The organism is Geomonas agri (assembly GCF_020179605.1).
In the GTDB taxonomy this organism is placed as follows: domain Bacteria; phylum Desulfobacterota; class Desulfuromonadia; order Geobacterales; family Geobacteraceae; genus Geomonas; species Geomonas agri.
On the sequence record NZ_JAINZO010000001.1, the window covers coordinates 1,515,356 to 1,630,698 of the forward strand.

The 115,343-nt window shown below is 61.6% G+C and carries 93 protein-coding genes and 1 pseudogene (2 of these 94 running past the window's edge); 33 read left to right on the top strand and 61 right to left on the bottom strand.

Annotated elements, in window-relative coordinates; genetic code table 11:
* The 4 genes from K7R21_RS06525 to K7R21_RS06540 all read left to right on the top strand — a co-directional run.
* Positions 1–136, top strand: the 3' end of a protein-coding gene (locus K7R21_RS06525; protein ID WP_224982461.1) for a tetratricopeptide repeat protein. The gene continues 431 nt to the left of window position 1, outside the view; the window shows 136 of its 567 coding nt (coding positions 432–567); its start codon lies off the left edge, out of view; the stop codon is at positions 134–136.
* Between the two features lie 12 nt (positions 137–148).
* Positions 149–1,579, top strand: coding sequence for a nicotinate phosphoribosyltransferase (locus tag K7R21_RS06530; RefSeq protein WP_224982462.1), 1,431 nt, complete (start codon positions 149–151; stop codon positions 1,577–1,579).
* Positions 1,580–1,624: 45 nt separating this feature from the next.
* Complete coding sequence (gene pncA, locus K7R21_RS06535) at positions 1,625–2,257, top strand: bifunctional nicotinamidase/pyrazinamidase (protein WP_224982463.1); 633 nt, start codon at positions 1,625–1,627, stop codon at positions 2,255–2,257.
* Positions 2,258–2,407: 150 nt separating this feature from the next.
* The gene (locus tag K7R21_RS06540; RefSeq protein WP_224982464.1) at positions 2,408–3,475 is read left to right on the top strand and encodes a 3-deoxy-7-phosphoheptulonate synthase; all 1,068 of its coding nucleotides are present in this window, start codon (positions 2,408–2,410) and stop codon (positions 3,473–3,475) included.
* A 125-nt stretch (positions 3,476–3,600) separates the two neighbouring features.
* Here K7R21_RS06540 and serA read toward each other — a convergent pair whose 3' ends face one another.
* The 9 genes from serA to K7R21_RS06585 all read right to left on the bottom strand — a co-directional run bounded on the left by serA (position 3,601) and on the right by K7R21_RS06585 (position 14,937).
* On the bottom strand, positions 3,601–5,199 hold the full coding sequence (serA, locus tag K7R21_RS06545) for a phosphoglycerate dehydrogenase (protein ID WP_224982465.1): 1,599 nt from the start codon (positions 5,197–5,199) through the stop codon (positions 3,601–3,603).
* A gap of 112 nt (positions 5,200–5,311) precedes the next feature.
* Positions 5,312–5,932 (bottom strand): phosphoribosylanthranilate isomerase, encoded by a 621-nt coding sequence (locus K7R21_RS06550; RefSeq protein ID WP_224982466.1) that lies wholly within the window; start codon positions 5,930–5,932, stop codon positions 5,312–5,314.
* Between the two features lie 155 nt (positions 5,933–6,087).
* Positions 6,088–7,443: a TrpB-like pyridoxal phosphate-dependent enzyme gene (locus tag K7R21_RS06555; protein ID WP_224982467.1), complete on the bottom strand. Its 1,356-nt coding sequence runs from the start codon at positions 7,441–7,443 to the stop codon at positions 6,088–6,090.
* Between the two features lie 176 nt (positions 7,444–7,619).
* The gene (gene trpC, locus K7R21_RS06560) at positions 7,620–8,420 is read right to left on the bottom strand and encodes an indole-3-glycerol phosphate synthase TrpC (RefSeq protein WP_224982468.1); all 801 of its coding nucleotides are present in this window, start codon (positions 8,418–8,420) and stop codon (positions 7,620–7,622) included.
* A gap of 3 nt (positions 8,421–8,423) precedes the next feature.
* Entirely contained in the window at positions 8,424–9,482 is a 1,059-nt protein-coding gene (trpD, locus tag K7R21_RS06565; RefSeq protein WP_224982469.1) for an anthranilate phosphoribosyltransferase, read from the bottom strand.
* Positions 9,483–9,635: 153 nt separating this feature from the next.
* Entirely contained in the window at positions 9,636–10,208 is a 573-nt protein-coding gene (locus K7R21_RS06570; RefSeq protein ID WP_224982470.1) for an anthranilate synthase component II, read from the bottom strand.
* A 233-nt stretch (positions 10,209–10,441) separates the two neighbouring features.
* Positions 10,442–10,888, bottom strand: coding sequence for a response regulator (locus K7R21_RS06575; RefSeq protein ID WP_224982471.1), 447 nt, complete (start codon positions 10,886–10,888; stop codon positions 10,442–10,444).
* Positions 10,889–10,986: 98 nt separating this feature from the next.
* The gene (locus tag K7R21_RS06580; RefSeq protein WP_224982472.1) at positions 10,987–12,858 is read right to left on the bottom strand and encodes an ATP-binding protein; all 1,872 of its coding nucleotides are present in this window, start codon (positions 12,856–12,858) and stop codon (positions 10,987–10,989) included.
* Between the two features lie 33 nt (positions 12,859–12,891).
* A complete protein-coding gene (locus K7R21_RS06585; RefSeq protein ID WP_224982473.1) occupies positions 12,892–14,937 on the bottom strand; it encodes a response regulator in 2,046 nt (681 codons plus the stop codon).
* Positions 14,938–15,204: 267 nt separating this feature from the next.
* On the opposite strand from K7R21_RS06585, the gene K7R21_RS06590 reads away from it, so the two are divergent.
* From K7R21_RS06590 to K7R21_RS06600, 3 genes and pseudogenes are all read left to right on the top strand, one after another.
* On the top strand, positions 15,205–16,032 hold the full coding sequence (locus tag K7R21_RS06590; protein ID WP_224982474.1) for a phosphate/phosphite/phosphonate ABC transporter substrate-binding protein: 828 nt from the start codon (positions 15,205–15,207) through the stop codon (positions 16,030–16,032).
* Entirely contained in the window at positions 16,029–18,458 is a 2,430-nt protein-coding gene (locus K7R21_RS06595) for a PAS domain S-box protein (RefSeq protein WP_224982475.1), read from the top strand. Before K7R21_RS06590 ends, K7R21_RS06595 begins: the two co-directional genes overlap by 4 nt.
* Positions 18,455–19,404, top strand: a pseudogene (locus tag K7R21_RS06600) (GGDEF domain-containing protein). Before K7R21_RS06595 ends, K7R21_RS06600 begins: the two are co-directional and overlap by 4 nt.
* Here the strand turns inward: K7R21_RS06600 and trpE are convergent.
* Complete coding sequence (trpE, locus tag K7R21_RS06605; protein ID WP_224982476.1) at positions 19,401–20,876, bottom strand: anthranilate synthase component I; 1,476 nt, start codon at positions 20,874–20,876, stop codon at positions 19,401–19,403. The pseudogene K7R21_RS06600 and the gene trpE overlap by 4 nt on opposite strands.
* Before the next feature lie 133 nt (positions 20,877–21,009).
* On the opposite strand from trpE, the gene K7R21_RS06610 reads away from it, so the two are divergent.
* On the top strand, positions 21,010–22,071 hold the full coding sequence (locus K7R21_RS06610) for a 3'-5' exonuclease family protein (protein WP_224982477.1): 1,062 nt from the start codon (positions 21,010–21,012) through the stop codon (positions 22,069–22,071).
* Between the two features lie 237 nt (positions 22,072–22,308).
* Complete coding sequence (gene htpG, locus K7R21_RS06615; RefSeq protein WP_224982478.1) at positions 22,309–24,243, top strand: molecular chaperone HtpG; 1,935 nt, start codon at positions 22,309–22,311, stop codon at positions 24,241–24,243.
* 179 nt (positions 24,244–24,422) lie between these two features.
* Here the strand turns inward: htpG and K7R21_RS06620 are convergent, their stop codons facing one another.
* The 18 genes from K7R21_RS06620 to K7R21_RS06705 form a co-directional block, all read right to left on the bottom strand.
* Positions 24,423–26,678, bottom strand: coding sequence for an ATP-binding protein (locus K7R21_RS06620; RefSeq protein WP_224982479.1), 2,256 nt, complete (start codon positions 26,676–26,678; stop codon positions 24,423–24,425).
* A 223-nt stretch (positions 26,679–26,901) separates the two neighbouring features.
* Complete coding sequence (locus K7R21_RS06625; protein WP_224982480.1) at positions 26,902–27,780, bottom strand: response regulator; 879 nt, start codon at positions 27,778–27,780, stop codon at positions 26,902–26,904.
* Positions 27,781–27,972: 192 nt separating this feature from the next.
* On the bottom strand, positions 27,973–28,620 hold the full coding sequence (locus K7R21_RS06630; protein WP_224982481.1) for a TPM domain-containing protein: 648 nt from the start codon (positions 28,618–28,620) through the stop codon (positions 27,973–27,975).
* On the bottom strand, positions 28,620–29,495 hold the full coding sequence (locus K7R21_RS06635; RefSeq protein WP_224982482.1) for a TPM domain-containing protein: 876 nt from the start codon (positions 29,493–29,495) through the stop codon (positions 28,620–28,622). The genes K7R21_RS06630 and K7R21_RS06635 overlap by 1 nt, the downstream gene beginning before the upstream one ends.
* A 30-nt stretch (positions 29,496–29,525) precedes the next feature.
* Entirely contained in the window at positions 29,526–30,110 is a 585-nt protein-coding gene (locus K7R21_RS06640) for a LemA family protein (protein WP_224982483.1), read from the bottom strand.
* Positions 30,111–30,339: 229 nt separating this feature from the next.
* Positions 30,340–31,560, bottom strand: a complete 1,221-nt coding sequence (locus tag K7R21_RS06645; protein ID WP_224982484.1) for an amylo-alpha-1,6-glucosidase — start codon at positions 31,558–31,560, stop codon at positions 30,340–30,342.
* Positions 31,557–32,384: a metallophosphoesterase family protein gene (locus K7R21_RS06650; protein WP_224982485.1), complete on the bottom strand. Its 828-nt coding sequence runs from the start codon at positions 32,382–32,384 to the stop codon at positions 31,557–31,559. The genes K7R21_RS06645 and K7R21_RS06650 overlap by 4 nt, the downstream gene beginning before the upstream one ends.
* Positions 32,385–32,660: 276 nt before the next feature.
* On the bottom strand, positions 32,661–34,052 hold the full coding sequence (locus K7R21_RS06655) for a serine hydrolase domain-containing protein (RefSeq protein ID WP_224982486.1): 1,392 nt from the start codon (positions 34,050–34,052) through the stop codon (positions 32,661–32,663).
* Between the two features lie 670 nt (positions 34,053–34,722).
* Complete coding sequence (locus tag K7R21_RS06660; RefSeq protein ID WP_224982487.1) at positions 34,723–35,559, bottom strand: cytochrome c3 family protein; 837 nt, start codon at positions 35,557–35,559, stop codon at positions 34,723–34,725.
* 143 nt (positions 35,560–35,702) lie between these two features.
* Positions 35,703–36,602 carry a cation diffusion facilitator family transporter gene (locus tag K7R21_RS06665; protein WP_224982488.1) on the bottom strand — a complete coding sequence of 300 codons (900 nt, stop codon included), beginning with the start codon at positions 36,600–36,602 and terminating at the stop codon, positions 35,703–35,705.
* Positions 36,596–38,314 (bottom strand): single-stranded-DNA-specific exonuclease RecJ, encoded by a 1,719-nt coding sequence (recJ, locus tag K7R21_RS06670; protein ID WP_224982489.1) that lies wholly within the window; start codon positions 38,312–38,314, stop codon positions 36,596–36,598. Before recJ ends, K7R21_RS06665 begins: the two co-directional genes overlap by 7 nt.
* Before the next feature lie 134 nt (positions 38,315–38,448).
* Positions 38,449–39,024, bottom strand: coding sequence for a tetratricopeptide repeat protein (locus K7R21_RS06675; protein WP_224982490.1), 576 nt, complete (start codon positions 39,022–39,024; stop codon positions 38,449–38,451).
* 9 nt (positions 39,025–39,033) lie between these two features.
* Positions 39,034–39,942 carry a protein translocase subunit SecF gene (gene secF / locus K7R21_RS06680; protein ID WP_224982491.1) on the bottom strand — a complete coding sequence of 303 codons (909 nt, stop codon included), beginning with the start codon at positions 39,940–39,942 and terminating at the stop codon, positions 39,034–39,036.
* Between the two features lie 12 nt (positions 39,943–39,954).
* A complete protein-coding gene (gene secD, locus K7R21_RS06685; RefSeq protein WP_224982492.1) occupies positions 39,955–41,553 on the bottom strand; it encodes a protein translocase subunit SecD in 1,599 nt (532 codons plus the stop codon).
* A gap of 36 nt (positions 41,554–41,589) precedes the next feature.
* The gene (yajC, locus tag K7R21_RS06690) at positions 41,590–41,916 is read right to left on the bottom strand and encodes a preprotein translocase subunit YajC (protein WP_183347036.1); all 327 of its coding nucleotides are present in this window, start codon (positions 41,914–41,916) and stop codon (positions 41,590–41,592) included.
* A 75-nt stretch (positions 41,917–41,991) separates the two neighbouring features.
* On the bottom strand, positions 41,992–43,107 hold the full coding sequence (gene tgt / locus K7R21_RS06695; protein ID WP_224982493.1) for a tRNA guanosine(34) transglycosylase Tgt: 1,116 nt from the start codon (positions 43,105–43,107) through the stop codon (positions 41,992–41,994).
* 9 nt (positions 43,108–43,116) lie between these two features.
* Complete coding sequence (queA, locus tag K7R21_RS06700; protein WP_224982494.1) at positions 43,117–44,142, bottom strand: tRNA preQ1(34) S-adenosylmethionine ribosyltransferase-isomerase QueA; 1,026 nt, start codon at positions 44,140–44,142, stop codon at positions 43,117–43,119.
* Position 44,143: 1 nt separating this feature from the next.
* Positions 44,144–45,250: a SpoIID/LytB domain-containing protein gene (locus K7R21_RS06705; RefSeq protein WP_224982495.1), complete on the bottom strand. Its 1,107-nt coding sequence runs from the start codon at positions 45,248–45,250 to the stop codon at positions 44,144–44,146.
* Positions 45,251–45,591: 341 nt separating this feature from the next.
* On the opposite strand from K7R21_RS06705, the gene K7R21_RS06710 reads away from it, so the two are divergent.
* The 4 genes from K7R21_RS06710 (at position 45,592) to K7R21_RS06725 (ending at position 50,090) form a co-directional block, all read left to right on the top strand.
* Entirely contained in the window at positions 45,592–47,703 is a 2,112-nt protein-coding gene (locus K7R21_RS06710; protein ID WP_224982496.1) for an HD domain-containing phosphohydrolase, read from the top strand.
* A 93-nt stretch (positions 47,704–47,796) separates the two neighbouring features.
* Positions 47,797–48,759: an ABC transporter ATP-binding protein gene (locus K7R21_RS06715; RefSeq protein ID WP_224982497.1), complete on the top strand. Its 963-nt coding sequence runs from the start codon at positions 47,797–47,799 to the stop codon at positions 48,757–48,759.
* Positions 48,756–49,742, top strand: a complete 987-nt coding sequence (locus K7R21_RS06720; RefSeq protein ID WP_224982498.1) for an ABC transporter ATP-binding protein — start codon at positions 48,756–48,758, stop codon at positions 49,740–49,742. The genes K7R21_RS06715 and K7R21_RS06720 overlap by 4 nt, the downstream gene beginning before the upstream one ends.
* Positions 49,743–49,805: 63 nt before the next feature.
* A complete protein-coding gene (locus K7R21_RS06725; protein WP_224982499.1) occupies positions 49,806–50,090 on the top strand; it encodes an ArsR/SmtB family transcription factor in 285 nt (94 codons plus the stop codon).
* Positions 50,091–50,134: 44 nt separating this feature from the next.
* Here K7R21_RS06725 and K7R21_RS06730 read toward each other — a convergent pair whose 3' ends face one another.
* From K7R21_RS06730 to K7R21_RS06745, 4 genes are all read right to left on the bottom strand, one after another.
* A complete protein-coding gene (locus K7R21_RS06730; RefSeq protein WP_224982500.1) occupies positions 50,135–51,475 on the bottom strand; it encodes a TldD/PmbA family protein in 1,341 nt (446 codons plus the stop codon).
* Positions 51,476–51,673: 198 nt separating this feature from the next.
* The gene (locus tag K7R21_RS06735) at positions 51,674–52,123 is read right to left on the bottom strand and encodes an N-acetyltransferase (protein WP_224982501.1); all 450 of its coding nucleotides are present in this window, start codon (positions 52,121–52,123) and stop codon (positions 51,674–51,676) included.
* The gene (gene recN, locus K7R21_RS06740) at positions 52,120–53,781 is read right to left on the bottom strand and encodes a DNA repair protein RecN (RefSeq protein ID WP_224982502.1); all 1,662 of its coding nucleotides are present in this window, start codon (positions 53,779–53,781) and stop codon (positions 52,120–52,122) included. Before recN ends, K7R21_RS06735 begins: the two co-directional genes overlap by 4 nt.
* Positions 53,782–54,648 carry an NAD(+)/NADH kinase gene (locus K7R21_RS06745; RefSeq protein ID WP_224982503.1) on the bottom strand — a complete coding sequence of 289 codons (867 nt, stop codon included), beginning with the start codon at positions 54,646–54,648 and terminating at the stop codon, positions 53,782–53,784.
* Between the two features lie 138 nt (positions 54,649–54,786).
* Between K7R21_RS06745 and K7R21_RS06750 the strand changes: the two genes are divergently transcribed.
* The 3 genes from K7R21_RS06750 to pfkA all read left to right on the top strand — a co-directional run bounded on the left by K7R21_RS06750 (position 54,787) and on the right by pfkA (position 59,661).
* Positions 54,787–57,282, top strand: a complete 2,496-nt coding sequence (locus K7R21_RS06750) for a glycogen/starch/alpha-glucan phosphorylase (protein ID WP_224982504.1) — start codon at positions 54,787–54,789, stop codon at positions 57,280–57,282.
* 51 nt (positions 57,283–57,333) lie between these two features.
* Positions 57,334–58,602, top strand: a complete 1,269-nt coding sequence (locus tag K7R21_RS06755) for a replication-associated recombination protein A (RefSeq protein WP_224983422.1) — start codon at positions 57,334–57,336, stop codon at positions 58,600–58,602.
* 99 nt (positions 58,603–58,701) lie between these two features.
* Positions 58,702–59,661: a 6-phosphofructokinase gene (gene pfkA, locus K7R21_RS06760; RefSeq protein ID WP_224982505.1), complete on the top strand. Its 960-nt coding sequence runs from the start codon at positions 58,702–58,704 to the stop codon at positions 59,659–59,661.
* A gap of 147 nt (positions 59,662–59,808) precedes the next feature.
* On the opposite strand, the gene K7R21_RS06765 is transcribed toward pfkA, so the two are convergent.
* The 8 genes from K7R21_RS06765 to amrS all read right to left on the bottom strand — a co-directional run bounded on the left by K7R21_RS06765 (position 59,809) and on the right by amrS (position 65,266).
* Positions 59,809–60,189, bottom strand: coding sequence for a VOC family protein (locus tag K7R21_RS06765; RefSeq protein ID WP_224982506.1), 381 nt, complete (start codon positions 60,187–60,189; stop codon positions 59,809–59,811).
* Positions 60,190–60,249: 60 nt separating this feature from the next.
* Positions 60,250–60,702, bottom strand: a complete 453-nt coding sequence (locus K7R21_RS06770) for a tetratricopeptide repeat protein (RefSeq protein ID WP_224982507.1) — start codon at positions 60,700–60,702, stop codon at positions 60,250–60,252.
* Between the two features lie 19 nt (positions 60,703–60,721).
* A complete protein-coding gene (locus tag K7R21_RS06775) occupies positions 60,722–61,342 on the bottom strand; it encodes an HAD family hydrolase (RefSeq protein WP_224982508.1) in 621 nt (206 codons plus the stop codon).
* A gap of 21 nt (positions 61,343–61,363) precedes the next feature.
* Positions 61,364–61,678, bottom strand: coding sequence for an HNH endonuclease (locus K7R21_RS06780; RefSeq protein ID WP_224982509.1), 315 nt, complete (start codon positions 61,676–61,678; stop codon positions 61,364–61,366).
* Between the two features lie 29 nt (positions 61,679–61,707).
* Complete coding sequence (gene rnhA, locus K7R21_RS06785) at positions 61,708–62,154, bottom strand: ribonuclease HI (protein ID WP_224982510.1); 447 nt, start codon at positions 62,152–62,154, stop codon at positions 61,708–61,710.
* On the bottom strand, positions 62,144–62,794 hold the full coding sequence (locus K7R21_RS06790) for a lysophospholipid acyltransferase family protein (protein WP_224982511.1): 651 nt from the start codon (positions 62,792–62,794) through the stop codon (positions 62,144–62,146). Before K7R21_RS06790 ends, rnhA begins: the two co-directional genes overlap by 11 nt.
* An 85-nt stretch (positions 62,795–62,879) precedes the next feature.
* On the bottom strand, positions 62,880–64,262 hold the full coding sequence (locus K7R21_RS06795) for a sensor histidine kinase (protein WP_224982512.1): 1,383 nt from the start codon (positions 64,260–64,262) through the stop codon (positions 62,880–62,882).
* Entirely contained in the window at positions 64,253–65,266 is a 1,014-nt protein-coding gene (gene amrS, locus K7R21_RS06800) for an AmmeMemoRadiSam system radical SAM enzyme (protein ID WP_224982513.1), read from the bottom strand. Before amrS ends, K7R21_RS06795 begins: the two co-directional genes overlap by 10 nt.
* A 450-nt stretch (positions 65,267–65,716) precedes the next feature.
* Here amrS and K7R21_RS06805 point away from each other — a divergent pair, with 450 nt between their 5' ends.
* On the top strand, positions 65,717–65,869 hold the full coding sequence (locus K7R21_RS06805) for a TFIIB-type zinc ribbon-containing protein (protein ID WP_224982514.1): 153 nt from the start codon (positions 65,717–65,719) through the stop codon (positions 65,867–65,869).
* Between the two features lie 51 nt (positions 65,870–65,920).
* Here the strand turns inward: K7R21_RS06805 and K7R21_RS06810 are convergent, their stop codons facing one another.
* From K7R21_RS06810 to K7R21_RS06845, 8 genes are all read right to left on the bottom strand, one after another.
* Entirely contained in the window at positions 65,921–67,063 is a 1,143-nt protein-coding gene (locus tag K7R21_RS06810; RefSeq protein WP_224982515.1) for a tRNA-queuosine alpha-mannosyltransferase domain-containing protein, read from the bottom strand.
* 40 nt (positions 67,064–67,103) lie between these two features.
* Positions 67,104–68,204: a rod shape-determining protein RodA gene (gene rodA, locus K7R21_RS06815; protein ID WP_224982516.1), complete on the bottom strand. Its 1,101-nt coding sequence runs from the start codon at positions 68,202–68,204 to the stop codon at positions 67,104–67,106.
* Complete coding sequence (gene mrdA / locus K7R21_RS06820; RefSeq protein ID WP_224982517.1) at positions 68,194–70,182, bottom strand: penicillin-binding protein 2; 1,989 nt, start codon at positions 70,180–70,182, stop codon at positions 68,194–68,196. The genes rodA and mrdA overlap by 11 nt, the downstream gene beginning before the upstream one ends.
* A complete protein-coding gene (gene mreD, locus K7R21_RS06825) occupies positions 70,179–70,661 on the bottom strand; it encodes a rod shape-determining protein MreD (protein WP_224982518.1) in 483 nt (160 codons plus the stop codon). Before mreD ends, mrdA begins: the two co-directional genes overlap by 4 nt.
* 24 nt (positions 70,662–70,685) lie before the next feature.
* Positions 70,686–71,510 (bottom strand): rod shape-determining protein MreC, encoded by an 825-nt coding sequence (gene mreC, locus K7R21_RS06830; protein ID WP_224982519.1) that lies wholly within the window; start codon positions 71,508–71,510, stop codon positions 70,686–70,688.
* A 95-nt stretch (positions 71,511–71,605) separates the two neighbouring features.
* Positions 71,606–72,094, bottom strand: a complete 489-nt coding sequence (locus K7R21_RS06835; protein WP_224982520.1) for a dTDP-4-dehydrorhamnose 3,5-epimerase family protein — start codon at positions 72,092–72,094, stop codon at positions 71,606–71,608.
* Positions 72,091–72,996, bottom strand: a complete 906-nt coding sequence (gene rfbA, locus K7R21_RS06840; protein WP_224982521.1) for a glucose-1-phosphate thymidylyltransferase RfbA — start codon at positions 72,994–72,996, stop codon at positions 72,091–72,093. Before rfbA ends, K7R21_RS06835 begins: the two co-directional genes overlap by 4 nt.
* Before the next feature lie 112 nt (positions 72,997–73,108).
* Positions 73,109–73,483 (bottom strand): hypothetical protein, encoded by a 375-nt coding sequence (locus K7R21_RS06845; RefSeq protein WP_224982522.1) that lies wholly within the window; start codon positions 73,481–73,483, stop codon positions 73,109–73,111.
* 206 nt (positions 73,484–73,689) lie between these two features.
* Between K7R21_RS06845 and sfsA the strand changes: the two genes are divergently transcribed.
* The 3 genes from sfsA to K7R21_RS06860 all read left to right on the top strand — a co-directional run bounded on the left by sfsA (position 73,690) and on the right by K7R21_RS06860 (position 75,430).
* On the top strand, positions 73,690–74,385 hold the full coding sequence (sfsA, locus tag K7R21_RS06850) for a DNA/RNA nuclease SfsA (RefSeq protein ID WP_224982523.1): 696 nt from the start codon (positions 73,690–73,692) through the stop codon (positions 74,383–74,385).
* 56 nt (positions 74,386–74,441) lie between these two features.
* Entirely contained in the window at positions 74,442–74,897 is a 456-nt protein-coding gene (locus K7R21_RS06855; RefSeq protein WP_224982524.1) for a hypothetical protein, read from the top strand.
* Positions 74,898–74,986: 89 nt separating this feature from the next.
* Positions 74,987–75,430: an ATP-binding protein gene (locus K7R21_RS06860; RefSeq protein WP_224982525.1), complete on the top strand. Its 444-nt coding sequence runs from the start codon at positions 74,987–74,989 to the stop codon at positions 75,428–75,430.
* Positions 75,431–75,492: 62 nt separating this feature from the next.
* Here K7R21_RS06860 and K7R21_RS06865 read toward each other — a convergent pair whose 3' ends face one another.
* A complete protein-coding gene (locus tag K7R21_RS06865; protein WP_224982526.1) occupies positions 75,493–78,924 on the bottom strand; it encodes a DEAD/DEAH box helicase in 3,432 nt (1,143 codons plus the stop codon).
* A gap of 540 nt (positions 78,925–79,464) precedes the next feature.
* Positions 79,465–80,316 carry an NAD(+) diphosphatase gene (gene nudC / locus K7R21_RS06870; protein WP_224982527.1) on the bottom strand — a complete coding sequence of 284 codons (852 nt, stop codon included), beginning with the start codon at positions 80,314–80,316 and terminating at the stop codon, positions 79,465–79,467.
* Between the two features lie 173 nt (positions 80,317–80,489).
* Here nudC and K7R21_RS06875 point away from each other — a divergent pair, with 173 nt between their 5' ends.
* From K7R21_RS06875 to K7R21_RS06910, 8 genes are all read left to right on the top strand, one after another.
* Positions 80,490–81,518 (top strand): agmatine deiminase family protein, encoded by a 1,029-nt coding sequence (locus tag K7R21_RS06875; protein WP_224982528.1) that lies wholly within the window; start codon positions 80,490–80,492, stop codon positions 81,516–81,518.
* A gap of 22 nt (positions 81,519–81,540) precedes the next feature.
* Entirely contained in the window at positions 81,541–82,422 is an 882-nt protein-coding gene (locus K7R21_RS06880) for a carbon-nitrogen hydrolase (protein ID WP_224982529.1), read from the top strand.
* A 179-nt stretch (positions 82,423–82,601) separates the two neighbouring features.
* On the top strand, positions 82,602–86,726 hold the full coding sequence (locus tag K7R21_RS06885) for a DEAD/DEAH box helicase (protein WP_224982530.1): 4,125 nt from the start codon (positions 82,602–82,604) through the stop codon (positions 86,724–86,726).
* A gap of 117 nt (positions 86,727–86,843) precedes the next feature.
* Entirely contained in the window at positions 86,844–88,523 is a 1,680-nt protein-coding gene (locus K7R21_RS06890) for a diguanylate cyclase (protein WP_224982531.1), read from the top strand.
* Between the two features lie 124 nt (positions 88,524–88,647).
* Positions 88,648–89,145, top strand: coding sequence for a hypothetical protein (locus tag K7R21_RS06895; protein ID WP_224982532.1), 498 nt, complete (start codon positions 88,648–88,650; stop codon positions 89,143–89,145).
* A gap of 156 nt (positions 89,146–89,301) precedes the next feature.
* The gene (locus tag K7R21_RS06900; RefSeq protein WP_224982533.1) at positions 89,302–89,529 is read left to right on the top strand and encodes a hypothetical protein; all 228 of its coding nucleotides are present in this window, start codon (positions 89,302–89,304) and stop codon (positions 89,527–89,529) included.
* Entirely contained in the window at positions 89,510–90,757 is a 1,248-nt protein-coding gene (locus tag K7R21_RS06905; protein ID WP_224982534.1) for an MFS transporter, read from the top strand. Before K7R21_RS06900 ends, K7R21_RS06905 begins: the two co-directional genes overlap by 20 nt.
* A 32-nt stretch (positions 90,758–90,789) precedes the next feature.
* On the top strand, positions 90,790–91,665 hold the full coding sequence (locus K7R21_RS06910; protein ID WP_224982535.1) for an EamA family transporter: 876 nt from the start codon (positions 90,790–90,792) through the stop codon (positions 91,663–91,665).
* Here the strand turns inward: K7R21_RS06910 and K7R21_RS06915 are convergent.
* From K7R21_RS06915 to K7R21_RS06930, 4 genes are all read right to left on the bottom strand, one after another.
* Positions 91,662–92,576, bottom strand: coding sequence for a carbohydrate kinase family protein (locus K7R21_RS06915; protein WP_224982536.1), 915 nt, complete (start codon positions 92,574–92,576; stop codon positions 91,662–91,664). The genes K7R21_RS06910 and K7R21_RS06915 overlap by 4 nt on opposite strands.
* Positions 92,577–92,799: 223 nt before the next feature.
* Positions 92,800–93,261, bottom strand: coding sequence for an RrF2 family transcriptional regulator (locus K7R21_RS06920; RefSeq protein ID WP_224982537.1), 462 nt, complete (start codon positions 93,259–93,261; stop codon positions 92,800–92,802).
* 9 nt (positions 93,262–93,270) lie between these two features.
* Positions 93,271–94,722 (bottom strand): DASS family sodium-coupled anion symporter, encoded by a 1,452-nt coding sequence (locus K7R21_RS06925; protein ID WP_224982538.1) that lies wholly within the window; start codon positions 94,720–94,722, stop codon positions 93,271–93,273.
* 48 nt (positions 94,723–94,770) lie between these two features.
* Positions 94,771–95,574 (bottom strand): hypothetical protein, encoded by an 804-nt coding sequence (locus K7R21_RS06930; RefSeq protein ID WP_224982539.1) that lies wholly within the window; start codon positions 95,572–95,574, stop codon positions 94,771–94,773.
* A gap of 401 nt (positions 95,575–95,975) precedes the next feature.
* Between K7R21_RS06930 and K7R21_RS06935 the strand changes: the two genes are divergently transcribed.
* The 5 genes from K7R21_RS06935 to K7R21_RS06955 all read left to right on the top strand — a co-directional run bounded on the left by K7R21_RS06935 (position 95,976) and on the right by K7R21_RS06955 (position 103,292).
* Positions 95,976–96,413 (top strand): VOC family protein, encoded by a 438-nt coding sequence (locus K7R21_RS06935; protein ID WP_224982540.1) that lies wholly within the window; start codon positions 95,976–95,978, stop codon positions 96,411–96,413.
* A gap of 26 nt (positions 96,414–96,439) precedes the next feature.
* The gene (locus tag K7R21_RS06940; protein ID WP_224982541.1) at positions 96,440–97,759 is read left to right on the top strand and encodes a putative sensor domain DACNV-containing protein; all 1,320 of its coding nucleotides are present in this window, start codon (positions 96,440–96,442) and stop codon (positions 97,757–97,759) included.
* A 158-nt stretch (positions 97,760–97,917) separates the two neighbouring features.
* The gene (locus tag K7R21_RS06945) at positions 97,918–99,582 is read left to right on the top strand and encodes a mucoidy inhibitor MuiA family protein (RefSeq protein WP_224982542.1); all 1,665 of its coding nucleotides are present in this window, start codon (positions 97,918–97,920) and stop codon (positions 99,580–99,582) included.
* Positions 99,583–99,627: 45 nt separating this feature from the next.
* Positions 99,628–102,630 (top strand): BamA/TamA family outer membrane protein, encoded by a 3,003-nt coding sequence (locus tag K7R21_RS06950; protein WP_224982543.1) that lies wholly within the window; start codon positions 99,628–99,630, stop codon positions 102,628–102,630.
* Positions 102,631–102,689: 59 nt separating this feature from the next.
* Positions 102,690–103,292, top strand: coding sequence for a short chain dehydrogenase (locus tag K7R21_RS06955; protein WP_224982544.1), 603 nt, complete (start codon positions 102,690–102,692; stop codon positions 103,290–103,292).
* Between the two features lie 200 nt (positions 103,293–103,492).
* Here the strand turns inward: K7R21_RS06955 and K7R21_RS06960 are convergent, their stop codons facing one another.
* The 7 genes from K7R21_RS06960 to K7R21_RS06990 all read right to left on the bottom strand — a co-directional run.
* On the bottom strand, positions 103,493–105,481 hold the full coding sequence (locus K7R21_RS06960; RefSeq protein WP_224982545.1) for a response regulator: 1,989 nt from the start codon (positions 105,479–105,481) through the stop codon (positions 103,493–103,495).
* A gap of 36 nt (positions 105,482–105,517) precedes the next feature.
* A complete protein-coding gene (locus K7R21_RS06965; RefSeq protein ID WP_224982546.1) occupies positions 105,518–109,618 on the bottom strand; it encodes a response regulator in 4,101 nt (1,366 codons plus the stop codon).
* Positions 109,615–110,748: an NrtA/SsuA/CpmA family ABC transporter substrate-binding protein gene (locus K7R21_RS06970; RefSeq protein ID WP_224982547.1), complete on the bottom strand. Its 1,134-nt coding sequence runs from the start codon at positions 110,746–110,748 to the stop codon at positions 109,615–109,617. The genes K7R21_RS06965 and K7R21_RS06970 overlap by 4 nt, the downstream gene beginning before the upstream one ends.
* Positions 110,748–111,584 (bottom strand): CheR family methyltransferase, encoded by an 837-nt coding sequence (locus K7R21_RS06975; RefSeq protein ID WP_224982548.1) that lies wholly within the window; start codon positions 111,582–111,584, stop codon positions 110,748–110,750. The genes K7R21_RS06970 and K7R21_RS06975 overlap by 1 nt, the downstream gene beginning before the upstream one ends.
* A 371-nt stretch (positions 111,585–111,955) precedes the next feature.
* On the bottom strand, positions 111,956–112,171 hold the full coding sequence (locus K7R21_RS06980; RefSeq protein WP_224982549.1) for a DUF1653 domain-containing protein: 216 nt from the start codon (positions 112,169–112,171) through the stop codon (positions 111,956–111,958).
* A 15-nt stretch (positions 112,172–112,186) separates the two neighbouring features.
* Positions 112,187–114,547: a trans-4-hydroxy-L-proline dehydratase gene (hypD, locus tag K7R21_RS06985; protein ID WP_224982550.1), complete on the bottom strand. Its 2,361-nt coding sequence runs from the start codon at positions 114,545–114,547 to the stop codon at positions 112,187–112,189.
* Positions 114,548–115,343 carry the 3' portion of a glycyl-radical enzyme activating protein gene (locus K7R21_RS06990; RefSeq protein WP_224982551.1) on the bottom strand. Its footprint extends 98 nt past the window's final position, so the window shows 796 of its 894 coding nt (coding positions 99–894); its start codon lies beyond the right edge, outside the window; it ends in the stop codon at positions 114,548–114,550.

Sequence of the window (115,343 nt, forward strand, 5' to 3'; positions counted from 1 at the left end):
GTACAAACTGGGACTGACACACGTGTTGCTTGACCAGAAGGAAAAGGCACAAGGAGAGTATCTATCGCTTAAAATAGTGGATCCCGAACTGGCGGAAAAACTGCGTCGTGCGATAATTCAGGGTGCTGGTAATTGAAGGGAGGGCACCATGCGTTATTCGGCGCTGCTTACCGATCTCTACGAACTCACCATGCTGGCGGGATATCATGACCAGGGGATGCACGAGCGTCCTGCAGCCTTCGACCTTTTCTTTCGTCACAATCCGTTTCGCGGCGGCTACGCCGTGTTCGCCGGACTCGACACCGCCCTCTCCTTCCTCGAGGAACTCTCGTTCAGCAGCGAAGAGCTTGCCTACCTGGACAGCCTGAAAATCTTTAAGCCTCCATTTCTCGATTACCTGTCGCAGTTCCGGTTCAAGGGAAACATAACCGCCCCTCCGGAGGGGACAGTCGTCTTCGGCAGAGAGCCGCTGCTCACCGTGGAGGGTGGGCTCGCCGAGGCCCAGTTCGTCGAGACGGCACTTCTTAACATAATCAATTTCCAGACCCTGGCGGCGACCAAGGCTGCGCGCATCAAGGTCGCGGCCGGTGATGCAACGGTGCTCGAATTCGGCCTGCGCCGCGCTCAAGGGCCCGACGGGGGGCTTTCCGGCGCCAGGGCCGCTTTCATCGGCGGCGTACGCTCCACCAGCAACGTGCTAGCCGGCATGCGCTACGGCATCCCCGTGCGCGGCACCCATGCGCACAGCTGGATCATGGCTTTCCCCGACGAACTCACCGCCTTTCGGGTTTACGCCAAGGAATTCCCGGACAGCTGCGTCCTTTTAATCGACACCTACGACACCTTAAAGTCCGGGCTCCCCAACGCGCTCATCGTGGCGCGCGAACTCAAAGAACGCGGCCATGCCATGGTCGGCGTCCGCATCGACTCGGGCGACCTCGCCTACCTCTCCCGCCAGGTGCGTGCCGCCTTCGACGAGGCAGGCTTCCCCGAGGTCAAGATCGTCGCCTCCAACGAACTGGACGAAAACGTGATCGAGTCCATGCGCCGCGAAGGAAGCCGGATCGATATCTACGGCGTCGGCACGCGCCTGGCTACCTGCGCCGGAGAGGGAGGGGGCGCTCTGGGTGGGGTGTACAAGCTGGTGTGCATGGATGGTGAACCGAAACTGAAGCTCACCAGCGACGTTGCCAAGGCCACGCTGCCTGACCGCAAAAAGGTTTTGCGCGCCCTTGCCCCGGACGGGTCCTTCATCCTGGACCTGATCGCGTTGCAGGACGAGGAGATCCTGCCCGGGGCGGTGGTCTTCGATCCTGCCAACCCGGTGCAGCACGTCCGAATCCCGGACCAGGCGCGACTGGTCGACCTGCGGTGCATGGTGATGAAAAACGGTAGCAGGTGCACTCCTACGCCGGACCTCGAGTCCAGCGCGGACCTTGCCTCCCAGCAACTGAAGCTATTGCCGGATGGGTGCCTGCGACTGGTGAACCCTCATATCTACAAGGTTTCCATCAGCGCCGGTGTCAATACGCTGCGCCTGAAGCTGATGAACCGGGTCCAGAGCAAATACCGCAGTTAGCGCCGGGCGCCGCACCAAGGCGGGAACCGGCACAGGAGGTACGCGATGCAACGCAGAGCCGCCCTGCTCGTGGTCGACGTACAAATCGATTTCTGCCCCGGAGGTGCCCTCGCCGTACCGAATGGCGACCAGGTGGTTCCCCTGCTGAACCGCTACCTCGAACTCTTCAACCAGCGGAGCGCGCCCGTCTTCGCTTCCCGTGACTGGCACCCGGAGCAGAGCAAACATTTCAAAGAACAGGGTGGAATCTGGCCCGTGCACTGCGTACAGGGAACTGCCGGTGCGGATTTCCATCCCGGCTTGAGGCTCCCAGAAGGGACCATCCTCATCTCCAAAGGGATGACCAACTGGGACAACGGCTATTCGGCACTGCAGGGGGTGACTGAAAACGGGACGCCGCTGGCCATGCTATTGCGTCGCATGGAACTGGACCGCCTGTACGTCGGGGGGCTGGCCACCGACTATTGCGTCAAGGAGTCGGTACTGGATGCACTCAAGGAGGGGTTCACGGTGACCGTGTTGACCGATGCCATACGCGGGGTCGAGGTGCAGGCGGGAGACTCGGAACATGCGCTGCAGGAGATGCTGGCGGCCGGCGCCGGGCAGGCGACCTTCGCCTCGGTGCGCAGCACACTTCAGGCCGAAGGTGAAGCCCACCTACCGGCGCGAACGGGGTGAATGGTCAGTTTTTGTTCGGTTTTTTATACCTGCACCATACAAAAATATGCTCCCGGCAAAATTCAGTGCCGCCGGGGCATTTTTTTTTGACAGCGTCCGGGAAACGCGCTAGATTACGCAACATTAAAACCTGCTAGCGCGGAGCCTACCATGATTAAGACGAACAATCTCAAGGTAAAAAGCATCACCCCGATCATTGCACCGAGCGATCTGCGGCAGGTCTTCCCGATCTCGGAGCAGTCCAGCGCCTGCGTGAGCGAAAGCCGCGCGGCCATCTCCAGCATTTTGAGGGGCGAGGACAAGCGGCTCATGGTCGTGGTCGGCCCCTGCTCCATCCATGACCCGAAGGGCGCACTCGAGTATGCCGAGAAACTTGCTGCCCTGGCCAAGGAAGTTTCCGAAGAACTCCTCTTGATCATGCGCGTCTACTTCGAGAAGCCGCGTACCACCATCGGCTGGAAAGGTCTCATCAACGACCCCGGCATGGACGGCACCCACCTTATCTCCAAGGGACTAGGCATCGCCCGCGGCCTGTTGTGCAAGGTGACCGAGATGGGGCTCCCCGTCGCAACCGAGATGCTCGACCCCATCACGCCGGAGTACTTGGCCGACCTCCTCTCCTGGGGGGCCATCGGGGCAAGGACCACCGAGTCCCAGACCCACCGCGAGATGGCCAGCGGCCTCTCCTTCCCGATCGGTTTCAAAAACGGCACCGACGGCAACCTCCAGATCGCCATTGATGCAATGAAGGCCGCGCTGCACCCCCACAGCTTCCTGGGCATCAACCGGGACGGTCTCACCTCCATCCTCCAGACCACCGGCAATCCGGACGTGCACATGGTGCTGCGCGGCGGCAATAAGAAGCCCAACTATTCGCCGGAGGATATCGCCAAGTCGGAGGAGATGCTCGCCAAGGCTGGGCTCAACCCGACCCTGATGGTGGACTGCAGCCACGGCAACTCCGAGAAGAAGTTCGAGCGCCAGACGGAAGTGCTGAAAAGCGTGGTCGACCAGATCGTCGCCGGCAACCGTTCCATCTCAGGCGTCATGATCGAGAGCTATCTGAAAGAGGGGAACCAGCCTATGCCGAAAAACCTCTCAGAGCTCACCTACGGCGTCTCCATCACCGACAGCTGCATCAGCTGGGAGACTACCGAAAAGGCGCTGCGCGAGGCGCACCAGAGGCTGAAGGCGTGCGGCGGAAGGAAGATCGGTTAGCCCGGAACGCAAAGGAAACCGAGGTCCGCGAAGGATACAGAGGTAAACCGAACCATCCATTGAATACAAAAAGGCCCCCGAGCTTGCGCCGGGGGCCTTTTCTTGTCCTGCTTTTTTATCCTGCCTTACTTGGCGGTAACCAGGTAGAGCGGTTTGACGAAGGTGGCATCGGTGGCTGCCCTCACCTCTTCCACCACGTCCGCGGGGACGGCGGAGTCGAGGGAGAGGATGACCATCGCCTCGCCTTTCTTCTCGCGACGGCCGAGGTTCATGGCTGCGATGTTAATCTCGTGCTTGCCGAGGATGGTGCCGATCTTGCCGATGATGCCCGGACGATCGCCGTAGGCCAGCAGCAGCATGTGCTCTTCCGGACGGAAGTCCATCTGGTAGTCACGCAACTTGACGATGCGCGGTACCCCTTCGAACACGGTGCCGGAGATGAGGCGCTTTTCGCCCGGGCCTTCGATGGTCACGGTGATCAGGTTGGAGAAATCCTCAGACTGGGTGGACTTCACCTCTTCGATCACGATGCCCATATTGTCGGCCACGAGCTGCGCGTTGACCATGTTCACTTCCTGCTCCACCCTGCGGTTCAAGAGCGACGCCAGGCCGCACACGGTAATGGGGGTGCAGTCGTACTGCGCCAGGCCGCCGGTGTAGGTGAAAGTGATCTTGTTCAGGTTGGTGTCGGCCAACTGGATGATGAAGTCGGCCAGAACGTTCACCAGGTTCAGGTAAGGACGCATCTGCCCCATGAGAGAAGCGTCGAACTTGGGGATGTTGATGGCGTTCTCGATGGGCTGCTCGTCCATGTAACGCAGGATTTCCTTGGCGACGTCGACGGCGACATTCACCTGCGCCTCGAAAGTGTTGGCCCCAAGGTGCGGGGTAACCACCATCTTCTCGTGGCCGATGAGCTTTTTGAGGATTTCGGAGTCGGGCGGTTCCTGGCTCCAGACGTCGAAAGCGGCGCCGGCGACGCGGCCGGAGTCGAGGGCTTCCAGCATCGCCTCTTCGTTGATGATGCCGCCGCGGGCGGCGTTGATGATGATGACCCCGTCCTTCATGGCGGCCAGTTCTTTCTTGCCGATCATGTTCTGGGTCTCGCTGGTGAGCGGGGTGTGGACGGTGATAATGTCGCAGTTCTTTATGATCTCGTCGAGGGTGACCAGCTTGACGCCGAGGTCATGGGCGCGCTTCTCGGCGATGTACGGGTCGCAAGCGAGTACTTCGCACTCGAATGCCTTGAGGCGAGTGGCAACGCGACCGCCGACCTTGCCCAGGCCGATGACGCCAGCGGTCCTACCCTTGAGCTCGTAGCCGGTGAAAGGAGCACGCTTCCAGGCGCCGCCCTTGAGGGAGCCGTTGGCCTTGGTTACGTTCCGGCAGAAAGAAAGCAAAAGCGCCATGGCGTGCTCGGCTGCGCTGTTGGTGTTGCCGAAAGGTGCGTTGACCACGATGACGCCCTTGGCGGAGGCGTAATCCACGTCGACATTGTCGACGCCGACGCCGGCGCGGGCGACGAGCTTCAAGTTGGTCGCATGGTCGAGCAGGGGCTTGTCCACGGTGGTGCCGCTTCTGGTGATGATAACGTCGTAATCACCAATGATCGAGTAAAGCTCCTCTTTCTTCAGTCCCAGCTTGATGTCCATCTGCACGCGCGGGTCGCGCTGCAAAATTGCCAGTCCTTCCTGAGCCACCTCATCGGTTACGATAATCTTCATTGCCACTCCTTTGTTTAGGTTGGAAACCGGTTCTGCGTTCAACGTTCACCGTTGTACGTACTCATTACTGATTGCTGCTATGTCGTTGCCTCGTAGAAACTTGTCTTGTGCTTCAGACCGGGTGCGGGTGTTTGGCCAACTGGATGAAGCGGCGCATTTTGTCGGGATCCTTCTTGCCGGGCGACGCTTCAACGCCGCTGGAGACGTCGACCCCGTAGGGGCGCACCCGAAGCACCGCTTCGGCGATATTGTCAGGCGTAAGCCCGCCCGCCAGGACGATGCGTCCGTGTTCCTTGGCGGCGATGGCGCAGTCCCAGTCGAACACCTCGCCAGTCCCGCCGTAGGCGTGGGGCGAATAGGCGTCGAGCAGGTAGGCGGAGACCTGGTATTCGGCAAGCGGGGTCAGGCTTTCCGGCCCGCGCACGCGGAACGCCTTCATCACCCTGCGGTTAACCAGCCGGCAGTATTCCGGGCTTTCCTCCCCGTGCAACTGGACGATGTCCAGGCCGCAGCAGTCGGCGGTACTGTTGACGACGTCGATATCGGCGTTGACGAAGAGGCCGACCACCTGGATGAAAGGGGGAAGCTTGGCGATGATCTTCTGCGCGGCGTCCGCTCCGATGAAGCGGGGGGACTTGTCGAAGAACACGAAGCCCAGCGCATCAGCACCGGCGTCGACGGCCATGAGAGCATCGTCCACCGACGTTATGCCACAAATCTTCACCTTTGTCATGCGCGTATACCCTTAGATTTATTAAACTTCCAAAGCAAAACCGTTAGCCACGCAGAGAATCTGGGGACTTCGGAGAGAACCAGAAAGCTATAGCCCTGGGGAAAACCAGCGGCGGTCTCTCTCTTTGCCCTCCGTTAGCCGGAATCGCCTTTCTGTTACAGGCTCACCTTCGGCAGACGCTCCAGGGATTGACGGATCAGCTCTTCGGGGTACTCGAAGTCTTCGAGACGACCGGAGAGATAAGCGTCGTAGGCGCCCATGTCGAGCTGGCCGTGGCCGGAGAGCCCGAACAGAATGGTCTTCTCCTTCCCCTCTTCCTTGGCGAGCACCGCCTCGTCGATGGCCGCACGCAGCGCATGGGAAGACTCAGGCGCGGGGACGATCCCCTCGGTCCTGGCAAAGAGGAGCGCGCCCTCGAAGCAGGCGTTCTGCTTGTAGGACTTCGCCTCGATCTCGCCGGCGTGGTAGAGCTGCGAGATAAGCGCGGACTCCCCATGGTAACGAAGACCGCCGGCGTGGATCCCCGGCGGCATGAAGTCGTGCCCCAGGGTGTACATCTTGGTAATGGGCGCAAGTTTCGCAGTGTCGCCGTAATCGAACGCGTAGACCCCCTTGGTGAGGGTCGGACATGAGGCGGGCTCGACGGCCAGGCAGCGCACCTTCTTGCCATTGGCGCGGTCCGACAGGAACGGGAAGGCAAGGCCGGCGAAGTTGGAACCACCACCGCAGCAGGCGATGACCACATCGGGGTAATCCTGGGCCAGCGCCATCTGCTCCTTCGCCTCGAGGCCGATCACGGTCTGGTGCAGGCAGACATGGTTCAGCACGCTGCCGAGTGCGTAGTTGGTGTCGTCATGGGTGGCGGCGTCCTCGACTGCCTCGGAGATGGCGATGCCGAGACTCCCCATGTTGTCGGGGTCGTGAGCCAGGATGCTGCGCCCGGCGTTGGTGAACTCCGACGGCGACGGGATCACGGTCGCGCCCCAAAGCTGCATCATGCTCTTGCGGTACGGCTTCTGGGTGCAGGAAACCTTCACCATGTAGATGGTGCACTCCAGGCCGAACATGGAGCAGGCCAGGGCCAGGGAACTCCCCCACTGCCCGGCACCGGTCTCGGTGGCCAGTCTGCGGATGCCGGCCTGCTTGTTGTACCAGGCCTGCGGGATGGCGCTGTTGGGCTTGTGGGAGCCCGCCGGGGAAACACCTTCGTACTTGTAGTAGATCTTCGCCGGCGTCTGCAGCGCCTGCTCCAGCCTGTGCGCCCTGAACAAGGGGGACGGACGCCAGATCCGGTACTTCTCGCGCACTTCGTCAGGGATGTCGATCCAGCGCTGGGTGGACATCTCCTGCTCGATGAGGGACATCGGGAAGATCGGGGTCATGTCCTCCGGGGTGACCGGCTTCAGGGTCGCCGGGTTGATCACCGGATGCAGCGGCCCCGGCATATCAGGAATGATGTTGTACCACTGTTTCGGGATGCGGGACTCGTCAAGCAAGAACTTGGTGTTCATAGCCACTCCTTTGTCAGTTGGAACATTTCAAAATTTGGCCTGTTGGGCAGAGAGGCAAATCCCCCCTGTCCCCCCTTCGCAAAAGGGGGGGACGTTAGGGCGCGTGCGGCGGATGGCAGCAACCTTTTGTATGGTACCGCCCGGTGCAATGCACGTTTGCGGAGGCGCGGCGCCTCTTACCCTAGCAGCTCGGACAGTTTCGCTCCTACGTCGGGCTCGCGCATCATGGACTCCCCGATCAGGAAGGCGTGCAGGCCTTTCTCAGTGAGACGCACGATCTCATCCCGGGTGTTGATGCCGCTCTCGGCGACGATGATCCGACCGGCGGGGATCTGGGCGGCCAGGCGCTCGGAGGTCGCGATGTCGACCTGGAAGGTGCGCAGGTCGCGGTTGTTGATGCCGATCATGCTGCAGTCGGTTTGCAGCGCCATCTCCAATTCCTTCTCGTCGTGCACCTCGAGAAGCACGTCCATGGAGAGTTCCTTGGCCAGACTATGGAAGTCACGCAACTGCGGCACGTCCAGCATGGCGGCGATGAGCAGGATGGCGTCGGCACCGGCAGCGCGGGCCTGGTAAATCTGGTAAGGATCGAAGATGAAATCCTTGCGCAACAGCGGCAGCGATACCTGTTCGCGGATCAGCGCAAGGTAACTCAGGTGCCCCATGAAGAAGTGCTCGTCAGTAAGAACCGACAGACAGGTGGCGCCGTTATCCTGGTAGGTGATGGCAATCTGCAGCGGATCGAAGTCGGCGCGGATCAGTCCCTTGGAGGGCGAGCCCTTCTTTACTTCAGCGATGATGGGGGTCCAGCTGGAACCAAGGGAGTTGAGGATGGCATTCTGGAAGCCGCGCGGGGTGTCTTCGATGTCAGCGAGGCGGTCCATGATCTCGTTGAGCGGAACCGCCCGCATAGCCTGCTCGAGTTCGCCCTGCTTATAGTCGACAATCTTCCTGAGTACGTCGGGAACCTGGGTCATCTGCTATTGCACCTCGTTGGTGAGCGCGACCAGCCGCTCCAGTTGCTGTAAGCCCCGCCCCGAATCGATGGTCTCAGCAGCGAGCTTGATACCTTCCTGAACGTCGGACACCTTGCCGGTGGCCAAGAGGGCGAAGGCGGCGTTCAGGAGGACGATGCGACGTTTGGCGCCGTCCTTGCCGGCCAAAATATCGCGGACGATGACGGCGTTGCCCTGGGCGTCGCCGCCATGCAGTTCCGTGAGGGGAGCGCGCTCCAGGCCGAACTGTTCCGGGGTTATCTTGTAGACCTTGACGCCATCGGCACTGACCTCGCCGATGGTGCTCTCGCCGGTCAGGGTCACCTCATCCATGCCGTCACAGCCGTGCACTACGTATCCGCGGCGGCAGCCGAGCTTTTTGAGAACCAGGGCCAGCTTTTCGACCAGTTCTTCGCGATAGACGCCAAGCACCTGGCAATCCGCACTGGCGGGGTTGGTAAGCGGTCCGAGGATGTTGAAGATGGTACGGACGCCGATCTCGCGGCGTGGACCGATGGCGTGCTTCATGGCGCCGTGCAGCGCGGGGGCAAACAGGAAGCCGATACCGATCTCGGAGATGCACCGTTCCACGGTCTCAGGGGTCACGTCCAGGTTTACGCCCAGCGCCTCGAGGACGTCGGCGGAGCCACAGGAAGAGGAGACGGCGCGGTTGCCGTGCTTGGCGACCTTGACGCCGCAGGCGGAAACGATGAAGGCTACGGTGGTGGAGATGTTGAAGGAGTTGGTGCCGGAACCGCCGGTGCCGCAGGTATCGAGGATGGTCTCACGGTCGAGGTTGATGTCGTCGCGGTCGATGCCGAGGACGCTTTTGCCAACCCGGATCGGGAAGGCCCGATCGCGCATGACCCGCGCTGCGCCGGTGATCTCGTCAACCGTCTCGCCCTTCATCCTGAGCGCAGTGATAAAGGCCGCGATCTGGGCCGGGGTGGCCCCGCCGGACATGATCTGGTCCATCACCTCGATCATCTCCGCTTCGCTGAGGTTCTCCCGCTCCACAACACGTGCAATGGCCCTACGAATCATAGCAGCTCCTTCCAAACAGAATTCAAAGACACAATAGGCCAGAAGCCAACCACAGAGGACTCAAGGGAGCACAGAGGAACACAGAGTACAATCACTCTTTTCCTCTGGGAACTCTGCGGACCTTGGTGACCTCTGTGTTCAAGCTTTTGGTTGTTACTGCCGGGACATCTTCAAGAAGTTACGCAAAAGATCCATGCCCCCCTCGGTAAGGATCGACTCGGGGTGGAACTGCACCCCCCAGATTGGTAGCGTGCGATGGCGCATCCCCATAATCTCTCCCTCTGCGACCCACGCCGTTATCTCCAACTCGGCCGGCAGCGTGTCGCGCTCGACAATCAGGGAGTGGTAACGGGTCGCAGCGAACGGGTTGGGGAGCCCCTCGAAGAGCCCCTTGCCATCGTGCAGGATCGGCGAGGTCTTACCGTGCATCAGCGTGGCACTCTTGACGATGTTGCCGCCAAAAGCATAGCCGATGGACTGGTGCCCCAGGCAGACGCCGAGAATGGGTATCTTGCCGGCGAAGTGGCGCACCACCTCGACCGAGATGCCAGCCTCCTCCGGTGAGCAGGGGCCGGGGGAAATCACGATGCGGTCGGGAGCGAGCGCTTCGATCTCAGCAATCGTGATCTTATCGTTGCGGAATACCTTGACCTCCTCACCTAATTCGCCCAGGTACTGAACGATGTTGTAGGTAAAGGAGTCGTAATTGTCGATCATCAGGAGCATAGCTGGGGACCCGCTGGCATCGGGTGGAGGGCCGGAAAAGCGACCGGAACCCCACCCTTTTGCTGTTAATTGGAAAGGGGAAAATATATAGGTTTCGCGGCAAAAACTCAAGAAAATCCGACAGGAAAAGCAGAAAAAGGGAGGAGATTCGGAGGCCGCTGGCTGTAAAAACGGCATTACCCCAGCTGCAGGGGAGGAAATATTTATCCTCCCCAAAAGAATATTTACCGAGGCTAGCTCGTCGGGCGCCTGTTCCAGGCGAGCCAGTAGAAGCCGAGGTCGCGCAACAGGTTGCTGAAGGAGTCGAAATCGACCGGCTTGGTGAGGTAGCTGTTGGCGTAGTGGTTGTACGCCTGGGCGAGGTCCCGCTCCGCGGCGGAGGTGGTCAATATCACGACGGGAATTGACTTCAACTGCTCGGACGCCTTTACCTGCTTCAGTACCTCGATGCCGTCCACCTTGGGCAGTCGCAGGTCCAGCAGCACCAGGTGGGGGCGCGGGTAGGCGTTTTGGTCGGCATACCGGCCGCGGTTGTTGAGGTAGTCGAGAGCGGCCTCGCCGTCCTCAACGTGGAACAGGTTGTTGACCAGCCCGGCATCGCTCAGGTTGCGGATCGCCAGTTCGGCATGGTCCGGATTGTCCTCAACCAGCAATATGCACAGCGGTTCGCCGTCTACCATCTTCGCTCCTTTCAGAAGATCCGAGTATTAAAAACTGCGGTTCAAAGGGATTGTTAAAAGAACACCTTCAAAGTGTCTTTTATCCCTTTTATCCAAGTTCAAGCCGGTTCAGGTGGCCGGGTGCCGAGGGTAAAGCAGAATGTGCTCCCCTGCCCTGCACCGTCCGACTCGACCCACAGCTTGCCGGCATGGAATTCCACGATGCGCCGCGCCAGGGCAAGGCCGATACCGGTCCCCTCGGAGCGCGCGTCCAACTGGTTAAAGAGCCCGAAGATGGTCTCGTGGTACTGGGCGGGAACCCCGATGCCATTGTCACGCACCGTGAAGACGGGCCCTTCGTCACCCTCGCGCACACCGATCTCGATGCGGTTTTTTTGCTGGTCGCCCCTGTACTTGACCGCATTCTCCACCAGGTTCTGCAGCACCTCGCCGATGCGGGGCTGATCCCCCCACACCTTTGGGAGGCCTGGTTGAAGCGTCACTTCCACCCCGGCCTGCTGTATCGGCCCAGAAAGCTGTGCGAGCACATCTTTCGCAAGCAGGTTCATGTCGATCAAAGACGGGGCGTTAACGATACGGCCGATGCGTGAGAGCTCCAGCAGGTCGCTCAAAAGGGCCGACATCTTGTCGGCGGCACCCATGATGCGGTGCACGTCGCCATCCAGGCGCTGCAGGTTGCCCCCTTCGATGTCCTTGAGTACGGCCCCGGCGAAGCCCTTGATAGTAATGAGCGGGCTTTTCAGGTCGTGGGAAACCGTATAGGTAAAACGTTCCAGCTCCGCATTTTTAGCCTCCAGCTCGGCTTCGCGCTCCATGCGCTCGCGCACTTCCTTCTCCAGCAGCAGTGTCTGCTCTCGCAGGCTCTCACTGGCGATTTTCCGGTCGGTGACGTCGCGATTGCTGCCCCGGATGCCATTCTCGGCGCCGCTGGCCGTGTAGACCAGCCGGCAGACGTGGGCAATCCAGCGGACCTCGCCGTCCTTCCTGATGATGCGGAAATCGATGGGGTGAGGAGTCCCGCAAAAGGAGTCCCGGATGTGCTGTTCGTAACTCGCTCGGTCATCGGGGTGGACGATCCGGTGCAGCAGTTCGGGATCTGAGTAGAATTCCTCCCGGCTGTAGCCGGAATGCTCCAGGCAGGAGGGGGAAACATAGCGAAACGAAAGGTCTGCCCCCTGCCAGTACTCCCACCCTTCCGTGTAATCCGCCACGGTCCGGTAGCGCTCCTCGCGTTCCTCGATGATGCGTGCGCTGCGGCTAAGAACTCGCCCCCCGGCTCCTATGAGCCCAAGGCCCAGGAACCAGGTCAGGCCATAGCTCACCGCCGCCCCGGTCATCACCTCGCCCATCATGGCCGAGTTCGCCTCCAGCGGCACCGAAGCACTGACCCCTCCCCTGATATCGCCAATGCGGTACCCCTGTGCGGCGTGGCACTTGAGACAGGGGGCCTCGGTGACGAAGGGACGCATCAGCCTCATGTACATCCGGCCGTTGATCTCCTGAACCTCGCTCACCTCCTTCACTCCTGTCTCGAACTGGCGCAACGCCTTGGCTTCCCAGGCGTCGGGCTTGTTTTCGGGCCGGATGGGGTTGAGGCTGGTGATGTGACCGCGCACCAGGTTGTTCTGGCTATCCGCTAACTCGAAGACCTGCCGGGTCATGTAGGCGGGGTTCACCAGCGTCAACGCTTTGCCCGAGGGGGTGATGACGTCACGCTCCTTGATATGGGCCAGATAGGGGTTGGGTGGGCTGAGGTCGGAGGCGGGGACGTAAACGCCGCCATGTTTCGTGGCCCAGCGTCGGTACAGGGTGTCTTTTTCGTATGTGGCGCGCGCCTCGGCACGGGCGATGGCGATCACCGTGCGCTGCTCGCCGCTGTAAAACCAGTAAAAGGAAAAGGCGATGCCAGCGCTCCAAAACAACATCAGGGCCAGGATGAAGCGACGGATCTTGTTGACCTGGGTGACCATGCGGGGCTTCCTCTTGTCGCTGTCGCCGTCCCGTTAAGGCCGGTCCAGCATCTCCCGTACCTTCTTCAGCAGGACCATCGGTTTCACCGGCTTCATGACCAGTTCGGCTCCTTCGTCGAGATCGCTCCTGCTGCGGATGATGTCGGCCGTGTAGCCACTGGTGAACAGGATCCTGGCATCAGGCTGGTATTCCCTGATGGTCTCGGCGGCCTCCTTGCCGTTCATGACGGGCATGATGATGTCCATGAGCACCAGCTTGATAGCGGGATTCTCCTTGAACCTTTGCACTGCCTCAAGTCCGTTGGCGGCGTGGATGATGTCGTAGCCGTACTGCTTGAGGATGGAGGAAACCAGGTCGAGGACGTGCAGATCGTCCTCGGCCACCAGGATGGTCTCGTTGCCGCGTACGTCAGGTTCTGCAGTCGCGGTGCTTTTTTCCGGTTCTGCGGCTTTGATGGCGGGAAGGTAGACCCTGAAGGTGGTGCCGATACCGGGCTCGCTGTAGACATTCACGAACCCCTTGTGCTGGGTGATGATGCCGTACACGATGGCGAGTCCGAGCCCGGTACCCTTGCCCACCACCTTGGTTGTGAAGAAGGGATCGAAGATCTTCTTGCGGGTGCCCTCGTCCATCCCCTGCCCCGTATCCGAGATGGTAAGCATGGCGTACATGCCGGGGGTACCGAAGCCGTGGGCGTGGACGAAGGCGGCGTCGATTTCGTGGTGCTCGGTCTCGACGAAGAGCCGCCCTCCCTTGGGCATCGCATCGCGGGCGTTTGCCGCCAGGTTCATCAGCACCTGCTCAATCTGCCCACTGTCCACCACGGCCCAGAGCCCCCCCTCAGCCAGAGAGGTGGACAGGGTGATGTCCTCGCCGATGATCCGCTGCAAGAACTTCTCGACCCCTTTCACGATGTCGTTGAGATTGGCGGGGGCTGCCTTCACCTCCCCTTTACGGCTGAAGGCGAGCAGGCTTCGGGTCAGGTTGGCGGCCCGGTCTGCCGCCGCCGAGATCTGCATGACCTTGTCGCGGGCGGGGTTGTCGGGCGGCAGGTCGAGCTTGAGCAACTCGCAGTACCCGCCGATGACGGTGAGAATGTTGTTGAAGTCGTGGGCCACCCCGCCGGCCAGCACCCCCACCGCCTCCAGCTTCTGCGAGTGGCGCAGCTGTTCCTCGAGCTTCATCCTCTCGGTGATGTCGAGGGCGATGGCCAAGAGGCGCTGGCAGCCGTCCACGGTGATACGTTGACAGTAGTACTCTCCCTTAAGGGTCCTACCATCCTTGGCGTGCAGTGTAACCACGGTTCCGGCGACATGCCCCTCCTCCTTGAGCTTGTCGAGTAACGCTTTCCTGTCGGCCGGGTTGATCCAGCCCAGCGACGTCGACGCACGCCCGAGCACCTCTTCACGACTGTAGCCTGAGAGTTCCACGAACTTGCGGTTCACGTCGAGGAAAACCCCCTCCTCCATGTCCGTGATCACCATGATGAGCGGAGCGCTGTCGAATGCCTTGTGGAACTTCTCTTCGCTCAGACGCAGCGTTTCCTGGGCCAGTTGTCGTTCGGCTATCTCCTTTTTCAAAAGCTGCGCCTGCTCCAGGAGGGCTTCCTGGGCCAACTGGCGCTCGGCCACCTCGTGCTCGAGGCGGTGACTTTGCAGCTTGAGGGCCTCCTCCGCCCGCTTGTGCTCCAGGATGTGGTCCCATTCGCGCAACGCGCGCTCGACGATACGCGGCATGGCATCGAAGACCTCCGGCATCTTGACCACGTAGTCAATAGCGCCTGACTTCATCACCTCTACCGCCACCTGTTCGCTGCCGTGCGAGGTCATCATCACCACCGGCGCTATGTTCGCGGACTGCGCCACCAGGTCTCCCCCCTTGCCATCGGGAAGGAGGTAGTCGGTGAGCACGATGTCGTAATTCTTGCTACGGATGCGGTCCAACGCCTCCTTCACCGTGGCGGCCACGGTCAGCTCGTACTGCCCGGACAGGTCGCTGAATCCCCGCCGGATCAACTCCGCGTGGGCATCATCGTCCTCAACGACAAGTATCTTCTTTACCGGATAGGCAGTACCCATAGGGTCAACTCCTACATTCCATCGATTGAGGTGATCTTTCTTATGCCACGGGCTAGTTTACTACCAATTTCTGCCTTGTGTGCTTTCAGGAGCACTTTTTTTGATCTTAGCTCTGTCATAGCTCCAGACTATGCAGAGAACCAGACTAGCACTCACACTCTATGCAAGAGTGTCTCGAGCACTGTGCAACACAAATTATATGAAATAACTTAAAGCTTTGCCCGGGTTCTACCGAAACGGGAGAGAGGACGGTCTAAGGGGGGTCTTATGAGGAAAGCGGTACTTCTGTTGAGTCTATGGGCGACTACGCTGCTGTTTAGCGTCCCCCCTTGCTATGCGGCACCCCTATCCATAGGGGTCGCCCCCCACACCAGTGCCCGCATCATCTTGCAGATGTACCAACCGCTGCGCCAGTACCTCGAAAAAACGTTGGGGCGCGAGGTGGACGTGGTCACCGCACCGGATTTCAACGACTTCGTCCGGCGTGGCCTGACGGGTACCTATGACATCGCCATTACGACCTCCCACCAGGCCCGGTTACTGCAGACAGACGCGGGCTATATCCCCTTGCTGACGTACCAGGCTGACTTCCGTTCCGTTGCGCTGGTGGCCAAATCCGGGCCGACAAAGTCCGCGGGCGACTTGAAGGGGAAAGAGGTGCTGGGGTTGAGCGCCACCTCCCAGGTCACCCTGTGGGGGCAACGCTGGCTTGACGAAAACGGGATCGACGCCAGGATGAAGTACGTGAGCGCCTCCGACAGCGTGGCCCAACTGGTCGCGGCAGGCGAGGCGGCGGCCGGCTTCACCTCGCTCGCCAACTACCAAAAACTTCCCGACCCGCTGCGGGCCCAACTCATGGTGCTGGCCCAAAGCCCGGTGATGCCGGGCAGGGTGTACCTGCTGTCTCCGCGCCTGGCCGGCCAGCGCAGGCAGATCGAGGCAGCCCTTTGGTCCTTTGCGGCCACTCCGGAGGCCCGTAAATATTTTGATGAGAACAAGTTGCAGGGGTACCGCAAGCTGAAAGCGAAGGAGCTCGCCTCCATGGACGCTTACGCGGCCGAAGTCAGAAAGGTGATCAAGGGGAAAACGCCGTGAAGAGGATCTCGCCGCGCCAAAGCGTACGGGGGCGCCTGCTGCTCCTCGCCATCGGCGTGGAACTGGTCATGCTCACCCTTTTGGTGGCCAACAGCCACCGCCTGCTGAACAACGCCATGACCGACCAGGCGCGCTGGCAGGTGCAGCAGATGATGCCGGTCCTGAGCGCCGCGCTCAAGGCCCCACTGGCCCAGCGCGACTACGCCACCATGCAGGCCATCGTTGACGAAAGCCGTGCCACCGAGGGGATCGACTACGTCGTAGTGGCCGACCGGGAGGGACGAATGGTCGCCCTCAGCGGCTGGAACAGGGACCAGAAGCTGCCGCAGGAGAGCAAACCGCTCTCACTGGTAAAATTCAGCACCACCGACCGCTACGACGGCGTCATGCCCATCAACCAGAGTGGCCAGCACCTGGGCAGCCTGCACATGGGGCTTAACCTCTCCCGGGTGATCTCTGCCCGACACACTCTGCTCACCCAGGGGGTGGTGATAGCGACAGTAGAACTCGTGCTCTCGTTCGTCATCCTCGCCTTGATCGGACTGTGGCTCACCCGGCATCTGACCGCTCTGGCGACCGCGAGCCTGCAGGTGGCCTCCGGAAACCTCTCTCCCGCTCCCCTGCACGAAGGGAAGGATGACATGGGGCAACTGGGGGCTGCTTTCAACCTGATGTCGCGGGCCATCTCCGAGCGGGTCAGCGAGTTGACCGCTGCCAAGGAAGCCGCCGAAGCGAGTGAGCGGGCCAAATCAAAAAGCGAAATGAGGCTGCGCGCCATCACGGATTCGGCCAATGACGCCATCCTGATGATGGACGCCGCCGGCGCAGTCAGCTACTGGAATCCCGCCGCTTGTCGTATCTTCGGCTACTGCGATGACGACGTCATGGGCAAAGACTTGCACGAACTGCTCGCACCGAAACGCTACCATTACGCCTTCCGGTCCAGTTTTGCCAAGTTCAGGGAGAACGGTATGGGAAACGCCATGGGCAGAACCATCGAGGTTTTCGCCAGGCGCAAGGACGGCCGCGAGATCCCCGTGTCGCTCTCGTTATCCGCTGTGGTGCTGGACCACGAGTGGCACTCGGTCGGGATATTACATGACATTTCCGCGCAAAAGCAGGCGGAACAGGAACTAAGGGAGGCCAAGGAGAAGGCCGAGGCAAGCGAGCATGAGAAGTCCGAGAGCGAGGAGCGCCTCAAACTGGTCCTGGACGGCAGCAACGACGGTTTCTGGGACTGGGACGTCCCCAGCGGACGCATCGCCATCAACCGGCGCTGGGCGGAGATACTGGGATACTCACTGGACGACTTCCCGGACCCAACAGTAAAGGACTGGGAAGACAAGGTGGACCCGGAGCACAAGGAGCACGCCTTCCAGGCAGTAAGCCGGTGCCTCGAAGGCGAGACACCCAACTTCGAAGTCGAGTACCGGATGCGCACCAAGTCCGGCGGGTTGGTGTGGATCCTGGACCGCGGCAAGGTGGTGGAACGTGGAGCCGACGGCAAACCGGTGCGCTGCGCCGGGACCCACACCAACATCACCGTCAGAAAGGAAACGGAGGCACTGTTGCACCAAAATGCGCTGAGGCTGGAGCAGGAGGTGGCCGAGCGTCAACTCACTCAGGAACTGCTGGCCGCGAAACAGGACCAACTGGAGATGCTGAACCTCTCCCTGCGGCAGCGCGTGGACGAAGCGGTGACCGAACTGCGCCAGAAGGACCAGGTGCTTATCTCGCAAGGCCGTCAGGCCGCGATGGGCGAGATGATCGGCAACATCGCGCACCAGTGGCGCCAACCCCTGAACGCGCTGGCCATGGTGGTCAGCAACCTGCAGTTCGCCCAGCGCGACGGCACTCTCACCCCCGATTACCTTGATACGGAGGCGGCTACCGCGCAGCGCCTGATACAGAAAATGTCCACCACCATAAACGATTTCCGCGACTTTTTTAGCCCCGACAAGGAGAAGGTTCCCTTCTCTGCCCTGCAGCAGATCGAGCAGGCGGTGCAACTCGTGGAAGCTGCGTTCAAGAACAGCAACATCTCCATCATCCTGGACGCAGGCAACGACTGCACCCTCTACGGATTGCCCAACGAATACTCGCAGGTGCTATTGAACCTGCTAACCAACGCACGCGAGTCCATAGCCGGCGCCGGGGTAAGGCATGGCGGCATCACCATTAGTATCGAGGAGCAAGGAGGAATGGGGGTGGTCCGGGTGCGTGACAACGGCAGCGGCATTCCAGCGGAAGTGCAGGACAAGATCTTCGAGCCCTACTTTTCCACCAAGAGCATGGGGACGGGTATTGGCCTCTATATGTCCAAGATGATCATTGAAAAAAACATGAGCGGATCGCTAACGGCAGGTAATGTCGAGGGCGGCGCCGAGTTTGCCATCAAGACCCCGCTTGCGGAGAGAAAGCCATGAACGACGCGCAGCAGGCCCGACAGTGTCTCAAGAACATAACGGTACTCTATGTCGAGGACGAGGACGAAGCCAGGGAGCAGTTCACCCAGTTCCTCAATCGGCTGGTGGGGGTGCTAATCACGGCGAAGGACGGCGCCGAGGGGCTGGCGGCATTCCACGAGCACAAGCCCCAGCTGATCATCACGGACATCCAGATGCCCAACATGGACGGCATCGCCATGTGCCATGAGATCCGCAAGGTGGACAGCTCCGTACCGATCATCATCCTGACGGCGTTCGAGCAGATCGACTACCTGAAGGAGTCCATCAACCTGCACGTGGACCGCTACCTCACCAAGCCGGTAGAGGGGCAGATGCTCTACGATATCCTGCTCGACTGTGCGCGGCAGTTGGAAGAGGACACCGCGTTACACAACGCCGCCAACAGTGACCCGCTCACCGGCTTGGCCAACAGGCGCGAGCTGATGAATCGATTCGCCGCCGAGAAGAACAAGGCCGAGCGGCACGGCACCCCGTTGTCGCTGCTGATTGGGGACATCGACCACTTCAAACGGGTGAACGACAATTATGGACACCTGGCGGGTGATCAGATCCTGAAAGCGGTGGCGCAAAACTTCAAGGCATGCCTGAGGAGGGAGGATATCTGCGGGCGCTGGGGGGGGAGGAATTCCTGGTCATTCTCCCCAACACTGAAGCTGAGGCGGCCGTGAGGGTGGCGGAAAAGCTGCGGGAGGCGGTGGCCTCGATGGTGACACCGTGGGAACGGGAACGGCTGACGGTGACCATGAGCCTGGGCGCGGCGCCCTTCCGCCCCGGGATGGGGCTCGAAGAGTGCACCCGGCGCGCGGACGAGGCGCTCTACCAGGCCAAGAGCGGAGGGCGTAACCAGGTGGTGCTGGCAGGGACGCAGCCCCAGCCAGTTCCCGCTACGCCAGTAGTCTCCTAATCGATGCCGCGCTCGGCCATTTCGATGGCCTTGACCACGGCCTTAGCCTTGTTAACAGTCTCCAAATACTCGGAAGCAGGATCTGAGTCGGCCACGATGCCGGCACCGGCCTGCAGATGCACTTTGCCGTCCTTGATCACCAGGGTCCTGATGGCGATAGCCATGTCCATGTTGCCGGAGAAGGAGAAGTACCCGACCGCGCCGCCGTAGACCTCGCGCCGCACCCCTTCCAACTCGTCGATGATCTCCATGGCCCGCACCTTGGGGGCGCCGGACAGCGTACCCGCCGGGAAGGTGGCGCGCACCACGTCGAAGGCGTCGTGACCGGGCGCCAGTTCCCCCTGCACGTTGGAGACGATGTGCATCACGTGCGAGTAACGCTCGATCACCATGAGCTCAGAAACCTTGACGCTGCCGATCTCGCAGACACGCCCCAGGTCGTTTCTCCCCAGGTCAACCAGCATGACATGCTCGGCGCGCTCCTTGGGGTCGGCAAGAAGATCCTGCGCCAGCTCCTCGTCGGCGGCCGGGGTGGCGCCGCGCGGCCGCGTGCCGGCGATAGGCCTGAGTTCCACCTGTTCTCCCTCCTTGCGCACCATGACCTCCGGCGAGGCACCTACCACCATGGTCTCGTCCAGGCGCAGGAAGAACATGTACGGAGAAGGGTTCAGCGTCCGCAGCACGCGGTAGATGTCGAAGGGATCAACGGTGAGGTCGCCGGAGAAACGCTGGGACAACACCACCTGGATGATGTCGCCGCTGCGGACGTACTCCTTGGCGCGGGTCACCCAGGACTCGAACTCCTCGCGCTTCACGTTGGAGGTGAGCTCCACCTTCCCCTGCGCCGGCTTTTTCTCCGACGTCGGCAGCGGCTTCTTGAGACGCTCGATCAGGTTCTCGATCTTGTTCACCGCCTCGGCGTAGGCGGCCTCGGGAGACGCGCTCCCGTCCAGATGCGCGTTGGAGACAACCTTGATCTTCTGGCTCAGGCTGTCGAAGATGACGATGGTATCGGTGATGATGAAGTAGGCGTCGTAAGTGTTGATCAGGCTCGGGTTCTGGTCCGGCAGGCTTTCGAAATGGCGCACCGCGTCATAGCCCAGGTAGCCGACCGCACCGCCGAAGAACCTCGGGATGCCGACCACCTCGACCGGTTGGTAGCGCGCCATGTAATCCCTCACGTAGTTCAAGGGATCGGACACCTCCATGCGGCGCACCTCGCCCCCTTCCACGATCTCGACCCAATTGTCCTTGCCGCGGATGACCACCGCAGGCGAGGAACCAAGAAAGGTGTAGCGTCCCCATTTCTCGCCACCCTCGATACTCTCCAGCAGGAATCCGAAGCGGCCGTCGTCGATCTTCTTAAAGGCCCCCACGGGGGTATCCAGGTCAGCCAGGATCTCCCGGTAGACCGGGATCAGGTTGCCTTGTGCGGATAGAGTCTGGAACGTCGCGAAATCGGGGCAGTACATGAGGCTCCTTTTTTGGCTTACGAGGTGTTAAGTAGGGCTATCCCCTTGCCGGGAAACGAGTTTTGGCCCGACCTTAGTAACATAACGATGAAAAGGTGTCAAGAAAGGGGGAGTCTGGTAGAATCAAGTGCTAATGAAAACGCCAAAGACACTGATCATATTAAGAGAGCGCTATTTCGCCTTCGCACTGAAGGTGGTGGACCTCATCGTCCGTTTCAAGCGCACCACCGAGAAGATGTTCCTCTCGTGGGAGAAGTGGGTGAAGCCGGAGGGCGACATCGCGCTGGAAAAGCTGCTCTCCCGCTTTCCGCGTTACCTCACTCCCCCCTCCGGCAGCGTGCGCTGCGGTCCCGGCTGGTACCCGCTGGTGTGGGACCTGTGCACCGCCATCGAGGCCATGGAACACCTGGCCATGCCCAGGATCGGGCACTTCAAGGCAGAGGAAAGGCTCGGCGGCCTTTTCGTCAGGATCGGGTCTCGCTCTGCGATCGTTAAAGAATTGGCCAAGGACATCGAACACAAGGCAACCGCCATCTGCTCCGAGTGTGGCGCGCCGGGGTCGCTGCAACTGGGGCACGGCTTCGCCAAGACCCTCTGCCCGGTCCACGCGAAGAAGCGCAAGCCACAGAAGGCAAAACCGGTTCCCATCTCGCCGGAACTGGCTGCGGGCGAACCGCTGCTGCTGTTCCTCGACACCGAGTTCACGGACTTCGACTATCCGCAACTGATCAGCATCGGGCTGGTTTCCGAGAGCGGCGAGAGTTACTACGCCGAACTCGCCAACGGCTGGAGCCCCGAGGGTTGCTCGCCCTTTGTCACAGCAAACGTGGTGCCGCAGCTGACCGGCGGCGATTTCTTCCAGGAGCGGAGCTACGCCAGGCGCAGGCTTGCCGAGTGGCTTCTCTCCTTCGCGGCCCCGGTACGGGTGGTGTGCGATGCACCGGGTTTCGATTGGGTGCTCATGGTGGACCTCCTGGGGGACTCCTTCCCCAAGAATCTTTACACCGTCCCGATCCACTACTACAGCGAGAGTTTCCCCGGCCTGTTCGAGCTGTTACAGAAGGCCCACGCCGAAGCCTACAACGAATTCCCGCCCCACCATGCCCTGCATGACGCCGAGGCACTGCGCGAGGCATGGGAGGTCATGAAGGAGCACCTGCATCCAGCTATTTTGAAACAGTACCTGAAGCTGTAAGACCGAACCCCGGAACACAGAGGACACGGAGGTTAAGCCACGTCGACACAGAGGAAGGATTTTGACTTTAAACCCGCTTTAGCGTCTTTCCTCTGTGGTCTCTGTGCTCCTCCGTGTTCCTCTATGGTAATGCTTTCCCCGTTTTTACCTTTTTCTTCCCTCCCCCCTTGAAATATCCCCCGGCCGTTATTATGTTCCAGCGGTCATCAATAAAGCCTCAAAGGAGACCACCCAGACATGGCCAAAACCGTCAAGAAGTTCGAGACCGAGGTCCAGCAGCTTTTGGACCTGGTGATCCACTCCCTCTACTCCAACAAAGAAATCTTCCTCCGGGAGCTCATCTCCAACGCGTCTGACGCCATTGACAAGATAAAGTTCGAATCCCACTCCAACATGGAACTGCTGGAAGGGAACGCGGACTGGAAGATCAAGCTGCACGCCGACAAGGAAGCCGGCACCCTCACCATCACTGACAACGGTATCGGCATGAGCATGGACGAGGTCGCCGACAACATTGGCACCATCGCCAAGTCCGGCACCAAGAACTTCGTTGCCGCTCTCAAGGAACAGAACCTCGCCGATAATCCGGAGCTGATCGGCCAGTTTGGCGTCGGCTTCTACGCCTCCTTCATGGTGGCGGACAAGGTGGTCCTGACCACCCGCCGCGCGGGCGAGAAGCAGTACGGTTGCCGCTGGGAGTCTACCGGCGACGGCTCCTACTCCATCGAGGAGTGCGAAAAGGAGACCCGCGGCACTGAGATCGTGCTGCACATGAAAGACGACATGAAGGAGTTTCTGGACGAGTGGAAGATCCGCTCCATCGTCAAGAAGTACTCCGACTACGTGCAGTACCCGGTAGTGATGGACATCACCCGCTCCGAGCCGGTGAAAGACGCCGAGGGCAACGTCATCGAGGGTGGCGGTACCATCGACAAGACCACCGAGGAGACCCTCAACTCGATGAAGGCGATCTGGACCCGCCCCAAGAGCGAGATCACCGAGGAGGAGTACGAGGAGTTCTACAAGCACATCTCCCACGACTACGACAAACCGCTCTCCACCATCCACTACTCGGCGGAGGGGGTCAGCGAGTTCAAGGCCATCGTCTACATCCCGTCGCACAAGCCGTTCGACCTGTTCCTGCGCGATCACAAGAAGGGCGTGCACCTCTACGTGAAGCGGGTCTACATCACCGACAACTGCGAGGCGCTCTTGCCGGACTACCTGCGGTTCATCAAGGGCGTGGTTGATTCCTCCGACCTGCCGCTCAATGTCTCCCGCGAGATCCTGCAGGAGGACGTCCAGATCAAGCGCATCCAGAAGTCGCTGGTGGGCAAGGTCCTCTCCACCCTCGCCGAGATGAAAGAGAAGAACCTCGACGACTACCTGAAGTTCTACGGCGAGTTCGGGCCGGTGCTCAAAGAAGGGATCCACTTCGACTACGCCAATAAGGAGAAGCTGCAGGACCTGCTGCTGTTCGAGAGCTCCAAGACCGAGAAAGGTAAGTTCGTCTCCCTCAAGGAGTACGTCGAGCGCATGCCCGAGGGGCAGAAGGAGATCTACTTCATCACCGGCATGTCGCGCGACTCGGTCGAGAACTCCCCATACATGGAGGCCTTGCGCAAGAAGGACTACGAGGTCATCTACATGACCGACCCCGTCGACGAGTGGGTGGTCCAAGCGATCCACGAATACCAGGAGAAGCACCTGAAGGCAATCGACAGGGGCGACCTCGAGCTCGACACCGAGGAGGAAAAGAAGGAGAAGGAGGCCAAGAAGGAAGAGGCCAAGAAGGAATTCGGCGGCGTCATGGAGTACATCCAGGAGACCCTGAAGGACCGCGTCAAGGAGGTTCGCCTCTCCTCGCGCCTGACCGAGAGCGCCTGCTGCCTGGTGGCCGACGAAATGGGGCTCAACGCCAACATGGAGAAGATCCTGAAGGCGATGAACCAGGAGGTCCCCGAAGGAAAGCGTATCCTCGAGTTGAACCCCGAGCACCAGATCATGCAGGTCATGACCGCCATGTTCGAGAAAGACAAGAACAATCCCAAGCTCGCCGACTACAGCGAGCTGCTCTTCGACCAGGCTCTCTTGACCGAGGGCTCCCCGATCAAGGACCCGCTGCGCTTCACCAAGCTGGTAAGCGAACTGATGGTGGTCGGCGGCAAATAACGCCACCTGTTGCACATGAAAAAAGCCGGGAGGGTTCGCGACCTCCCGGCTTTTTGTGTTTAACGAGGCAACATCAACACGAGTCGGTAGAGGCCAAACTCTCCAGCACGTTGCCGAACTGCAAAGGCGAGCCCGGTACTCCCATAAGGGTGACTTTGTGGCCTCTCGCAACCTCAACCTTAACCAGTATTTTCTCCCAGTACCTCTGACAGTTTCCTACTCATCTCTGCCACCTTATATGGCTTCTGGATGAACCCTGAGAGCCCCGCACCGGCAAGTTTCAGACTCACCTCCTGTTCATTGTAGCCACTGGACATGATCACCTTGACGTCAGGCTTGAGAGCACGCAGAGCCCGGAACGTCTGCTCGCCATCCAAGTTGGGCATGGTCAGGTCGAGCAGAACGCAGACGATATCGTCCATCCCGGCTGTGAACAACTCCACTGCCTCGCGCCCGTCGCACGCCATCTTGACACTGAAGCCCAGGGCCTGGAGCATGTCGCTTGCCAATGCCCGGATACTTTCTTCGTCATCGGCCAGCAGCACCGTACCGCTGCCGCGCCAAAAGGACTGTTCGGAGGGAGGCGCAGGCAGGTCAGCTGCGCCGTCTATGCAGGGAAGCAACAGGCGGAAGCTGCTCCCCTTCCCTTTCTCACTGTAGACCTTGATTGCCCCCTTGTGCGCCCGCACGATGCCGAGCACCGCCGCCATACCCAGCCCGCGCCCGGTGAACTTGGTGGTGAAGAAGGGATCGAAGATCTTGGGAATGACCTCGCGGTCGATGCCGCAGCCGGTGTCGGAGACTTCCAGCACCACGTAGCATCCCTCGGGAAGACGGTCATCGATCCACGACTCGGAGAGGTAAGTGCGATCGCAATACATGCGCCTGGTACTGATGGAAATGAGACCGGTCCCCTCTTCCATCGCCTCGGAAGCGTTAATGACCAGGTTGAGGATCACCTGGCGCAATTGCGTGGCGTCGCCGCTGATGGCAGGAATATCGGCCTCGAAGTCATAACGAAGCAGCGCCTTCTTGGAGATGGAGACATCGAGCATCGGCCCCATATCCTGTACCACGCGGTTCAGGTCAAGCTTCTCGATGATGAAACTCCCCCGGCCGGAGTAGGCCAGCATCTGGCGCGCCAGGTCAGCTGCGCGGCTGGCGGCCTGCTCGATCTGGATCAGGTTCTCGCACGCGGGGGAATCGGGTGGTACCCGCAACAGCGCGAGGTCCGCGTTGCCAAGCACGACCATGAGGATGTTGTTGAAATCGTGTGCAATGCCGCCTGCCAACACCCCGAGACTCTCAAGCTTCTGTACGTGGAGCATCTGGGCCTCGATCAGGCGGTTCTCCTGTTCCAGTCGTCTGCGCTCGGTCATATCAACCGCGATAAACATCAGGTGGTGCTTCCCCTCCACCTCGAAGCGGGAAATGAAGCATTCCGATACCAAGGCGGCTCCGAATGTCGAAGAACCTGAGAACTCCCTGCTGCGGGTCTGACCGTCGGCTAGGACCAAATCAGCGAGCTGGCGAACTCCCATTGCCTCCCAGGAAGGGATCTTGCGGAAGTTCTGTGCGAGCATCTGCTCGATACTGGCGCCTACCATATCCGCGACGGCCTGGTTCGCCTTGACGCAATCGCCGCTCTCGCCGTCGTAGACCAAGATCCCGGTAGGCGACGCGGCCAGCAGCGATTCCAGCATGGCCAAGGCCCGATCCCGCGCCTCCTCAATGGTTTTTCTCTCGGTTATGTTGTCGTAGACCCCGAGCACACCGATGGCAGCTCCGCTGTCGTCGCGAAGCGGCACCTTGGTCGTGTCGACCCAGTAACGCTCGCCGTTGGCCTGGAGTTGCTGCTCGATGATGTGGCACTTGGCGGTGTTGCTGTCCATGACGCTGCGGTCATCAGCACGGTACGCCTCGGTCTCCTCGGCCAGCCAGGGAAGATCGTAGTCGCTCTTGCCGCGTATCAGTTCGGGGCGTTCCAGGCCGGCTCCCCTGGCGAAGACGATATTGCACCCTTCGTAGATGCTGTTCCTGTTTTTCCAGAAGACGAACTGCGGGATGGTGTCGATGATCTGCGCGAGCATGTTGCGCCCCTGCCGCAACTCGTCTTCGGCCCGCTCACGTTCTGCCAGTTCCTGCTTCAACTGTTCGTTGGCACGATGAAGGGCCTCGGTTCTCTCGGTAACCCGCTGCTCGAGCTCTTCCTTGGCGCGCCGCAACTCCTCCTCGACCTGGGCCTGCTTGCGGGTCTTGACCCGGACGATCCAGCCTAGTACCAGCGCTACCAGTGCGAACAGGGCTCCGGCTATTGACAGCTGCAGCCAGTCTCCTTGCCAATGGGATCCGCCGGGCACCAATGCGGCAGCGAAGGCAGGCGACGGCCGCCGGCCGGCAAGGTTTCCGTGGGGGGGTGGTGCGAGGTGTGACATCTGCTCTCCTACTGCCTGCGGGCGGCTGCGCGTGGCAAGCTTCTGCGCGACTGGCACAGCATGACGTGAAATAGGGAAAGGAGTTAGATTATTCTCTTATCGGCAGGGAGCGGTTACTTCATGAGAAAAAAGCGGCAAGCATGCACAGGAGGGAAAGGCAGGCCGGGAAGGGCGCTGCGAGGGTAGCAGCGCCCGCCGGCCGTGGTGTGGCCGGCGGAAACGGTCAGGCGGTCTTGCCGTACAGGGCCTCTCTGCTGGCAAAAGCCCGCTTCACCCTGGTGAGGAGGCCAATCTCCTTGACCGGCTTAAGCACGAAATCGAAGAACCCCTTCTCCAGGGCTTCCTTCTCCTCGTCCGGGGTAGCGGCGGCGGTCATCAGGATCACGGGCATGTAGCGAAACTCAGGTATGTTCTTGATGGCGAACAGGAACTCATAGCCGCCCAACTTGGGCATGACCTTGTCAGTGATCACCAGCTTGGGCTTCAGCGTAAAGATCTTGCTGAAGGCATCCATACCGTCGATGGCGGTCTCTACGGCATACCCCTGCCGGGTGAGGATCTTGGCCACCATCTCGCGGGAGAGTTGGTCGTCCTCGACCAGGAGGATAGATTTGCTGGCGGGGCCGGCGATAGTCTGCCCGAGGTAATGGCGCGCTATGGCCCGGTTGATCTCCAGGCGCGTGGAAACATAGAGCACCAGCTTCAGGTTGTGTTCGGCGGCGATGGAGGCGAAAAGGCTGTCCGTGGTCGGATCGGCCACCGCGAGGCCGAGGCGGCCGTCGTCGAGCTTCAGCGGGAAGATGCTGTGCTTGACCGCCATCTCGAGCGGAATCAGCTTAAGCACGTTGGGAGAATAGCTGTACTTGGCGAAGTCGACGATCTTCCGGACCCGGTACTGTATGGCAAGCGCCTCGGCGAGTTCTTCCGGGGTGACCAGGCCGATCACCTCCAGCAGTTCACCCAGACGAATGTTCTTGCTCTTGGCGTGGGCGATCAGCCGGTCCACGGAGGCCCGGGTCAACAGCCCCCGCTCGACGAAGATTTCCCCGAGGGGTTTGCGGGTAGGTTGCGGTGTGGCTATCGGTTTGATATCTGCGGTCATGCGATCCTTCTCCTGCGGACAGTGCTGCTGGACGGTCCACAATTGCTGCTGCTTCGGTAACGGAAGCTGTACTGGCGCTGCCGCCTGGGGCCGGAATTGGACCGGTTGGCGAACGGCACGCGATTTTTCAATAATGAAAGCGGAACAGACGGAAAGTCAATGACTTTATCGGCAGGAGCGGCCAAAAGATGATCAGGAAATGATGATGTCGTCGGAAAGTTCGTTGCGATCGTCTTCGCGGCGCGGGAAATGGCGCTGCAGTTCGCTGCCGCAGGCCTCAACCACCTCGCACACCGCCTGTGCGCCGTGCCCGTCACGCAGTCCCTGGGCCAACCTTTCGGCAAGGGTCTTCCAATAGCCCGGTGGGATCTTCGCATCGATGCCCCGATCGCCAACGATCCAGACCTTGCGCTCCAACAGCGAGATGAAGATCAGCACCCCGGTCTCCATCCGGGTCCGGTACAGTCCCTGTTGGTAGAAGGCCACCAGTGCCCGTTCGCTCACCGCCTCGGCCAGCCGCCTGGGACCGACGAAGGAAAGCTTCAGGTGCGGGAAGCGCCGCAGGAAGAAGAGCACCGGGAAATAGAGCAGAACGACCACGGGGATATAGGTCCAGATGGTAACGTGATGCGAAAGCACGGCGACCACCACGCCTACGAAGCCGGAAAGAAGCAGTGCTCCCAGCGCTTCTGCCTCGCGGTAGCGATCGCTCTCGGAGACCACCATGGTCGCGATCTCGCCGCTGGAGAGGGACTCCGCACGGGCCACCGCCTGCCTGATGGCCTCTTTGTCTGCCAGGCTAAAGAAGTCGTGAGCTAATGATTTGTGCGAAAGGTCCATTACCAGTCTCCCGAGGCACCGCCACCGCCAAAGTCGCCGCCACCGCCAGAGAATCCGCCTCCCCCCCCGCCACCGCCGCCAAAACCGCCAAAGCCGCCCCCTCCGTAGCCTCCGAAGAAGGGTGGCCCTCCCATGAACCCGCCACGTCCACCAGAGGAAAAGAGAAAGGCGATGAAGAGGCCGGCCAGGAAGCCGACCACCGCAAGCACTCCCAGCAGGAGCATTGAGAGCCCGGAGAAGGAGATGAAGGCGGCAATGGGAAGGCCGATGGCGCCAGCGACCCCGCCCAGGAAACGCGAGATGCCCCCCAGGAACACCGATGCGACCAGGACGAAGAGGAGCAGCGTCAGTATCGGAGGAGCCCCCCGTTTGCCGTGGCGCAGGTCGGTGGACTGGGCCTGGTACTCGCCACGCACCGTCGCCATGATGGCGTCAACTCCCCGGGAAATCCCCTGGTCAAAGTCGCCGCGTTTGAAGGCGGGGGTGATCTCGTTGCGGATGATGCGTCCGGACATGAGGTCAGTCAGCTTTCCTTCCAGGCCCCGCCCCACTTCGATGCGGATCTTGCGGTCGTTTTTGACAACCAGCAGCAATGCACCGTTATCCTTCCCTTTTTGCCCCAACTGCCACTTTTCAACCACCTTAATGGAGTACTGCTCCAGCACCTCACCCTCCAGGCTCGGGATGGTGAGGACCACGATTTGGGTAGAATCGCTGCGTTCGAAGGCGGTAAGTTCCGATTCGAGCTGCTGCGCCATTTGCGGCGACAGCATGGAGGCGTAGTCGTTGACATGGCTGCGCAGCGGCGGAACCTCCGCCGCAGCGCAGACTTGGATGGTCAGTAAGAATGTCAGGAGCAAAAACAGCTTTTTCATGCACGCCCTCAAAACAGGTTGAGGTTAACGTCAGAACTTGATCTTGGGCGCCACCTTGGCCCCCTCTTCTGCCTTGAACGGTTCCTTGCGCTGCAGGTGCAGCATCATGGAGTTGGTGAGCGAGTTCGGGAACGTCCTTATGGTGGTGTTGAAATCCTGCACCGCCTGGTTGTAGCGTACACGGGCCACGTTGATGCGGTTCTCGGTTCCCTCAAGCTGGTTCTGCAGGTCCATGAAGTTCTGGTTTGCTTTCAGGTCCGGGTAGCGCTCGACCACGACCATGAGGCGGGACAGGGCGCCGCTTAACTGGGACTGGGCCTGCTGGAAGTTCTGCATGGTCTTGGAGTCGTTAATGGCGTCTTTGGAAACCTGCATGGAGCCCACCTTGGCGCGAGCCTCGGTGACAGCTTTCAAGGTATCAGCCTCGTGCTTGGCGTACCCTTTGACAACCTCAACCAGGTTGGGCACCAGGTCGGCGCGGCGCTGGTAGGATGCCTCGACGTCGCCCCAGGCAGCGAAGACGGCCTCTTCCTTGGCCTGCATGGTGTTGTAGCCGCAGCCGGAAAGTGCAGTAAGTGTTAACAACGACAGCAACAGTAACGTCAAGCGTTTCATGATCTAATCCTCCTTGAATGGCATGAGCTCAATAATAATCATCGAAGAGGCAAATGTCATCCTTGAAAGGTTAAAAATCAATAAAAACCAAAAACGGTTTCGCAAAGGACACAAAGAATCCGCAATGTGCACGACATTTGACACAGAACGAAAGCCACGCCTTTCTTTGAAACCCAGGCGGATATTTCACGTGATTTGAGCAACTGCTTCGGGGTGTCTGTCGTTGCCTTTATGGGAAGATGCGGGCACCGCATAGGACTGTGCGGTAGGCGAGGATATAGAGTGCGGCGTTCCAGGACTGTCGCGGCATGCCCATCGGTTGACCAGTTTGACCATGAAACCACTCGTTGAACTCCCAGCAGTTAACCTTGCAGCTAAGAGCGAGTTTCACCAATTCTGCACGGGCCGCACAACGCTCACCGAGCGTCGCCAGCAGGATGACCCAGAAGCCACCGACAAAGGGCCAGGCGCCGCCGTTATGGTACTGCCAGGGGAGGTTTTGCCGGTGACGCTGCATGTACGGACGCCAGCGCGGCGACCCGACCTCGATCGGAGTTCCCACAACGCGCACTGGGTGCGGCACGTTGGCATTGAGAGCTGTAACACCCGCCACCATCTTGCCAGCATCGGAAGGGGCTGCCAACCCAGTAAGGTAGGCAAGGATGTTGCCGAAGATGTCGATCTCCTCTCCACAGAACGAGAAGTTCACGTAGCTCAACAGGAAGGGCTCGGGGCGGCAGCGGTTACGGATATAGTGGCGCATCAGCCTGACCCGTTTCTGGTCCGGTATCGCGTTGTCGAAGGGGTTGAAGAGAAGTCGGGCAAAGCTTTGGGTTTCCCGGGCAGTAGGGAGATCATACAACCGCTTGGCCCAGTACCAGAGAGCGTTGCTGTAGAGAACGAAGCCGCTTCTGGGCATTATGTCCGCCCAATCGGAACAGTCGTTTTGCTGCAGCAGGTACCACTCCTGGTGTTCCTGGCATTCCAGCCAGTTCAGTGCGCGCACAACGTTGGCGGAAAGCCTTGCCGTCAGACCGAGTTGCGGCGCCCTACGGTCGACGAAGTGCACGGCGATCAGCCACCAGATGGTGGCGTCCACGCAGCCGGCATACCAGAAGTCGACCTCGGCCAGCTCCGGTTTGACGAACTTCGGGATCTGGCCGTTGCGCGCCTGATGCTGCGCCAGGGTAAGCAGCCCTGCCTCGGCCGACTGCAGCAGATTGCCGTCACCTGAAAGGGCCATGCCGAGAGCACAGATGGCGGCGTCGCGACCGAAGATGGAATCGTAGTTGCGCCCCGACGACTTGGCGTTCCTGGCGGAAGCGAGCACACCGGCCGGGGACGAGTTTTCGTCCAGCAGGCGCAGGGCCTCACGGTAACATTCGTCAAGCAGGAGGTCTTCGCCGTCCGGTATCGCCGTCACTCCGGTGTTGCAGCGATGCGAGGTCACTTGAGCTGCACCATCTGGTAGCTCGCCTGCCCCTTCTTTACCCGGACCACGATAATGTGGTTGACCCGCTCGCCGTAACGGCTCACCCAGACCAACGGCGCGCCTGCACCGCCTGAGATGAAAGCGGGCACGCCGCCGAAGACACTTGCATCGTAGAGATGGGAGTGCGCGAAGAAAAGCCCCCTGACGGTGGGCGCAGCCGCGACCATGCGCTCCAGTTCAGCAGCCCCCTTGGAGAAAGTATGACCGCGCCAGCGTTTGGTTTCGGGGGGGACGTGCATGGCCACGAAGGTGGTTCCCGGGGCGGAGACGAGTTCCTTCTTGAGGTAGTCAAGCTCGACAGGGTGGAGTCCGTCCCGGGAGTTGTCCAGGGCGATTACCTTCAGGCCAAACCGGACGACGGAGACGTCAAAGTGCGGGGGAGCGATCTCTTTGGTGAAGACCTTCGGGTTCTCGTGGTTACCCAGTACCACGAAGACCGGAATTCCGGGAACGTTCTTCTCCAACAGGGACAGGAAGTTGGCAGTTTCCTCTTCGCCTCCCTCGGTAGAGTAGTCCCCGCCATGCAGGATGAAGAGTGGCTTAAAGCCGGCGGCGGTGCGCAGCGCCTTGGTGAAGATGGCGTCGTTGGAGCGGCTGTCCCCCATGACCACGAAACAGTACTCGTCGGCCTGGGCGTGGCGGGCTCTCTGCTCAAGTTGGGCGGTGGAGCGCTGGAACAGCGTATCGGCGTAGGAAACGGAGGTAAGAAACAGGCAAAGCAGGAACAGGAGACCGGTCAACGGCCCCCTGCCAGGGGTGGTGGAGTTAGCTGTTGACGACATACTGCTTGTTGCTCTAAATGCAGAGCTTGCACAATTTCTCAATGCTGGCTACCTGACTGTCAGTGAGTCCGGTTGTATCCGGCAGACGAAAAGTACGGCAATCACAGCAATAGCAGAGAATACCAAGGTCAAGTCCGAGTTCCTCATCAAGCATCACTGTGCCCCCAACAAAGATTTGCAAGAGCTAATGTTTCAGGCATCCTATCACAGACACTGGAAGCAAGCAACACCATTAAACGTGGTCACGAAGAGTCTGATAGTGATTCAAATTCTGGATCAGCTTCTGGCCAGCGACCGATGTTTCTTCGAGGCGGAACGGACCTTTCCTGCGTCGTTCCTGGCGACCTTGGTTACCTTGCCGCCACGGTGCCCAGCGCGGGCCTGCAAGGTGCGGCGACCGGGCTTGACGGAGCACTTGGCGGCGTGACGGTCATGATGAAGCTTCAGGGACGCAAACCGTCGAACGACGGGCTCGCTAACGGCAACGGCGGTAACGACCTGTGCCTTAGTCTTCTGCTCCTCGGCTACCGGGGCCAACTCGTCGGCGATCCCCTTGAGGTCGGCTGCGGCGTAGGTAGACATGTTCCTGCGCAGTTGGTTGAAGTTGTGTACGTTACGGTAGTCGAGCCGCCTGGTCAGCATGATAACGAACATGTCCTGCTGGGGATCGATCCAGATCGAGGAACCGCTGTAGCCGGTATGGCCGAAGGAAGCTTCAGAGAAGTAGCTCCCCTTGGGTGCGGAGAATGGGGAGGCCACGTCCCAGCCCAGGGCCCGCTTGATCTTGCCGTTGTTACAGGCGTAGGGGGTGGTCATCTGGCTCACCGCCTGTTCGGAAAGGATGCGGGTCCCGTCCAGGGTGCCGCGTCCGAGGATGAGCCGGGCATAGCGCGCCAGGTCATACGCGGAGCTGAAGAGCCCCGCATGGCCTGCGACGCCTCCCAACCGACGGGCGTTCTCATCCTGCACCACGCCTCCCTGGGTGCCGGAGGTCGGAGCGATGTCGTTGCCGTCCCGGGACGGGAGGAAGGAGGTATCGCGAGTGCCCAAGGGCTCGTAGATCTGCTCGCGGCAGAACTTGTCCAGCCTCTCGCCAGTGACTCGATGCACCAGTTCGCCGAGCAGGATGAAGTTGATATCGGCGTACTCGAAGCCGGTGCCGGCACCGCGGAAGCGTTCCGCCGCGACTTTGCGTACCAGCCCCTCCACCGAGCCACCCTGCCCCACCATGACGTCGGAGAGGCCCGAGGTATGGGTCATCAGGTGCAGGATGGTGATGTTCCCCTTGTCGGTGCCCGCAAACTCCGGGTACCACTTCGAGAGCGGGTCGGTCAGGGAGATGCGCCCTTCGTCGAGGAGCTTGATCACCGCCGGTGTGGTGGCGATGACCTTGGTAAGCGAGGCGACATCGAAGAGGGTCCGGGCGGTGATGGCCGGGGCACCCGCTGCGGCGCTGAGCTGGCCGCGGGCGGCGGTAGCGATGATCCCCTCGTGATTGCCGACCACGACAACGCCGCCGGCGATGAGATTTTCGGACATGGCCCGCTCCAGCAGCAGGTCGAGGTTGGCTGTAGAGATGCCACCCGTGGTGCCGGGATCGACCAAGGCTTGGGCTTTGATTGGGGATACAAGCGATAACAGCAGGAGTATCAGGAGAATAACGCGCACGAGCTTCCTTTTAAGATCTGTGCTGCCACAGATTTTCAGTTAGGACTGCGGTTGATGTTCAGGTGGAGCAGCATTGAGTAGAGGGAAGAAACGCTGCAATCCGGTAAGCACGACAGGAGCTAGGATACAGGAGAGGCCGGTTAAATTTTGTGACGGAGGTCACCATTTTGCCAGCCAAACCCGCGTTCCACCGCAATAAATTTCGCGACGGCCTCAGGCAGTTTACTTTGTCTACGGGATGGGATGCAAGAGATCTTTCAGTGCCCCCCCTCACCCGGTAAAGGATTCCTTCATCATGCGCCGCCCCTCGTTGACGAACGGACCTACGAAGTGCTGCGCGCCCCCACGCGTCCCCCCCCTTTGCGAAGACTGACAGAGGGGATTTGATTGTGGTCTGCAAAGGTCAGAGGCTATCCAGCAAAAGATGCTGGGGATCTGGCGCAGCAGCTTGATGTAGACGAATTAGGCATAAGCTAATGGGAGCTAAAGAAACAAAAACCTGACGGCAAATCCCCCCGGTCCCCCCTTTGCAAAGTGGGGACCGTGATGGCAGCGCAGCCACTGTCAATCGAACTCAACGCTCTTGCAGGCCTTACCAAAACAAAAAAAAGGCCCCGGGATTTTTCCCCCGGGGCCTCCTGGTGCGGATGGTTTCAGCTGGTGCTACGGCTTACTTCATGCTGGGCAGGTCGTGGACGTCGAGGTGGCAGCCCAGGCAGTTCGGGAAACGGGTCAGGATGGACGCCGGATGCGGAGCCTTGTGGCACTCGGTGCACTGCGGGATGTAGCCGTGCTTGGACTTGTGGCAGGAAGCACAGGCAACCTTGGAGTGACGCGCCTTGGAGTTGAACAGCTTAGCTGCAACCTTGCTGTGGCAAGAAGCGCAGGTCTGGTTCCAGTCAGTGCCCTGGTAGGTCACCTGCTTCGGCTTATGCACGGAGTGGCACTTGGCGCAGGCGTCGATCGGCTGATCCTTGTAGTGCGGCTTGTGGCACATGAAGCAGGACGGCTTGAAACCGTGCGACGTGTGGCAACGGTCGCAGGAGACGTTGGTGTGCTTGCTCGGAAACTTGACCAGTTCGGCCTTCTCCTGGGCATGGCAGGTGGCGCAGGTGGTGGTAAGCCGCTGGGTCATGGCGACTTTACGCGGAGTGTGCGGATTGTTGTGGCAGCTCGCGCAATCCTTGTTGGCCGGACCGTGGATGTCGGTGTGGCAGGAAGCGCACTTCGGCATCACTTCGTCGTAGTTGGCCTTCTTCGGGTTGTAGGCGTGGATCACGGTGTGGCAGGCCTGGCAGTCGAAGCGGTGCTTGCCGCCGGCGGTCTTGAGCCCGTTGAATGCGCCGGTGTGGCACTGGGCACATTGCTGCGGGGTGAGCGCAGCCGGTGCGGTCGCGTACATCTCGGGCTTTACCGGGATGTCAACGGTCGCAATCTTGGCAGCAAAAGCCGTGGAAGCGACGAGAATCAAGGTCGCAACGATCAGCGACAGGGTACTCTTTTTCATCATTCCTCCCCAAATAACAGTGTATTCACAACAATCGACTGGTCTTAATACTACCTAAGGTGACTGTCTGTCAAGAAAAGATGTGATTACATCACGGGTGCTTGAAGAGTTGATAGATCGAGAGGAAGGAACAAAGAGACACACTAGAGGCGGATGAGGTCTTCGTGCGGTTCGTCGGAGGGGTTTATGTGTATCATGACATCCCCCACGTTGCTGAAATGCTCGAAAATGCGCCGTTTCACTTCGGTGGCGATATCGTGGGAACGCTTCACCGTCATCTCCGGGGGCATCTCGAGCTTCAGGTCCACGATAAGATACTGCCCGGAGTGGCGCGCCCTGATCTCATGCACTTGGTCCACCCCCTCGACGCTCCGGGCAATATGCGAGATGGCGTCCAGGAGTGACTGTTCGGGCTGGCCGTCCATGAGTTCGTGGGCGGAGGTACGGAAGGTGTGGTAGCCGATATGAAAGATGAAGAACGATGTGAGACCCGCCGCAATGGGGTCCATGATACCGACGCCGAAGTAGGCGCCCCCGACACCGACCAGGGTGGCCACCGAGGTGATGGCATCTTTCCTGTGGTCCTTGGCGATGGCGAGCAGTGCAGGGCTCCCCAGGCTCCCTCCGACTTTCATGGAGTAGCGGTAGAGTGCCTCCTTTGCCACGATGGTGCCGGCCGCAGCTACAACGGCCACCAGCGCAGGCGTGGCGTAGTGCCCCTCCAGCATCGTGGTGGTGGCACCGTAGAGAATCCAGGCGCCGGTGGCGGCGATGACCAGGGAAACGAAGATGGCGGACAGGCTTTCCACCTTGCCGTGCCCATAGGGGTGGTCCGAGTCGTAGGGCTTGCGCCCGACCTTGAGGGCGATCAGGGTCATGCCGATGGCGATGAAGTCGCACGCGCTTTCCACGCCGTCGGCAAAGACAGCGTCAGAATGGCCGTAGTGGCCGGCGGCGAGCTTTAACACCATCAATACGGCGTTGGCCCAAAAGCCGATGCGGATGACGCGGTCGGCCTTGTTGAAGCGATCGCTCCTCAGCACGTTCCCTCCGCGCGCAGGTCTTTCACGGTGAGTTGCAGGGAACTCCTGCCGTTCCAGACGTTGATCCCCGGAGCGAACAGGACATCGACCCTTCCCTGCGGCACACCCGCCTCGGCAAGCCCGAAGCCAATGGCGTCGAAGGTCCTCCCCCCCTGCCCTACCTTGAGTTTCAGGTGCCCCCCCTTGAGCACCCGGCTTTCCAGCACCTCGGCCCCCTTAAGCACGAAGAGCGGTTCGGGGTTGCCCATGCCGAAAGGCTTCATCTGTTCCAGTTGCCGCACCAGGTCCGTGGTGATCTCGCCCGAACCCAGCTCCAGGTCGAAAGCGAGCGTGGGGGTGAGGGCGTCGGCATCGAGTGACTCCTGGGCCGCTTCATCGAAGCGCAGCGCAAAGCGCTCCAGTTCATCCTGTGCTATGGAGAGGCCGGCGGCGTGGCTGTGCCCCCCGAAGCGCAGCAGGTGTTCGGCACATTCCCTGATGGCGTCCAGCAGGTGGAAACGGGAGATACTGCGCCCCGAGCCCCTACCGGTCTCCCCGTCGAAAGCGAACAGGATCACTGGCCGATGGAAGAGTTCCACGATGCGGGAGGCAACGATGCCGATCACGCCGGGATGCCACTGTTCCGAACCGAGCACGATGCTCTTGCGGCCACTACAGGCCCCCTGCTCCAGCATGGCGCGCGCCTCCTCGAAGGTGGCCCGCTCCAGTGCCTGGCGCTCGGCGTTGGCGTCATCAAGCTCCCGGGCAATATCCCGTGCCCGCTGGGGATCCCGGCACAGTAGCAGTTCGAGGCCAAGCGCCGCGTCCTCCAACCTCCCCGCCGCATTGATGCGCGGGGCCAGCCGGTAGCCGACCGCGCCGCAGCCGACCTCCCCCGTTATGCCGGCCACTTCCTTGAGGGCCTCGACACCGACGCGGGTGCCGGCGCAGAGCTGCTTCAGCCCGTAGGATACCAGCACCCGGTTGATCCCCAGCAAGGGGACCACGTCGGCGATGGTGCCCAGGGCGACCAGGTCCAGGTATTCCTTGAGATCGGGCTCCTGGCCGGGCTTGAAGTAGCCGTCGGCGCGCAACCGGGCGCGCAACGCGACCACCAGGTGGAAAGCGACGCCGACACCGGCCAGCGATTTGAAGGGGAACGGGCAGCCGGGCTGCAGCGGGTTGATGATGGTGCAGGCATCGGGCAGTTCTTCGCCCGGGGAGTGGTGATCGGTGACGATGAGGTCAACGCCCGCTTCCCTGCACAGCAGCGCCTCCTTCACGGCAGTAATGCCGCAGTCGACGGTGACAAGCACGGTGGCGCCGGCACGAGTAGCGGCTGCCACCCCCTGCTCGGAGAGGCCGTACCCCTCGGTGAGACGTTTGGGAATGTAGTGGCAGCAGTCGAGACCGATCTTCTGGAAGAAGCTGATCAGTACCGCGCAGGAGGTTACGCCGTCCACGTCGTAATCACCGTGAACGCAGACCCGCTCCCCGGCCTTCAGCGCGTGCACCAGCCGCTCCACAGCCTTCGGCATGCCGGCCAGAAGCATGGGATCGTGGAGCCTGGACAGCACCGGGTTTAAGTAGGCGCCGGCCTCGTCGGCAGCGGTGACGCCGCGCTGAACAAGAAGACGCGCCAAAAGCGGAGTGACGCCGGAACGGGTGAGACCGGCTACCGCCTGGGCATCTGCCTCCCTCGCCCGCCAGCTTCTGTGTGTTACAGGTTTCATCCCGCCTCCACATTCGTAATAAAATCAGGGTGCAATCATAGCATAAGGAGCAGCCACCCGCGAATCTAATGTGCTGCGCGGCTACCAAAAAAAAACCCGCCGAGTGGCGGGTTTTTTGTCTGTTGCTGGTGGTGTTACTTTTTGAACGAGGTAGGCATCTGGCTCATGCCGGCCAAGTCGTTCTTGATCTGCTGTGCTGTCGGGCTCGTCGAGTCGAACTGCAGGTACTTGGTCCAGATCTGCTTGGCCTTGTCCGGCTGTTTCAGGTCCTGGAGGTAGACCACGCCGAGGTTGTAGAGACTTTGCAGGTGCTTGGGGTCGATAGACTGCGCCTTCTCGAAGTTGGCGATCGCCTTGTCGTACCAGCCGATCTTGCGGTACATGATCCCCTGGTCCGTCATCACGTTCAGGTTGTTGGGATCGAGTTCCAGGGCTTTGCCGTAGGCGTTGACCGCCTTCTGCGCCTGGTCGGTGTCGAAGTAGTCGTTGCCGAGCTGGATCCAGGCCTGCAGGTTCTTAGGATCCTGCGCCACGATCTTCTCGGCCTCCACGATGCGCCGCTGGTAGTCATTCGGCGAGCCCGCGCCCTGCGGCACGCTCATGGCGACCTGGGGTTCTTTGTTCTGCCCGGCGATGTTGAAGATCAGGTAACCTCCCAGAAGCCCCACGATCACCGCTACCACGATGGTAAGTACGTTCTCCTTGTTCACAGAGCCTCCTTAGACAGCCTCGGCCTTGGTCTCGACGGCGTGTTTTTCCCACAGCGCCACGATCGGGCTCGCCACGAAGATGGACGAATAGGTGGCGACTACCACGCCCACGACCAGGGCAAAGGCGAAGTCGTGGATCACCTCGCCGCCGAACAGGAACAGCGAAACGGCGGCAAGGAAGGTGGTCACCGAAGTGATGATGGTACGGGACAGTGTCTCGTTGATGCTCTTGTTGAAGATGGTGATCATCGGGTCCTTGAGGCTCTTGTGCATGTTCTCGCGGATACGGTCGAAGACGACGACGGTATCGGTGAGCGAGTAACCGGCGATGGTGAGGACCGCGGTGATGAAGAGGATGTTGACCTCGCGGTGCATCACGTAGAATACGGCGATCATGGCCAGTACGTCATGCATGGTGGCCACGACCGCGCCCACGCCGAACTTGAAGTCGAAGCGCCAGGCGATGTAGAGGATGATGCCAAGCATGGAGAGCGCCACGGCCACCAGGGTGTCCTGCTTCAGCTTCTCGCCGATGGAGGGCCCGATTTCGGTGGAGCTTTCCACGGTGAAAGTGTTGCCCGGGATGCCGGCTTTCAGTGCGTCGGCTACTTGGTCGGCTGACTTACCGGTGGACTTGTGCATCTTTACCAGCACCTGGTTGCCACCGGTGATCTCCTGCAGCTCAACTTCCTTGACGCCGGCTTTCACGAGGGCGTCACGGATGGACTGGGTAGTGGCAGCCTGTGCGAACTTGATCTGCATCTCGGTGCCACCGGAGAAGTCGATGCCCATGTTGGCGGTGCCGCGGGCGATGGCGATGATGCCGATGAGGCCGATGATGGCCATCAGGCCGGAGGCGAGAAAGGAGAACTTCCTCATCCCGATGAAATCTATATTGGTCTTCTTGAGCAGTTCCATTGGTCTCCCCCCTTAAACGCTGAGTCGCTTCACGTGGACGCGGTCCAGGAAGGCGTCAAAGAGCACCTTGGTGGCAACGAGCGACGTGAACAGGTTGATGATGATACCGAGGCTGAGCGAAACAGCGAAGCCTTTGACCGGGCCGGTGCCGAACTGGAACAGCACCGCCGCTGTGATCAGGGCGGTAACGTGCGAGTCCATAATGGTAAGGAACGCCTTGTCGTAGCCGGCGTCGAGCGCGGCGTGCGGCGTCTTGCCCAGGCGCAGCTCCTCCCTGATCCTCTCGAAGATGAGGACGTTGGAGTCGACCGACATACCGACCAGGAGGACGATAGCGGCGATGCCCGGCAGGGTCAGCGTAGCACCCAGCGCGGAGAGAGCGCCCATCAGGAACAGGATGTTCAGCACCATGCCCAGGTTAGCGACCATGCCGGAGAGTTTGTAGTACATCGCCATGAAGCTGACGACGAGCAGGACGCCGATCAGACCGGCCATGAGCCCCTTGTGGATGGAGTCGCGACCAAGGGAAGGACCGACGGTGACGTTCTGCAGGATCTTGACCGGAGCAGGCAGCGAACCGGCGCGCAGCACGATGGCGAGGTCGGCGGCTTCCTTCTCGGTGAAGGAGCCGGAGATCTGGGCGGAGCCGCCCGAGATCCTCTCGCGGATTACCGGAGCGGAGTAGATGTTGCTGTCCAGGACGATGGCGAAGCGCTTGCCCACGTTGGCGGCGGTGACCTGGTCGAACAGGCGCGCGCCGGTGGAGTTGAACTCGATGGCAACGTAGGGCTGGTTGTACTGGGAATCAATCCTGATCTGGGCGTCGGTAAGCAGCTCGCCGGTGATTATGGCCTTTTTCTTCACCACCAGCGGGGTCTCGGAGACGGCGCCGGTCTGGGGATCAGTCCTCTTCTCGAAGAGAAGCTCGTCGTCTTCGGGGAGCGAACCGGCGGTCGCGGTGGCCGCGTTGACGGTCTCGTCCACCAGCTTGAACTCGAGGCGGGCGGTCTTGCCGATCAGCTCGATGGCGCGCTTGGGATCCTTGATGCCCGGGAGCTGAACGACGATGTTGTTCAGGCCTTCACGCTGGATCACCGGCTCAGAGACGCCGAACTGGTCAATCCTGTTGCGGATGGTCTCCAGGGCCTGCGCCACGGCGCGGTCTTTCCTAACCTGTGCCTCTTTCTCGTTGATGCGCAGCTGCATGTTGACGAAGCCGCCCTCGTCGAAGACCGGCAGGGCCTCGAGGTCGGGGTACTTCTTCTTGATCAGCGCCTGCACCTTGTCGGCCGAACCGCGATCGTACAGGGTGAGCTGCACTTTGTCGCCGCCCAGTCGCCCGATCTTCTTGAAGCGCAGGTTCTGCGCCGTAAGGGAGTCCTCGAGGTCGGTGGCGATCAGGTCCAGGGACCCTTCCACAGCCTTCTGGGTCTCGACCTCCATGACCAGGTGGGTACCGCCCTGCAGGTCAAGACCCAGGTGGATCTTGTCCTTGGGGAGCAGGCCGCTCCACCACTTCGGGAGCGTGTCGACCAAGGTCGGCGTCAGGTAGACGCACGAGGCGATGATGAAAATGAGGATAAGAGAAATGCGCCAGGTATAACCCTTCATGGGAAAAGCTCCTTTCGGAAAAATTCGATCAATGCACTAGTCCTGCTTAACAGACGCAATGTACCCCTTGTTGATCCTGACGTTGACACCGGGGGCGATCTCCAGGGTTACCACCTGGTCGTCCAGCGCGGTCACCTTGCCGTGCATGCCGCCGGCGGTGACGACCTGGTCGCCTTTTTTGAGCGCGTCCAAAAGCGCCCTGTGCTCCTTGGCCTTTTTCTGCTGCGGCCTGATGAGCAGGAAGTAAAAAATGGCAAACATGAACACCAGGGGGATCAATCCCTGGAACTGTGCCATCATCCCTCCGCCCGCCGGCGCACCGCCCTGCGCGGGAGCAGCCATTGCAAACGCCAAACCTAACATATAGTTACCTCCTGGGTTGTATTTCCATCCCTTATTGACAGTGATAATTTCAGGTAAAGCTTCAAGTCGCGTGCATCAAGCCGCTGTTCTTGCGGCGTAAAAGTCTCGCCTGAACTTGACGAACTCGCCCCTGCCGATGGCCTCCCGCACCTGTTTCATCAGGTTCAGGTAGAAGTGCAGGTTATGCCAGCTGTTCAGCCGCGAGGCCAAGATCTCCTGGCTACGGTACAGGTGCCTCAGATAGGCCCTCGAGTAGTTGCGGCAGACGTAGCAGTCGCAGGCCGGGTCGATGGGACCCTGATCCTCGGCGTAGATGGCCGCCTTGATGTTGATCCTGCCGAAGCTGGTGAACAGGGCGCCGTTTCGGGCGTTCCTGGTCGGCATGACGCAGTCGAACATGTCGAAGCCGTTGTAGACCGCCTCGATCAAGTCCTCGGGCGCGCCGATGCCCATGATGTAACGCGGCGAGTTCTCGGGCAGGATGTCGCTGCACTCCTGCATCATGCCGTGCATGACTTCCTTCTCCTCGCCCACCGACAGACCGCCCAGCGCGTAGCCGTCGAAACCGATGTCCGTGATCTGCCGCGCGCTCTCGCGCCTCAACTCCGGATGCATCCCCCCCTGCACGATCCCGAAGAGCGCCTGGTCGGGACGGCTGTGCGCATCCTTGCAGCGCTTGGCCCAGCGGGTGGTCAACTCAAGCGACTTTTGCACATAGGAGCGTTCGGCCGGATACGGAGGGCATTCGTCGAAACACATGGCGATGTCGGCGCCCAGCGCCTCCTGGATGGCGATGGAAACCTCGGGGGAGATGAAGTGTTTGGATCCGTCGATGTGGGAGCGGAACTTCACCCCTTCCTCGGAGATCTTCCTCAGTTCGCCAAGCGAAAAGACCTGGAAGCCGCCGGAATCGGTCAGCATGGGACGGTCCCAGTGCATGAAGCGGTGCAGTCCCCCCAGCCGGCCCACCAGTTCGTGGCCGGGACGCAGGTAGAGGTGGTAAGTATTGGCCAGAATGATCTGTGACCCGACCTCAACCAGCTCTTCGGGCGTCATAGCCTTGACCGTCGCCTGGGTGCCGACCGGCATGAATATCGGGGTTTCGATCCTGCCGTGCGTGGTTGTCAGAGAGCCTAAACGGGCCGCGCAGCCCGGGTCTTTCTTGATAAGTTCAAACGATATGGCTGACAAAATGATCCTTTATCCAATAAACATCGCATCGCCGTAGCTGAAGAACCGGAAGCGCCTTCTTACTGCTTCAGCGTAGGCCTCGGTCATGAACTCTTTACCGGCGAAAGCGCACACTAACATAAATAGTGTCGATTTGGGGAGATGAAAATTCGTTATCAACGCATCAACCACCCTGAACCGGTATCCCGGCAGGATGAAGATGTCCGCCTCGCGCTCCCCCGCCTCCAATTGGCCGGAGGCGGCAGCGTGCTCCAGGGCCCGCATCGACGTGGTTCCGAGCGCGACTACCCTCCCCCCGGACGCCTTGGTGCGGCGGATCGCCTCGGCGGTCTCGTGCGGGATCCGGTACAACTCCCGGTGCATGGTGTGCTGGGACAGGTCCTCGACCCGAACCGGCATGAAGGTCCCCAGACCCACGTGCAGGGTAAGAGGCGCGATCTCCACGCCGCGACCCCGGATCTCAGCCAGGATCTCCGGGGTGAAGTGCAGGCCGGCCGTAGGGGCAGCCACGGCCCCCTTCTCCCGCGCGAACACGGTCTGGTAGCGCTCCAGGTCCTCACCTTCGGGGGCGCGCTTGATATAGGGGGGGAGCGGCATGCTCCCGGCCCCTTCCAGCCAGGCCATGAAGTCGTCGCTCCCCTCGAAGCAGACTAGCCACTCCCCTTCCTCCCGGGCAGCCACTTTCGCAGTGACCCCGTCGGGAAGGATGATGCGGGTGCCGGCACCGGGGGACTTGGAGGCCTTGATGAGGCAGCTCCATACCTCGTCCACGCCGGGAACGCGACGCACAAGGAACACCTCGACGGCGCCGCCGCTCTCCTTGTGCCCCCTGAGCCGGGCCGGAATGACGCGGGTGTCGTTGAGGACCAGGAGGTCGCCGGGGCGGAACTGTCCGGCGATGGCGGCCACGGTGCTCTCCCCGACCGTGCCGGTGGCACGCTCGAGTGCCAACAGCCGGGAGGCGTCCCTGCGGCTCGCCGGGTGCTGAGCGATCAGCTCCGGCGGGAGTTCGTAATCGAAATCGGAAAGGCGCATGCTATCGACCGTACCCGCCGGAAAGCTTCACGCCCGGATAATAGTAAGTAAGTATCTCGCGGTAATCGAACCCTTCGTTGGCGCGCCCCTTGGCGCCCCACTGGCACAGCCCCACACCGTGACCGGAGCCGGTGCCGCTCACCTGGAGCTCATCGCGCTGGCTGCGCAGTTCGAAGTTGGTGCTCTTCACGACGCCGTAGCCCAGGGCTTTCCTGAAGGCGACACCAGGGATGACCACGCTCCCCCGGGAGCATTCGGCGACCACGTCCTGCACTCTGCCGCTAGCGTTCCTGCCGCGCACCCGCAGGTCCCTGAGACCTGCCACCTGGAACCCGGCTGCCTTCAGCGAGTTCTCGACCTTTTTAAGGGGAAGGTTCAGCTCCCACCGGATCGGATTGGACTCGCTGCAGTAACGGCAGGAAACGCCTTGGAGGTAAGGGATCGAGAGCCCCCAAACGTTCCTGGAGTTCTCAGTGTGGCCGGCGCAGTTGGAATGGTAGAAAGCTTGGATGGTCTTGCCGTTGTAGGTGAGCACCTCTCCGGCAGTCTCGCGCACACCGTAGGCAGCGCGGCTGTCCTCAACGTCCGCCCCCTCGTACACCTGGTCCATCACGCTGGACTCGAGCTGGTAACTCTGGCCGCGGCGGGCTTGCATCTGGTACACCGCGTAGGAACGGGCGATGACCGCCTGCGCCTTGATGGCCTCGATGGGCCAGGCGGAACTGATCTCGCAGTTGATGAGGCCGACCAGGTACTCCTCCAGCGGCAGTTCGTTCACCACCAGCAGGCCCTTGTCGGCCGGCGACACCTCGATCAGGGCCCGGTACCCCTTGCCGTTCACCGAGATGCGCGAAAACGCAGAGGCGACCAGGCGGTCCACCGGCCTGCCGTTGACACTGAGGCCGCTCCCCAAGCGCCGTACCTCTAGGGGCATCTCCACCCTGAGCGGTTCGCGGCCGTCGGTAAGAAGCACGCCGTCGCCGTCGATCCTGAGGGTTTCCGCCCCCTTGAACAGGGCCACCCGCACCATCTCCGGTCGCATCGAGGCGGCACTCCCTCCGGCGGCGAGGCAGATGAGTAATATGATCAACGTCCTGAAGCAGCTCATCAATTCCGTTTACACATGGGTTTAACTGTCCCGTAAAAGCCTTAGATATAAACCATGGAACAGCCCGCAAAGTCAATAATTTTATGGCTCTAATCAGAGCGTATTCAGTCTATAGATTGGCAAGCGATTTGCTTTGTTTCTCATTAAGCCTTAGAGTCACGGGGTGATCAGCCAGGGGGACCGGGACAGGGCAGTGAAGCTAAGGTGTCGACATCAGTAAATTTCGCGGCAACGCAGCGGAGTTGAACCATCCAAATAAGTGTTGCCAGATGTACAAAAACAGGCTATATCGCTGTAGAACATAGCCATTTAGCGTGATTTGTACCACCGTTCGGAGCTGTATGCGCTTCTCCCTCAAAACCAAAATCCTCATCCTGGTAACTGCGATCCTGGTCGTCGTCATCTCCACAGTTGCCTACCATAACTACCGGCAGCAGAAGGAAATGTTGCACGAGATAGCCAACCGCAACACCTCGGTGCTGATCGAGACTATCAAGAGTTCCGTCGCCAACGCGATGCTGTCGGGCCGCTCCGACGAGGTCGCCAGCATCTTCGCCAGAATCAAATCCCGGGAGTTCGTTAAGTCCATAAGAATCGTTGACGCGGAAGGAAAAATCCTCAACTCCGCCGATCGCAGCGAGATCGGCAGCCGGATCCCGGAACAGGGGCACAGCACGCTCCCTAGCCGCAACTTCTCCCTGCTCCCCGAAGAGGGAGTTTTCCTTTCCTACGCACGCATCTTCAACGCGCCGCAATGCTATAAGTGTCATCCCGCCAGCAAGGAGACACTTGGGCTACTCGAGATCAAGCTCTCCCTTGGGTACATGAACAGCTTCATCTACCGCGAGCGCGAGATCGCCATCGTTTCCGCCATCATCCTGGTCCTGCTCACCGTGATCACCATCTCCACCCTTCTGATCATCTACGTGGAGCGTCCCATCCGCAAGCTGATGCGCTGCATGGAGAAGGTCGAACAAGGTGAGTTCAACCAGGAAATCAGTCTCACCTCCAGCCTCGAGATGCGCTCATTGGGCAACAGCTTCAACCGCATGGTGGGCACCATCGGCAACTTGATGGAATCAACCGTCAAACACGAAAGGGAACTGGCCCGGGCCCAGGAAAAACTGGCGCACCACCGCGAGACCCACCAGATGAACGGCCGCCTTGAGGAACAGATCCGCGAGATCGAGAACTTGAACGTGACCTTGGAGGAGCGCATCGAGGAGATCGAGGAGGCGAACTACAAGATCGCCGACCTGGCCGGGGAACTGGAAGACAAGAACACCAACCTGGAGAAGGCAGTTGCGAAGCTCTCCACCCTGTACCGCCTGGGACTGGCCATCAACTCCACCATCGAGGTGGAGGACCTGTACCGGCTGGTGGTGAAGACCACCATGGACACCCTGCAGGCCCAGGTCGGCTACGTGGTGCTCTACGACGCCGAACATGGCGAGTTGCGCATCACCAACCTGGTCGGCTACCGCGACCCGAACCCGCAGTACCTGCGCGTCCCCATGAAGCCCTCCAGCGTCTCCAGTTGGGTGATCCAGAACAGCAAGCCGCTTCTTATCACCGACATCGCCCAGACGCCCGAGTTCGACCGGATCAGCCCCTTGGGTTTCGAGAGAAAGACCCTTATCTGCGCCCCGCTCATGGTCAAGGACGAGATCATCGGCACCCTGACCGTGGTCAACAAGCTGAACAACACGGTCTACAACCACGAGGAACTGGAGCTTCTCTCCACCATCGCGGCGCAGGCCTCCATCGCCATCAAGAACGCCATGCTCTACGACGAGCAGCAAAAGACCTACCTGAACACCATTCAGGCCCTGGTCTCCGCCATCGAGGCATCCGACAGTTATACCCGTGGCCATTCCGAGCGCGTCACCCGCTTCTCGCTCGCCCTGGCCAGAAAGCTCGAGCTCCCCGCCAATCGCCTCAAGGTGATCGAGCGCGCCGCCATCCTGCACGACATCGGCAAGATCGGCATCGACCTCTCCCTGCTGCACAAGGAGGAAACCCTCACCAAGGACGACGTGGCCGAGTTGCAGCAACACCCCAGCATCGGCATGACGATCCTGGAGCCGATCGAGTTCCTGCACGACGTGCGGTTGTGCATCGGGCAGCACCACGAACGCTACGACGGCAAGGGGTACCCCAACCGCCTGACCGGCCAGGAGCTCCTGCTCGAGTCCCGTATTCTTGCCATCGCCGACAGCTTCGATGCCATGACCTCGGACCGCCCCTACCGCAAGGCGCTCAAGCTCGAGGTAGCAATCCAGGAGTTGGCCGAGAATGCCGGCACCCAGTTCGACCCTGAATTGGTCCCCATCTTCATCAAGCTCCTGAAGACGCCGAACTTCCTGCCCCAGCGCGAGGAATTCCCGGGGCTACACGTGGTGCCTCTTGCTGCCAAGGGGGGTAGCAAGTCTCACTCCTGCATTGCCCAGTAATTCAAATAATGGTATAAGATAAAACTCTGTAGCGCGGCCGGCAGAGCCGGTCCGCGCCATTTTTGTGCCCCTTTGCGGGCAACAGGAGCCCTTGTGCCGGCACTTCTAGAAATCACAGGACTGCGCACCGAGTTCAACCTGAAAAGCGGCGTGCTCAAGGCCGTGCGCGGCGTAGACCTGAGCGTCGATGCGGGCGAGACGCTGGCCCTGGTGGGCGAGTCCGGCTGCGGCAAGAGCATCACCGCCGCCTCCGTGCTGAGGCTGGTCCCCCCGCCGGGACGCATCGTCGCCGGCTCTATACGCTTCAAGGGTGAGGACCTGCTCGCACTCTCCGAGGAGCGCATGCGCGAGATCAGGGGCAACCGGATCGCCATGGTGTTCCAGGACCCGATGACCTCGCTCAACCCCGTTTTCACCGTGGGCTACCAGGTTGCCGAGGGACTCAGGATCCACCGCAGCCTAAGCGGTGAGGCAGCCGAGCGCGAAGCGATCGAACTGTTGACCCAGGTCGGCATCCCCGCGGCCAAGGACCGGGTCAAGGACTACCCGCACCAGCTCTCCGGCGGCATGCGCCAGCGCGTCATGATCGCCATGGCCCTTGCCTGCGGGCCGGAACTGGTCATCGCAGACGAGCCGACCACGGCGCTCGACGTGACCATCCAGGCGCAGATACTGGAACTTTTGGACCGGCTCATGGCGGAAAAGAACATGGGTCTGATCCTGATCACCCATAACCTCGGGATTGTGGCCGAGCGCGCCCATCGGACCGCCATCATGTACGCCGGCGAGATCGTGGAGAGCGCCCCCACGGCCGAGCTGTTCGCCAATCCGCTGCACCCCTACACCAAGGGGCTGCTCGCCTCGCTGCCCGAGTTCGGCAAGCCGGGCGAGAAATTGGCCACCTTCGCGGGCGGCGTGCCAGACCTGCGTGGCGACCTGGCCGGCTGCCCCTTCAGGGAGCGCTGCCCCATCGGCGACGACGCCTGCAGCAGGGAAACCATCGAGATGAGGGAGGTGGCGCCGGGACACCTGGTGCGCTGCCGGAAGGTATCATGACACCGCTTCTGACCGCAGAAAACCTGGTGAAGCAGTACCCCGTGCGCGGCGGCATGTTCGCCGAGAAGCGCATTCTCACCGCCGTTGCCGGCATCGACCTCGAGCTCTACCCCGGCGAGACGCTGGGGCTCGCGGGCGAATCGGGTTGCGGCAAATCAACCGTGGCCAGGCTTCTGACCGGCCTCACACCGCCCACCGCGGGAAGCATCAAGTACCAGGGGCGTGAACTGGCAGGCATGAGCAAGACGGAGCTGGCCCAGTACCGCAAAGAAGTGCAGATGGTGTTCCAAGACCCGTTCTCGTCGCTGAACCCGCGCATGCGGGTCGCCGAGATCCTGGGGGAGCCACTGGAGATTCACCGCATCGGCGACGCCGCGGGGCGGCGGGAAAAGGTGGCGGAACTGCTCGGACGGGTGGGACTCTCGCCGGAACACATGATGCGCTTTCCGCACGAGTTCTCCGGCGGCCAGCGCCAGCGCATTGGTATCGCCCGAGCCCTGGCCGTTTCGCCGCGCCTGATCATAGCTGATGAGCCGGTCTCCGCCTTGGACCTCTCCATCCAGGCGCAGATCATCAACCTACTGCAGGACGTGAAGAAGGACCTCGGGCTTTCCTTCCTCTTCATCACCCACGACCTCTCGGTGCTGCGGCACCTGAGTGACCGGGTGGCGATCATGTACCTCGGCCGCATCGTCGAGACCGGCAGCCGCGACCAGGTGCTGAACCGTCCCCTGCACCCGTACACGGAGGCCCTTCTCTCCGCGATACCGAGCATCGACCCCAAAAAGAGGGCCCGGCACGTGATCGCCAAGGGCGAACTCCCCTCTCCGGTCTCACCCCCCAGCGGCTGCCCCTTCCATCCGCGCTGCCCCTACGCGCAGCCTGTGTGCAGCGAGAAACGCCCGGAACTGCTGGACAAAGTGTCCGGGCAACGGGCTGCCTGCCACTTCAGTGAGGAAATCTTCCTGAAGGAAGCAAAGTAATTCAGTTGACAATCGCAATTGGCATATATAGATTATGTTTAGCTCAAACCGGAGGATACCAAGTTGGCATTTGACAAGACCAGAGATTACGGAAAAGAAGCGGAGATGCTGAAGGTGCTCGGGCACCCGATCCGCCTGAAGATAGTGGCAGGGCTGTGCACCCAGGAGTGCAACGTGAAGCACATCTGGGAGTGCCTTGGGCTCCCCCAGGCGACTGTTTCGCAGCACCTGGCGCTTTTGAAGAACAAGGGGATTATCGAGGGGACCCGCGACGGGGTCGAGGTGCACTACGCTGTGGTGAGCCCGTTCGTGCGCAGGCTGATTGAGATCCTGAACGCTGACGCGTAACTGAAGTAAGGCTGGCTGAAGGACCGCACCCGCCCGGGGCGGTCCTAGGTTCCGCTAACGTCGAGTTCGGCGATCCTTAACGAAGGGGATCCCGCCGAGCCGAAAAAACGCAGGTCGCTACCGACCTGGTCTACCCTTCCAAACACATCCAGTAGGTTTCCCGCCAGGGCGAGTCCCTTGACCGGGTACCTGACCTCTCCATCTTCCACGTAAAAGCCCGCAGCACCAACTGAGAAGTCTCCGGAGATCGGGTTTGCGGTGTGCATCCCCATTACCTCCGTTATCAACACCCCTTTACGTACCCCCGCCAGCAACGTCGTGAGCTCGGCACTCCCTGGCTCGATATGGAGGTTGTGGGCGCCGACCCTGGGCGGGGTCTTGATGCCGCTGCGCACTGCGTTGCCGGTCGAGCGCGCGCCCAGGCGCCTGCCCCAGTAGCTGTCGTAGAGAAAGCCCTGCAGCACGCCTGACTGCACCAGCAGGGTGTCCTGCTGCGGTACTCCCTCCCCGTCGCAGGGAGCACTCCCCATGCCGCCGGCAAGAAGGCCGTTGTCGCGCACGGAGACAAGCTCGGAGAAGAGCCGCTCCCCTACCCTGCCGGCCAACAGCGACTTACCCTTGTGCACGTTTTCGGCGAGGAAGGAGCCCGAGAGCACGTCGAGCAGGTCGGCGGCGACACGGTTATCGAGGACCGCCTGGCAGCGCATGGTGGCAAGGGTGCGCGCGCCCAACAGTCCGGTGGCCTTCCGCCCTGCGCCGGCCGCCACGGCAGCGAGATCGATCCCGGCGAACGAGGGAGAAAAACTGTAATCCCAGCCGGTCTGGGCATCGCCGTCGGCCTCCGCCACGGCAGAGACGCTGCAGGAGTTGTAGGTGCCGCTGTAGTAGGCATCGAGCCCCAGGGAATTGCGCACCAGGGAGTGGTAGGTGGATTCGCCATAGCTGCATTTGCGCACCCGCTTCACCCGGGGATCGACGTCGAGCACCAGGCGCTCCAGTTCCAGGGCGCGGGCGACCTTGAGAGACTCATCGACGGCGGCAAGAGAGGGATCGAAGAGCCAGGGGGTGTCGGGATAGGATGCGGCGGGTTCGGCAAAGGCGAAATAGTCGTCAGGCGTTTGCACCCGGGCCGCGACCAGCGCCCCCTCCACCATCCCTTCCAGGGAGGCGTCGTCAAGGGCGGTCGAATAAGAGAAGCCCATGCCCTGGCCTACCAGGAGGCGCAGGGAGACGCCCAGCGGCTCCGCCACGCGGAACGCGTCCACCTTGCCCTGCTTCACCTCGATGGCGAGGTCACGCGAGCCGGAAACGGCGATCTCGTAGCCGTCGATCTGCCGCCCCTTGAGCAGCCGCTCCACCGCATCGGCGTGTCGTGTCAGTTCCATTTTTGGCCTCGGGGGATCTTGGAATGGTCCGATCAACTCTTACCACTACTGCGGACTCTCCCTCTCCCTTTGGGAGAGGGCCGGAGTGAGGGGGTTACAACAGGCGGGGGGCTGGATTTCGGGCGTCGCCCTCACCCGCCCTGCGGGCACCCTCTCCCGAAGGGAGAGGGCCGATACCGGTCGCCCAGCCGTTGCCAGTTACAGATCAAGAATCATCGCGATCTCGTCGCAATCCGGGAACTTGACGCACTTGATGCAGTCGCCCCACACCTTGTGCGGCAGCTCGGATTTGTCGGCAATCTTGAAGCCGAACTTGGCGAAGAAGTCTGGCTTGTAGGTGAGGCAGAAGAGCTTCTTGAGGCCGAGGCTGCGCGCCTCCTCGATGCAGGCCCCTACCACAAGACTACCGATGCCGCGCCTGCCGGCGCTCTCGGCGACGGCAACGGAACGGACCTCGGCCAGGTCCTCCCAAACGATGTGCAGTGCGGAGGTGCCGAGCAACTGGCCGTCCTCCTCGAAAACATAGAAATCGCGCAACGCCTCGTACAGCTCGGAAAGCGAGCGGGAGAGCATTTCCCCGCGACTCGCGAAGTTGGTCAAAAGTTTCTGAATATCTTTTACGTCACTAATCCTGGCTTTCCTGATCATCTCACTGCCTCCTGAATCAACTCCCTGGCGTGTTCCAGGGTCTTTTCCGTGACACGCGCTCCGGAAAGCATGCGCGCCACCTCGGCCACCCGCTCCTCCCCTTCCAGGAGTTCCACGCCGGTGGCGGTGCGCCCGGCGGCGACCTTTTTCTCGACCTTCAAGTGTTGGTCGGCAAAGGCGGCCACTTGGGGCAAGTGGGTTATGGCCAGTACCTGCTGCTCGCGGGCCACCCGTTTCAGCTTCTCCCCAACCAGCGCGCTGGTCGCCCCCCCGATGCCGGTATCCACCTCGTCGAAGATGAGGGTGGGCACCTCGGAGTCGGGATGCAGCTGTTTCAGCGCGAGCATGAGCCGGGAAAGCTCACCGCCGGAGGCGATCTTGGCCAGCGGCTTTGGGGGCTCACCGGGGTTCGGGGAGAACAGGAACTCGGCGCGCTCGAAGCCATAACTCCTCGCCTCCGCGCTCCTCTCGAAGGAGGTCTCGAAGACGGCGTGCTTCATGGCCAACTCGGCCAACTCGTGCTCCATCCCCTCCTTGAGCCTTTTGGCGCCGTCCTCACGCGCTTTGCTGAGCTTGGCACCAAGCTTGGCTAATTCCTGCTCTAACCGCGAGATCCGTTGCTGCAACTCGCTGCGGGTTCCCTCGATGTTGGAGAGAACCGACAGTTCCTGGTCCACCTGGCGCTGGTATTCAAGAATCTCCTCGATGCTGGCGCCGTACTTTTTCTTTAGGCGGCCGATGGCGTCCAGCCGGTCCTCGATCTCCTCCAGCCGGGCCGGGTCCGACTCGACACGGGCTGCATAGTCGCGCAGGGTGAGAGAGGCATCTTCCAACTGGGCGTAGGCCGCCTCCAGCGCTTCCGTGACCGGGACGAGCGCCGGATCGATGCGACCGGCGTCGGCGACCCCGGCGATGATACTGGAAAGGCTCCCCAGGAGGGTTGCTTCCCCGCCGTAGAGGGCGTCAAAGGCGCCCTGCGAGGCACCCATCAGTTTCTCGGAGTGCGCCAGCCGGACACGTTCCTCGGCCAGTTCCTCTTCTTCGCCCGGGCTTAGCTTCGTCTCGGCGATCTCGTTACTCTGGAAGGAGAGCAGGTCCAGCCGGCGCGCCGCCTCGCGCTCCCCCGCCTCGAGCGCCTGCAACTCGTGTTTTGCCGCCTGGTACTCCTCGTAGCGCGCGGCGAAGTCTGCGCGCAGGGAGAGCACCCCGGCGTAGCCGTCCAACAGGAGCAGGTGCTGCTCAGTCTTCAAGAGACTCTGCGCGTCGTGCTGGCCGTAGATGTTGATCAGGTTGCGGCAGATTTCGGAAAGGAGCGAAGTGGTGGCGAGCCCGCCGCCGATGAAGACGCGGCTCTTGCCGCCGGGAGCTACCACTCGCCGCACCAGCAGCTCGCCGTCGCACTCGATTCCAGCCTCAGCTAGCGCCTGTAACAGCGCCTCCCGCCCGGAGAGGTCGAAGAGCGCCTCGACTGAGGCTTCCTTGGCGCCGGAGCGGATCAGGTCGGCGCTGCCGCGCCCACCGAGGATCAGGTTCACCGCGTCGATGATGATGGACTTACCCGCACCGGTCTCGCCGGTGAGGATATTGAGCCCGGGGCTGAACTCAACGTGCAACTTATCGATTATGGCGAGGTTGGTTATCTGGAGCTCTCTGAGCACTTAACGTTCACCCCATTTAAGCTTGGTGCGGAGCACCTCGAAGTAGTCCTTGCTGCGGGACTGGATCAGGCGCGTCACGTGGGGGGCTTTCCTGATCTGCACCACGTCGCCGGAGAGGAGCTTCATGCCGACCTGGCCGTCCAGGGTGAGGAAGACGGACTCGTCCGGGGCGTAGTTCAGCTTGATGGCGATCTGGGCGCCTGCGTCAACCACCAGCGGCCGGTTGGTCAGCGTGTGCGGGCAGATGGGGGTGATCGAGATACACTCTAGTTCCGGGTGCAGGATCGGTCCGTTGGCGGAAAGCGAGTAGCCGGTCGAGCCGGTCGGGGTCGATATGATCAGGCCGTCGGCCTTGAAGGTGGTCAGGTAGCGCCCGGTCACCGACGTTTCCATGTCGATGATCCTGGCCAGGGCCCCCTTGTTGATGACCACGTCGTTGAGCACGCGGTGCAGCTCGACCATTTCGCCGGCACGCTCGACGCTCGCCAGGAGCATCATGCGCTCGGTCACCTCGAAGTCGCCGGCCAGGCAGCGTTCCATGGACGGGTAGAGCTCGTCCAGGGTGATCTCGGTGAGAAAACCGAGGCTCCCCAGGTTGACCGCAAGGATCGGGACGTCGCACTCGCCGATGAGGCGCGCAGCCGCGATCAGCGTACCGTCGCCGCCAAGCACCACCACGAGGTCGGCGTCGCGGGCAACCTCCGAGCTCTCCGAGCTTTCGGCGAGCGTGGTGCGGCGCAGTCTCCGGGAGAGATGCTCCTCGACGTGAGCGGTCACCCCGCGGACGGCCAGCCACTCGATCAGCTCTTCGGCAACCCCCAGGCAACGAGGATCGTGCACTTTCGCGAAAATGGCGATTTTTTTCATCACGAGCCCTTTACTTGTACTGTAATCTAGGATTTACTAGCACAGTTGGTGTATCATGTCCAACGGAAAACTGGCGCACCCCAAGCAGTCCCGCAGAGACCTTTCCCACAATAACTACGTGCAGATGCAGGGTGACTCATGACTGAAGAGCAGATAGGCGTGAACGAAGAGCTTGACAAGCAGATGCTCATTATCAAGTCCTTTCTCGAACACCTCGAATACACATTGGGAAAGGATAAATACTCAGCCACTCCTTATGACCGGTTCAACGCCCTCGCCTATGCTGTGCGCGACTACCTCGTTGAGCGCTGGCTCGACACTCAGCAAGCCTACTATAACTCCGACAACAAGAGAGTCTACTACATGTCGATGGAGTTCCTGATGGGAAGGACCCTTTCCAACAGCCTGATCAACCTGGGGCTTTGGGAGGACTTCAAGGACGCCATCACCTCGCTGGGCAACGACTTCGACCAGATCGTCAACGAGGAGCAGGACGCTGGGCTCGGCAACGGCGGCCTGGGGCGACTTGCCGCCTGCTTCCTCGATTCCATGGCCACCATGTCCATCCCGGCCTACGGCTACGGCATCCGCTACGAGTATGGCATTTTCCGCCAACACATCATCGACGGCGCCCAGGTCGAAATACCGGACAACTGGCTGCGCTACCGCAACCCTTGGGAGCTGGACCGACAGGAACACCTGCACACCGTCAAATTCTACGGCCGAGTCATCTCGACATTCGACGCAAACGGTAAGCTGGTGCGCGAATGGGTGGATACCGACGACGTCATGGCCATGGCCTACGACACCCCCATTCCCGGCTACCAGACCCAAAGCGTCAACACCTTGAGGCTCTGGAGTGCAAAGTCCAGCCGCGAGTTCGACCTCAAGTTCTTCAACGAGGGGAACTACATCCGCGCCGTTGAAAAAAAGATGCAGTCGGAGACCATCTCCAAGGTACTCTATCCCGCCGACAACGTGGTGGAGGGGAAGGAACTCCGCTTCAAGCAGGAGTACTTCCTCGCCTCGGCCACCGTGCACGACGTCATCTACCGCTTTAAGAAGAAGCACCAGGACATGCGGCTGTTGCCGGACAAGGTGGCCATCCAGTTGAACGACACTCACCCTACCCTCGCCATTCCCGAGCTGATGCGCGTGCTCATGGACGTGGAAGGGGTCGACTGGGAAGATGCTTGGGAGATCACCAAGAGAACCTTCGCCTACACCAATCACACCATCCTCCCCGAGGCGCTTGAGCAATGGCCGGTCTGGTTCTTCGAGCAGATTCTGCCCAGGCACCTGCAGATCATCTACGAGATCAATGAGCGCTTCCTGAAGGAGATCCGCGAGCGGTACCCCGACGAGCCCGACCGACTCGCCCGCATGTCGATCGTTGAGGAGCACTGGGAAAGAAAGATCCGCATGGCGCATCTCGCCATCGTAGGGAGCCACTCGGTGAACGGTGTCGCTGCGCTACACACGGAGATCCTCAAGAACGAGTTGTTCCACGACTTCTACGAGATGTACCCGGAGCGGTTCAACAACAAGACCAACGGCATCACCCAGAGGCGCTGGCTCAAGATGTCCAACCCGGCCCTCTCCGGCTTGATCGACGAGTACATTGGCGAAGCCTGGACCACCAATCTGTATGAGCTGGAGAAACTTCGGGCCATCGCGTCCGATCCGGAATTCATCGGACGCTGGAACCAGGTGAAACGAAGCAACAAAGAAGGACTGTGCCGCTACATCAAGCAGCACAACGACATCGATGTCGATCCCGATTCGCTCTTCGACGTGCAGGTGAAACGACTGCACGAGTACAAACGCCAGTTATTGAACGTGCTGCACATCATCACGCTCTTCAACCGGATCAAGGACAATCCCGCCGCCGAAGTGGTGCCGCGCACCTTCATCTTCGCCGGCAAGGCAGCGCCGGCCTACGCGGCCGCCAAACTGATCATCCGGCTCATCAACGCCGTCGCCGCCGTAGTTAACCACGACCCGGACGTCGCAGGACGGATCAAAGTGGTCTTTCTGGCCAACTACAGCGTCTCGCTGGCGGAAAAAATCTTCCCCGCCTCTGACCTCTCCGAGCAGATCTCCACCGCCGGCACCGAAGCTTCCGGCACCGGCAACATGAAGTTCGCCCTGAACGGAGCCCTCACCATCGGCACGCTCGACGGGGCCAACATCGAGATCATGGAAGAGGTCGGACGCGAAAACATCTTCATCTTCGGCATGACCGCAGCCGAGGTGTCGCAGCTGCGTGCGCGCGGCTACAACCCGCGGGAATACTACAACGGCAACCGGGAACTGAAGCAGGTACTGGACATGATCGCCTCCGGCTTCTTCTGTCCCTGGTCTCCCGAACTTTTCACCCCGCTCACTGACTCGCTCCTTAACCTCGGGGACCACTACATGCTCCTGGCCGACTACGCTTCCTATGTCGCCTGCCAGGAACAGGTCGCCCAGTTGTTCAAGCAGCCCAACGAGTGGGCGCGGCGCGCGATACTCAACTGCGCCGGTATGGGCAAGTTCTCCAGCGACAGGACCATCGACCAGTACGCCCGCGAAATCTGGGGCATCAAGCCGGTCGACATCCTCCCGGGGGCCGTGGAATTACAGAGGCATTGATTGGATCTTTTTAACGGAACTGACGAACGATTCGCGCCGCTTGCCGAACGCATGCGGCCCCGCACCATCTCCGAATACCTGGGACAGGGCCACCTTCTGGGTGAAGGGAAGCTCCTGAGAAGCCTGATTGAAACTGACCGGGTAACCTCCCTCATCTTCTGGGGCCCTCCGGGCTCCGGCAAAACCACCTTGGCCCGCATCATCGCGGGCGCCACCAAAAGCCACTTCATCTTCTTCTCGGCCATCATGAGCGGCATCAAGGAGATCCGCGAGGTGGTCAAGGAGGCCGAGGACATCCTGAAGTTCCAAGGTAAGCGAACCATCCTCTTCGTGGACGAGATCCATCGCTTCAACAAGAGCCAGCAGGACGCCTTCCTTCCCTACGTCGAGCGCGGCACCTTTACCATGATCGGCGCCACGACGGAGAACCCCTCCTTCGAAGTGATCGCGCCGCTTTTGTCCCGCTGCAAGGTGCTGGTACTGAACCCGCTTGCCGACGAGGACATCCGGCAGATCCTGGTTAACGCCCTTACCGACCGGGATCGGGGTCTCGGGGAGTTCGAACTCACCGCCTCCGAGGACGCCCTTTCCTTCATGGCCGAGCAGGCCGGCGGCGACGCGCGCATCGCGCTCAACACACTTGAGACGGCCGCCCGCCTGGCCCGCGACGGCGAGATCAGCCTCGATATCGCCCGCGAGGCCACCCAGAAGAAACCGCTGCTCTACGACAAAGGGGGCGAGGAGCACTACAACGTCATTTCCGCCTTCATCAAGTCGATGCGGGGCTCCGATCCTGACGCCGCGCTCTACTGGCTGGCACGCATGATCGAGGCGGGCGAGGACCCGATTTTCATCCTGCGCCGCATGGTCATCTTCGCCTCCGAGGATGTGGGCAATGCCGACCCGCGCGGGCTGCAGATGGCGGTTTCGGCACTGGAGGCGTTCCGGCTGGTTGGCATGCCCGAGGGGAGGATCATCCTGGGACAGGCAGTCACCTACCTCGCCACCGCCCCCAAGTCCAACGCGAGCTACATGGGGATCAACCAGGCCTTGGCCGAGGTGCGTAAATCCGGCGGGCTCCCGGTCCCCATGCAGATCAGGAACGCCCCCACTAAGCTCATGAAGGGACTGGGCTACGGCAAGGGATATCTCTACCCGCACGACTACCAGGACGGCGTCGTGGCCCAGAGCTATCTCCCGGACCTGCTATCGGGACGGAGCTTCTACTCGCCCAAGGAGAGCGGCTACGAGAAAAGCATCCGCGAACGGATGGCCTGGATCAGGGGACAACGGGAAAAGACGAACGATCCCGAGCGGTAAGGCCTTGTTGAAAATGCATCACCCCATGATATATTCAAGCGTGCTTCGCCCGGGACGGACGAGGCCCTCGACAATACCAACCTCCAGCGGAGTCAGAGCATGAAGAAGATCGGGATTCTCACCAGCGGCGGAGATTGCTCCGGCATGAACGCGACGATCAGGAGTGCAACACGCACGGCGCTGGGACACGGGGTGCAGGTGGTCGGCTTCAGAAAGGGATACGCGGGGCTCTTGAAGGGAGACCTACTTGAGATGACCACCAGGGAAGTAGCGGGGATCCTGCACCGAGGCGGCACCTTCCTGCAGTCCGCCAGAAGCGAGGAGTTCCGCACCGTGCTTGGCCGGGAAAAGGCGGTTCGGCACCTGCAGGACCTGGGTGTGGAGGGGCTGGTAGTGATCGGCGGGGACGGCTCGTTGAACGGCGCGCTGGCGCTGCATCGCATGGGGGTGCCGGTGATAGGGGTCCCGGCCAGCATCGACAACGACATCGCCTACACCGACATGGCCCTCGGCGTTGATACCGCGCTTAACAACATCATCTACGCGGTCGACTGCATTAAGGACACGGCCAGTTCTCACGACCGGGCCTTCGTGATCGAGGTTATGGGGAGAAACTCCGGGTACCTGGCCAGCATGAGCGCCATCGCGACCGGCGCTGAGTACGCCATCGTTCCCGAGGTGGAGTGCGACATTGCCGACCTGTGCAACCAGCTGAGAAAACGCTACGAGGAAGGGCGCAGTAACGCCATCATCATCCTGGCCGAAGGGGCTGGGCGTGCCCAGAACATCGCCGATAACATCAAGGATGCCATCGGCTTCGAGACCCGCGTCACCGTGCTGGGGCACTACCAGCGCGGCGGCGCGCCGTCGGTCTTCGACCGGCTGTTGGGAAGCCGCTTCGGACACGCCGCCGTCGAGCAGTTGCTGGCGGGCGAGAAAGGTAAAATGGTGGGTCTTTGCTGCGGCGAGATCTGCGCCACGCCCCTGGAGACAGTGGTGGTGAGCGAAAAGATGCAGCAAGACGAACTGCATGACCTGTCCATGATCCTGGGGATCTAGATCGAGCACGGTATGCCCACATTCATCCCTTCCCTCACCCGCCCTTCGGGCACCCTCTCCCGGAGGGAGAGTGGACTGGGACGGCACAAGAACAAAAGGCCGCGCACCGGAACACCGGGCGCGGCCTTTGACGTTTTTGTTGTCCCTTTACGGGCGGCAGTAGGTGATAGCGGTCAGCACGGCACCCTCAGGGTCCTGGAGCACGCAGAAGCGTCCCACGCGGGGAATGTCGGTCGGCGGAACCACCACTTTCCCACCGAGTTCCTCTGCCTTGGCGGCGGTCAGGTCCACATCGGTCACGGTCACATACACGCCCCACCCCAAAGGCTTACGGGGACCCGGCCCCGCGGGCGCGATTCCCCCGACTTCCTTGCCAGCGACCTTGATCAGGGTGTAGTCCCCCTCCCCGTCCCAGCGCTCGGTACTCCAGCCGAACAGCCTGCCGTAGAAGGACTGGGCCGCGGCAACATCAGCCGTGGTCAGTTCGAACCAGCTGAATGCACCCTGTTCCCTGAATCGATCGGTCATCTGGCACCTCCTCGTGCTCTGGATGGGCAAACGAGGAGTAAGTATACTACGGAACCGGCCTCAACGCAGTCCCATGCGGGAAAGAGCGATGCCCAACCACTTGTTCAGGAAGTGATCCCGGGACAGGAAACTCAACGGCGGCGGCTTCCTGGTGCCGAGCGTGGCCAGTAGTGCCTTAATTTCATCGCTTGCGCCGACCGACATCCCCTTCCTGAGCACCTCCAGGGCCTTGGGCTTGTCACCGGCCACCTGGTGTACCCGGGCCAGGTTCAGGTAGTGGGCCGGATTCTCCGGCTCGAGATCGAGGGACGCCTGGCAAAGATCACGCCCCTTCTTGACCTGTCCGCGCTCCTTGGCGATGCACAGCCCAAGATAGGAATGCAGCAACGGGTTGTCCTGAACCTTCAGCGCCCTCTCGAAATGGGCCAAGGCAGCCTGGTATTCACCAGCAGAAAAGGCGGTGAGGGCACGGTTAAACAGCTTCTCGGCATCTTCCTGCGGCACAGGCTCCATAGATCCAACCCTCCGGTGGCTAAAGCAGTAACAGCAGATCCTGGTGTCTATCTATTTTCGTAGCGCAGTTCAGTTCACCGCGGTAGGCCACGAAGGGAACCCCTGCACCCTCGGCGGCGCGGAGGTCAACGTCCGAATCTCCGATGAAAAGGGCCTCTTCCGGCGCCAGGCCGTAGTGCTCCAGAACCTTGAAGAGCGGTTCCGGATGCGGCTTGGGGTTGTTGACTCGGCCGGCGGTCATGACACAGCTGAAGTAACCGTCCAGCCCGAAGGACTCGAGCAGGATGTCCATCGAGCTCGCGCGGTTGGTGCAAATCGCCAGTTCCACTTTCCCCTTCAACACGTCCAGGGTCTCACGCAGCCCCTGTTCCATGACCATGAGCGGGAAGAGTTTACGGTAATCGATGCTGGCGGAAAAGGCACGCACCTCGTCCATGCGATCGTCGCCGGAGAACAGGTATTCCAGCACGTCCCTGTTGCAGTAGGTGTGCAGGATGCGCATGGTGTCAACGTCCCCGCGGTTGATAGCGGGCTTGCCGAAGCGGTCCAGGATCAGGTGGTAAAAGGCGTAGTTGGCCTCGAAGGAATCAAATAACACGCCGTCGCAGTCATAGATGACTGCCTTGATCTTTTGGCTCAAAACTTTATCTCCACGGCAGCCTCACTCCGCACCGGCGCCGCCGTCCCGCCCCATCCCTTCCAGGTATTCCTGCCACTCGATGGGGAGCATGTGCTTTTTCTTGTTGTTGCATTCCTTGCAGCAGGGGACCACGTTCCCCTTGGCGGACTTGCCGCCCCGGATCACGGGAACGATGTGGTCCATGGAGAGATCGGCCGGGGGAAACTTCCCCTGGCACCAGTGGCAGACACCTTTGCCCACCCGGTTCTTCCACCACTGGCTGCGCCGCAGTTCGCGCGCCTTTTCACGCTCGCGTTTAACTTCCTCCTCGGAGACCTCGATGATAAAGTAATCCACTACACCCTCGTATCGGGAGCTAAAGCCCCTTACCTGCCCGCGCCGGCCCGGTAGCTGTCGATGGCAGCCCGCGCCAGTTCGTCGCAACGCTCGTTTTCCACGTGGCCGTTGTGGCCGCGCACCCAGACCCAGGTGATCCGGTGGGTCTTAGCAAGAGCCTGCAGCTTCTCCCAGAGGTCGCGGTTCAACACCGGCTCCTTCTTGGAGTTCACCCATCCCCTTTTCACCCATCCGGGCAGCCACTCAGTCATTCCCTTGGCCAGGTACTGCGAGTCGGTGGTAACCACCACCTCGCAGGGGCGAGTAAGCGCTTCCAGAGCCTGGATCGCGGCGCTCATCTCCATCCGGTTATTGGTGGTCTCGCCCTCGGCGCCGGAGAGTTCCTTCACATTGTCGCCGTAACGCAGAATGCTCCCCCAGCCGCCAACCCCGGGGTTTCCACTGCAGGCGCCATCACAGAAAATCTCAACCCGCATGTGCCCCTCCCCCCTGCTGCTGCAGCAAGGCAGCGATGGCATCCATCACCCGGTCAACGATCATCTGGTGAGTTTCCTTGCAGTCCTCCAACTGGTACAGATCGCTGAAGTCGAGCGGCTCTCCGAAAACAACCCCCCCCTGCAACCCAACACCGGGGAACTTCCAGCGGTTGATACCGGTCAGTGCCGTGGGGATCACGTGCGGCCTGGTGTCGTAGATTATCTTGCCAACGCCGCGGTTACCCTTGCCGAGCACGCCGTCTTTGTGCCTGGTCCCCTCCGGGAAGAGCATCACCTTCTGGTCGGCCAAAAGCGAGTTGATCTGCTTACCGGCACGCACGTCGCGACCGCGGCGAACCGGGAAGGCGCCCCAGGAGCGGTAGACCAGTCCCATAAAACCAGAGAAGAGCTCCTCCTTGGCGGGGGCCCACAACATCTGCATGGGGTGGCTGCGAATCACGGCCCAGGGGAGGAAGACGGTATCGTAGGCGGAGATGTGGTTGGAGGCAATGAGGACGCCCCCTTCGGCGGGGATGTGCTGGGCTCCCTCGACGCGGAACCGGTTCAACAATGAGGCGTAGCTGCCGATTACCCAGACCGAAAAAGTAACCCAGAAGCGACGTAGCAGTGAAACCTTCAAGAAGAAAACCTCTTCATCACGTGGATTTTATTGAAATAAAGTTGATGTATAGCATGAATGGCGCTACCGGGGCAACCGTTTCCACTCACCCTGGCAGCGTGAAGTAGAAGGTTGCCCCTCGGCCCGGCTCCCCTTCCCCCCAGACGCGGCCGTTGTGGCGGCGCACGATGCGGCGCACGGTGGCGAGCCCCAAACCTGTGCCGGGAAATTCCCGGTAGGTGTGTAGCCGCTTAAAGGGCTGGAACAGCTGCCCGGCGCGGCTGCTGTCGAAGCCTGCGCCGTTGTCGCGAATGAAAACGGTGGTCTCCCCATGACCCGTGGTCCTCGTACCGAGTTCCACCTCCGGGGCCTCAACCTTGGTGCTATATTTCCAGGCGTTGGAGAGGAGGTTCTCCAGCACTACGCGCAAGAGCTGGGGGTCACCGTACACCGGGAGTTGATTGGGGGCGCGGAAAGAAACCGGGCGATCAGGGTAATCCTGGCGCAGTTGGGCCGCTATCTCCTGTACGGCAGGGGCGAGATCGAAAGTAACGCAGGCAAGTTCCACCTCGGTGACGCGGCAGAGTACCATCAGCGAGTCGAGCAGCGCTTCCATCTGTATGCAGCCATCATGAACCAGATCAACAAAGAAGCGACCGTTGTCATCGAGTTGTTCACGGTAGCCGCGCAGTTCTTGCGCGGAGCTGTAAACCCGGGTGAGCGGGGCCCGCATGTCGTGGGAAATGGCGTGGCAGAACGCCTCGAGTTCCTGGTTTGCCTGTTGCAGTTCCGCGGCCTGGTGGGTGAGCGCAGCGTTAAGGGCGGCGGTTTCTTGTTCGGCGAGCTTGCGAGCGGTAATGTCGCGGACAATCTCGATGCCATACAGGGGCTTGCCGTCTTTTCCCTTGAGGGATGAGCCGATCAACTCGACGTAGCCCCCCGTCGCCGATGCTTCCGGCCCCAATTCGGCGCGGTGCACCTTTCCGTCGTCGAAAGAGGCAAGTATGTGACAGCCCGCGCAGGCCTCGCTCTCCTTGCGGTAGGCCTCATAGCAAAGGCGTCCGGCGTTATCACCGGTCATGCGCTGATGGGCGGGGTTTTGATAGAGAACCTTGAGGTCGGGGTCCTGGATGGAAACCGCCTCACCGAGGGCCTCGAAGATCCCCTCCATTTTGGCCCGCTCCCTTTGCGCCTCATCCAGCGCAGCCTGCAGTGCTTGTTCCAGGACAGCCTCGTTACGGTGGGCGCGACGGCTGTAGAGTAGCAGGCCGCCAACCAGGAAAAGCACCAGGGCGAAGTCCTCGTGGCTGTCCGAGGCCAGAAGGAAATCCGCCAGGGGTCTACCGCCAAAGAGGAGGTAATCGAGCAGGCCGTCAATAATCCAGAACACCAGAACGATCAGCGCTCCCAGGAGTATCTGAAAAATAAAAGAGATGAGCCCAGGTTCGGAGAGCTTGGCCCATCGGGCCATGCGCCGCATTACGTCCATACACCCTCGATGACGGCCCCGCAGCCGGGGCAGGTTCCATTGCTAAGAAGATTCTTTTCCACCAGGTAGCCGAGCCTCTTAATTAGCAGGGCGCCACAGAAAGAGCAATAACTGTTTTCGCCCCCCTCGGCTGGCACGTTGCCCTGGTAGACGAAACGCAGCCCCGCTTCCTGCCCGATGCGTCTTGCTTTCTGCAAAGTTTCCACCGGCGTGCGCGGCTGGTCGGTGAGGCGGTGCGTCGGGTAGAACTGGGTCACGTGCCAAGGTGTCTCCACCCCCACCTCGTCGGCGATGAAGCGGGCGAGCTCGCGCAACTCCTCCTCGGAATCGTTGCGGTTGGGGATCACCAGTGTGGTTAGTTCGACCCAGATGCCCTGCCGCTTGTAGTCACGGATGCAGTCCAGAACCTCCCCGAGCGCGGCACCAACCACCTGGCGATAAAAGCCATCGCTGAACCCCTTGAGGTCGATGTTGGCAGCGTCGAGATAGGGGGTGACAACGGCCAAGGCCTCACTGGTTATGTAGCCGTTGGTGACGAAGATGTTCTTGAGCCCGGCAGCCTTGGCAAGTTGAGCGGTCTCTAAGGCGTACTCGAAGAAGATGGTCGGTTCGGTGTAGGTGTACGCGATGGAGCGGCACCCAGTAGCGAGAGCCCGCTCCACCACGGTCTTCGGCTCCACGAAACTGCCGGAGCGCCCAACGGTATCTTCGTCGGGCTGGGCGATGGTGTAGTTCTGGCAGTGCAGGCACCTGAAATTGCAGCCGACGGTGGCGACGGAGTAGGAGCGGCTTCCTGGCAGGAGGTGAAAGAGAGGTTTCTTTTCAATGGGATCAACGTGCTCGGCGACCAGGTTGCCGTAGACCATGGTGTACAACACGCCGTCGCGGTTCTCACGGACCCGGCAACGGCCGCGCTGCCCCACCCCGATCAGGCAGCAGAAACGGCATAGCCCGCAACGTACCCGGTCCCCATCCAGCTTTTGGTAAAACATGGCCTCTTTCATGTCGCACCTCCGATTCCGGCGGGCAGGCAAATTAGCGAGCGCAAATATATCATTTAAGGAGCAAAAATTCCAGCGGAAATTTAAGGAGATGCGGGTCACGACACCGATGTCGTATACATTCCACCAAACCAGTGTTCCATGAAAAAGGAAGCAATTTTTTTTTTCGTTACCTAAATCATTTTACGCAAAGGTCAAGGTCAGTAGAACAATTACGCATACCCTTGTTTGATAATGAGAAATAGCATGTAAAACCGGCAACTTACTCCGAATAACAGGGAGGACGTTGACGAAAAAAGCGGAAATGTTTTAAAATGAAGGCTCAGGGAGAGAGGGAGACACAAAAGCTAAACTACTGTTTTAGGTGACTTTTTCGTAAAAATAGCACTTGACCAACCGGACCCGTTCTATATATTGTCAAAATCAAAATTACCGTTTGGGGAGAAACAAAACATGAAATGCCCGCATTGTGACAACAAAGTAGGAATCGAGATCGACATGCATTCCGACGGCTACGCCAAAGACCTGCTGGAATGCACCTCCTGCGGTACGGTCTGGCTCGAGAAAGCGTCCCAGATCATCACCGTGAGCAAGCAAGCCGCCTAAACGGGAATGGGGGCGCTACCGGCGCCCCCCCTCCGCCGTCCCACTTCCTCACTAGCCGAGAGCGATCTCCGGCACCACTCTCGCTGCACCAGCGACCAGTCCAGAAAAGAACTCATCGTAAACCGAAGCCATGCGTCCCCAGTCGTAACGTGCCACGTGCCCGTCCAGGCCGGCCCGCCTCTTCGGGACCCCGGTGAGCATGTCCCGCAAACGGTCCACCAGCGACTCGTCATTCCGGTAGAGAACGGCCTCAATGCTGCAATCCGGCACATGCTCCGGATAGGCCAGCCGGTCCGGCAGCAGCGCCTGGCAGCCGCAGTAGAGCGCCTGCACCACGCTGGCACCGAAGAACTCCTGGCGGGAGGTAACCGGCAGAATATCTGCACGCCAGAGCCATTGCGCGTACTCCCCAAAACTCTTCTGGTAGCCCCACTCCGCCACGCGCGCGCCGAGCCTCTCCCGCGCCTGCTGGAAGACCGCCGGCACCCGCCCGAAGGACTCCCCTAAAACCGCCACCCGGAACTCGATCCCCTCTTCGGCCAACTGGTACAGCGCCTCGAAAAAGACCTCCGGTGCCTTATCGTACTCCCAGCGGTGGTTCCACAGTAACAGCGGCGCCTCCGCCTCGCGCGCTATCTCCGGGCGAAAGGGCTCCAGCTTGCCTAGGTCCAGCCCCAGGGGGAGTACCCGGCTTTTGGCCGCGATCGCATCGACGCTGGTGAGATCGACGGCATCAGGGAAACGCTTCAGGAAAGCGGGGAGTTCGCCCAGGAAGGAATTCATGTGGTAGCGGGAGTTGAACAAGACGGCATCGGCTGCCAGGGCGCTCACGTAGTTGATAAAGGCGTAGTGCAGGTCGCGCTGTGAGTCAGGATCGGGGTCGCCGGGTGACCAGGGATAGGTGAGCTGGTTTTCGTGGAAGTAGATGGCGCTCGGGCACCCGTCGCTGAGCGGCCGGGTCAGCGCCAGGAAGGTAGTCAGGTCGAGCATGTCCGTGGCGAGGATGACGTCAGGGCGCGCTCCAGCGGCGAGGAAGCGGCTGGCGAGGGTGACAGCGCCGCCGTGCATGCGCCATTTCCAGTTGCGCCCGGCCAGGGTGAACAGTTCGACGGAGTGGCTCGAATGGGCGGCGTACTCGGTGGCCCAGGCGGCATGCGACCCGGTGCAATAGGGCTCGACGAGGGCGATGTGCATGGCTGGCGCTCCTATCGGGCCGGGAAAGCCCCGGCGGTAGTTAAAACATGAAGCGCCGCATGCTGATGTTGAGCAGGATGCCGACCCCTACCATCGAGGTAACCATGGAGGTCCCCCCGTAGGAAAAGAAAGGAAGCGGCACTCCGACCACCGGCATCAGGCCGATAACCATCCCCATGTTGATGGCAATGTGCCAGAAGAGCATGGCGGTAACCCCGACGGCAAGCAGCGAGCCGAAGCGGTCGTTGCATTTCTTGGCGATCCCCAGTCCCCACAGGATCAGGAACAGGTAGAGGGCAAGTATGAGCAGGCAGCCAAGAAAGCCCCATTCTTCGGCAAAAACGGAGAAGGCAAAGTCGGTGTGCTGTTCGGGAAGAAAGCGCAACTGGGACTGGGTCCCCTGCATGAACCCCTTGCCGAAGGTGGCGCCGGAACCGACCGCGATCTTGCTCTGGATGATGTGATAGCCGCTCCCCAGCGGGTCGAGGTCGGGGTTCAGGAAGTTGTAGATGCGCTTTTTCTGGTAGTCGTGGAGCAGGAACTGCCAGGCGATCACCACGGTGGGGACCGCTGCGGCGAAGATGGTTCCTAAGGCCGACCAGCGCACCCCGACGAAGAGGAGCATGGTGCCGGCGATGAGGGAAACCAGGATGGCGGTGCCAAGGTCAGGCTGCTTCATGATCAGCACGGCGGGTATCCCCAAGAGCAACAGCGGCTGCACTAGTTCCTTGAGGGTAAGCCCCTTGAAGACCGGATAGCGGCTGAAGAAGCGGGCGAAGGTCATGATGATGACGATCTTCATCGGCTCGGAGGGCTGCATGTTGAAGAACCCCAAGCTGATCCAGCGCGTAGCGCCCATGGTGGTCTTGCCGGCAACCAGCACCAGTAGGAGCAGCACCAGCACCCCGCCGTAAAGCCAGTAGGCGAAATCCTCTAGCATATGGTAGTCGAGGCTGCAGACCGTGAGGCACAGGCCAAGCCCCGCCACGATCCAGTAGAGTTGCTTCAGGTAATAGGGCGTGCCGATGTCCCGGTACGAGGACGAGGCGCTGTATATGTTGATGACACCGAAGGCGGTGATGAGCAGTACCACCCCTAACAGGGTCCAGTCGAAGTTGGTGAATAGCCGTCTATCGAACATCTCTGCCTCGTTTATCGCTACCCGCGGCGTTGACTGCGGCCGGGGCGGGTTTGGTCGTTGCCGGGGCGGGTTTCGTCGTTGCCGGCGCGGCGTCATCGGGTTCGGCCACCCCTTCGCCCCCTTCTTCATCCTTGGGTACTGCCTTGGGAACGGGCTTCTTGATGACCCCCTTACCCTCGAAGTAAGCGCGCAGGATTTTACCGGCCACCGGTGCCGCTGCCGAACCGCCGTGCTCGCCGTGTTCGACGATGACGGCCACCGCGATCTCGGGCTTCTCAAAGGGGGCGAAGGAGACAAAGAGCGCGTGATCGCGGAAGCGGTACGGCACCCCCCCTTTGCTGTCGCGCAGCTTGACCACCTGGGATGAACCGGTTTTGCCAGCCACCTTCACCTCCCACAGCCGCGCACTGCCGCCAGTGCCGTGCGCCTCGTTGACAACGGCCAGCAACCCTTCCTTGACGAAGCGATAGGTCGCCGGTTTCAGTCCGGTCTTGCCCAGCACCTGCGGTGCGAAGTCCTGCAGCACCTTGCCGTCGGAGTCAACCACGCGCTTGACCAGGTGCGGCCGTAAGATGGTACCCTCGTTGGCCACGGTGGCGATCATGGAAGCAAGCTGCACCGGGGTGGTGAGTACGTACCCCTGACCGATGCCTACGGGGAGGGTCTCGCCGGAATACCACTTCTTGCCGAAGCGCTTGAGCTTCCACTCCTGAGTGGGGATCACCCCCCCCTTCTCGTTCTCCAGGCCGATGCCCAGTGGTGCTCCCAGCCCGAACAGTTTGGCGTACTTGGCGATCCGGTCCACGCCCAGGCGCTCGGCCAGCTTATAGTAGTAGACGTCGCACGATTCCCGGAGCGACTTCTTTAGGTTCACTTCGCCGTGCCCCTTGTGGTCCCAGCAGCGGAAGGTGGCGTTACCGAACTTGTAGGAGCCGGTGCAATGGATGGTAGTGTGCTCGTCAATGAGCCCCTCCTCCAACCCGGCAATGGCGGTGATGATCTTGAAGGTGGAGCCGGGGGGATACATCCCCTTGAGCGCCTTGTTCTCCAGGGGGTGACGCTCATCCTCCAGATACTTCTTCCAGACATCGGGGGGCATACGACCGGTGAAATGGGCCGGGTCGAAGTCGGGGCTGGAAACGAAGGCGAGGATTTCGCCGGTATTAACATCCATGGCCACGGCGGCGCCGGCCTGGTCGCCCAGGGCCTGTTCAGCGGCTTTCTGCATCTCCAGGTCGATGGTAAGCATGACCGTGTTGCCGACGGTTGAGCCAGTCTCCGCAACCGTGCGCAGGAAGCGGCCGCGTGCATCCACCTCGATCTGACGGCCACCGTCGGTGCCATGCAGGAAGGATTCCCAGGACCTCTCGACGCCGCTCTTGCCAATGTAATCGCCGGCGTTGTAGTCGCGGTAGCGCTCCGAGTTCAGTTCGTCCTCGGACACCTCGCCGAGGTATCCCAAAAGGTGAGAAGCGAGTGTGCCGTTGGTGTAGGCCCGGATCGGCTTCATCTCGATGTTGACCCCGGAAAGGGCGAGCCGATTTTCCTCGAGAAATTCCATCTGGTCGCGAGTGATGCCGGAGGCGACCACCAGGGGGTAGTACTTGGCCCTCCCCTGCCCCTTGTTCCACTTGGTCTCGATCTCAGTGCGGTCCAGGTTGAGGTAGTGCGCCAGGTTGTCGATCAGCTGTTCCTTGTTTTTGACGTCCTGCGGGATGACCGCAACCGAGAACGAGGGGGTGTTGGAAACCAGCACCTTGCCGTTGCGGTCCAGTATGGCTCCGCGCGGGGCAGCCACCGGGACGAAGCGGAGCCGGTTGTTCTCGGACTGGTCGATCAGGTCCTCGGCGCTGATCACCTGCAGGTACCAAAGTCTGGCCAGCAGCAGAAAAAAGACGGCGCAGGCGCCCAGGGAGAGGCCGATGATGCGGCGGCCGCCACCATCGTCGTCGGGAAGGATATTGTTCAGGGGCTTCATCTCGCCTCCTCGACCGGGAGCCTTACCCCGGAAAAAAGGGAGGCGATCAACGCGTTGATCAGGGCCTGCGGAACGAGCGCAGGCAACAGCGAGGCGTACAGGCCGTTACCGACCGAGAAGACCAGAAGCAGTACAAGGTTCAAGAGGGCACTCATGATAGTAGCGATAAAGACAACCAACACGAATAAGGCGCGGTTGTCGGTGTAGAGTCGATCGGCAAGCTCAGACAAAAGGGTATAGATGCAGAGATAGGAGAAGGCATGCAGGCCAAGGTAGATACCGCTGAAGCTGTCCTGCAACAGCCCCAGGGCGAAGACGGCAACGCCGGCAAAGCGGTGCGGCAGTTTGAGCCCCAGGTACACCACCAGGATGATGAGCAGGTTGGGCTGAAAAGGGTCCTGCAGGTACCTGGGGAGCAGCGTCATCTGCAACAGCAGGGCGGCTATGACGATGGCGGCTATTTTGAGATAGGCAATCACTGGGCTAACCCGTGTTGAAGGAATCTACTCATCGCGCTGCTTGACCAGTACCAGCGCCTCTTCCAGCGTGCCGATGTTGACCAGCGGGCGCACCTCGATGGTCTGGAACACACCGTACTCACCCTTTTTCACCATGGTGACCTCCCCGATGGGGAGCCCCTTGGGGAAGACGCCGCCGATGCCGGAGCTGATCACGGTATCGCCGACCTTGACGTCTTCGTCCTTGACGGTGAATTCCAGGGAGCAGCGCCCGCCACCGGCACCGCGGACCACGCCGCGAGCGCGGGAGCGCTGAACGATTGCGGCGATGGCGCTGGCGTGGTCGGTGAGCAGGAGCACCCGGGACGAGTGCGGCGCCACCTTGACCAGGCGGCCGACTACCCCGCCGATGGATACCACCGGCATCCCTTCCTGTAGCCCGTCGGCGCTGCCGCGATCGACTACCAGGGTTTTGAACCAGGCCGAGCTGTCCTCGCCGATCACCGACACCGCCAGGGACGGCACGGCGATGCTCTCCTTGAGGTCCAGGAGCTGCTTGAGCCGCATGTTGGCAGCAACCGCCTCGTTGTCGGCGATGATGCGCGCGTTCAGGCGTTTCACGCTCTTTCTGAGTTCGATGTTCTCACGGCGCACATCGATCAGGTCGATGTAGTTGTTCCATATGTCGCTGAAAAAGCCGGTCGCGCTGGCCGCGGAACCAGCCACCGGAGCGGTAATTCCCATCACGGTGCGTTCGACGGGATTAGCGTGCTCCTTGTTCCTGAGGTTCAGGGCGTAGGTCAGAAAGGCCGCCAGAAACAGCAGAGCGGTCAACAGGAAACGCCGGTAGCGGATCAGAAGGTTTTTCATCGGCCTCAAAAAATGGTTAGGGGGCACAATGCCCCCTAAAGAAAAAATGACGATCCAGAATCACAAAATTTTGTTACGGAGTGCAGCGAACCGTCTCAGTCCAACTGGTAAGGCGAATCCACCAGTTCCTCGTGGCGTATCTCGTCCACCGGCTCGCTCTTGCCCTGCCCAGCGAAGAGGCGGTTAGGCGCGTTGAAGACGATGCCGTTGTCGGTACCGACGTTGCGGTAGGCATGCACCACACCTGGGGGCACCACCACCACGGTCGGGGCGTCTACCCCGGCGTACAGCACCTGCTTCACGCCGAAGGTCGGGGACCCGGCCCGGGTGTCCCAGAGGTAGACCTTGAAATTGGACGGGCCCAGGAAGCAGAAGTAGTCGGTCTGCTCGACATGCTCGTGCGGTCCGCGGGCCACGCCCGGCTGGGTCATAGAGATGTAGGACATGACCGGCATGATCTCCGGCTCCACTTCGTCAGAACGGAACAGTTCAGAGAGCCATCCCCTCTCGTCCAGGAATTTCTTGAGCGGCCTGCACGTTACGTCGTGGATGCGCCCCTTGGTGAATTGCTGTACCGCGCTCATTGAACTGTACCTCCGCCGCAAAGTTCCGTCTCGCTGTAAACCCGCTGCAGATAGTCGCGGTACGACGATTTCGGGGTTTCATCTATGACCTTGGCCATCGCCTTGCAATCGAGATAACCCATGCGCAGGGCGATCTCCTCAAGGCAGGCGATCTTCAGTCCCTGCCGGGCCTCCAGCGTCCCGATGAAGTGGGAGGCCTCAAGGAGGCTTTGATGCGTACCAGTGTCGAGCCAGGCAATACCGCGCCCGAGACGCTCGACCATTAGTTCACCGCGGCCCAGGTAGACCTTGTTGACATCAGTAATCTCGAGTTCCCCGCGCGGCGAAGGCTGGAGCGCTCTGGCGATCTCGACCACGTGCGAATCGTAAAGGTAGAGACCAGGGACGGCATAGTTGGACTTCGGGGCCGTCGGTTTCTCCACGATATCGAGCACCCGGCCATCCTTGTCGAAATCGACCACGCCGTAGCGCTCCGGGTCCTGCACGTAGTATCCAAAGATCTTGGCGCCGCTCTTGAACTCCGCGACCAACCGGTCCAGTTCCATCTTCCCGTAGAAGATGTTGTCGCCCAGGATCAGGCAGACAGGGTCCCCGTTGATGAACTTTTCGCCGATAAGAAAGGCCTGCGCGATCCCTTTGGGCTCGGGCTGCACCGCATAGCTCAGGCGGATGCCCCAGCGCGAACCGTCTCCCAAGAGCGCCTGAAAGCGGGGAGTGTCCTGCGGAGTAGAGATGATCAGTATGTCCGAGATACCCGCCATCATCAGGGTAGCCAGCGGGTAATAGATCATCGGTTTGTCGTACACCGGCTGCAACTGTTTGCTGGCCACCATGGTCAGCGGGTAGAGCCTGCTCCCGGCACCGCCGGCCAACAGGATCCCTTTCTTAATTCCTTGCGTCATATCACCCTTTCCACAGCAGAAAATCACAATAACAAAAGGTTTTTACTACCACACCGCCGTACCCTGCGTCAAACAGATAATCCCGATATGGCGCCCCCCACTGCCGCGGGAGCTACAGCAGGCGGTCCTTTATCGCCTGGTCAATGAAGCTCTCCTCAATGGCCTCGCGCACCCAGGTTTCCTTGCAACGGGCCAGGACGACGGCCGCACCTTCGGCAATGGCCGGAATCTGGCTCCAGAGCGCGTTCCTGAGCGAACGCAGCCGTCGGGGATCAGGGTTCTTCACCCCGATCAACTCCCGGCAGGACTGGCACAGCAGCGCAAGGTTCTCCTCGGTCGGCTCCTGGTCCGGCTGGTACTCCCAAAGCCGCAACTCCTGGTCCCCTTCGCACCATTCGCAGCGAAAGCCCGCTCTCTTGCTGATGGTCTTGCCCAACAGCTGCACAGCCGCCAGGTGATCGCGGTTTTGTTGTGCCCCCTTCGCCATCGGTCATCCTCCCTGCCGCGCGGTATACCGCCGCGGTTAATCCAGCACCTGAGTTTAGCAGAATGGCTAACCAGATCAATACTTTTCTGGACCCGACCGGCGCGGAGCCGCAACCAATTCTAACTGGACAGCTGCCCCCCGTTACGGGTAAAGTCTGCGCCTGGCGAGACACCCAGGCGCAGCAGCCAAACCGGAAAGGACTCAGCATGAAACTACCACAACCACTCTACCAGGGGACGCTAATCCGCCGCTACCAACGTTTTCTCGCCGACGTGGAACTGGACGACGGCACCGTGGTCACCGCGCACACCCCCAATACCGGCAGCATGATGGGGTGCGCCCTCCCGGGCAACCGCGTCCTCCTCTCGGTGAGCGGCAACCCGACGCGCAAGTATCCGCACAGTTGGGAACTGGTGCACGCCGACGGCGTGTGGGTCGGTATCAACACGATGCTCCCCAACCTCCTTGCCCGCGAGGCGATCCTGAACGGCACCATCGCGGAGCTTTCGGGCTACGCCAACATCAAGCTCGAGGTCCCCTACGGCACCGGGAGCAGGATCGACCTGCTTCTCTCTGGCGAACGCGGCCTGTGCTACGTGGAGACCAAGAACGTCACCCTGGTGCGGGAGCGTTGTGCTCTCTTTCCCGACGCGGTCAGCACGCGGGGGCAGAAGCATCTGCGCGAGCTCATGGAGATGGTGCGCCAGGGGCATCGTGCCGTGAACCTGTTCGTGGTGCAGCGTGGCGACGGCGACGCCCTCTCCCCGGCCGACGCCATCGACCCGGCTTACGGCGCGCTGCTGCGGGAGGCGGCGCAGGCGGGGGTGGAACTGCTCGCCTACCAGGCCAGGGTCACCGAAAGCGAGGTGCACCTGAGCCATTCGGTGCCCGTGCTGCTGTAGGTCATTGACATCCTTGGGAAGGACGCTAAAGTTATAGGCGCTGTCCCGGGGGACCAATGAGAACGCCCAAACTCACCATCTTCGCCAAGCAGACCGGCGTCGAAATAACTCCCAGCGAGAAGAAGCAAAACGGCAAGCCTGAGGAAGGTCGCGTCGCCTTCCGGTTCTTCGGGCTCGCCACCGGCCAGCCCCACATCCGCTTCGTGGCGGAACCGTGCGAGGCATTCGAGGTTGCCAGGAAGATCACGGCGCTGCAGGCCTCGGGAGGCAAGGCAACCTTCACCCACCGCTACGAGTCGGCGGAGGGAGAGACCGTGACCAAGCTTAACCTGGAGAGCTACCAGCGTAACGGCAAGCAGGGGTACGCCTTCTCCATCCATCGCGGCGAGGAGAGCATCAACGTCCCGGCGCAAGAGGGGGAATTCCTCTTTGCCGCCGAGTTTCTGAAACAGCTTTCCGTGGCACAGTGCTGGGTCGCTTCAGCTGGGCCGGAGGCGCACAAGCAGGACTAAAAGAGAAACCCGACCGCGCGGCTGGCAGGGCCGCAGAGCGAAATCGAAACGGCGGCAGCAAACTGGGCAACGGCCGAAAGCGGGACAGCGTGATCAATAGACCGAGCAAGACCCTCTATATCAGTATCGAGAGCAGACTGTGCGACGTAGCCCTGGTGGGTCATGCGGTGCGCGGCGTCTGCGCCTGCTCACCCCTCAAGCTGGAAGCGTACGGCGAGATGGAAGTATGCGTCGTGGAAGCTCTCAACAACGCCATCACCCACGCCTACAAGCGGCAGGAAGGTTATCGCGTCGACACCGCCATTACCCTGCATCACGACCGCATCTCCTTCGAGGTTTCCGACGAAGGTAAAGCCATCGAAGAGTTCGCCCCGAGGAGCCTGGAATTCGACCCTGAAGTGATCGGCTCGATCCCCGAGAACGGTATGGGGCTCTTCATCATAGAGACCTTGATGGACGAAGTCAGCTACAGTTCCAAAAGCGGCAGGAACACCCTCTACTTCTGCCGCTACTTCACTCAGCCCCAAGCCTAGCCCGCCAGCACAGTCGCACAGTCGCACAGTCCCGCCAAGCCCCAAGCCCCAAGTCCCGCGCCTCACCCCTGCCCTAACAAGAACTCGAAATCCTCGCGGCCTATGGCCACCGCCCCCTCGTTTTCCGAGTCCTCGAGGAGCGCGCGGTAGAGCTTGAGCTTGCGCTTCTTCAGCTCCATCATCTTTTCCTCGATCGAGTGCCGCATCAACAGCCTCGTGATGGTCACCTGCCGTTTCTGCCCGATCCGGTGGGCGCGGTCAGACGCCTGGCTCTCCACCGCAGGGTTCCACCACGGATCGAGGTGGAAGACGTAAGAGGCGCGGGTCAGGTTGAGCCCCCTCCCCCCGGCTTTCAGGCTCAGCAGGAAGACGCCGGGCTCGGTCGCGTTCTGGAAGTTCTGCACCAGTTCCTTTCTCTTGGAGACAGGGGTGGTGCCGTCCAGCCGCGATGACACGATGCCGCGCTGGCTGAGCCCCTGCTGCACGATATCCAAGAAGGAGGTGAACTGCGAGAACACGAGCACACTGTGCCCTTCGGCAAAGAGCTCGTGCAACTGCTCGACCAGGAAGTCGACCTTGGGTGAACGGTCGGCCGCGTCAGGGAGGATCAGTCGTGAGCAAAGACATATCTGGCGCAGCTTCAGTATGGCGGTAAGGGCAATAATGCGTGCCTGGCCAGCGGAGTTGGAGCTGTAAGCGCGAGCCACCGTCTCCCTAACTTCCGTCACGGTGCGGGCATAAAGAGCTTTCTGTCGCGGGCTCATCTCCAGGTAGATGTCCATTTCCACCTTAGGCGGAAGTTCCGCGGCTATCATGTCCTTGGAGCGCCTGAGAATGAAGGGATGGGTGCGCCGGATCAGTGTATCCAGGAACTCCGTCCCCTCGCGCCCCATCTGTTTGCGAAACTGCTCGTAAGGCCCAAGAAGGCCGGGGAGGGCCAGGTCCATAACGGAGAAGTATTCGCCAAGGTGATTTTCGACAGGAGTGCCGGTCAGGGTGACCTTGAACCTCCCCTTGAGTTTGCGCACCGCTCCGGTGGTCTCGGCGTGGATGTTTTTCACGGCCTGCGCCTCGTCGAAGACGATGACGTGGAACGGGATCTCGCTCAGGATGTCGATGTCGCGCTGGATGACGCCATAGCTGGTCAGGACCAGGTCAACGCCAGAGAAGTCGGCACGGCGCCCCTGTCCCCGATAGACGCCCACCTTGAGACCAGGATAGAAGCGGGCCAGCTCGCTTTCCCAATTGAAGATCAGCGTTGGCGGGACCACCACCAAGTGCGGCACCTCGGGCGGGAGTTGGGACTCGATGCCGCCTTCTTTCAACCCGGCCAGGAGCGCAATGGCCTGGATGGTCTTGCCAAGGCCCATGTCGTCGGCGAGGCAGGCACCGAAGCGGTGCTCGTAGAGGAAGGCGAGCCAGTTGTACCCCTCGAGCTGGTAGTTACGCAGGGTAGCCTTGAGCTCGACCGGGGGCGAGCGCCGGGGTATGCTCTCGAAGCGGGTCAAGCTCTCAAAGATGCGCTCGTCCTCGGGTGAAAGGAGCACACGAACCCCGTTTCTGCGCAGCGTGATCCAGTCCAGAATCTGCAGGCGCGGCACCCGCACCACCTCGCGCTTGGCGTGCGGCGCGAACAGCGCCAGCGTGCTGCAGGTCAGCGGGTCGAGCACGAACAGCGATTCCCCCCTGCGGAAGACTCCCCCCCCCTGCAACGCATCGAGCAGTTCGGCCTCGTCGACCAGGTCGCCGTCGGCACGGATCTCCGGGCGCAGTTCGAACCAGTCGATGCTGGAACGGGTGGCATCCAGGGTGAAGGTCCAAGATGCGGTCTGCAGGTCCTCTCCGGCCAGCGCGAGCGCAAAGCCTTCGCCGGCCAGGGCACTCTTAAGCTCGGACAGTTGGCGCATAAGCGTCTTGCGGTCCACGGCGAAGCGCCCTACCCCTTCCGACTGCCAGAAAATATCAAAGGTGAAATACTCGGCCAGCAGTTCGAGGAGCCGCCCCTGGCGCTCGACCGCGACGGACACAGCAAGCCAATCCCCCTGCTCGGAAAGCTGCAGCAGGGTCGTTGGTTGTTGCGCCAGTTGGCAGAACTCGGTGATGACGGCGCGGGCATCGGCCCGGACGCCCCGCTTGTAGAACTCCGCCCCTTCCAGCGCCTGGCGCACCACCCGGTCACGTTCGCCAAGACTACCGGCACCCAAGGCGGAGAAACAGGCCTTAATTATGGCGGCAACGCGTTTTTTTGCCTTGAGCGGCTGGGGGAACACGGCGCGCCCGGCGGCGTTAAAAAACCGGAAAGCCGGGGGAGAAAGGGAGAAGGTGATCACTTCGGCAACACCTTCCGCGATGAGGGTGGAGTTTTCCGCCAATTCGAGGATGTTCAGCCTGTAGCGCGGCTCGAGCGGTAAAGGAGTTACCGGAGTGCCGGATCGGGAAAAGACCACCCGGCGCGCCACCTCATCCTCGCTGCCGCCGAGGTCAAAATGGACCGCGTTGAAGCTCGCCGCGGGAAAGCGGAGCACGCCGTCGTACTGGGACCCGGTCTGCTCCGTTTGGGCGTCCTCCGGAGCGTTTTGCCCGGATCGGTTCAGCTCAACCCGCTCCACCTGGGCCAGCCGTTGGGCAAGGCTCGCGTAAAGTGCGGAAGCGGTATCGTCTACCTTGTGGATCACCCCGCGCCTGAGATCGAAATAGTATCCCTGGTGGATAAAAGCGTTTTCTCCCTCGATGGGAGCGCCGTCCTCGAGAGAGAGCTGGGCGGCAATCTCTTCCTGGTGCAGGTCGAGGTGTAGCAAAACCGTGCGTTGCAGCGAGGGATCGAAGTAAAGTTGCTGGGGCCCGTCCGCGGCGAAGTAGAGAATGGGGAACCTGCCGCGGAAACGGGACAGGAACTCCTCAACGGCACGCCCGCGCAGCGCCGAGGAATGCAACAGCCTCAGGAACTCACGGATCGAAGCGGGCAACGCAGCATCATAAAGAGCAACAGGAACCTGGTCCAACATGAGGCGCATGCGCAACGCCCCCTGCTCCCGGTCCAGCACCAGCGCGTATCCGCCCTCGGTTACCGGCGCACCCTCGTCGCCGGGGCCGGGTTGTACCGGTGCGGCGGACAAGGTGGCCCTGATACCCTGCAGGTAGTCATTGGGAAGTTGCAGCATGGGAAAAGACGCGGGTGCCAGGGCCTTTTTAAGGGTGGCCAGCGCGGCGACCAAGTGCGGGCAGCGGCCGTGAGGGCTCCAAGTGCCGCAATCGCAGGCGCTGGAGAATTCCCCCTGGACCAGGGAAAGGGTGACCCGACAAGACACCTCGGCATCGCGCAGCTCGACCTCGAGGACGCTACCGTCCTTGTGCCAGCTCAGCCCGCGGATAGGCAACCTCTTGCACAGCTCGAAGCCGTTAAAGAGGTGCACCTTGTCCGCAAGTGCGTAAATGCCCGCCGCAGGCATCTGAAACAGGTGCCGCAGCAAGGGTATGGCCGTGATGTCAATCAAGTCGTCTTCTCCCGGATGGGTAAGCGATAACGGACCGTTCAAGTTAGCAGAAAGAGACGCCAAACACAACAGCACCATGCGCTGCAACAGATTAAAACCCTGGAGCGGACCGTAGAACGAGGAAGTACTAGGGAAAGCGTGGCGAGCTACAAGCCAAAGAAGGACGGAGAATAAACAGATTAGAGACCACGAAGCGCTGCAACTGCACCAACGCCCCCCCCTCCAAGGGTTGTTGCAGCAGTCCGAGGGAGTGAGCGTTGACCACTCACAGTACAGGTGGCCTAGCGTCCCCCCTTTGCGAAGGGAGGGACAGGGCGACTTATTCTAAGCTGGGCAAATGGGGGGCCTGGAGGATCTAGCCGAGATAACTTCCAACATCTTCTGCTGGTTTCACAAACTTCCAAGGGGGGAATTTTATGATAGGCAAAAAAAATGGGGGGCGGTCTCGAATCCGCCCCCCTAAAAAGGAGACCCAGGAGTGTGTTCCGGGGTGTTACTTAACCCTATCGGCGACACATCCCAGGACTTTAATTGTTTTTTTCACCCAAGCGTATTTTTCAGGGCGAAGTTGTCAATGATATAGCGGGCGATGCTGCGCTTGGGCGGAAGCGCCGGCGGCATGCGCTCCGTGGTGAACCACTGGGCGTCCTCGAGTTCATCCGCCTCGACCGCGATCTCGCCCGACTCGTACGTCGCCACGAAGCCGGCCATGAGCTGGCTCGGGAAAGGCCAGTTCTGGCTCCCTACGTAGCGGATATCGGTAACCTTCAGCCCGGTCTCCTCGAACACTTCGCGCACCACGCACTCCTCCAGCGATTCGCCGAAGTCCACGAAGCCGGCCACCAGGCTGTAACGCCCGGCCGCCCACTCCGGCTTACGGGCCAGCAGGAATTCATCCCCCCGCCTGATCAGCACGATGACGCAGGGGTGGATGTGCGGGTAGTGTTCGTGGCCGCAACCACCGCAGCGCTTGCCCCAGGTGGGTGAGATGCGGGCCATGTCGCCGCTGCCGCAACGCGAGCAGTGACGGCTCAACTTCTCCCAGTAGAGGATCTGCCGGGCAACGCCATACAGGGTGGCCAGTTGGTCCGGAAGCTCGGTCCAGGGAACGGCCTGCAGTCCCGGCGGCAGCTCATCGCCCTTGGCAAGGCTATACAGCCGCGCCGGCGCGCCGTCCCACTCGCCGAAACGCAGCGCCTGCCCGGCATCGGCCAGCGGCTCCGGCAGTTCGCCGTGGTGGAGGTCGCCGTCACGCAGCAGGAGCGTGTCCCCCTGCAACAAAACCCAGTAACCGGGGCCATCGCTACTGGCCGCATCCGGTTTCAACTGGGTGAACCTGGTCCTGATGATCTCTCCGTTGAATGGAAGGTTGACAGTCTCGGGATATGCCATGCTTTTTGCTCCTGTAGCGGGGTGGTTGCCGTGCTGGCGTGCATCATACAGGAACCGGCCGCGGAAGCAATCCCCCTTTTCTTTCAAACCATTTAACTTGATTGGCTGTGCGCGCTATGTTACTTTTTTCGTTCGCCAATACCGGCCGCAAACCGGCCGAAGCAGGAGATAAAGTGACTCAGACCAGAAGATTACCCGCGGAGTGGGAACTGCAGGACGGCGTGCTCATGGCATGGCCGCATGAAAAGAGCGACTGGCTCCCCTACCTGGACCAAGTCCGGCCCGTGTTCGCAGCCATCGTGAGCGCCATCAGCCAGTTTGAAAAAGTCGTTGTTGCCGCCGACGATCCCGAGCAAGTCCGCGAGGAGTTGAAAACAGCGGGGGCCGACCTGGAGCAGGTGCGCGTCCTCCCCGTAGAGACCAACGACACCTGGGCTCGCGATTTCGGCCCGATCACGGTGCTGGAGGACGGGGCCCCGCGGCTGCTGAACTTTGGCTTCAACGGCTGGGGGCTCAAGTTCCCGTCCGATCTGGATAACCGCATCAACAAGACGCTGCAGGCACAAGGCGTCTGGAACGCGCCCCTCGAGACTGTGGGCCTAATCCTCGAAGGCGGCAGCATCGAGAGCGACGGCAACGGCACCATCCTCACTACCGAGGAATGCCTCATGAACGACAACCGCAACCCGCACCTGACCCGCGAGGAACTGGAAGAGGAGTTACACGGTCTGTTCGGCAGCGACCGCTTCCTATGGCTGTCCAACGGCTACTTGGCTGGCGACGACACCGACTCCCACGTCGACACCCTGGCGCGCATCTGCCCGGACGACACCATCGCCTACGTGTGCTGCGACGATCCGGAGGACGAGCACTACCCGGCGCTCAAGGCGATGGAGGAGGAAATCTTTGCCTTCCGCACTCGCAGCGGCCGGCCGTACCGCGCCATCCCCCTCCCCTGGCCGAGCGCCGTGTACGACGAGGAAGGACAGAGGCTTCCCGCGACCTACGCCAACTTCCTGGTGATCAACGGGGCGGTGCTGGTGCCGACCTACCAGGACAAGAACGACGCCGCCGCGCTGGTCGCCCTTGGCCAGGCGTTTCCGGCCTACGAGATCATCGGCATCGACTGCCTCCCGCTCATCCTGCAGCACGGCTCGCTGCATTGCGTGACCATGCAGTTGCCCAAGGGGACGCTCAGGTAGAAATGACATGATGGAGAAGAACATGAACAAACTTAAAGTAGCTCTTGTGCAGCAGGCCCTGAAACCCGGGCGAGAAGAAATGGTGGCCGCCACCACGGCCAAGATCCGTGAAGCCGCCGCCCAGGGAGCGCAACTCGTCCTGCTCCAGGAACTGCACACCGGCAGCTACTTCTGCCAAACCGAGGACACCACCTGCTTCGACCTTGCCGAGACCATCCCCGGTCCCTCCACCGATCATTTCGGTGCGCTCGCCCGGGAACTCGGCGTAGTCATCGTGACTTCCCTTTTTGAGCGCCGCGCGCCGGGGCTGTACCACAACACCGCGGTGGTGCTGGAGAAGGATGGCTCGATCGCGGGCAAGTACCGCAAGATGCATATCCCGGACGACCCGGCCTTCTACGAAAAGTTCTACTTCACCCCGGGCGACCTCGGCTTTGAACCGATCCAGACCTCGGTCGGAAAGCTGGGCGTGCTGGTCTGCTGGGACCAGTGGTACCCAGAAGCGGCGCGCCTGATGGCGCTTGCCGGTGCCGATCTCCTTATCTACCCAACCGCCATCGGCTGGGACCCGCGCGACGAGGCTGCCGAACAGCAACGCCAGCTCGACGCCTGGGCCACCGTGCAGCGCGCCCATGCCGTTGCCAACGGCATTCCGGTCGTCAGCGTGAACCGGGTCGGTTTCGAAGCCGATCCGAGTGATGCCGGTGCCGGCATCAAGTTCTGGGGGTCCAGCTTTGCCGCCGGCCCGCAAGGCGAATTCCTGGTTCGCGCCGGTGAGGAAGAAGAACTGCTGGTGGTCGATCTCGATATGCGCCGCAGCGAAGACGTGCGCCGCATCTGGCCCTTCCTGCGCGACCGCCGCATCGACGCCTACGGCGATCTCGTCAAGCGCTACCGCGATTAGCAGAGTTTCTCCCCCCTCGCCCTCCGGGAGAGGGGCGGGGGTGAGGGCGCTGCAATAGGCGAGATGGTGCCTTCCGCCACCCCCCTCACCCGCCGTCCGGGCACCCTCTCCCCAGGGGAGAGTGGATGGGAACACTGCGAGAAGGGGTGTAGCTCCAATCGGCAAGCAGAGGTCAACAGGTGACTCAAACCACATCGCCACACCCCCAACCGCATGACCTCCTGGCCCACTGCACGCCTGAACAGTCCGCCCTTGTCCAGCTTCTCTCAGTCATCCACGCTCCTGTTTCCAAGCACGTACTGCTCAACATCGTCAAGAAAACAGGGATTCCCGCGCCTCCGGGGCAAAGCTACACCGGGATGGTCCTTGGCGCACTGCTTGAGGACCTGAAGAACCAGAACCTGATCCGCCACACCGGCGAAGGCATCTCCTGCTGCCCCGAAATCGCGCACGCCGCAACGCTGCAGGCCATTGCCGAGGGAAGGTTCGAGGCCATGGTCCGCACCATCATCGCCGAAATCCCCATGGTCTCCAACTGGGGGAGCAACTTCTACCGGCTGTCAACCCACGCCATGCGCGACGTGCGCATCGCCATCTACCGCAGGGACGCCCGCGCAGCCCTGGAGGCGGCTGAACGCTACCTGCGCCAGTTCCCTTACGAGGCCCAGCGCTGCCATCCCCTGGACGCGGTCTGCTTCCACCCCTTCGACGAGGCGTGGTTCCGCTCCCTGCCCATCATTCTGCAAGGGGCGGCCCTGGTGGCGCACCTCTCCTTCGCGCGGGAATCCCTTACCGCTGCCGATGCACCGTTCCGCGTGCTCGCCGAATTGACCGCACGCCCCGACTCTCCACCGTTTTTGCTCGACGTCTTCTGCCTTGAACTTTTATCGCGGGATCGCGCCGCCGCCGCCGAAGCTGCCGCTGCCGAGCGCTGCAGCTCGACACAGATCTCCGTGCTCGCCTGCTGTGCGCTGCAGCGCGGACTCTACGACCGCTCCGTGGAGTTGTTCCGTGCCGCGCTGGCAGCTCTGCGCAAAGAGACCGGCAAGAGAAAGGTGTACCTCGATAACGGCACCGGTCCCTTTTTCATCCTGGCCCTCCTCGCCGCGCGGGACTCTAAACAGCTCGAGGAAGCGGCTGAACTTTGCAGCTTCATCACGGCAAAGAGGGAGTGGCTGGACCAGGAGGTGTACCACGTCCTGCAGGGGGTGATCGCAGAGCGGCAGGGAGGGCGCAGCAGCAAGGAGTTCCAGGAGGCGTCGCTGCAGCGCTCACCGCAAAGCCCGCTCCACGCCCTATTCCGGTTGATGGCCTTGTACTGGTGCGCCAGTGATCAGCGCGCGGCAGAGGCGCGCAAGCTCGCTACCCTGGTACAGCGGTTAAAGGATTCGGGGCATAGCTGGATCGCCCGCGAAATCGAACAGACCGCCACTGCGGATGCTGCCGAACCCGCCCCTGACAAGGTGCCGATTCCCTTGTACCGCGCCCTCGCTCCGGTCGAATCGTGGCAAAGCGCCATCTCCGCGCTGCTGCGCCTGAATAACGACGAGGCGGTGGACTCGGACGGGCCCCAGTCTCGCCTGATCTGGCATTTCGAGGAATTGCGCGGCTTTTTCCAGATCACGCCACGGGAACAGAAGCAGGCGCCTAACGGCAAATGGAGCGCCGGACGCAACGTCTCGCTTAAACGGCTGGTGGAAGAGGTAGAGAGCCTCGACTACCTGAGCGCGCAGGACCGGCTCCTCTGTGGCTGCATCAAAAAGGAGCGTGGCGCCGGCTACTATAACCGCGACAGCTACGTGCTGGACCAGGACCAGGCGGTGCCGCTCATGATCGGCCACCCGCAGGTCTATCTCGACGCCGCCGCATCGGTCCGGCTCGAACTGGTTCACGGCGAGCCCGAACTGCAACTCACCACCGAGGGGGAGTTCCTGCACATGCAGTTCTTTCCCCCATTCCAGCAGGACCACAAGCTCTACCTACAGAAGGAGACCCCGACCCGGATCAAGGTCTACCAGGCCAAGAGCGAGTACAAGAAGATCGCCGCCATCATCGGCGCGGGCCTCAAGCTTCCCGCCCGGGCCAAGGACCAGGCCCTGGCGGCGATAAATTCACTGGCATCGGTCCTCACGGTGCACTCCGACATCGGCGTCGATTCCATCGCACAGGTCCCCGGCGACGCCACGCCGCACGTTCACCTGCTCCCCTACCAGGCCGGACTGCGCTTGCAGCTTTTGGTGCGTCCCTTCTCCGATGCCGGTCCCTATTTCCGGCCGGGCACGGGTGGAGAGACCGTGCTCGCCGAAGTAGAGGGGAAACGGCTGCAGTGCAGGCGGGACCTGAAGCTTGAAGAGGAACGCGCCGCGGCCGCCGTCTTCCAGCTCACCGCGCTCGCAGAGAGCGAGGAAAACGACGGTGAGTGGCTGGTGCCCGGAACGGAGGGCGCGCTGGAGCTTTTGATGCAGCTGCAGTCGCTGGGGGAATCGGCCCGGGTCTCTTGGCCGCAGGGGGCGCGCTTCAAGATAAAACAGATGGTTACTCCCGGACAGTGCAAGCTTTCCGTGAGGCAGGCGAAGGACTATTTCGAACTGGCGGGTGAGGTCAAGATTAACGAGGAACTGGTGCTCGACCTGCGCCAACTGGTGGATCTCGCGCGCAACGCGCAGGGGCGCTTCGTCGAACTGGGTGACGGCGAATTCATCGCCCTCTCCTCGCAACTGCGGCGCTACCTCGACGACCTGGCCGCCTGCGCCGACCCCAGCGGTTCCGCCTTCCGCTTCCATCCTCTTGCCTCTACCCTCTTCGAGGATTTCGCCGCCGAGGCTGGAGAATTCCAGGCCGACCGCTACTGGCGCGACCAGGTGCAAAGGCTGCGCGAGGCGGACTCGTTCCGGCCCCAGTTGCCGGGCACCTTGCAGGCCGACTTGCGCGGCTACCAGGTGGAGGGTTTCAACTGGCTGAACCGACTCGCCTACTGGGGCGTAGGCGCCTGCCTGGCCGACGACATGGGCTTGGGCAAGACCGTCCAAGCCCTGGCCCAGGTTCTCAGCATGGCCCCGCACGGCCCGTCCCTGGTGGTCGCCCCCACCTCGGTCTGCCTCAACTGGGAGAGTGAGACTGCCCGCTTTGCACCCACCCTGAACAGCATCGTCTATGGCGGGCCCAAGCGGTCAGAACTGCTGCATGGGCTAAAGCCGTTCGACCTGGTCATCTGCAGCTACGGACTGCTGCAGCAGGACGCGGAACTGCTGGAGGCGGTCTCGTGGCAGGCCATCGTCCTCGACGAGGCACAGGCCATCAAGAACATGGCGACCAAGCGGAGTCAGGCCGCCATGAAGCTGCGGGGGAAATTCAAGATGGTGGCCACGGGAACCCCCATAGAAAACCACTTGGGCGAACTGTGGAACGTGTTCCGCTTCATCAACCCGGGGCTGCTCGGTTCCCTGAAACAGTTCAACGTCAGGTACGCCTCTCCCATCGAAAAGAGCGAGGACAAGAAGGCGCGCCAGCGCCTCAAGCGTCTGATCCACCCCTTCATCCTGCGCCGTACCAAGAACCAGGTGCTCGAGGAACTCCCGCCCAGGACCGAGATCACCATACCGGTAGAACTGGGGATGGAGGAAGCCGCCCTCTACGAGGCGATCAGGAAGAGCGCACTGGACAACCTGGCCGGCGTCGACAAGGTAGAGGGTAAGGCCGAAATGCACATGAAGATCCTTGCGGAAATCATGAAGTTGCGCCGCGCCTGCTGCAACCCGCGCCTGGTGCTCCCCGACAGCGCCATTCCCAGTGCCAAGCTGGCCTCATTCGCGGAGATCGTCGAGGAATTGAGGGAGAACCGTCACAAGGCACTGGTTTTCAGCCAGTTCGTGGGGCACCTCGAGGTCCTCCGCAACTACCTCGATCGCACCAGTATCCCCTACCAGTACCTGGACGGCAGCACCCCGGCGCCGGAACGCAAAGTGCGCGTCGACGCCTTCCAGGCCGGCTCGGGCGACCTGTTCCTGATCAGCCTCAAGGCGGGCGGCGTGGGACTCAACCTGACCGCCGCCGATTACGTCATCCACATGGATCCGTGGTGGAACCCCGCAGTCGAGGACCAGGCCTCCGACCGCGCCCACCGCATCGGTCAGCAGCGCCCGGTCACCATCTACCGCCTGGTAGCCAAGGGGAGCATCGAGGAAAAGATCGTCGGTCTGCACCAGCAAAAGCGCGGCCTCGCCGACAGCCTGCTCGACGAAAGCGACCTGTCTGGGAAGGTGAGCGTAGAGGAACTCCTGGCACTGTTGCGCATCGGGCCCTAGCTCGGCGCTCGCCGCTGACAACGGCCACTCACCATCCAACACGCATCCACGTCTTCCCATTCTCCTGCCATCGCATATAATCAAAGTGTTCCTCACTACTGATACGAGGCAACTACCTTGAGTTACTTCAACCAGGCGCATAACAGGATCAGGACCATCGACCTTACGTTCTCGGCAGCGTTGCTGCTGCTGACCGTGATGCTGTTCCTGTCGTACTACATCCGCGCCGAGCTGTCACAGTCGAACAAACTCACTGATCATACCTATGAAGTGATCATGTCTGTCGATACGTTGAGCAACTCGCTCTTGCAGGCGGAAAGCAGCAGGCGCGGGTACATCCTGACCGGCAACGTGCAGCAGAAATCGCGCTGTGAATTTTACGCCCAGCAGGCGCTGGAAAACTTGAAGGAAGTGAAAGAACTCACCAATGACAACCGGAACCAGCAGCAGCGGCTGGCCAGGCTGGGTGAGGAGATAACCAGGAAGCTCACAATTTTCCGGCTCTCCATCTCACAATATGACAGAAGCGGGTTCAGGGGACCGCAACAGGCGCAACTGACCGAAGAAGGCACTTCCTTGATGACCTCGGTACGCAGCGGGATCGACGAGATCAAGAACCAGGAAAAATCGCTGCTGGGCGAACGGCGCAACAAGGAGCACACCACCCTCCTCATCCTCACCATCGTCTTTCTCTCGGGAATCTCTATCGCCATCATCCTGTTAAGCCTCAGCTACTACATCGCCCGCCACGAGTCGCGCAGCCACCTCATCGCCGCCGATGACCTGCAGGCCGCCAACAGGGACATCTCCGACCTAAGCAGCATGACCCAGTTGCTGCAATCCTGCTCCAATTTCGACGAGGCACGCGGCATTCTTTCCTGCTACGGGGAAAAGTTTTTCCCCAAGGGCTCGGGAGGGATTTACCTGATCAATCCGTCAAGAACGCTGATGACCGACGTCGCGATCTGGGGTGCCGCAGACCGAAGGCCGTTCACTCCTGATCAATGCTGGGCTATGAGGCTCGGGCAGTCACATCTGAGCGCCGCGGTTTCCGATGTGCAATGCCAGCACGTCGAGGAGGCGATTCATTCGGCCCATCTGTGCATCCCGCTGGCGGCACACCATGAGACGCTGGGGATCCTCTCCCTTAGCTTTCCGCCGAAGGCAGAACCAGAACAAATCGACAAAAAGCGGCTGAAAGCGACGGCATTCGCGGAACAGGTCGCCCTCGCCATTCGCAGCCTGCAGTTGCGCGAACAACTGCGCGAACTTTCCATTCGCGACCCGTTGACCGGCCTATTGAACCGGCGCCACATGGAAGAGTCGTTGTTGCGGGAGATCAGCCGCGCCACCAGGACCAAGCAGCCGCTCAGCGTGGTCATGATCGACGTGGATCATTTCAAGAATTTCAATGACACTTTCGGTCACGAGGCAGGCGACCACGTCCTGAAGGAAGTTGGCCATTTGCTGCAGAAGAACGTCCGCGACAGCGACATCGCCTGCCGTTTCGGAGGCGAAGAGTTCACCCTGATACTCCCGGACGCGGACTGTGAAATGGCCCTGGAGATCTGCAACCGTTTCAGGGCAGCGGTAAAAGGGCTGCAACTGTTCATGGGAAGACAGCACCTGGGGCACATCACCATCTCCGCCGGGATCTCAGTGTTCCCGTCCGACGGCGACACTATACAGCAGTTGCTGGCCGCCGCCGACGAGGCGCTGTACGAGGCGAAGGAAAAAGGGCGCGACCGGGTCATAGGAAGTTGCACCTCCCCGGCGAGAAATGCCGACGGTGAGTAGGGAACCTAACCCTTCTGCCGACGGTGTTACGCTAGCGGCATTACTTATTGAATCCCCTGCTACAAGCAACCGGACTGGCCCACTGGAGCTCAGAAAAAGTCGTTAACAAGGAGGAAGAAATATTATGGGACTGCGAACCTTGATGACTGTAACGGCCGCACTGGCGATGCTAGCCTCGTCACACTCTTCGTTGGCCGCACAGGGCAAAACGGCGGATAGCAAAGCGATCGAGCGTGGGCGCTACCTGGTCCGCATAGGGGGGTGCAACGACTGTCACACGAGCGGCTATGCCTTGGGGACCGGCAAGATCGCCGAGGAGCATTGGCTCACCGGTGATCAACTGGGGTGGAAAGGCCCGTGGGGCACCACCTACCCCGCCAACCTCAGGACGTTCATCCCGCAGATGTCGGAAAGGCAATGGATTGACTTCGCCCGGAGCACTGAGACCCGACCGCCCATGCCATGGTACGACCTGCGCGCAATGTCCAAGGAGGACCTGCGCGCCATCTACCGTTATGTCAAAGCGGCGGGGGCGCGGGGCGATGCGGCGCCCACTTATGTACCGCCGGGCGAGGAACCCAAGGGTCCCTATATCCTGTTCCCAACGCCGCCCAAGCAATAACCTCATCACCCCCAGGCGGGAGTACACACTCCCGCCTTCTTTCCCCTTTTCTCTTCCCCCAGCCTCAGCATGCTGGTTCCGCCAGCTAGCCATCTATTCATCATTGACTTTGCGCCAGCTACCGGTGTATTAAAACGAAATTCTTAAGGGCGTCCCATGGAGATACCGATGCTCGAACACCCCGGCAAGCAAGCATCTCGCGCCGCGGTCTGCCGCACACCGGACGGCCGCATCACCATTTTCGAGATCGCTCCGGACCAGGCGCGGGCAGCCACGGCCGTGGGGCTGAAGCCGCTCAACACGCTACCCGATGTCGGCAAGATCCCCCGCGAAACGGTAGGAAACACCGGAATACGGAGACAGTATGACTTCCACGAGCGTTAACTCACAGGCCACATTGCGGCAGGTACTGGGCCTCCCGGTGATCGTGGCCGCCCTCGGCTACTTCGTCGATATCTACGACCTGGTGCTGTTCAGCATCGTCCGGGTGCCGAGTCTCAAGGGGATCGGTCTGGCGGGACAGGAACTAATCGACAAAGGCGTGTTCCTGCTCAACATGCAGATGGCCGGCATGCTGCTGGGGGGGATTCTCTGGGGTATCCTCGGCGACCGCAAGGGACGGCTAAAGATCATGTTCGGCTCGATCTTCATCTACTCGCTGGCGAACCTCGCCAACGCCACCGTGCACTCCATCGAGGCATACGCCCTGCTCCGCTTCCTGGCCGGCGTCGGCTTGGCTGGCGAACTGGGCGCCGGCATCACGCTGGTCTCCGAGGTGCTGCATCGCTCCATCAGGGGGTACGGCACCATGATCGTAGCCACGGTAGGCGTCTCCGGCGCGATCCTCGCCAACTTTGTCGCTAAGCAGTTCGACTGGCGCACCGCCTTCGTCATCGGCGGCGTGCTCGGGCTCATGCTCCTGGTGCTCCGTCTCAGCGTGGCGGAATCCGGCATGTTCAAGGGGATGGAGTCGCGTGAGATGTCCAAGGGGAACTTCCTGGCCCTGTTCACCTCGCGGGACCGCTTCGGGCGCTTCCTGCACTCGATCCTGATTGGCCTCCCTTCCTGGTTCGTGGTCGGGGTGCTGATCACCTTCTCCCCCGAGTTCGCCAAGGTGCTCAACGTGCAGGGGTCGATCAGCGCGGGTAACGCGGTCATGTACTGCTACCTCGGCCTCGTGGGCGGGGACCTGGCCAGCGGAGTGCTGAGCCAGTTGTTGCAAAGCCGCAAGAAGGTGGTGCTCCTGTTCCTGCTCATCACCGTCGTCGCCGTAGCCGTCTACTTCTCCGCCTCCGGGGTCAGCGCCGGTGCTTTCTATGCCATCTGCTGTCTGCTCGGTTTCGGCATCGGCTACTGGGCCATCTTCGTCACCGTCGCCGCCGAGCAGTTCGGCACCAACCTGCGCGCCACGGTTGCCACCTCGGTCCCCAACTTTGTGCGCGGCATGACCATTCCCATCACCATGCTGTTCCAGGTGGCGCGCAAGAGCCTCGGCATCGAGACCGGCGCCATCGTGGTCGGCGTGCTCACCCTGGTCATCGCGCTCTTCTCGCTATCGCGGCTGCACGAAACCTTCCACAAGGATCTGGACTACTTTGAGGAGTTCATCTGAGCGAAGCGACGACACACCAGAGTAGACAAACCATGACAACCGACCAGAACCGGCACCTGTTGCGCACCTCCCTCGTCACTGCGATCGCCCCCTGTATCTGGGGCAGCACCTACATCGTGACCACGCAGATGCTTCCCCCAAACCACCCGCTCACCGCGGCACTTTTGCGGGTGCTCCCCATCGGCCTGGTCATGATCGCCCTGCAGCGCCGCGCCCCAACGGAAGAGTGGTGGGGGCGGCTGTTGCTGCTGGGCCTTATGAACATCGGTGTTTTCCAGGCGCTCCTTTTCATCGCTGCGTACCGGCTCCCCGGTGGGGTGGCCGCAACCGTGATTGCGACCCAGCCACTGGCGGTCATCGTGCTCTCCCGGCCGTTATTGGGCAGTACCCCCACGCGCCTTGCCTGGATCGCAGCCGGCACCGGCGTCATCGGCGTCGCGCTATTAGTGCTCACCCCGGCCGCCCGGCTGGATGCCATCGGCCTCGCCGCGGCCTTCGCCGGGGCTGGATGCATGGCCCTGGGCACCGTGCTCACTAAACGCTGGTCCGCAACGCCTCTCCCCATCGCCGCCTTCACCGGGTGGCAGTTGGTCTTCGGCGGCCTGTTCCTGCTCCCCTTCGCACTTTTCTTCGAAGAGCCGCTTATCAGCCTGACCGTCAAGAACGTGATTGGGTATGCCTACCTGGGCATCTTCGGCACCGGTATTACCTACATGATCTTCTTTTGGGGGATTAAGCGTTTGCAGCCTTCTGCAGTCTCCCTGCTTGGGCTTTTGAGCCCGGTCATGGCGACGGCGCTCGGATTCCTGGTGCTGGGGCAGAGCCTCACGCCCCTGCAGATTGTTGGTGGGGTGCTGGTGTTGTGGAGTATCTGGGCGGGTCAGCGGCCGGCGCCGGCAAAGCACTAGCCGCGAAGGTCAAGGAAGTCCTTGAGTTGGGACAAAGTGGGTAGAGCCGCGCGGCCGCCCAAGGCGGCCGTGTTCAAGGCGCCGACGGCGGAGGCGTAGCGGGCCGACTCCTTAAGGGAAAGCCCTTGGGCAAGCCCGAAGAGAAAGCCGCCGTGGTAGGCGTCTCCGGCGCCAGTGGTATCGACCACCTGCTCGACGGGGTACGCCGGTTGATGAAAAAACTTGCCGTCACGGGATAGCAGAAAACTCCCCCGCGTCCCGCTGGTGATCCCCACCACCTTGGGGCCGTACTGCAGAAGCGCCTGCGCCGCCTGTTCAAGTGACGATGCCCCGGTGCAGCTCTCGGCGTATTCCTCGGCAACGATGCAGATGTCCACCAGCGGCAGCAGTTCGCAGTGTTCCGGACGGAAACGGTGCGATCCGCCGTCGAAGGAGACCAGCACACCGGCTTCCCGCGCCACCTGGGCCGCCTCTAGGCAGGCCTGCCAGTGCCGCCCGTTCAGGTGCAGGATCTTCGCTTCCCGGATCATGCACAGATTTAGCTTTTCAAAGGGAAGTTCGCCGGAGGTCCCCGGCGCGAAGGTGATGGCGCGGTCGCCGTCGCGCTGTCTGACCAGGATGCTTGCCTGAGAAGACGTGCTGCCGGCGTCGATGACCATCCCCGCCGTGTCCACCCCTTCCGCTTTCAATTCCTCGACGATCATGCGGCCGATCAGGTCGTCGCCCACCAGGTCCAGCATCGCGGTGCGCGCGCCCAGGCGCGCCAGTGCAACCAGCGCCGTGGCTACCGGGCCTCCCCCGGCCAGGGCCGAGGCATGTGCCCGCTGTACTAGTTCGCCTCCCGGCAGTTCATCAACCACCATGAGCAGGTCCATGGTGCAGACGCCCAGTCCCACGACATCGTATTTCATAGCGCCGCCTTTCTCAGAGTGCCCACGTCGGATGATTCTTCACAGAAGTCGAGGAAGCGTTGCCCCCTCTACCTGTTACAGGTGAACCTTCGTCCCCATCGAAGCGTTGTTCGGAGAACTCACGAACCATGTAGGACTTACCCTACAAAGCGCTGCACGAGCCTAACGTCCCCCCCTTTGCAAAGGGGGGACAGGGGGGATTTTAGCAGCTCTACCCTCAACATCATATGCAGAAATCCAGCACATCCTCCTGCCGCGCCCCTGCCTCCTCCACCTTCTTGAGCACGTCCGCGAGCGTGGTGCCGTCCAGGATGCGCGCCATCTCGTCGCGCACGTCCTTCATGACCAGCCTGATACCGCAGGTCGCCTCGTTGCCGCACTCCGTGCACCTTGCGTAGGCCATCTCGCTGACACATGGGACCGGCGCCAGCGGCCCTTCCATGATGCGTATCGCCTGTCCGAAAGTGATCTTATGCGGCGGCCGCCCCAGGTAGTACCCCCCTCCCCTCCCCTTGCGGCTCTGCAGAATGCCGCAGTTCTTCAGGTTGAGCAGGATGTTCTCCAGGAACTTCTTTGGAATCCTCTCGTCTCGGGCCAGGTCCGCGATCAGTATCGGCCCACGGTCGTACTTTTGCGCAAGGTATATCAAGGCCTTCAGGCCGTACTTCGTTTTCTTGGATATCACGCTTTCCTCTTATATCTTCAGCCCGAGCACGGGCCAGATGAACACGACGCTCCCCATGAACAAGAGCCACGAGATAGCCATTACCACGGCGCCTGCCACAATGATGTCCCGGCTCTTGAGGTACCCTGAAGCGTAGGCGATGGCGGTGGCCGGGGTACCCATGGGAAGGCAGTAGGCGAGCCCCGCAGGGAGCGCGATGGAGAGCGTCATCACCTTGGGATCCATCCCCGTGGTCTGGCACAGCCCCATTCCCACCGGCATCAGGATCGCTACCACCGCCGCATGGCTGATGCATTCCGTTACCAGGATGGCCACCAGCGAGATCACCGCGATCACAGCCAGCGGCGCATGAGCATGGTCACCCATCCCCTTTTTCACCACCCACACCGCCGCCCCCGTCTTCTCCAGCGCCGAGGCCAGCGCGATGGTGCCGCCGTACATCAGGATGATGCCCCAGTTGACGTACTCCTCGATCAGCTGCCAGGAGATCACCTTGAAGGTGAACAGCGCGGCCGCCCCGAGAATGGCGATGGCTGCCAGCCCGGTCTTCTCACCAAGGAACATCCAGCCGGCGACGGTGACGGCCATGACCAGGGCGGTGAGGATCTCGTCGTAGCTGATCTTCCCCATTTCCAGGCGTTTGCCGTTGAGGAACTTAAGTCCCACTTCAACGTCGTCCAGGTCGGGGGGGAAGAACTTGAGCAGGATGACGAACCCCAGGACCAGCAGTGGCAACACGATCATGCAGGCCGCGGTGGACCACTCGACGAAGCTGAAATGAAGCCCGGTGGCCTCCCTGAGCAGTCCGGCGGCAAGCGGCGCGCGCGCGCCGCCCAGGAAGGTGGCGATGCCGCCGATGATGCACCCCCAGGCCATGGACATGAACAGCAGGCGCCCGAAGCTGCTCTTCCCCTTTTCAAGCTTCAGTGCCGTGGCCAGTTCGGTCACCACCGGAAAGAGCATGGCCGCTACGGCGTGTTCGCTCATGATAAAGGAGAGAAAGGCGGACAGCAAAAAGACGGTCAGGGCAAGCCGCGCCGGCGTCCTGCCGAACCTGGCCAGCATGGCGCGCGCGATACGGGCGGAGATACCGGTCCCGGTCAGCGCGGCAGCGAGGATGAAGGCGCCCAGGATGAAAAACACCGACTCGTTGCCGAACATGGAGTAGGTCTTCTTGGCGTCCATGATGCCCAAAAGCGGCAGCATCACCATGGAGAGCAGCGCGGTAACGGCAATCGGCAGCAGTCCAGAAATCCAGAAGAAAACGGTGGCGCCGAAGAGCACCAGCGAGCGGTACCCTTCCACGGTAAGCCCTTCGGGCGGTGCCAGGCGGATCAGGACGCCGATCACCAGCGCGACCGCGGCCATGACCTGGTAGCGCGCTGTGCGGTCCAGAACGATAAGCCACAAGGGGCGGTTGTCGATTTTAAGCGGTTTGTCCAGGAAGTGCTTAGATTCCATCTGTTGGCGGGCGCCCTCGTTGCTCAATTTCAATGACCGGTTCCCTAATTAGAGCCCGGAGGATTCGTAAGATTCTGCCACTTCTTTGACGCGCAGCAACCGGCGCAGGTCGGAACCGGCCAGGAGCCTGCGGTCCTCGATGCTGTCGATGACCCCCCGCAGGATCCCCTTGGGCGCGGCGGGCGCGAAGGGGGAAATCAGATAAACGAGAGGTATCAGGGGCTTAATCAGCGCCCTGTTCTGCAGCCACCCGCGCTGCAGGTGCTGGAAAACCTTGGTGAGGTGCTCGGCCGGGACAGCGGCTGCATCAGCGGTAAGCTGCACCAGCGGCACGATTTCTCGCTCCAGTAGTGCATCGATGCCGGCCACGGTTGAATCGGCAGGCTCGCTCCCTGCGTCGAGCGACGATACCACCGACCACCGCGGGAACACAGTACGCGCGTAATTGAGGGAACGGATGCGCTCCTCCAGTTGCGAGCCGAACTCCCTGGGACGGGCATGATCATACACGTGCAGCGGGATGTCGAGGATGTCGACGCCGGCTGCATAGGCACGCTCCACGGCTCGCTGCGAGGCGCCATAATCGACCCTGCCCACAAGGTAGGCGTTGAAGTTTTTCTTGATTTGCCGGGCCAGGCTTTCGGCTTGGACAAAGCGATCTTCGTTGCCGAAGGTGAGGTGAAAGAGCGCCGCGTTGCTCTGGTAATGACTCTCGTACAGCGTCTCTATGGTCTGCCGCTCAGGGAGATCCCCCCCCACGAAAAAGACGTTGGCTTCACGCCGCAGCTGTTCGGGGGAATACGGGACGGCCCGGGTGACGAGCTCCCGCATTTTTTTCTGGTCAATCCTCATTGATGGTGCTCCCCCTGGTAAGCCAAACATACATCACGGCGCTGTGCGCTTTTGGCAACCATACAAAATCAAACCAAAACAGTCAACAAAAAATAATGCATTACCCATCACTGTACTAGACTAAAGTAATCAGTCGTGATCCTTGGTACTTACAGCGTCATGGGTAGTATACGGTGCTCTGGTTTGCACTACGGGCTGCTCCCTCTCGAGACAACTTGATTAACTGAAACCATTCTCATTGACTTGCCGTCACGGACGCGCTATAGAAAATGGGCGCCACGGCTGCAGACAACGGACGGTAAGTCGTCGGAGATACTGCGTTGCGTAGCGGCGAAACCTTGTTATCCTCATTAACAATCCACCCCCCTGCTGTCGCACCTGCGGCGGCGTACAAGGCTCTCATGATATCTCGCATTGACCATCTCAACATCGTGGTACGCGATCTGGAAGCGGCGACCTCTTTTTTTGTCCTGCTTGGGTTTACTACCGGCATCAGTTCCGACCTCGACACCGACTTTCTCGAGAAGCTGACCGGTGTGCGTTGCGCGGGTGGGAGGTTCACTGCGCTGCACCACCCGTCTTCCGATCTTTCCATCGAGCTGCTGCAGTTCGACGCGAGCGGCGAGCCCGATGCGGGGACTGGCATCGCCAACCGCATCGGCCTGCGCCACCTGGCCTTCGCGGTCACGGACATAGAAGCCGAGGTGGCACGCCTGCGCGGCCACGGTGTGCAGTTCATCGGCGAGGTGCAGGTCTGGCAGAAGACCGGGAAAAAACTCATCTACTTCCACGGGCCGGAGGGAATCCTGCTGGAGCTCGCCCAGTACCCGCAACAGTAACCGAACCACGAGGGCTGCCGCCGGCCATGCCGATCAAGAACAAGACCCCGCGCCACCTGGCTGAATTCGTCTGCACCGAACTGCGCAAGCGCAAGGCCGCTGTGCCCGACGACGAGGTCATCACCGAGCTCATGGAGACCATGTACTACTCCAGCCTCCGCACCGAGGAGTCGGAGCCGGTACTGTTCCACATGGTCTTTCTGGACCCGAGCCAGCCCGACCCAAAGCCGCCCCGCAATCCGGCGCGTGACCGCTGGAGCTATATCCCCTTCGCCGACCCGATCCCCTTCACCGTCTCCAACGTGGTCAAGATCGCCAAGTCCACCGACCTGCGCACGTCCTCCTTCGTGATCTGGCCGGACCAACTGGACCAGCTCTACATCTGGGGCCTCGTTGACCAGCAAAACCGCTTCCACAAGTTCCTGAACCGCTCCGCCGAGGTTGAGGTGGAACGCCCCGGCGTGTTCCAGGCCAGCGTCGAGGGGATCGGCATCATCGCGGTCTATATGCGTTACGAGAAGGTGGCTGAATTGAGGGTGAACGAGTTAGTCCGTCACTCGCTGGACCTGTTCCGGGAAGGGCCGGTACGCGAGCTTTTGGCTCCGGGCATCGACCGCTTCCTGCACGGCGTGCGCAGCCATATCCCCGACGACATCTACCAGGCCCCGGGGGCCGGCGACGAGTTGCACGCCCAGCAGTGGATCTCCGTGCTGTGCCGGATCCTGCTCAGGATCCAGAAGATCAAGAATGGCGGTGCCATCCTGATCACGCCGCAGATCACTCCGGACGACCTCAACGTGAAGTACGGCATCAATTACGACCGGCTCCCCACCTCGCTACAGTCCAACGCGGTCACCAAGATCAAGTCCGATTACCTGGAGCGGCACCTGCTCGGCCACGGCGAGGCCCGCCTAAAGGAGCTCTCCGCGGACCAGTTCCAACAGCTGCGGCGCCTTGAGAAGGAATTGCGGGCCAACAAGAACGAAATTGACGGCGTCATCTGGTTCATCGCGCTGCTGACGAGGGTGGACGGACTGGTGGTCATGGACCCGAACTTGGTGGTGCGCGGCTACGGCGTGGAGATAAAGAACTGGCAGGAGCCCGACCAGGTCTTCATCGCCACCGATCGATTCGGCAGCGAGGCTAAGCAACGTCCGGTGAGTTACAACCACTTCGGGACCCGGCACCGCTCCATGATGCGCTACTGCAGCCAGAACCCAGGCAGCCTAGGCTTCGTGATCTCCCAGGACGGAGAGGTCCGGGTCATGACCCTGTTGGGCGAGCGCCTGGTGATGTGGGAGAACATCAAGCTGAAGTACTACAGCTACGCGTCCAAGAAGAAATAGCCGGCGGAGACAATCTTGCCACTCCCCGCTTGCAACCCGGTTGGTCAGAGAAGGACCTGGGAAGAAAGGCAGATGCTGATTGCCAACCGCCGCACGCCCCCCCAGCATTCCCCCCGCTGCAAAGGGGGACGTTAACCAATGAGCACCCGAGGTTTCCTATGAACATGAGGATGATCCCCCTCTCCCTGTTGCTGCTTCTTAGCTCGTCACTCGCCCTCGCGGCGCAGAGCACCGCCATCACCGCGCCTTCCAAGATCACCTCGGTGACCGTCTATTCCGACACGGCCCAGGTGACCCGCCAGGCAACCGTTGCGCTCAAGACAGGCACCAACCTGGTGACACTGGAAAACCTGCCGCAGTTGATGGCCGAGGAATCGCTTCGCGCCGAAGGCAAGGGAACCGGACGCGCCCGCATTGCCGGGATCACGGTCAAGAACGTCTTCCTGGACCGCAGCAAGGACCAGCGCGTACGCGAGCTTGAAGATGAAATCGCCCGGCTGAACCGCAAGGTGGAAGCGATCGAGGCGCGGCGCAAGGCACTCGCGGCCCAGCGCGCGTTCGTCGACTCCATTCGCGTCGGCTGGGGTGAGCGCATCTCCAAGGAACTCTCTCTCGGCAAACCAACCACGAGCGAACTCTCCGAAGCCGTCCGCTTCGTGGGTGACAATACTGGCAAGATAGAGGAAGAAATCTACGACGCCGAGGCCGCCAAAAAACCCATCCAGGAGCAGATCTCCGCCCTGAAAAAGCAACTGGAGCAGTACCGGGCGGAGCCCCTGAAGGAAGTGCGCTCGGTCCAGGTGGCCATCGAGGCGGAGCGGGACATGAATTTCGACCTCGATCTCACCTACCTCGTGGCCCAGGCAAGTTGGGCGCCGAGCTACGACGTGCGCCTCGCCCCGGACGGCAAGGACGCCCTCCTTACCTACCGCGCCCAGGTGTGGCAAAAGAGCGGCGAAAACTGGCCGCAGGTGAGGCTCACCCTCTCCACCGCGAGCCCCGCCTCCGGTGGTGGCGCGCCAGAACTGTCGCCGTGGCGCGTCTCCTTTTACGAGCCCCCGCGCCCAATGCCGTACCTCTCCCGTAGCAAGATGGCGGTCGGCGCCGCAGCACCTGCCGCGCCCCCGCCTCCCGAAGCGACCTTCGAGAGAACGCCCGCCGAGGATCGTATGGAACCGGCTGGCTTCGTGCCGGCAGAGGTCGGCCAGGGACAGACTTCGGTCCAGTTCCAGGTAGCGCAACCGGTGGACGTTCCCACCGACGGCACCCGCGCCACCAGCGTCGTCGCCGCCGAGACCGTTCCCGTCAGCGCGGAATACGTGACGGTGCCCAAGCTCTCCCCGCGGGTCTACCTCAAATCAACCGTGGTCAACCGCACCCCGTTCCCGCTGCTGGCCGGCGAGGCCAGCATCTTCAACGACGCCACCTTCGTCGGTAAAAGCCGCCTGAAGACGGTTGCTTCCGGCGAAGAGTTCGACCTTTACTTCGGCAGTGACGACCAGGTAAAAGTGAAGCGCGAAGTGGCGCGGGTCAAGAAGAAAGGGGGCATCATCAGCGGCAACAGCGTCACCTACCACGTCACCATGGAACTCGAGAACTTCAAGCAACGTCTGGTCACCGTGTCCCTCAAGGACCAGCAACCGCTCCCGGGTAACGCCGAGATCAAGGTCACGGTAGAAGACGCTGCCCCGAAGCCCTCGGAGACCAAGGAGGACGGGACCCTGGTGTGGAAAGTGGACCTGGCACTCTCCGAGAAAAAGAAGATTTCGTACGACCTCGTCATCGAATATCCCAAGGGGAGGGAACTGGTCGGGCTGGAATAGCCCCTTCCCCGTTGTCGCCATCTCTACCGTTTGTAAAGGAACTGCATGAAATCGTTATGTCTTGTTGTCGTCGCACTGTTATGCCTGGTATCCGTCTCTCATGCCGCAAAGTTCGACACCTCGTTCCGGTATTCCACCGTCGAGACCAAGCACTTCGCCATCCATTACCACCAGGGGCTGGAAGGGGTGGCCGGCAAGGCCGCCGGGATGGCCGAAGATATCTACGACAAGCTGACCCGGGAGTTCCAGTGGCGGCCTGCCGAAAAGACACAGGTGGTGCTGATCGACGACAGCGACTTTACCAACGGCCTGGCCATCACCATCCCCTACAACACGATCTACCTCCAGGTGGTTCCCCCCAGCGTCTCCTCGACGCTTGGTGAATACGACGACTGGCTCAGGACGCTGTTCACCCACGAGTTCGCGCACATCGTTTCCGCCGACCCGGCACGCGGCTACTCGAAAGTCACCCGTACCATCTTCGGCAAGCCCCTCCCCTGGATGGACCCGCTGTCTGTCCTGCTGTTCCTGGTCACCGCGCCCCCCAATACTTTCCTGCCGCGCTGGTGGCACGAGGGGATGGCGACCTGGGCCGAGACCAAGTACACCGGGCAGGGCCGCGGCAAGAGCAGTTACTACGACATGATCTTCCGCAGCGCAGTCGCCGAGGATAACCTGCCCACGGTGGACCAGATCAACGGCGACGTGCCCGACTGGCCCTCTGGGCATCTCCCGTACATCTACGGCTACCGCCTGCAGCGCTATATAGCTGAGACCTACGGCAACGACGTGGCCGGGAGACTAGCTCTCGGCCACGCGGGGCGCTTCCCCTACACCATCAGCAGCCCGGCCAAAGAAAACTTCCAAGGTAAAACGTACCGTGAGGTGTACCGGGACATGACCGTGTCGCTCAGGGAGGAGCAGGCCGCACGCATTGCCATCCTGTCCCGGCAACCTTTCACCCAGCTGACGGACATCTACGACGCGGGCGAGAACCTGGCGGCACCGCGTTTCTCCCCAGACGGCAACCGCATCGCCTTCACCAGGCGCGATCCGCACGACCACTCCAGCGTCGTCGTTACCGATGCCGCCGGGCGTAAGGTGGCAGAGTTCAGGCGCCAATTATCCGATGGTATCCTGAGCTGGTCCCCCGACGGCAGGAGCATCTATTTCACCCAGGCCGAGATGACCCGCGGCTTTGACCTGTACCAGGATCTCTACGTCCACGACCTGGAGCGTGACTGCACCAGGCGGCTTACCGAGGGCCAGCGACTGGGCGAGGTCCAGGTGAGCCCCGACGGCAAGTCCTTCATCGCCGTCGCCAGCAGTCGGGGCAGCCAAAACCTGGTCTTGATCAACGACGTGCAGGGTGGAAAAGTCGTACCGTTGCCCCTCACCGCCTACACTCAAGAGCGCGTGTCCGGCCCGCGCTTCTCTCCCGATGGCCGTGCCATCTGCTACGTCCTCACCGACAACGCCGGAACCAGCACTCTCAGGATCTACGACCTGGTTCAGAAGTCGGACCGTACCCTTGTCACTGCGGGCAACACCCTCGCCTACCCCGCCTGGGCTCCCGATGCGTCCGTCATCTACTATGTCTCCGACGAGACCGGTGTCTTCAACGTCTTCGCCTACGACCTGCGCGACGGCAAGAGCTACCAGGTAAGCCACCTGTTGACCGGTGCGCTGCAGCCCGAGCCCTCGCCCGACGGCACCCGTCTGCTGCTGGCGAGATATACCTCGCGCGGTTTCAAGATTGCCCAGATGCGCGTAGACCGCACCCAGTGGCGTGAGCAGCGCGGTCCCTCCCTCCCCCTGACCCGCGCGCTTCCGGCAACCACGTCGCAGCCAGCCGCCGCCTCTACCGCCTCTGCGACCTCTGCCGCGGCAGCTCCGTCTGCGCCGGACCAGGTTTCCCAGTCCTCCCCGACCTTCCAGGTTTTGGAAGCTTCCACCACCAGCACCGCGCCAGAGAACTACACCCCCCTCCCCACCCTCGCGCCGCGCTTCTGGCTCCCGCGCCTGTACGTCGACGGTCCCAATGGTGCCGTGGTCGGTGCCTTCACCGCTGGCGCCGATGTCCTCGGCTACCACAGCTACGCCCTGAGCGCGGCCTACAGCGACCAACGCAAGCGGGGATACTACAGCCTCATCTACAATAACGACTCCTTCTACCCGACCTTGACCCTGCAGGCGCACGCTGAGCCCTACCTGTACGCCGACCTGTACCAGAACGGCAACGACTACTGGGAGTTGAACCAGGCCTTTACGGTGCAGGCATCCATCCCGATCAACCGGCTTGAGTCCAACTACCGCCTGCTGGTCGGCTACGAAATTGCGGACCAGAAGGCGCTTAGCACCCTGCGGCCCGACGGGACCCTCTACGGCGTCCCCGTCTTCCAAGGACGCCGCGATAACGTCTTTGCCGGCATCGACTTCGACGACGTGCTCAAATACCCCTATTCGGTCAGCTCCGAAGAAGGACGGCGCGTCTCGCTGCTGTACCGCTACTATTCGCGCGACCTTGGAAGCGATATCAACCTATCCGAGTACAGCGCCACCTACCAGGAGTACCTGCGCCTCCCCTTGCAGTCGCCCCGGCACCAGGTGCTCTACCTGCGCCTTTCCGGCGCCCTCGCCGACGGCGACCTGCAGTACGGGCAACAGGCCTTCCAGATGGGAGGTCCCCCTTCCGACCTGAACAAGTACCCCCTGCGCGGCTACCCGGTGCGCTCCATGGCCGGCAAATACATCGCCACCGGCACCCTGGAGTACCGCGCTCCCATCATGTACCCCCTGCGCGGCTTCGGCACCGTCCCGGCCTTCGCGGAGAAGCTGCACGGGGCACTCTTCGTGGACGCCGGCCAGGTCTGGGACAACCACCGGTCCTTCCGCGGCGACGAGACCAGGGTGGGCGCGGGATTGGAACTGCGCGCAGACGTGACCCTGGGGTACTGGGTCAAGGTGACCCCGGCGCTCGGTTATGCCCACGGTTTCAACAAAGGCGGGGAAGATCAGATATACTTCACGCTGTACCTCGGCCTCTAGAGGGGCTTTGCCCGTCGAGCCCGGGGACGCCACAGCGCAAAACACGGGAGGACAGGCTTATGAAGATCATAGTGGTAGGAGCAACGGGGACCATTGGCAAGGCCGTAGCCAAGCTGCTTGCCACCGAGCACGAGGTGGTCAAAGTCGCCTTCAGAAGCGGCGATCACCGGGTTGACATGTCCAGTAAGGAGTCCATCGAAAAGATGTTCCGGGAGGTGGGGCCGTTCGACGCAATGGCCTGCGCCGCCGGTGTGGCGCACTTTGGTCCGCTCGCGGAACTCTCCGACGAGGACTTTCAGACCGGCCTGTCGGGGAAACTCATGGGGCAGGTAAACCTGGTCCGGGTGGGCATGAACTACATCAACGACAACGGCTCCTTCACCCTCACCAGCGGCATCCTGAGCCATCAGCCCATGCCGGGGAGCACCTCGATCAGCATGATCAACGCGGGGTTGGAAGGGTTCGTGCGGGCAGCGGCACTGGAACTGCCCCGCAACCTGAGGATCAACGTGGTCAGCCCTCCATGGGTGAAGGAAACCCTGGAGGCACTGGGGATGGATCCCTCAGGCGGCATGCCGGCGCAACAGGTGGCCCAGGCATACTGGTCCAGCATCCACGGCACGCGCAGCGGCGTGGTCATCAACGCCAGGGACTTCAGCTAGCGTCACCGGTTTATCTGTACAACAAGGCGGCCGCTCCCGAAAGGGATGCGGCCGTTTTTGGTCCGTACTTGGCTAAGGATTAGGATGCCGGGCCCCCATTAAAACTGGCAGGGTCCTGGCTTGAATTAGGCGATGATATCAGCGATACACTCCGGTGACAAAAGCCGGGAGTTTCACGTACTCTTATCGCGGCGGGACATTTAACGCTCCAGTACCTCCCTCACCTTGCGCAGCAGTTCCATCGGTTGCACCGGTTTCATGATCAGTTCCACCCCTTCCTTCATGCCGCGGCTCTGGATGAAGTCGGCGGTGTAGCCGGAAGTGAACAGCACCTTCGCCTCGGGCTGAATCTTCTTGATCTCGGCGTAGGCCTCGATGCCGTTTTTCCTGGGCATGATGATGTCCATCAGCACCAGCTCTATCCCGTCCTGTTCAGCCCGGAAGCGGTGGACGACCTCCTCGCCGTCCTCAGCAAGGATCACCTGGTAGCCGTGCCTGCTCAGCACCATGTCCACCAGGCTGCGCACGTTGGGATCGTCCTCGGCGACCAGGATGGTCTCTGAGCCGGTCTGGGGCGAAGTCGTCTGCGCCGCGACCGGTTGCAGCGCCGCCCCCGCTTCGACCAGGGGGAGTTCGATGGTGAACACCGTCCCCTGCCCAGGGTTGCTACTAACCGTGATGTTCCCCTTATGCTGTTGCACGATCCCGTACACGATGGCCATGCCCAGCCCGGTCCCCTTCCCCACCTCCTTGGTGGTGAAGAACGGTTCGAAGATCCTGCGGCTCGTTTCCTCGTCCATGCCCTCCCCGTTGTCGGCGACGATGATCACCGCATGCGGCCCGGCCGTCCCCCCCACCCCGTGACCGCCCCCCTCGCGCATCCCGGTGGCTATGGTGAAGACACCTCCCCCGGGCATGGCGTCGCGGGCGTTGGCTGCCAGGTTGATCAGCACCTGCTCGATCTGGGCCAGGTCGACCTGAACCGGCAACGGCTCGGGCAGGATTTCGGTCTTGAGCTGGATGTCCTCGCCGATGACGCGTCCCAGGAACTGCTCGACATGGCACACGATGTCGCCCAAGTCGCAGCGCTGCGGGCTCATGGCCTGCTTGCGGCTGAAGGCGAGCAGGCCACGGGTAAGCTGGGCGGCACGCTCGGCGGCTGCCACGATCTGCTCGGCAAGCCCGTGCTGGTCGCTCTCCGGGATGAGATCCATCTTGAGGATGTTGGCGTAACCGGCGATCACGGTAAGGACGTTGTTGAAGTCGTGTGCGACCCCGCCGGCAAGCTGGCCCACCGCCTCCATCTTCTGGGCCTGGCGCAGTTGCTCCTCCATCAGCTGCCGCTCAGTCATATCGGTAATCGCGCCCGACATGCGGACCGGTTCCCCGGCGCCGTCCCACTCCGCCTGGCCGCGGCAGCACACCCTCAGGTATTCTTCGCCCCGGGTCCTCAGCCTGAGCTCCAGGTCGAAGGGGGTCTGCCCGAGAAAGTGCGCACACAGTGCCTCCTGGACCTCGGGGAGGTCGTCGGGGTGCACCCGGGAAAAAAAGGTCTCGGGCCGGTTTTCCAGCTCGTCGTCGGCGAAGCCCAGAAGCTCCTTCCATCGCGGGGAATAGTAATACTCGTTGCTGACCAGGTCCCAGTCCCACAGGCCGTCGCTGGTGCCGCGCACCGCGCGCGAATAGCGCGCCTCGTTCTGCGCCAGCAACTCCAGGTGTTCTTTTTGTTCCTGGTATGCTTGCGACAACTGGGCAGTGCGACGCTGCACCAGCGCCTCCAGGGAATCCCGCTCTTCACGCAGCGCGTCCTCGGAGCGCTTGATCCTCACCATTGCCTTGATCTGGGCCACCAGCTCCGCCTCGTCGAAGGGCTTGGAGAGGAAGGCGTCTGCGCCGCACTCGAGCCCCATCACGCGACAGGCGGAGTCGCTTCTGTGGGCGGTGACCAGGATGACCGGGATGTGCTGGGTGGCAGGGGAAGCCTTCAGGCGCCGGGTGGCCTCGAAGCCGTCCATGCCCGGCATCTGGATGTCGAGCAGGATCGTGTCCGGGGCTTCCATCCCCGCCCTGCGGATGCCGTCCTGCGCCGATTGCGAGGTGATGAGCTGCGCCTCGGGGAGAAAGGTCTTCATCAGCGCGCTCAAAGTGAGCAGGTTGTCCTGGTTGTCGTCGATAGCAAGAAGCTTCATGCTCAATGGTTCCTTTCGGGATGGCCGCTGCGCGTTTTACAGGGGAGCGTTCCCGACGGTGGCGACGAAGGACGCCACCAGCTCCTGCAACTCCTCGGGTTGATACGGTTTAGAAAGGTAGGCGGTGCATCCAGCCGCCAGTACCTTCTCGCGGTCCCCAGCCATGGCGCTCGCCGTGAGCGCCACCACCGGGATGGTAGCGGTGGCCGGGTCTTCCTTGAGCCGTTGCAGCACGGTAAACCCGTCCAGCACCGGCAGGTGCAGGTCCAAAAGGATCAGCGACGGCCGGCCGGCTTTGGCGGCGGCGAGACCTGCCGCCCCGTCGCACGCTTCCACGATGCGGTACTTCCCTCCCAGCGTCGCCTTCAGCGTGACCATGTTGTCCGGGTTGTCCTCCACCACCAGCAGCGAGCCGTCCCCCTGCCACGGGGCGGGATCATGCCCCGGGGCGGCCGGGGCGCAGGCCACCTCGCTTCCGGGGCGGAACACGCTCACGCTCCCCAGCATCTCGTAGACCCGCTGCAAGAGCTCCTGGAGCTCGACGTCACCTTTTTGCACCAACTGGAGCACCTTGAGCGCCCTGAGCCGGTCGTACTCGCCGGGCGAGAGGGTCTTGGCGGTCATCACCATCACCGGCACGTCGGCGGTGAGGCTGTTGGCGCGCACCGCCTCCAGCACCTGAAAGCCATCCACCTCGGGCATCATCAGGTCGAGGACGATCCCGTCGGGAACGTGGGACTTCAGGTACGAGAGCGCGTACCGTCCCCCGGAAACGGCGTCGACCCGGTACCCCGCCGACTCGAGGGCGAAGCGCAGCTGCACGGTCGCGGCCTCGCTGTCCTCCACGATCAGGATCCTGGCACCCTGGCCGGCGTCCCGCTCGGGGAGCCGCCACCCCAGGCGCTCCAGGCTCCGGACCAGGTCGTCCAGCACGGCCTGGCGCTCCAGGCCGTTTTTGGAGATGATCGCGTTCACCCCGCTGGAGAGGCGCTGCAACTCGGCGTGGGAGAGTTCCTTGGAGGTGATCACCACCACCGGTATGTCGGCGGTGCAGGCATTGGACCGAAGCCGGTCCAGAACCTCGGCGCCGTCCATGCCGGGCATGAGCAGGTCCAGGGTGATCAGGTCGGGGTGGTCGGCAACGGCGAGACCCAGCGCCTGCGTGCCGCTGTCCGCCATGAGCACGTCGAGCCCCTTCTCCTTGAACAGTGAGGCCAGGAAACAGCGGTCGTACTCGTTATCGTCGACCACCAGCACCAGCCGGCACCCCACGCCGGTCAGCCGGGCGAAGGCCTCCATGAGCTCTTCCTTGCCCACCGGTTTGCTGATGACGCCGACCGCGCCCAGGGCGATGCCGGTGGCGCGGTCCTCGGAGAGGGAAATGATCATAACCGGTATATCGGCGGTATCGGGATGTTCCTTAAGTTCCCTCATGACCTCCCAACCATCCATCTCGGGCATCATGATGTCCAGGGTGATGGCGAAGGGACGGTTGGCACGTGCCAGGCGCAGGGCGTCGCTGCCGTTCAGGGCGCTCAGGGTGCCAAATCCGGCCTGCGCCAGGTGATTGGTGATCAGGGAAACGGTCTCGGGGTCGTCGTCCACCACCAGCACCGATCGTCCCGGCGCCTTGGGCGGCCGCCACGCCTGTTCCGGCGCTGCCGCCGCGCCGGTCGTCCCCCGGTCCGCGGGAGCTGCGCATTCCAGGGGTAGGCGCAGGGTGAACACGGAGCCCCGCCCTACTTCGCTGGCGACCTCGACGTCCCCGCCCAGGAGCAGGGCGCTCTTCTTGACGATGGCGAGGCCGAGGCCGGTCCCCTCATAGGAGCGCGATGTGGAACCGTCGGCTTGGCGGAATTCGTGGAAGATGCTTTCCAGGTACTGCGGCGCAATGCCGATGCCGGTGTCTTTGACCTCGAAATAGATCTCCTTGCCCCGCGTCTCCAGGCGCAGCGTGACCGACCCCTGCGCCGTGAATTTCACCGCGTTGCCCACCAGGTTCTGCAGCATCTGGCGCAGTTTCTTCACGTCTATGCGCATCTGGGGCAGCGTCTCGGAGGCAACCAGCGCGAGCGCTATCCCCTTCTCGCGGGCGAGCACGGCGAGGCTGTCCACCACCTCGGCGGACACCTTGGCCGGGTCAACCGTCTCCATGAACAGGTCCTGGTGCCCCGACTCGATCTTGGCGAGATCCAGGATGTCGTTGATCAGGGAGAGCAGGTGTTTGCCGTTTCTCTCGATGATGCCCAGGTAACCACGCTCCTCCTCGGACAGGCGCTGGGCCGCCTGCACCGCCAGCACCCGGGACAGCGCCAGCACCGAGTTGAGCGGAGTGCGCAGTTCGTGGCTCATGTTGGAGAGGAACTCGCTCTTCAGGCGGGTCGCCTCCTCCAGGAGCTGCTTTTGCTGGTCCAGCACCTGGTTGCGCCGGGCCAATTCGTCGGACTGCTGCGCGAGCTCGGTGGACTGCTGCACCAGTTCCTCGGACTGCTGCACCAGCTCTGCGTTCTTTACCGCCAACTCCGAGGCGAGCCGGCGCACGTCCTCGGCCGCCACCACCCTCGAGAAGGCGGAGCCTAGCGGCACCCGGACCATCTCCAGCGTGTCGTGCACCCAAAGCGGGAACTGGTGTTCACAGGCCAACGAAAGGAAAGCGCGCAGCTCCCCGTCGGCCTCCACCGGCACGGTGATCACCTCGGCCGGGGCGACCTCGCCGAACGGGGTAACAAAGCGCAGTCCCTCGCCGTCGGGTGCGGGCGCGAAGCGCGTGATCCGGCGTGTGGTAAGGAGGATGCCCACTTCCCCCTCGAGCTGGGCCCTGCTGTAGCGGCGCATCCGGGCCGAGTCGGCCCCGATGGCGTACGCCGGGGTGAAGTGGTCGCCGTCGCTCTCCTGCACGAACGCGGCCGCCATCCTGGCACCGGTGACCTCGACGAAGACGGGAAGGAGCTTTTTGAAAAATCCCTCAAGGCTTACCACGTCGACCAGGTGCTCTGAGAGGCGCGCCAGCCCTTCTTGCGCCGCCATCTTTAGCTGCAGCGTGTCCGCCATGGCGTTGAAGGAGCCGGCCAGCGAAACCTGCTCCAGGGTCCCTTCCGGCTCGATGCGGGCTTCGTAGTGACCGACACCCAGCTCGGTGGCGGCCTCGGAGAGCTTGACCAGCGGCGCGCTGATGCCGCGGGCCAGCCTCAGGGCGAAAAGCCACACCAAAAGCGAGATCAGGGCGGCAATGCCGTAGGTAACGTAGAGCGCGCGCCGGATCGGCGCGAAGACCTCGGCGGAGTCCTGCTTGCACACCAGGCCCCACCCGGTGCGCGGGATATGCGCGTAGGCGGAAAGGACATTGACGCCGCGATAGTCGGTAGTCTGGGCGATGCCGCTTTGCCCTCCCGCCGCCATCAGGGAGGACTTACCGGTCAGCTTCACCTTGAGCACCGCGTTGGGGATGCCGCGCAGCTCGAACAGCGGTCGCACGTTGCGGTCTACCAGCACCACTTCGCCGGTGCGGCCCATACCGGTGCTGTTCTCCAGCGTGACGGCGAGCAGTTTGCGCAGGTTGTAGCGCACCACGACCGCGGCCCTGACCCGGTCGCCACCACCCTTCTTGACCGGAGCGGCAATATCGAGGCTCGCGTTCGTCTCCCCCCCCAGCAGGTACGGGTCACCGATCACCGGCGCCGAGTCATTGAGGACGCTGCCCAGCATCTCCGGCCTGACGATGCGTCCCCCCATCCGCGCCTGGTCGGTACTGAGCAGGATGGCGCCGTTTTCCCCCACGATGGAGACGTCAGCGACCGGCTCGAACTCGTCGCGGTAACCGCGCAGGAGCGCGAGGCTGTCTGCGGCAGCGGCAGAGGTGGAAGCTGCGGGGTTGACGGCCAGCGCCTGCGCCGCGACCAGCACCGACTTTCCCGAGGCCAGCGTCGACACGTCGCTGATCAGGTTGTCCAGCGTGGTGTTGATCTGGTCCTGGCGCAGGGCAGTGACTGCAGAAAGCTTGTCCAGCATCAAGGCAGTGGCCAGCTGGACCCGCTGCGTGTAAATGGCGGTGGTAAGCACAGCCAGCGGGACCAGGCAGATCGTGGTGAACCAGAACGCCAGACGCCCCTTCAGCGTCGGCAACATCCTACTTTTCATTTAGCACCGTCCGATGGGTCAGAGTTGCGGTAGTCGAACCGTTGCAGGGCGAGTTTGTCCCCCTCGGTCATGACGTGCCGCATCATTTCAATGTCAAAAGAGCCGCGCACCTTGGCCCATGGCGTGGACTCAGGAATCTTGCCGATCCGTTTCAGGAAGGTGAATTTCTTGTAGAGCAGCCCCTCTTCGTCCAGGAGTCCTGCCGGGATGCGTGGCGCACCGGGTACGTTGAGCAGGTCGTTACGTACTATCGTGGTCATGGCGCGCCTGGAGAGCAGGTAGGGCGCCCCCTGCAGTTTCGCCGCAGATGCAGCGGTCCAGCCGGCGGCCTGTTCCAGCTCCTTGGGGGAGCGCATGTAACCGCAGGCACGGGCTACCGCGGCGGCCAATTCCCGAGCCTGCTCCGGGTGGGAGCGGACAAAGTCGCCGCGCAGGCAGAGAAAGCCGTAACTGACCCCCTTGTGCACCAGGTGGAATTCGGGGTGACCGGCAAAGGCCAGGGTCGGCGTCGGTTCCCAGGCGCTGAAGGCGTCGATGGTCCCCTCGGCCAGCGCCTGGGGCATCTCGCTCACCTCCATCGGCACCAGATGGATGTCCTTCTCGGTCAGCCCCTCGTTTTGCAGCGCGCTCAGGAGCGTGAAGTGCGCCGCGGACCCCACGCCGGTGGCAACCCGCTTTCCCTTCAGGTCGCGCGTCAGCATTGCCTTCTTCGAGATGATGCTGGCAAACCCCTCCTTCATGAGCGCCACGCAGACGACGTCGCTGGTGGCGGCGGCGGTAAGCGCCGGCATGTCGGCGAAGATCCCCCCCTGCAGTTTGCCGCTGGCAAGAAACTGGGCGAGATCCCTCCCCTTGAAGAATGGGTGCACGCGCACCGTGGTGCCGGATGCCGCCAACCGCGAGGCAAGGACGGTATCACGGGACACGAGCTCGGCAACTGCCCCTTCCGGCAGGGTGAGCGGTTGCGACCCGATGTCGATCACGTCGTCGCCACCGAAGCTATACCACGCGTACCTTGCCGCGGCGTGTTTCTCCTTGGCGCTGGTGCCATCGCTCTCCTTGCGGGAGCAGGCGCACAGGCAAAGAAAAAGGAAAACAGTTGCAGCCAGCCATCGAACCAGGGCACGCATCAGCACCTCCCAGCCTGCTGTTTGCGGTACAGGTTGCCGCATTCGTAGATCCGGACCAGGTGCTGGTGATAGCGCTCGGGCACGCTTTCCGCCTTGCCCAACAGCAGCACGCCACCCGGGTTCAGGGCGCGGAACAGGTTGTCGAACACCCTGAGATACGCCTGCGGGTCGAGATACATGAGGAAGTTTCGGCAGGAGATGAGATCGAAGCCGCCAAAAAGGGACTCCGGTGGAGCGAAGGTATGGGGATCGAGGAGGTCGTGACGGCAGTAGCTGATCATGGATAACAGCTTCGGTGCGACACGGTAGCCGTTGCCTTCGGCCGTGAAGTAGGTGTCGAGTTGCTTCAGGTTGACACCGGCCAGGCTGCCGCGGCCATAGTATCCCGCCCGCCCCTCCGCCAGGGCGTCTTCGGCGACGTCAGTGGCGAAGATCTGCACCTTTGGGTGCGCATCCAGCAGTTGCAGCGTCTCGTCGATGATGATCGCCAACGAGCACGCTTCCTCTCCGCCGGCGCAGGCTGCCGACCAGGCGCGCAGAAAGCCTACCTGTGACAAGACCGGAAGCAGGCTGGACGTGATCTGGGACCTCAGCAGTTCGAACTGAAGCGGGTCCCTGAAGAAGCTTGAGAACCTGATGCGCAGCATGCGGGAAAGGTAGGCGGGTTCGCCCTGATCGCTCTGCAGAAGTTGATAGTACTGCGCCGGGTCGGGCAGGCGGAGTTGTGCGACCCGCTCGGCGACCCGTTTTTCCGCGAGGGATAGGGAATATGACTTGAAATCTTCGCCGAAATAATCGGAAAGAAACCTCAGTATCTCGGCTACCGTCTCACCCAAGCAGGCCCCTCCGGAAGACTATTAAACCTCGAATCCCACATTGGACAATTCGGCACTGTCACAAGGAACTTAAGGCTTATAATAGGCAAACTCCAATTACACTTTTCACTACAATAAGTCAATTAGAATCAACTTGGTAAAAGAGTACTAAAACACATGATTTGTATACGTTCACAAAAGGCGAAGAGCTATGCCAAACTGGCTATACTTGGGGGGATTTATGACTGTCCCGGAGAGGGACAATAAGAGGGGATAAGCGGTCCCTCTCCCTTGCGGGCTTGCGCGTCGTAACGCATCGGCCCGCGAAGGCAGGAGGGGGTTAGGAGGTGAACAAAGCTGCCATCACCGCAACGGCAACGAGCCCTGAACAATCAGTCCGCGGGGCAAAGGCGGAAGCGCGGCACCAGTTCCCCGTCCACCAGCACCGTTTCCAGGAACATCCCCTCGGGACGCACCCAGAGCCCGCCCTCCCCGTAGAGAGGACGGTACACCACCATGGGCTCGTCGGTCTCGCTGTGCCGGGCCGTGCCGATGACCTCGTAGTAGTTTCCTTTGTAGTGGCGGTAGCGTCCCGGGGCGACGGCCATGATCCCTCCTGGGTGTTAGAACGAGGCGTGCTCGGTTCGGGCGATGATCTCGTTCTGCAGCTCAGGGGAGAGGTCGCAGAAGTAATCGCTGTACCCGGCCACGCGTACGATCAGGTCGCGGTGCTCCGAGGGGTTCGCCTGCGCCCGCTTCAAGGTTGCCACGTCGACCACGTTGAACTGGACGTGGTGCCCGTCCATGCGGAAGTAACTCCGCACCAGGCTCGCCACGCCGTCCAGGCCGCTCGCTTCGGAGAGGAGTGTCGGGGAGAACTTCATGTTCAAGAGCGTGCCGCCGCTTCGGATGTGGTCCATCTTGCCGGCAGAGCGGATAACGGCGGTCGGGCCGCCACGGTCCGCCCCCTGCACCGGCGAGATCCCCTCGGAGAGTGGCGTCCCGCGCCTGCGCCCGTCCGGAGTGGCGCCGGTGACCGAGCCGAAGTAGACGTGGCAGGTGGTGGGGAGCATCTCGATACGGTACACGCCGTTTTTGGTGTTGGGCCTGCCGTCCACCTCGTTGAAAAAGGCGTCGAACACCATGCGCATCAGGTCGTCGGCGTAATCGTCGTCGTTGCCGTATTTGCGGGTCTTGTTCCAAAGGCGCTGCCTGAGCGGTTCGTCCCCGGCGAAGTCGGCATCGAGCTTGGCCACCAGTTCCTGCAGCGAAATGGTGTTGCGCTCGAAGACCTGGTCCTTGATGGCCGAGAGCGCGTCGGTGATGCTGCCGATGCCGACCCCCTGGATGAAGCTGTTGTTGTAGCGGGCGCCACCGGCGTTGTAATCGACGCCCCGGCTGATGCAGTCGTCGGTCAGGACCGAGAGGAAGGGTGCCGGCATCTGCGCGGCGTAGATCATCTCGATGAGCCGGTTGCCCCGGATCTTGATGTCCAGGAAGTGGGCCAGTTGCGCACGGAAGGCCTCGAAAACCTCCTCGAAGTTGGTGAAGCTTTCCGTCGCGCCGGTCTTCGGCCCCAGTTGCACGCCGGTCAGCGGGTCCACGCCGTCGTGCAGGGCCAGTTCCAGCATCTTCACCAGGTTGAAGTAGCCGGTCAGGATGTAGGCCTCCTTGCCGAAGGCGCCCACCTCGACGCAGCCGCTGCAGCCGCCGGCACGCGCGTCGACTAGGCTCTTCCCCTGGCGCAGCTGCTCCTCGACCACCGCGTCGGCGTTGAAGATGGAGGGGAAGCCGTAGCCGCTACGCACCACCTGCAGGGTGTGCTTCAAAAAGGCGTCCGGGGACTTGCGCGACAGCTGCACGTTGCTGGACGGCTGCAAGAGGTGCATCTCGTCGATAACGTCCAAAAGCAGGTGCGAGACCTCGTTGGAGCCGTCCGAGCCGTCCGGAAGCAGCCCGCCCAGGTTGATGTTGGCAAAATCGGTGTAGGTGCCACTCTCCGCCGCGGTCACCCCGACCTTGGGGGGCGAGGGGTGGTTGTTGAACTTGACGAAGAAGCATTCCAGCAGTTCGCGTGCCCCCTCGCGGCTCAGCGTCCCCTTACTCAGCTCCGCCTGGTAGAAGGGGAACAGGTGCTGGTCAAGGTGCCCCGGGCTGAAGGCGTCCCAGCCGTTTAGCTCCGTGATCACCGCCAGGTGGCAGAACCAGTAGGACTGCAGCGCCTCCCAGAAATCGGAGGGAGCGTGCGCCGGTACCCAGCGGCAGTTGGCGGCGATCTTCATCAGTTCCTGCTTGCGGGTGGGATCGGTGCAGGCGGCGGCCATACTCTCGGCCAGCTTGGCGTGGCGCTCCGCGAAGAGGATGACGGCGTCGCAGGAGATGTCCATGGCGATCAGTTGCTCGCGGCGGGCCCAGGCGTCGGCGTCGCTGGCGAAATCGAGGGCATCGATGGCCTGCGCGATGTCCTTCTTGAAGTCGAGCAGCCCCTTGCGGTAGATCTTGTCGTCCAGCACCGTGTGACCGGGGGCGCGCTGCTCCATGAACTCGGTGAAGATGCCCAGCCGGTAGGCCTCGTGCCAATCCTCGGGCAGCGCCGCAAAGATCTTGTCGCGCAGGCTGCGGGTGCCCCAGTAGGGGATCACGGTATCCCGGTAGGCCTTGAGGCAGGCGTCGTCGACGCGGTAGGAAGTAAGTTCGCGCGAGTTGAGGATGCGCAGGTCCTCGACCGAGTGGCAGGTCAGTTCCGGGTAGGTAGATACCAGCTTCGGAGCCGGGCCCCTCTCCCCGACCACCAGTTCGCCGTCGCCGATGTAGATGGTCTTCTTCTCGCAGAGGTAGAGGAAGGACTTGGCGCGCATGACCGGGACCGACCAGCGCCCCTCGTTGTCGCGGTAGAACTCGGTGAGCAGCAGCGCCCGTTCGGCGGAAATGGTGGGCTCGGCGGCCAGGCTTTCCTGGCGCAGTCGTTCCGTTCTTGCGTTCATCTAGGCTCCCCCTCCTATCTGCGTATCCAATCCCCGGGCTCTGAAGAGCCGTGCGAAATTCTCCATATCCTGCGTGGACGGCGTTTGTGCCGCCAGGGCCTGGGCCGGCGGCTCATTACCCAGGCGGGCCGGCTTGGCGGCCCAGCTGCCGTGGTAGGGGAGCAGCCAGACCTGGCGCACCCCGGCGGAGCGGGCGGCGTGTTCAGCCAGCGCCGTCATCTCCCCCACCGTGTCGTTGAAGCCCGGGATCACCGGGATCCTGATCCAGATGTTGCGGTGCACCTGTCCCAACTGTGCCAGGTTGTCGAGGATGCGGCCGTTGCCGATGCCCGTCCCCGCCAGGTGCAGCGCGTCGTCCGCGCACTTCAGGTCGAAGAGGAACAGGTCTACCAGCGAAGCGATGCCGATGAGCGTCTCGGCCGGGCAGATTGCGGCCGTGTCGACGGCGGTATGGATGTCGTGGCTGCGGCAGGCGGTGAGGAGGGCTTTGAGGAAGGCGGGTTGGCACAGCGGTTCGCCCCCCGAAAAGGTGACGCCGCCCCCCGACTCTTCGAAGAACATGCGGTCTTTGAGGATGGTGTGCAGCACCTCGTCCGCCGATGTTTCGGAGCCCAGCAGTTCGCGCGCACCGGTAGGGCAGGCTTCAGCGCACTCACCGCAGGCCCGGCAGGCCTCGCGCGGTTGCAGCCCCTCGTGGCAGGCCAAAAGGCAGGCATCGCAGGAGATGCAGCGATTCTGGGACCATGCCGTTTGCGGCGAGGCGTTTTGGCTTTCCGGGTTATGGCACCACCAGCAG

Excerpts from the sequence above, each read along its gene's own strand:
- K7R21_RS06530 (WP_224982462.1), top strand. The coding sequence starts at position 149 with ATGCGTTATTCGGCGCTGCTTACCGATCTCTACGAACTCACCATGCTG.
- pncA (WP_224982463.1), top strand. The coding sequence starts at position 1,625 with ATGCAACGCAGAGCCGCCCTGCTCGTGGTCGACGTACAAATCGATTTC.
- K7R21_RS06540 (WP_224982464.1), top strand. The coding sequence starts at position 2,408 with ATGATTAAGACGAACAATCTCAAGGTAAAAAGCATCACCCCGATCATT.
- serA (WP_224982465.1), bottom strand. The coding sequence starts at position 5,199 with ATGAAGATTATCGTAACCGATGAGGTGGCTCAGGAAGGACTGGCAATT.
- K7R21_RS06550 (WP_224982466.1), bottom strand. The coding sequence starts at position 5,932 with ATGACAAAGGTGAAGATTTGTGGCATAACGTCGGTGGACGATGCTCTC.
- K7R21_RS06555 (WP_224982467.1), bottom strand. The coding sequence starts at position 7,443 with ATGAACACCAAGTTCTTGCTTGACGAGTCCCGCATCCCGAAACAGTGG.
- trpC (WP_224982468.1), bottom strand. The coding sequence starts at position 8,420 with ATGACCCAGGTTCCCGACGTACTCAGGAAGATTGTCGACTATAAGCAG.
- trpD (WP_224982469.1), bottom strand. The coding sequence starts at position 9,482 with ATGATTCGTAGGGCCATTGCACGTGTTGTGGAGCGGGAGAACCTCAGC.
- K7R21_RS06570 (WP_224982470.1), bottom strand. The coding sequence starts at position 10,208 with ATGCTCCTGATGATCGACAATTACGACTCCTTTACCTACAACATCGTT.
- K7R21_RS06575 (WP_224982471.1), bottom strand. The coding sequence starts at position 10,888 with ATGGTAGACGGCGAACCGCTGTGCATATTGCTGGTTGAGGACAATCCG.
- K7R21_RS06580 (WP_224982472.1), bottom strand. The coding sequence starts at position 12,858 with ATGGTCACCCAGGTCAACAAGATCCGTCGCTTCATCCTGGCCCTGATG.
- K7R21_RS06585 (WP_224982473.1), bottom strand. The coding sequence starts at position 14,937 with ATGGGTACTGCCTATCCGGTAAAGAAGATACTTGTCGTTGAGGACGAT.
- K7R21_RS06590 (WP_224982474.1), top strand. The coding sequence starts at position 15,205 with ATGAGGAAAGCGGTACTTCTGTTGAGTCTATGGGCGACTACGCTGCTG.
- trpE (WP_224982476.1), bottom strand. The coding sequence starts at position 20,876 with ATGTACTGCCCCGATTTCGCGACGTTCCAGACTCTATCCGCACAAGGC.
- K7R21_RS06610 (WP_224982477.1), top strand. The coding sequence starts at position 21,010 with ATGAAAACGCCAAAGACACTGATCATATTAAGAGAGCGCTATTTCGCC.
- htpG (WP_224982478.1), top strand. The coding sequence starts at position 22,309 with ATGGCCAAAACCGTCAAGAAGTTCGAGACCGAGGTCCAGCAGCTTTTG.
- K7R21_RS06620 (WP_224982479.1), bottom strand. The coding sequence starts at position 26,678 with ATGTCACACCTCGCACCACCCCCCCACGGAAACCTTGCCGGCCGGCGG.
- K7R21_RS06625 (WP_224982480.1), bottom strand. The coding sequence starts at position 27,780 with ATGACCGCAGATATCAAACCGATAGCCACACCGCAACCTACCCGCAAA.
- K7R21_RS06630 (WP_224982481.1), bottom strand. The coding sequence starts at position 28,620 with ATGGACCTTTCGCACAAATCATTAGCTCACGACTTCTTTAGCCTGGCA.
- K7R21_RS06635 (WP_224982482.1), bottom strand. The coding sequence starts at position 29,495 with ATGAAAAAGCTGTTTTTGCTCCTGACATTCTTACTGACCATCCAAGTC.
- K7R21_RS06640 (WP_224982483.1), bottom strand. The coding sequence starts at position 30,110 with ATGAAACGCTTGACGTTACTGTTGCTGTCGTTGTTAACACTTACTGCA.
- K7R21_RS06650 (WP_224982485.1), bottom strand. The coding sequence starts at position 32,384 with ATGTCGTCAACAGCTAACTCCACCACCCCTGGCAGGGGGCCGTTGACC.
- K7R21_RS06660 (WP_224982487.1), bottom strand. The coding sequence starts at position 35,559 with ATGAAAAAGAGTACCCTGTCGCTGATCGTTGCGACCTTGATTCTCGTC.
- recJ (WP_224982489.1), bottom strand. The coding sequence starts at position 38,314 with ATGAAACCTGTAACACACAGAAGCTGGCGGGCGAGGGAGGCAGATGCC.
- secF (WP_224982491.1), bottom strand. The coding sequence starts at position 39,942 with ATGGAACTGCTCAAGAAGACCAATATAGATTTCATCGGGATGAGGAAG.
- secD (WP_224982492.1), bottom strand. The coding sequence starts at position 41,553 with ATGAAGGGTTATACCTGGCGCATTTCTCTTATCCTCATTTTCATCATC.
- yajC (WP_183347036.1), bottom strand. The coding sequence starts at position 41,916 with ATGTTAGGTTTGGCGTTTGCAATGGCTGCTCCCGCGCAGGGCGGTGCG.
- queA (WP_224982494.1), bottom strand. The coding sequence starts at position 44,142 with ATGCGCCTTTCCGATTTCGATTACGAACTCCCGCCGGAGCTGATCGCT.
- K7R21_RS06705 (WP_224982495.1), bottom strand. The coding sequence starts at position 45,250 with ATGAGCTGCTTCAGGACGTTGATCATATTACTCATCTGCCTCGCCGCC.
- K7R21_RS06710 (WP_224982496.1), top strand. The coding sequence starts at position 45,592 with ATGCGCTTCTCCCTCAAAACCAAAATCCTCATCCTGGTAACTGCGATC.
- K7R21_RS06720 (WP_224982498.1), top strand. The coding sequence starts at position 48,756 with ATGACACCGCTTCTGACCGCAGAAAACCTGGTGAAGCAGTACCCCGTG.
- K7R21_RS06730 (WP_224982500.1), bottom strand. The coding sequence starts at position 51,475 with ATGGAACTGACACGACACGCCGATGCGGTGGAGCGGCTGCTCAAGGGG.
- K7R21_RS06735 (WP_224982501.1), bottom strand. The coding sequence starts at position 52,123 with ATGATCAGGAAAGCCAGGATTAGTGACGTAAAAGATATTCAGAAACTT.
- K7R21_RS06745 (WP_224982503.1), bottom strand. The coding sequence starts at position 54,648 with ATGAAAAAAATCGCCATTTTCGCGAAAGTGCACGATCCTCGTTGCCTG.
- K7R21_RS06750 (WP_224982504.1), top strand. The coding sequence starts at position 54,787 with ATGACTGAAGAGCAGATAGGCGTGAACGAAGAGCTTGACAAGCAGATG.
- K7R21_RS06755 (WP_224983422.1), top strand. The coding sequence starts at position 57,334 with ATGCGGCCCCGCACCATCTCCGAATACCTGGGACAGGGCCACCTTCTG.
- pfkA (WP_224982505.1), top strand. The coding sequence starts at position 58,702 with ATGAAGAAGATCGGGATTCTCACCAGCGGCGGAGATTGCTCCGGCATG.
- K7R21_RS06765 (WP_224982506.1), bottom strand. The coding sequence starts at position 60,189 with ATGACCGATCGATTCAGGGAACAGGGTGCATTCAGCTGGTTCGAACTG.
- K7R21_RS06770 (WP_224982507.1), bottom strand. The coding sequence starts at position 60,702 with ATGGAGCCTGTGCCGCAGGAAGATGCCGAGAAGCTGTTTAACCGTGCC.
- rnhA (WP_224982510.1), bottom strand. The coding sequence starts at position 62,154 with ATGCGGGTTGAGATTTTCTGTGATGGCGCCTGCAGTGGAAACCCCGGG.
- K7R21_RS06795 (WP_224982512.1), bottom strand. The coding sequence starts at position 64,262 with ATGGACGTAATGCGGCGCATGGCCCGATGGGCCAAGCTCTCCGAACCT.
- amrS (WP_224982513.1), bottom strand. The coding sequence starts at position 65,266 with ATGAAAGAGGCCATGTTTTACCAAAAGCTGGATGGGGACCGGGTACGT.
- K7R21_RS06805 (WP_224982514.1), top strand. The coding sequence starts at position 65,717 with ATGAAATGCCCGCATTGTGACAACAAAGTAGGAATCGAGATCGACATG.
- K7R21_RS06810 (WP_224982515.1), bottom strand. The coding sequence starts at position 67,063 with ATGCACATCGCCCTCGTCGAGCCCTATTGCACCGGGTCGCATGCCGCC.
- rodA (WP_224982516.1), bottom strand. The coding sequence starts at position 68,204 with ATGTTCGATAGACGGCTATTCACCAACTTCGACTGGACCCTGTTAGGG.
- mrdA (WP_224982517.1), bottom strand. The coding sequence starts at position 70,182 with ATGAAGCCCCTGAACAATATCCTTCCCGACGACGATGGTGGCGGCCGC.
- mreC (WP_224982519.1), bottom strand. The coding sequence starts at position 71,510 with ATGAAAAACCTTCTGATCCGCTACCGGCGTTTCCTGTTGACCGCTCTG.
- K7R21_RS06835 (WP_224982520.1), bottom strand. The coding sequence starts at position 72,094 with ATGAGCGCGGTACAGCAATTCACCAAGGGGCGCATCCACGACGTAACG.
- rfbA (WP_224982521.1), bottom strand. The coding sequence starts at position 72,996 with ATGACGCAAGGAATTAAGAAAGGGATCCTGTTGGCCGGCGGTGCCGGG.
- K7R21_RS06845 (WP_224982522.1), bottom strand. The coding sequence starts at position 73,483 with ATGGCGAAGGGGGCACAACAAAACCGCGATCACCTGGCGGCTGTGCAG.
- sfsA (WP_224982523.1), top strand. The coding sequence starts at position 73,690 with ATGAAACTACCACAACCACTCTACCAGGGGACGCTAATCCGCCGCTAC.
- K7R21_RS06855 (WP_224982524.1), top strand. The coding sequence starts at position 74,442 with ATGAGAACGCCCAAACTCACCATCTTCGCCAAGCAGACCGGCGTCGAA.
- nudC (WP_224982527.1), bottom strand. The coding sequence starts at position 80,316 with ATGGCATATCCCGAGACTGTCAACCTTCCATTCAACGGAGAGATCATC.
- K7R21_RS06880 (WP_224982529.1), top strand. The coding sequence starts at position 81,541 with ATGAACAAACTTAAAGTAGCTCTTGTGCAGCAGGCCCTGAAACCCGGG.
- K7R21_RS06895 (WP_224982532.1), top strand. The coding sequence starts at position 88,648 with ATGGGACTGCGAACCTTGATGACTGTAACGGCCGCACTGGCGATGCTA.
- K7R21_RS06900 (WP_224982533.1), top strand. The coding sequence starts at position 89,302 with ATGGAGATACCGATGCTCGAACACCCCGGCAAGCAAGCATCTCGCGCC.
- K7R21_RS06905 (WP_224982534.1), top strand. The coding sequence starts at position 89,510 with ATGACTTCCACGAGCGTTAACTCACAGGCCACATTGCGGCAGGTACTG.
- K7R21_RS06910 (WP_224982535.1), top strand. The coding sequence starts at position 90,790 with ATGACAACCGACCAGAACCGGCACCTGTTGCGCACCTCCCTCGTCACT.
- K7R21_RS06915 (WP_224982536.1), bottom strand. The coding sequence starts at position 92,576 with ATGAAATACGATGTCGTGGGACTGGGCGTCTGCACCATGGACCTGCTC.
- K7R21_RS06925 (WP_224982538.1), bottom strand. The coding sequence starts at position 94,722 with ATGGAATCTAAGCACTTCCTGGACAAACCGCTTAAAATCGACAACCGC.
- K7R21_RS06930 (WP_224982539.1), bottom strand. The coding sequence starts at position 95,574 with ATGAGGATTGACCAGAAAAAAATGCGGGAGCTCGTCACCCGGGCCGTC.
- K7R21_RS06935 (WP_224982540.1), top strand. The coding sequence starts at position 95,976 with ATGATATCTCGCATTGACCATCTCAACATCGTGGTACGCGATCTGGAA.
- K7R21_RS06940 (WP_224982541.1), top strand. The coding sequence starts at position 96,440 with ATGCCGATCAAGAACAAGACCCCGCGCCACCTGGCTGAATTCGTCTGC.
- K7R21_RS06945 (WP_224982542.1), top strand. The coding sequence starts at position 97,918 with ATGAACATGAGGATGATCCCCCTCTCCCTGTTGCTGCTTCTTAGCTCG.
- K7R21_RS06950 (WP_224982543.1), top strand. The coding sequence starts at position 99,628 with ATGAAATCGTTATGTCTTGTTGTCGTCGCACTGTTATGCCTGGTATCC.
- K7R21_RS06955 (WP_224982544.1), top strand. The coding sequence starts at position 102,690 with ATGAAGATCATAGTGGTAGGAGCAACGGGGACCATTGGCAAGGCCGTA.
- K7R21_RS06960 (WP_224982545.1), bottom strand. The coding sequence starts at position 105,481 with ATGAAGCTTCTTGCTATCGACGACAACCAGGACAACCTGCTCACTTTG.
- K7R21_RS06965 (WP_224982546.1), bottom strand. The coding sequence starts at position 109,618 with ATGAAAAGTAGGATGTTGCCGACGCTGAAGGGGCGTCTGGCGTTCTGG.
- K7R21_RS06970 (WP_224982547.1), bottom strand. The coding sequence starts at position 110,748 with ATGCGTGCCCTGGTTCGATGGCTGGCTGCAACTGTTTTCCTTTTTCTT.
- K7R21_RS06980 (WP_224982549.1), bottom strand. The coding sequence starts at position 112,171 with ATGGCCGTCGCCCCGGGACGCTACCGCCACTACAAAGGAAACTACTAC.
- hypD (WP_224982550.1), bottom strand. The coding sequence starts at position 114,547 with ATGAACGCAAGAACGGAACGACTGCGCCAGGAAAGCCTGGCCGCCGAG.